Below are 111,478 nucleotides of genomic sequence, written 5' to 3'. Positions count from 1 at the left end.
CCACAAATAACGGGGTAGGCACGGGGGCACTACCCCTACATTAAATCCAAATCTTTTATATAATTAATTTTCCTTGCTTAATTACTTTCGGGTGTGGGTGTTTCTGTGGGAGTTGGTTCTTCTGTTGGTTCTTCTATTGGTTCGGGTTCTGGGGGATTTTCTGCGGTTAGGGTGAGTTGATAATCTACGGATTCTGAGGCTGTGGAAACAACAACAAATTCATAAAATCCTTTTTCTGGTAATGTTGCAGATATCGTCCGTGCTTGAGAGTCTTGTAGTAATGGGTTTTTCCCAGAGGGGGAATAAATTGAGAGTAAAACTTTGGAATTTGCTTCTAGTTTCACTTCCATATTTTGATCTTTGGCTAGTCCAACAATAAAAACTTTACCTTTTCCTGGTTGGAGAGTTCCACTCACTGTTTTACCTGTAGTGCCTTCAGGAAAGACTATTGTTTCCAATATGCTTTTGTCAAGAATGGCGTTAAGTTGATCATTGACAAATGCGTACCAAACTTGTCCAATGGGTTGTTTAATAAAACTTTTACTCTTTTGTTCGGGAAATTCACTGAAAAAAGCTGCATCACCTAAATCATATAAAGACCGACTACTAACGTTGATTTGATTGACTTGGGCTTTCCATGTGGTGCGTTCATCTCCAGTATAATTTCCCAGTTGGCGGCGGGAGTCAGAAGTGATGGCTAATAGCTTCTCTAGGACTTCGGCGGCGGTTTGATCCCATTCTGCCCTTAAATTTTCATCTTCTGGATTATCACTAAGAATACGCCCCTTTAAATTGGGATATTTTTCCCGGAAAAGTTGGTTCACAAGTTTAACATAAAATTGATAATTTATATCTAATTCTTCACGGCGATCGCTCAATTTTTGTTTGCGTTGTCTTTCTTCTGGTGAAAAAGTTACTTCTGTTTTTGCTGTTTCGGTGGAATGGGGACTGGGTACAATTATCGGGTTATTTCCCTGTAAATTGTTGGTAGGGGTTTTAAGTTTTTGCCAATATAAATAACTCCCAATAGTCAGGAAAAAAACGAGAATCAAAACATTTTTTCCTGTCCAAATACCTGGTTGGGGAGGAGTGGGAATCATCACGGGTTCAGGAACGGGGATTTTCGGGGGAGAAATAGCAACTGTAGCAGATGTGGGGGGTTGCGTTTGCGGATAGCTAACATATTGAGGGTTGAGGACTTGGAGAAGTTGACGGGCTGTTTGATAGCGATCGCTCGCAATTGGTGATAACATTTTGTCTATGATTTGTCCAAGTGCGGAACTGAGGCTGATTTCCCGTCGCCATTGCCAACTAAAATTATAAGTATCAATTAATTCTTGGGGTTGTTTACCTGTCAGTAAAACTAACGTTGTGACGGCTAAAGCATATAGGTCACTGTGGGTGGACACCATACCAGTTTGCATCTGTTCTGGGGGTGCAAATCCTATTTTTCCTAACAAAGTGCCATTTGTGGGAGATGCTATTCCCCCTGTTTGGTAATATTGAGAGGCGACGGTGGCGGCTACTTGTTTAACACCTCCAAAATCAATTAATACTGGTAATTTATCACTACTCCGAAGCATTAAATTATCAGGAGAAATATCACGATGAATAACCCCCAGGGCGTGAATATATTCTAATACTGGTAAAATTTGCTGTAATAATTGGCGGATTTCTATTTCTCTAAATTTTAAGCCCTGTTTTTGCCGACTATTTAATAAGGAATTATAAGTTTCACCATCTATATAATCTTGAACTAGAAAAAGACTTTCTTTCCCTTGTAAGTTGATGCGTAATAGTTCCCGAAATCGGGGAATTTGAGGATGTTGTAATTTGTAAAGTACACTTGCTTCTCGCTGAAAAAGTTCTTCGGCTTTTTGGACAATGTAGGGAGTTTGTACCTGGGGAGAAAATTCTTTTAAAACACAAGCTTCTCGAAAGCGGTTCAGGTCTTCTGCTAAGTAGGTTTTACCAAATCCTCCTTGACCAATTTGTCGAATAATAACATAGCGATCGCCTAAAGTTTGTCCCGCTTTAATACCTTGATTTCCCGAGGTCGGTACGCTGCCAATTCTGTCCCCACATTGGAGACAAAACCTACTACCGGACGGATTTTGATGCCCTTGAGAACAGTATATATTAGTCATTGGTCAGTTGTTAGTTGTCAGTTGTCAGTTGTCAGTTGTCAGTTCTGACAAATTACCCATTACCTATTACATATTACTTATTTTCTACTTTATCAGATGCGATCGCATACCAGATTTGCAGAAAAGTTTTTTGATTTAGTTTCCCACGTTCCTGACCGGTAAACAACGGGTCAAAGGTCTGATATGTATCTGCGCGTAAATCCTGAAAAGATTTATAATTACCTAATTTTCCCGATTTGGCTAACTGTTCCCAGCGTTGGGAATCCTGTTGACTATAACTACCTATTTTCTTTCTAGCAGGTTCACTTAAATTAGCCTTTTCTAGATTATTTAATAACTGATTAGCTATACCATTCCATTGTGTTCTCAAAGCTGCATCATCGGGGTTCTGAGTTAACTTGCGGTTGTTTAATTCTGGGTTTTCGGCATAAAAAACTTCATTAACTGTGGTAATAAAAAATGCCGTAGAAATTTCTAATTGTTGTAGACGACTAAACACCTGTTGAATAGTGCGATTAGTTTTATTTTTTTCATCTCCAGGAGTATTCTTAGATGGGATTTTGGGAAGTTCAACTTGCGGAATTTTAATTGAAGTTATTCCCTTAACTGCAAAATTTCCTAAAGCAAACATACCCGCACCTGTTGACAACATTACCGTAGTCATAATAAAGCTAACCATAAAAGGACGCAACCATTTTGGCATAGGTATTTTCTGAACAAACAAACTTGTCTGATTGTGGACACCACCATGAATACTGCGAACGCGCTTTATTCCTGGCGCTACCACCTGTGTTTTCAACTTAGTAATATAGGGATTGGGATTATTGTTAGAAGTTTGCATAATCTGTGGTGTAGATGAAGTGGATGGTAAAGGTAAATCTTTGATAACTTGTTCGGCTTTTTGATAGCGATCGCTCGGCTTATATGCCAACATCTTTTTCAGGACAGTCTCTAATTTGGGACTAACCTTAATTTCCTTACCCCAAAGCCAAACCCCATTAAAGCTATCATAAAGTAAATGTGCTTCTTTCCCCGTCATTAATACCAAAGCCGTCACCGCTAACGCATAAAAATCACTGCTTTTATAGACTTTTCCCTGAAGTAACTGTTCTTCTGGTGCGTATCCCTTCTTACCTAACAAAGTCGCATTTACAGCCAATTGTGTCCGCCAAAAACCCTGAGAAGCTGGTAACTGTTTAACACCTCCAAAATCAATCAATACGGGTAAACTATCACTTTGACGCAAAATCAAATTATCTGGGGAAATATCGCGGTGAACTATATCTAAAGAATGAATATAAGTTAGCACAGGCAGAACATTATGTAGTAAATTAATCACCTCCTCCTCACTAAAAGACTGTCCTTGACCCCGACGCTGTTCAAATAATTGGTCATAATTATCACCCTCAATATAATCTTGCACCAAAAAGAAAAAATCCTTAGTCCCAATTTTGGCGGAAAAAGAAGCATGAAACCGGGGAATTTGGGGATGTTGGATTTTTTTGAGGACACTTGCTTCCCGTTCAAACAGTTCCTTAGCCTTTTGTAACTCCTGGGGTTTAACAACATTGGGGGCAAATTCCTTTAAAACGCAAGTTTTTCGGGATTTTTGGCGATCAATCGCTAAATAACTGCGGCCAAAACCACCTTGTCCCAATATCCGCGCAATTTCATAACGATTATCAATAACTTGTCCCACCGTCAAAGGTAATGCTTCACCGCACTGGGTACAAAAACGATGACCGCCATTATTTATGTGTTGTTGACTGCAATATATTTGCATGATCCGGGGAGATAAATGGAGAGTTATCAATGGCTACAAAAGCAACGAGGTAATTTACGTTCCCGTAGCATTTAGCAGCTAAAATTTTTATATACTAAACACGGGTGCGATATAAACTTTTGCGAAATAAAAAATAACCTAGTACCGCAGGGGTTTAACAGTAATCATTGGTGTCAACTTAAGTTAGAAATAGCTTATCTGTTTGCTTCCACCGAATTTGTATCACCTCTCATAGTCGAGATTAGCTCACCAGTTCGCCAATTCCAGAATTTTATTTTGCCATTAAAATTACCAGTAATCATCATTCCTCCATCAGCAGTAAAGACAATTGACTCAATTGAATCTGTATTCTGAGTAAAATCACGCAACAATTTACCCGTACTTAATTCCCACAGTTTCAGGGTATTAATGGCACTATCTTTATTCCCAAAGCCGAAAACGAGGCAATTTCGTTTATTGATATGATGGTGAGCTTGTACAGTGGGTAAGTCCTATAGGTTACTAAAAAGTTGCATTTATAGATAGAATTCTGAGAAAGAACAGCCAAATTTTTTGCACAAACCAGCCTTATGAAACCACAAATATCAACACAAAGGGCAATCCTGGGATTAGAAGATTTTATCTCAACTCCCTTAGCAGACAAACTCAAACAGCACCTGAATATTGACTCTCAAGAAATAGCTTTGAGATTATTTCAGGATGTATCTGCTAGTGTACCCGCTTATCAGGCATTTTTAGCAGAACGAGGCATAAGTCCTCAAAATATTCAAACATTAGCAGATTTCCAAAACTTACCAAAAATTAATAAAGAAAATTATATTTCCCGTTATTCTTTGCCCCAACTGTGTAATAATGGAAAACTAGGAAGCTGTGATATGATTGCTGCTTCCTCTGGCTCAACAGGTAAACCCACATTTTGGCCACGTTTCATCACTGACGAATTGCAAATAGCCACCCGCTTCGAGCAAATTTTTCATGATAGTTTTCATGCCGATACTAAACCCAGTTTAGCAGTAATTTGTTTTACCTTGGGAACTTGGGTGGGCGGAATGTTTACCACTAATTGCTGTCGTCATTTAGCCGCTAAAGGTTATTCGATTACAGTTATTACCCCAGGGAATAATAAAACAGAAATTTTGCGAATTGTCCAGGAATTAGGCGGTAATTTTGAGCAAGTTGTTCTATTAGGATATCCACCATTTCTCAAAGATGTCATTGATACGGGTATTACCAATGGAATGCAGTGGGGACAATATCACATTAAGTTAGTCATGGCAGGGGAAGTATTCAGTGAAGAATGGCGCAATTTAGTCGGAGAAAGAATAGGTTCGGAAAATCCCTATGATGATTTTGCTTCCATGTATGGAACAGCAGACGCAGGAGTTTTAGGGAATGAAACCCCTCTTAGTATTTGTATTCGGCGGTTTTTAGCAGCCACACCGGAAGCAGCTAAAGCATTATTTGGGGAGTCGCGTTTACCGACTTTAGTTCAATATGATCCTTGCAGTCGGTTTTTTGAAGTTGAAGATGGAAATTTATTATTTTCTGGTAATAATGGAGTTCCTTTAATTAGATATAGCATTTTCGATCAGGGTGGTTTAATTAGTTATGCAGAAATGCTAGAATTTTTAGGAAATTGGGATTTTAATCCGCTGACAGAATTACAAAATCATCGGGGAATTCATCAATTACCTTTTGTTTATGTTTTTGGACGTTCTAATTTTACAGTTTCCTATTTTGGCGCAAATATCTATCCAGAAAATGTCACAGTCGGACTAGAACAACCAATCATTAGAGAATGGGTAACGGGTAAGTTTGTTTTACAGGTTCAGGAAGATGCAGACGAAAACCGCTTTTTATCTGTGGTTGTAGAGTTAGCACCAGGAGTAGAAGATCATGAAGAGAAAAGATTATCTGTTACTGCTGCTATTTTGACTCAATTATTGCGTCTGAATAGTGAGTTTGCTAATTATGTTCCTCCACAATATCAAACACCTTTAGTAGAATTAAAACATACTGGTGATGTTGAATATTTTCCTATAGGTGTCAAACACAAATATACCCGTAACTATATCAGTAAATATATTTAACATGGCTTAATCGTTCAATTCTATAGGTAGGGGTTTAGCAGTGCTAAACCCCTACTGTTAAAAAAGCGTTTGAAGCTATTGGTATAATTTAATTATCATAGTAAAATTACTGCAAGCCGCAGGTTTAGGATACTACTCACTAAAGTTGCAAAGGTGGTAAAAATCAATGCTAGGAGATTAATCAATGCCAGAAGCTTTAGAAGATTTTGTCAATTTAACCAAAATCCAGTCCTCAAATCAAGTCATCAAACTGACTGAAGCTGATGCTGATACTATTACAGAAATCCAAACCCTACTTAAACGTAAAGGTCTTTATCCCAGTGATATTGATGGTAAGGTAGGCATTTTAACCCAAGAAGGATTTGCCAAATTTAAAGCAAGTGTATGGTTAGATTCACCTGAATTATTAGGTCCATCCGTTGCTGGTGCATTACTGGAAATAGCAGTAGGACATAATGTTAGCGAACAAGTGCTAGACACAAAAGCAGCAGTCTTACCAGAATCAAGTCTAGGTAATAAAACTGGCAAGACCATGAAGTTACCAAATGGAACTATTGTTTATGAACAGGAATTAATAGTTGAAGGTATCCCTCTCACATGGGGAGAGTTCACGAAAGGATGTACCAGAGTTCCAGAATCCACTGAAATCGTTAATAATATAATCAAAGCGGCTAAAGGATTTGGGAAAATTCGCCAGGCTTATGGAAGTCCACTTCAGATTAATTCTGGCTATCGTCCAGCGGCTGAGAATGCGAGAGTAGGTGGCACTCGTGCATCCCAACACATCAAGGGACTGGCCTTAGACCTTTCTCCGATTGATGGCAATATGAAAGGACTCTTTGAAGTTTGTCGTGCTTCTGATTGTACAGGTTTGGGACGGGGAATGCACCGGGGTTTCGTCCATGTTGATTGGCGTGCTGGTGGGCGTGTAGTTTTTGATTATTCCTAAACTCTCACTAGTACAGCTTGGCAGAATTAAGAATTAAAAATTAGGAATCTGAAAAGCAGATTAAATCAACTTTTGAGTAATTTCTAATAATTAGTGATTTTGTCTGCCCTGCAATGATTACAAAACTTTCCAACCAGTGTCTTTATAACCATAGTCAAAAATATCTGGGTGCAATATTTCTGCTAAAATTTCCACAGAATCTACTAATCGCGGACCAGGACGGTTAAAGTAAGCGTTACCATCGGTAATAAATACTCTTCCTGTTTGAACAGCGTGGAGTTTTTTCCATTCTGGGCGTTGAGTTAATAATTCTGCTTCTTGCTGAGTCCGTTGTAAATTAAAGCCACAGGGCATGAAAATAATCACATCTGGATTACTGTCTACTAATGTTTCCCATTTGACCTGAGTAGCAGGTTTGCCAGTGAGGCTAAATAATGGTTTTCCTCCTGCTAAGTTAATTAATTCAGGAACCCAATTTGCAGCGGTCATCAAAGGATCAGTCCATTCAATACAAGCAACTTTAGGCATTTCGGCAGCGGAAAGTCCTTGCAGCCTACGCTTACAAATTCTCACGCGGGCTTCTAGACTTTCCAGTATTTCTACTGAATCCACTCCAAATGTGTGACTAACCCGTTCAATATCACCCCAAAGATCCTGTAAAGTGTTGGGTTGTAAAGAGATAATTTGCGGTGAACTGTGGATAAGTTGGGCAACTGCTTTTTCCACTTCTAGTAAACTGACAGCGCATACATCACATTGATCTTGGGTAATAATGTGGGTAGGTTGCAATTTCTCTAAAACATCCACTTTGATTTTGTAGATACCCAAAGCAGATTGCAATATATCATTGACTTCGGTATGAATAGAACTGCTACTAGCATGACCATTCAAACGGGCTTGGGTACAAACTGGAAGATTGACGATTTCGGGAGGATAGTCACATTCATGCGATCGCCCTACCATAGCATCAAACAAGCCCAGTTTGGCAATAATTTCCGTAGCACTGGGAATCAAAGAAATAATTCTTATATCGTTACTTGTATCAATCATAGTCTCACCCCCCTGGGAATAGGAGTCAGGAGTCAAAAATAGAGAATGGTGTTTAGTGGTTTTTAACAGATATTTCTACCTTCATTTTTGCATATTTTTAGAGAGACGGTATCTATCTTAAGGATGTTAGTATTTGGATTTCGCGCTAAGATAAAAACGTGCAGGGTTTTATTCTAGACATGGATACGCAGTTACACATCTTAATTAGTAATTATATTTCAAAACTGAGATTGTATCTGAATCTAAATATCCAGATTAATAAGGTTCATGAATTGATTTACATTCCCAAAACATTCCCGGACCAACGGTTAAAATTTGCTCATTTGGCATCATTAATTCCCAATAAGCAAGCCCAGAATCATCTTCTAAATCTGGTTCTAAAACCAATTCATAATGATCCTCAAATGATAAAGTAAGTTTAAAACTATGATTACCACCAAGCGCAAAATTAGTTAGTTTTTTATTTTCCAAATACTGTAACGGTATTTTAGCAAGTTCGGCAGCGTTTTGATAATTTGCGAACATAGATGAATGACTGAAAAGACCGTTTCCTATCATTAAATACCAAGGTGTTGCCCTAGTGTTAAGTCGCCAAGTTCCTTTGCGTAAATGTGCTAATTTAGGATGGGAATAGGCAATCATTTCACCAAAATGTAACCGTAGTTCATCCCCATAACTAAATGTAATTTGATGGCAAGTTTCACCAATAATTGGTTGAATAATTTGATTAAGATTTAGTATTGAATTAGCAAGAGATGTTTTAGGAGTCATAATTAATAGCCTCTATCCTCTAAAAATTCTTTAGCTTTTTGTCTAAGTTCCTGATATGTAAAATCACCTCTATTATTTAAAGTTCCTCCATAACCATTTCTTTTTTCTTCCTCCAGAAATGGTCCAAAATCATCTCTTAATTCCGGTAACATACGAAATTCTCTCGCAATTGCATCAACTTGCTTAATATCATCTTTTTTACCCATAAATATAGGGAAACCCTGATGTTATATTGTAACATCAAAACATCATAGTTTGTCTGAATCAGGATTTCCAGGATTTAAGGAATAAGAAAAATCCTAGTACAGCACGGCGTAAATAAAACAACCATTCTCAATCACTAAAAAGCTTACGCCATATTATTTTTGACTTTTGACTTTTGACTTTTGACTTTTGACTTCCGCCTTGCGGTACTAGATCCCCGACTTCTTCAAGAAGTCGGGGATCTGTGTGTGTTATAGAGTTAGTCTGCACCCTCAATTGGGGCAAAACCTTGACGCTGGATGTTTTCTGTGATGTGACGTGGTTCTAGGAATTGCAACAGATAATCTGGTCCTCCTGCTTTTGAACCGACTCCAGAAAGTTTGAAACCGCCAAAAGGTTGACGAGAAACGATCGCTCCAGTAATATTTCGGTTAATGTATAAATTCCCCACTTCAAATTCCGCTTGTGCTTGTTCAATGTGGGAAGGTGTGCGAGAATAAAGACCACCGGTTAAAGCGTAGTTTGTGCCGTTGGCAACGTCTATTGCTTCTTGAAAATCTTTCACCCGAATTACTGCTAAGACAGGTCCAAATATTTCCTGCTGGGCGATAACTCCATCTGCGGGTACTTCCGAAAAAATCACCGGACCGATAAAATAACCTTGACTGGGTGCGGGTAATTCTAAGGCGACTTTTGCTTCTTGTTTACCTTTTTGAATATACTCCAAAATGCGATCGCGCGAAATAGCATCAATCACCGGACCAATTTGGGTACTGGGTAATTCCGTTTCTCCAATATTCAAAGATTTAGTTGCTTCTACCAACCTTTCCACAAAAGCATCATAAATAGGTTCAAGCACAATCACCCGTGAACAAGCAGAACATTTTTGTCCACTATAACCAAAAGCAGATTGAACAACGCCGACAACAGCCTGGTCTAAATCAGCACTTTCATCCACAATAATGCCATTCTTGCCACCCATCTCCGCAATTACTTTCTTGAGGTGCTTTTGACCAGGTTTAAGAACTGCGGCTTCTGCGTAAATTCTACAACCTACTTCCTGAGAACCAGTAAAAGCAATCACATGAGTATCAGGATGATTAACCAAATAAGCACCGACTTGAGAACCTTTACCGGGGACGTATTGAAAAACACCTTTTGGTATTCCGGCTTCTATTAAGATTTCCGTCAACTTTGCAGTAATCACAGAAGAAGTTTCTGCCGGTTTGAGTAAAGTACAATTTCCTGAAACCAAAGCCGCAACAGTCATACCGCAAGCAATAGCCAAAGGAAAATTCCAGGGAGAAATGACAACAGCGATACCTTTCGGCTGGTAAATATAACGATTGGTTTCCCCAACCACATCATAAATTACACCCTTATCCAACCGTTCCATTTCCGCAGCATAATAAAGACAAAAATCAATAGCTTCCGAAACCTCCGCGTCAGCTTCCTTAACAGGTTTTCCCACTTCTAAAACTATCCAAGCCGAAAGTTCAGCGCGTCGTTCCTCCATTAACTCCCCAGCCTTCCGCAAAATATCCGCCCGTTGCTTAACCGGAGTTTTCTTCCAAGCCGGAAAAGCAGCCTTAGCAAATTTCATTGCTTCCTCAGCTTGTTCAACACTCAGTAAACCGACCTTACCAACAACCTGACTAAAATTGGAAGGATTAAGAGAATCAACAAAAGTTGCAGTATTCACATATTCCCCATTTAGCAAAGGTAAATAAGTTTTTCCCAACTGCTGACGCACATTTGCAAAAGCCAAACTCGACCTCTTCCTTCTCTCCTCCTCCGCAAAATCAGTATCCGCAACACCAAAAAAACCTCCTTCCTCCACTCTGCGACTCTGCGCCTCTGCGTGAGACATAATTGGGGCTGCTAACAACTCCTCAACCGGACGATTTTCCAGATTTTGCCGTAAAAACGAACTATTCGCCGTATTTTCCAACAACCGCCGAATCAAATAAGACATTCCTGGTAATAAGTCACCGTAGGGACAATAAACCCGCACACGATAACCCTTATCTACCAAAGCTTTGGCTATTTTATCACCCATGCCGTACAGCACTTGCATTTCAAAACGACGACGGGGAACATTGAGATTTTCCGCAATTGCGATCGCGCGAGATTGCGATCGCACATTATGACTAGCTATGGCAGAATAGACATACTGATGATTTTCCAGCAATAGCTGAGTTATCGCCTCAAAATTGGCATCGGTGGCGACTTTATCATTATAAACTGGTTGTGGCCAATGCTTTTGAGTAGCTTTGATGGTTTCTTGGTCCCAATACGCACCTTTAACTAAGCGAATGGTGAGAGGATAACCCCGTCGTTTTAACCAAGCAATAATATCTCTAGCGTCTTGTTCACTATCCCGCAGATATGCTTGTATTGTCATCCCAATATCTGTGCGTTGACGAAATTCCTCTTCTAGTAATAGCTTCTTGAGAATATTGAACGTGATATTTTTATAGGCGTATTGTTCCATGTCAAAATGGACTGCTGCACCTAATTCTTGAGCGCGACGGAGTAAAGTCCGAATATGATTGCTGACTCGTGCTTCACTACCTTGGGCATCCAAAGGATCAAATTGGGAATAAAACGCCGTTAATTTGACAGAAACCTGGACTTTGGGGATATTTTCGCCGTCAGCTTCATCAATAGCCGGAATTTTCCCCCAATTTTTGGATGCTTCCACCAACTGCTGCATCAATTCAAGGTATCTTTCTAAATAAGATTGCGCCTCTATTTCCGTAATTACCGCTTCACCTAGTAAGTCAATGGTGAAAGCCATTTTGTCTTTTCGCAGTCTCTCAACGGTTTTGATAACTTGCTTGATATTTTCTCCCGAAATATATTTATGTGCTAAAGTTTCTACCGCAGTTCCCACTGTTGTCGCGGCTACCTGTGCGGGCATAGAATCAGGGTTAGCAAAATTTAAGATTCCTTTCAAGGCTGCGGGTAGTTCTACGGAATCATCTCCCAAATATTCTTGCAAATGGGAGGCAATTTCTGATTTACTATGTAAAGCGGGCAAGGTGTCTATAAACCGAAATAATTGTACCCGTAAACCTGGATTACTCATAGCCCAATCGAGTAATTTATCATCAAGGCGCATTTGATCCCGTAAAGCAGCCAAAAATGAGCGATTTTCCTGGGTAGCAGCTAAAACCTGTTTAGCAATTTCTTGGGTTTTCGCTTCGTAAGTGTTGTTTTCTACTTGTAATACCATAAATTTGTCCGTTGTCCGTTGTTAGTTGTCCGTTGTTTCCAAGGGACATTTTTTTTGAGTAATGTTGAATGATTGCGTAAAAACTAACTATGGTGTTACTTGTAACTTAGAAAACACCATTTTGTAAACCTTCCTAGTAATTTTGAATGTGATTTTATTGAATATTGGGAAAAACTGGACTTTAGTAACTTTGGGTATAGGTATAGTTTGTTTGACAGGTTGTACAAAAAAGCCGACAAATGCACAATTAGAAGGATGGCTGAAAGAAGCAAGCGATGCCAATGCGGAAATTCTAGCAGATAAAACCAAAAAAAACCCACAGCGGCAATGGAATTTAGTTATTCAGGGTCAAACAACAGATTTTAAATCAGATACATTGAGTTGGCCGGAGTTGCTTAAATTAGCTACAACAAATATCAACACCATTGATGCCAATAATATTGTTAACCCTAATCAAGTATTTAAATTTCAAGGAATACAGATATCTAAACTTTTAAAACAGTTTGGTGTTCCCCCTGGAGTTACAGAAGTAACCTTTGTTTGCTACGACGCTTATCATGTCACAGTCAAAATAGAAGACTTACACACCTACCCAATTATCTTAGCACTGACTAAAAATGATAAACCAATTCAACGTGACCAAGGTGGTCCGGTTTATTTAATCTATCCCTATACCCAGTATCCCCAACTTCGACAAAAATATAATGAGGGAGATTGGGCATTTTATGTGACTCATATTATATTTGGTACAGAAAAAGTATCACTCCGAGTAGGCGATCGTCAACTCAATTTAGCCGAACTTGATAAATTGCCACAAGTTACCCTTAATCAAAACGTAGGTTATCGCGTCCGCTGGCCTAGTAACAAAGTTAAACTACATGGTGTCAGAATCAAAGACGTGCTTGCTTTAGCTGGGATAAAACCTCAAGCTTCTGTAGTCGTCACAGGGAAACCACCAATTTACCGAAGAACAACGGAAGCCATAGAATTATCATCTACAGATATAAACAAATGTAATATCATTTTAGCCACTAGATGGGGTGAAGATAAACAGCCAATCCTAGCAAAAATGGGAGGTCCTATAACTTTAGCTTTTGGTGATGATTGTTCACAGGAAACCAAAAATAAACGCTGGGTAACTTTCGTAGAAGAGTTAATTCCACAATTATGAAAATATTGACTTTTCGTTCTATTCGTACTCAAATTATGACTTCAATCACCTTACTGATTCTAGGTTTGATTGGTGCGATAGTGACGGTGTGGGCAAAAAGTGAAAATACCCTCTACCGCGAAGAAAAGTTAAATGATGCTAAAAGTATTTCTAAAGTCCTCAGCTATACATACTCTAACGAATTATCAGAAGAAAATTGGAGTCAAATTCGTCTAAATATAGATTTTATCTTGCGAGAAAATGAAGATTTTGTCTATGTCTTGGTTTCAGATATCCGCCAAGACAATCAAATTGTGGCTGCTTCCCCTAACGAATATCAAAACCAATACATTCCTAATATTGTGCCTTTAATTGTCACCAAAAGTGCATTAAAATCCTCTAAAACAACTCGCGTTATCGAAACATTTATCCTCAAAGATATTTATTTTGGAGACAAATTACGGGCTAAACGAGGTGAACCAGTAATTGAAGTAGCTTCGGATATTCGCACAATAGCAGGTAAAAACCTTGGTGTTTTACGAATTGGTTTATCTCTGCAAAAAGTAGATCGTGCTGTTAATAATGCAGTCAATCAGGCTTTAATAGTAGGTTCTATAGGATTGGCTGTAGGTTGGTTATGTGCCTACATTTTAGCACAACATTTAAGTGATCCCGTACGGCGTTTACAGTCTAGTGTAGCCCAAATTGCTGGAGGAGATTTACAACATCGTGCCAATATTAATCATCGTAGAGATGAAATTGGCGCATTGGCAAATTCCTTTAACGAAATGTCAGCAACATTGCAGATATCTTTTAGCAAATTACAAAAAACCTTAGACTCATTTGAGAAATTTGTACCCGATAAATTTGTTTCTGTCATTGCCCCTGAAGGCATAGAAAATATTACAGTTGGTATGGCTTCTACCCGAAAAATGACGATTTTATTCTGCGATATTCGCAGTTACACTTCTATGTCAGAAGCTATGGAACCCATAGAAATATTTACATTTTTAAATGACTATTTAGCCTGTATGGGAAAAGCCATAGATGAATCTGGTGGATTTATTGATAAATATATCGGTGATGCCATCATGGCATTATTTGATGATGATAGTACAGACTGTGCTATCCAAGCCGCAATTTTGATGATTAAAGCTTTAGATAAGTTTAATCATGAACGATCAAAAAAAGGATTACCAATCATTGCTACAGGAATTGGTATTCATCGGGGTACAGTAGTTATGGGTACAGTTGGTTTTACCTCCCGCATTGATTCCACCGTGATTGGTGATGCTGTCAATGTGGCTTCTCGGATTGAGGGATTAACAAAGCAATATAATTGTAATATTTTGATTACAGAATCAGTAGTGAATAGCTTATCTAAGCCTGAATTGTTTTCTTTAAAACTGGTAGATGAATCCGTCAAAGTTAAAGGTAAAGATAAAGCTATTTCTATTTATGAAGTTCTGATTGAATAGGAGGAGTCAGAAAAAAGAAAATTAACCAATTACTAATTACTTATTCCCCACATCTACTATATTACAATTAGTCATTCTCTTTAATAAAGCTGAAAATCTTGCTATCTTAGCTGCTAACTCTATGGAATATCAAGCATACTCTCAAGCTATTCGACAAGAATATGCTTGGGTATCAGAATTAGAATATATCATTGGTAGAAAACAAGTTTTAGAAAGATTTTGGCAGCGAGAAAAAATTTATTTCACCCCCTTAAGATTATTGATAGCTGTGAAAAGTTGGGCAACTGCGGTTAAGCGATTTAATGATGAATTGTTCATGGAGTTTGACTTTTACAGCTTTGTCTGGATAATCACTAAAGACACCATCTACACCTAAGTTAAAAAATAATTGATATTCTTTTTCAGGATTTGCTTGACAATCTAAGGGTAAGAAAAAATCCTCGTTTCTAAAAGTCCAAGTGTGAACTTGTAAATTAGCTGCATGAGCATTTATAATTAAAGATGTTGGTGATAGTAATTGACCATGATTATCTCTGGGAATCAATAAGTTTTTATTTACACCTATTGCTTGGGCATATTCAGTAATTTCTTTTAACCCTTTTTGATTTAATAAATCTGTATAAGTTCGAGGATCATGATTAATCACAAAATCGTAAGGTTTACCAGTTTCATTAATTAGTTGGACTAAAGGTAAATCTGTTTTTTGAGATAATTGTTTGAGGTTACTAACTTCAAAGGATTGAATAAATATAGGTAAGTTAATTTTTTGTAAGTTGCATAATAAAGTGTCTTCTAATGGTAAACCAATTGTTTGAAAATAACTAGGATGTTTTGTTTCGGGATAAATGCCAATTTTGCGTCCAGTTTCTTGACTTTTCTGCTGGGCTAAATCAATGATTTCTGTAAAGGTGGGAATAGGAAATATGCCATCATAAACTAGGTTTTGCGGGCGTAATTGGGGAATAGGTTCTTTAGCTGTTAAGGTTTTGATTTCGGCGATGGTAAAATCTTCTGTAAACCAACCTGTTTTAATTTCATTATCAATAATTTTCGTGGTTTTTAAATGAGCAAATTCGGGATGATTGGCAATATCACTAGTTTCAGAGATTTCATTTTCATGACGGGCAATTAAAATACCATCTTTGGTAATTACTAAATCGGGTTCAATATAATCAGCACCTAAATCAATTGCTAATTCATAACTAGCTAAAGTATGTTCGGGACGGTAGCCACTTGCACCACGATGAGCGATAATAATAGGGGGTTTGTTTGTGAAAGTTTGAGTCATAATTATGGTTTGCTACAAAAATTTATCTGTGAGGGCTAGGAGTCAGGAGTCAGGAGGAAGAATTAGAAGGAAGTCAGAACAGTCTCAAAGTTGAGAAAGTGATAGTCAATGAATAGTTCTTTCTAACCTGAAAAACCTTAATTTGTTTAGGTTTTCGCTTTATCCAGCAATGCCCAAAACCTCTTTCCTGTTCCCTTGCCATAACGACAATTTCTAACGCCAACCCACTTATTATTTTTTGTTATGAAACTGATAATGTCAACTCAGCCGGAAGTAAAACGTATAGAAGAGTTACGAAGATTGTTGCAACAAGCTGGCTATGCCTATTATGTTTTAGATGCGCCAATTATGGAAGATACTGTATATGATCGGCTGTATCGAGAGTTGCAAGAATTAGAAACGCAAAATCCCGAATTAATTACTCCCGATAGTCCAACTCAGCGTGTTGGCGATCGCCCTGCCACCCATTTTACTTCAGTCCGTCATAATATTCCTCTATATAGCCTGGAAAATGCTTTCAATATTGAAGAATTGCAAAGTTGGGATCAGCGTTGGCGGCGATACTCACCCATTCAGTATAATAACGTAGAACTGGAATATGTATCTGAGTTAAAAATTGATGGTGCAGCCTTGGCTTTAACTTACGAAAATGGTTTTTTAGTCAGGGGGACAACGCGAGGAGATGGGGTCATGGGTGAGGACATTACCCAAAATGTCAGGACTATTCGCTCAATTCCCCTGCGTTTGAATTTTGACGGTTTAGAAAATATTGCTAAAGTCGAAGTCCGAGGAGAAGCATTCCTACCGCTACAGGTATTTAAGGAAATTAATGAGAAGAGACAAAAAGCTGGGGAACAATTGTTCGCTAATCCGCGTAATGCTGTGGCGGGTACGCTCAGACAATTAGATTCACGGATTGTAGCACAGCGACAGTTAGATTTCTTTGCTTATACTCTGCATATTACAGGTTTGGATGATTCTAGTATTGCGAATACTCAATGGGAAGCTTTGGAATTGTTGCAAAAAATGGGTTTTCGAGTGGATACCAATCATAAACTTTGCCATTCTATTGCTGAAGTTGCTGAATATTACCAATATTGGGATACAGAACGGCTGAATTCTCCCTATATGACGGATGGTGTTGTCGTTAAATTAAATACATTTAGACTCCAAGAACAATTAGGGTTTACACAGAAGTTTCCCCGCTGGGCTATAGCCTTAAAATATCCGGCGGAAGAAGCCCCGACCCGTGTAGAAAAAATTACTGTCAATGTTGGCAGAACTGGGGCATTAACTCCTCTAGCAGAAATGTTGCCCGTACAATTAGCAGGAACAACTGTTTCCCGTGCTACCTTACATAATAGCGATCGCATCGAGCAATTAGATATCCGCATTGGCGACACCGTGATTGTTCGCAAAGCCGGAGAAATCATTCCCGAAGTCGTCCGGGTCATCAAAGAACTACGTCCCGCTGACACTCAACCTTTCATTATGCCTTCCCATTGTCCCGTCTGTGGTCAACAGGTAGTCAGAGAAACGGGCGAAGCTGTTACTAGATGTGTAAATTCTTCCTGTGCGGCGATTCTTAAAGGTGAGGTTGAACATTGGGTCAGTCGTGACGCTTTAGATATTAAAGGTGTGGGGGAGAAGTTGGTGTATCAACTTGTAGACAAGGGCTTTGTACATTCCATTGCTGATTTATATGAATTAAAGACAGATAAATTATGTGCATTAGAACGCATGGGACAAAAATCTGCGGAAAAATTGGTGAAGGCGATCGCTCAATCAAAAACCCAACCCTGGTCTAGAGTATTATATGGTTTAGGCATCCGTCACGTTGGCAGCGTCAACGCCCAATTACTCACCGAGAAGTTTACCACCGTTGAAGAGTTAACAGCCGCCAGACAATCAGATATTGCAGGCGTTTATGGTATCGGTGCAGAAATCGCCCAATCAGTCTATCAATGGTTTCGCACCCCAGCCAATCAAACCTTAATCTCCCGGATTCAGACCATTGGCTTACAATTAGCCAACAGCACCGAAACCAAAGCAGTAGAGAAAATTAATCAAAATTTTGCTGGGAAAACCTTTGTCGTTACCGGCACATTACCAACCTTAAAACGGGATGAAGCCAAAGCCCTAATTCAAAAAGCAGGTGGTAAAATTACTGATTCAGTTAGCAAAAAAACAGACTTTTTAGTTGTGGGTGCAGATGCCGGTTCTAAACTAGAAAAAGCCCAGAATTTAGGAATTAGCCAATTGACAGAGGCACAGTTATTAACAATGCTGGCAGAATAGTTACAAATGAACATAAATTGTTAAATTCTGTTACAATTTTGGTAGTGAATTTCAACTAAAACTTGTGGGAGCGAGAAATCATGAATTCCATTTTTGGTAAAACACTTGCTATCGCTGTAGCTGCAACCACCCTTTTCGTCAGTGTTCCTGCTTTTGCAGAAAGCCAACCTGCGCCCATGAGCAAGAAAGCTGATAATAGTAAAACCACTGTAGGCACAATTATTGATGTTGCCAGTGGTAACAGTTCTTTTAAAACCCTGGTAACAGCTATTAAAGCAGCAGGTTTAGTAGAAACCCTATCTGGTGAAGGCCCATTTACCGTATTTGCACCCACAGACGCAGCCTTTGCTGCCCTACCAAAAGGAACTTTAGAAAAACTTTTGAAGCCAGAAAACAAAGGAACTTTAGTCAAAATTCTGACCTATCATGTAGTTCCGGGTGCAGTTTACGCTAAAGATATCAAACCTGGTGCTGTAAAAACAGTTGAAGGTCAACCAGTAAATATAAAAGCTAAAAAAGGCGTAGTGTATGTAGGTAACGCTAAAGTTACTAAAACAAACGTTAAAGCTAGTAATGGCGTAATTCATGTAATTAATAAAGTGCTACTTCCTCCTAATGTGAAGTTGTAGAATTGGCAATTTTTTTAGATCAGGCGAAATGCTGCATTGTTTCTTTTATTGCCTAATATTATAGCGATCGCATCGAATCATAGCACATATAGGTGATAAATCAATGCGATCGCTGATTATTTAGGCGTTGCTAATTAGTTTCAGGGTTAAAAAAGTGAATCAGGCACCAGGAATAAGTAACGCAAAAACTCTCTCTATTTCTTCTCTCTCTGTGTTCTCTGTGCCTCTGTGGTTCTTTTATTGGGATAATTTTTTTCTTGGAAGTTCCTAATTTGAAAACTCTCTTGAGTTTAAACTTTGGTTTAACACAACTTTTATTTTAATTGTTTGTAATGTTTTATAGCAGGAGTCAGGAGTCAGGAGTTTAGAAGGAAGAAGGAAGAAGGAAGAAGGAAGAAGGAAGAAGGAAGAAGGAAGAAGGAAGAAGGAAGAATAAAATTTCTTACCCATTAGCCATTCCCCATTAGCCATTCCCTAATCTCACCCTTTCCGACCGGCAAAGGCAAAAAATTCACAGAAATTTAACAATGTGTACCAATAATTTGGTAACTTAGTACATAGTTTGCAACAATTAGGGAAAAATTACGTTGAGTTACCATCCAGATGCTATTGCCGCCCACGGTGGAGAGTTAATTAACCGGGTTGCTTCCTCAGCACAAAGAGAACTATTTCTCTCCAAAGCTGACTTTTTACCGCGTGTGGAACTTGATGAGCGAGCAGTTTCCGATTTAGAAATGATTGCCATTGGTGGTTTTAGTCCTTTGACTGGTTTCATGAACCAAGCAGACTATAACCGAGTCGTCACAGAAATGCGGTTAGCTAACGGTATTGTCTGGTCAATTCCTATTACACTGTCTGTAACCGAAGAAGTAGCAGCCCCTCTACAAAAAGGCGGTTTGGTGCGTCTGGATAACCCCAGAGGCGAGTTTATTGGGGTATTGGAACTGACCGAGAAGTATACCTACGACAAACAACAGGAAGCTATCAATGTTTACCGCACTGATGATCTAAAACATCCTGGGGTGCAGGTAGTTTATAACCAAGGTTCTATCAACCTATCAGGTGATATCTGGTTATTGCAACGTGACACTCATCCCCATTTTCCCCGCTACCAAATTGACCCCGCTGCTTCACGGGAAATGTTTCGAGAAAAAGGCTGGAAAACAATTGTGGGTTTCCAAACTCGCAATCCTATCCACCGCGCCCATGAATATATTCAGAAATGCGCTTTAGAAACTGTAGATGGTCTATTTTTGCACCCACTGGTAGGGGCAACTAAGGAGGATGACATCGCCGCTGATGTGCGAATGCGTTGTTATGAAATTTTACTAGAACACTATTACCCTGTAGATAGAGTAATCTTGGCAATTAACCCAGCAGCCATGCGCTATGCAGGTCCAAGGGAAGCCATTTTCCATGCTTTAGTGCGGAAAAATTACGGCTGTACACATTTTATTGTTGGACGTGATCATGCGGGTGTAGGTGACTACTACGGCACTTATGACGCTCAGTATATCTTCGATGAATTCGCCCCTGAAGAGTTGGGAATTGTGCCAATGAAGTTTGAACACGCTTTCTATTGCAAGCGCACCAAACAAATGGCCACAACTAAAACCAGTCCTAGCAGTCCAGAGGAACGAGTTCACCTGTCAGGAACAAAGGTACGGGAAATGTTACGTCGGGGTGAATTACCACCACCAGAATTTTCTCGTCCAGAAGTTGCGGCTGAGTTAACCCGGGCTATGAAAATTTCACCTGTATTAGTTTAGCTGAAACAGCAATAAGCCTCACACCTGCCCGATAGGGAGGTGTTGAGATGAATTGCGTAGCGTGCCGTAGGCTTGTGAGTTGACGACAGTCTTCCGACAAATGCCGTAGGTGTTCGTGGTAGCGTCTCGTAGAGAGGAAGGAAGACATGGAGGAAATGAGCAAAATATTTTAAATTTGGTATAAGGTATAATAGATTTGGTTGACTTCACCCCTATTGGTGTCTGATAAGCCTCTGTCCAATAGCATTGCGATTATTGGTAAGCGACTCTGTTGCACAGCATAGAAGCAAGTAAGCACATATTAATTAATATAAATCACCTCCGGGTTTGTCCTATAGCGCAAATAAGCCAGCATTTCATCCAGGACAGTAAAATTTGTAGGGTACAAGGTAAGAAATTGCACAGTCTGCGGAGGGGCTTCTCGTGGACTTAAAACAAAGCTCAGTTAATGTCTTCATAGAAGAGTCGCTGAGAAGCCTACACTGTATGCTTGCACCAGTGTAGGAGTATGTCACATTAAGATCAAAAACTTTACTGTACAGACTTTAGCCTTTAATATTAGCTAATGGGCTAGGGTATGATAGCTAACTATGAAACGGCGTAGGTTTTTACAACGGATTAGCGGCTTATTAGCGGCATTGGGAGTGGCGGAAACTGAGTGGTTGAGTTTGGGAAATCCCTATTACCAAGCTTTAGCACAATCTCACCAGCGGAAGTTAGCATTATTAATAGGTATTAATCAATATCCACAAAGTCCTGCCCTGGGGGGTTGTATAACTGATGTGGAATTGCAAACAGAACTGTTAATTAATCGTTGTGGCTTTGCAGCAGCGGACATTTTGACTTTAACTGATGAACAAGCTAGTAAAGATTTTATTAAAGCGGCTTTTTTAGATCACTTGGGTAAGCAAGCCAAATCTGAAGATGTGGTAATTTTCCATTTTTCTGGCTATGGGACTTGTGTGAATTTGGGAAGGGGAATCTTAGAAAATGCCATAGTTCCTGTTGATGAGAATAATTTATTAGGCACAAAATCGAGAAACTATTTATTGACAGAAACTCTGTTATTATTATTGCGATCGCTCCCTACAAATCAAGTTACGGCAATATTAGATACCAGTTACAATCATTCTCATGGATTAAAACCCACTGGTTTACGAGTGCGGACTCGTCCAGAATTATCAACAGCAATTTTACAAATACAAGAATTAGAGTTTTTATCCCAACTGAAAAATCAGCAATTAGCTAATAATCATCCTCTAATTATCAACGCTACCGCAGCACCAAATCAACAGGCAGGAGAATTTATTTTCTCTAATGGCACTGCGGGATTATTAACTTATGCTTTAACTCAATATTTGTGGGAAACTACCCCAGCTAAAACCATTTCGGTTTTTCTTTCTGGTGTTGCCACTTCCATGTATCAGTTGGGTGGAAAACAACAACCAAGTTTATTAAATGACTCAAAAAAATTTCCCAATAATTTAATTATTGATTATTTTCCCATTGATAACTTGAGAAGTATTGGCGTGGTTCAAGCCATAGAAGAAGATGGTAAAATATTCAAGTTATGGTTAGGGGGATTACCTCTCCACGTTCTCACTAATTATGGCGTAAATTCTCGGTTAATCCTGGATACAGGGGCAGAATTAACTGTTAAATCACGAAGTGGGTTAGTAGCTAAAGCTAAATTGACAAATAAGGAAGTTACCAATCTACCTCAAGTTGGGCAAATAGTCCAAGAAAGTATTCGCATATTACCCCGCAATATTTCCGTGAATGTGGCTTTAGATGAGAATTTGGAAAGAATTGAAGTGGTAGATGCTACTAGCGTTTTTTCAGGAATTAGCCGCATTGCTAATATTGTTACCACCCAAGAAACCGCTGATTATGTGTTTGGTAAAGTTGCCCAAATTCCTAGCCGTTATGGTCTTTTTTGCCTGGGTGGTGAAGCGATTATTAATACTATCGGGGAAGTTGGGGAAGCGGTGAAGGTGGCAGTACAGCGATTAACACCGCAATTTTCGACTTTGTTGGCATCAAAATTGTGGCAATTGACAGAAAATCAAGGTTCTTCCCGTTTACCTGTGAGGGCAACTTTAGAGGTTGTGAAGAGTATTGTCCCCCGTGTGTTTATGGTGAGAGATACTTTGGGAATTGCTAGTCAGGATAACATTTTGCAACCACCTGGCTATGAGCGAATTGCTATGCCGACAATTCCTGTGGGTAGTCGTTTGCAATATAAAATCGAAAATTTGAGCGATCGCCCTATATACTTAATTTTAGTGGGTTTAAATAATAATCAAAATGCCTTTGCTTTTTATCCTTGGGAAGTTTTTCCAGAAACAGAAATTCCTCCTACTAAACCCCAACTAATAGAAATTCTCATTCCTCCAGGCCAAACTATGAAAATCCCAGATAATCAATCTGTCTCTGGTTGGTTATTACCCACACGTTATACTTTTTGTCAACACCAAATTATTTTGAGTACAGCACCGTTTCAGGAAACTCTCACGGTATTGGCGATGCCTTCGGCCAGCGCAGCTATCGCTAAATATCCTACCACAGATCAACAGGCTATTAGTCCCATAATCAACCCTTTGGAAGTTGCCCAAGCTATATTACAAGATATACATAATGCTAGTAAAGTCAAAACTGATATTAATATTACTACCAATGATGCCTATGTTTTGGATGTCAATAATTGGGCGAGTTTGAACTTTAGTTTTCAAGTTGTTTAGAAAATCACCGAGTCAGGAAGTAGGGATCTCGTTATCAACTCGCTAAAGAAACTGCCTTAAAACGTTTGGAAGAGTTAGAAAAACGCCTTCGAGATGCTGGCATTTCTGACTAATTTCTATTCAGATCCAAATATCCCCGACTTTTTAAGAAGTTGAGGATATTTTACTTTAACATCCAGAATATGGCGATCGCCATCGTCAATTCTAATTAGCAGGATTAGTTTTACCCTCATCCCCAATCCCCTATTCCCTTACAAATACTTCTCCAATAACAAAGCCAACTTCTCCTTAGTTGCTGCTGGTGCATTTGCTAAATTCGTCAAAATCGCATACTTCAAAGCCGAATGCGCCTCACTAGCAGGGGGATTTGCACTCAACCGCTTCACAGTTTCTTGAATTACCTTTTGTGCATTTACCGCATTTTTGTGTAAATTACCAATTACCATTTCCACCGTCACACTATCATGATCGGGATGCCAGCAATCATAATCCGTCACCAGCGCCAACGTTGCATAGGCGATTTCCGCTTCCCTGGCTAACTTCGCTTCGGGTAAATTTGTCATCCCGATTACCGTAGCATCCCAACTTCGATAGAGATGAGATTCAGCCTTAGTGGAAAAAGCCGGTCCGTCCATACATACGTAAGTACCACCATCATGTAACGTGACATCTGGTAAATTTAAAGAAGCGATCGCATCCCCCAAAACCCCAGCCAAATTCTGGCAAATCGGCTCACTAAAAGCAATATGCGCCACAATCCCCTCACCAAAGAACGTAGAAATGCGATTGTTGGTTCGATCAATAAACTGATCAGGAATTACCATATCCAGAGGTTTAGCTTCAGCCTTCAAAGAACCCACAGCGCTCGCAGAGATTAAGTATTCTACCCCCAATTGCTTCATCGCGTAAATATTAGCCCGAAATGGCAACTCAGAAGGTAACAGAGTATGATTACGACCATGACGCGCTAAAAACGCCACGCGAGTTTCCTCTAAAGTTCCGAGAATAATCGCATCCGACGGTGAACCAAAAGGGGTATAAATCTCTACTTCCTCCACATCTTTCAGCGCTTCCATCTTATATAACCCGCTTCCACCAATGATGCCAATTTTAGCTATCGTCATAAACTATCCACTTTCTAATTAATTGAACTAACAAGTAATTTTACCGAAAACCTGTCTATTGATAAATGCACAAAATCCACAGATACTGATTTTTGATAATTCCGTAGGGATGCTAATACAAAAATCTCTGAATTAATATACCTTAGTTTTATAACCGATAAAAAATAAACTTCGTGATCAAGAATATGCAAAATCATAATAACTCCGCTCCAATATTATTGGAAACAGTCTTACAACGCATATTTTCCATTCGCACAATTACAAAACAAGATCAGCAGCTACTCATGTCTAGTACAGCACGGCGTAAATAAATCAACCATTCTTAATCGCCAAAAAGCTTGCCCAATATTGCTTTTGACTTTTGACTTTTGACGAACGCCTTGCGGTACTAGCCTATTATCAAAAGAAGGATTAGACGATCATGATCGTAAACAAATCGGTCATGTATTTGATGGGTTTAGTGGATTGATTAAAGCAGTAGATTAATTTTTGTTGCTACATAAATCAAGGAAAATATGTATAGTTATTTGCAATTCTTCTTCACAAAGATCCCTGGATTTTTCAACAAATTAGGGATCTTTAATTTATTTGAGATAAATTAATAAATTTAACCCAGGAATCGTCCGCGAAAGAGTCCAGCCAGAGAGAATAATATAAAGTAATCCTAAACTCCACTGATACCAAGCCAAAATAGAAATAATTCCTGGTAAATGTTCATCACGTAACCGAATATCATTAAATCCTAATCTTACCAAATTATTCAAACTAAAATCATAATAATTCAGCCAATTCCAACGCCTATCCCATAATAGCGGCATATATCTTTCCCGAAAACTAGGATTTCTAGGAATCACGGGTAATCTCCCAATTAATAATCTTAGCTGTCTTAATGTTCCATCTTCTCGAAAATAAGAGATATCCATTAAATCATGATAACGTCCTTGTTTATAAAGTCGCCACAATAAAATCCCTGGTAGGGGAAAAATAATCATAAATAAACATAATAAAGTTAACCAAGGACTACCAGAATTCCGAAAAATTGCTAATAGACTACCAGATATTAAACCAATAAAACTAAATAATATACAAACAGTTTCATAATATCTAGGAATAATTGCTACAGGAGACAAACGACGACAACGATCAACTAACCAAAAGAATACACCAAAACAGGAAATAACTACACCACCCACACCAAATACTAACCAAAAATTTGTCCCATAACCACTTAACAACAATAATAAACTCAACAATAACCAATTTAAAGATTTAAGTACCCACCCACTCAAAACTAGAGGTTCAGTAGCAACAATTTTCTCACTTAACTGATTATATATGTCCAAATCCACATCAGGTAAAACTAGTAACTCGCTAATATTCCGAAAATGTTTGATTTGACGATATTGATTAATTTCCGCCGCTTGAGTTGGAGAGAAACCTAAATTTATTAACCTATTCACAGCAGCAGTATTAATATTGATAGCTACCAACTGATGACTTAATTCAATTAATCTTAACCGTTGTTTTGTATATTCCAACTGATTTGCATCACTAACCTGCTGTTGTAACCGAAAATTTTGACTTAAATTCCGCAAAATATTTTGATTACCTCGTAATGTTTGCACAATCAACTTTTTACCAATTTCGCCAACATTACCTAAAATTTTTGCTTGATTAGAATTAAAAACCAATCCAGAAACATTTAAAAAAGCGGTTGCTGCAAACTTGACATCACTAAAATCAGCTTGATTAAGAATACTTGCACTCTGCAAATCCACAGATTCATTAAACTCAGATTCTCTAAAAATTAGAGCTTGTTTAAAAATAGCATCTTTCATTAATAGAGATTGATGAAAATTCACCTGATTAAAATTAACTTGATTATTAAAAATAGCACTAGAAAAATCAGATTTTTTCTGCCAATAACTACTATTAAACCTAACTATTTGTTGAAATTTTCCTTGATTAAATTTTACATCCTCACAAAATACATCACCTTGAAAATCAGCAGCATCTAGAAACTTAATATTTTGGAAGTTGGCTTTTTCAAAGAAAATGCTACCTCGAAAACTACTCAGTGCGTGAAAAATAGTTCCATTGAAACTCACAGTTCTGCCAAATCTAGATTCATCCCAATTAGTAGGGTTTAAAAAATTTGCTCCTTGAACATTTACAGATTGGAGAAAGAACGTATTCGGGAATTTTACTTCCCCATTAAAACGACTTTCTACCATGATTAAAGCCCCACGAAATACAGCAATACTACTAGAATTATTAGGCTGATTATTCAACAAAGATTTACAATCTTTAGCATTAGGAAAAGCTCTTGCTAAAGATTGCAAACATATTGAACGTAAACTTTCTAACTGTTCCTGTTCTGTATGTGTGAAAATTTGGGCTATTCCTTGAGCATAAAGAGGAGTTCTTAAACCCAAATCACTGCCATAAAAATCACCTTCAATTACAGAATTACTCAAATCTAAACCCAAAGCCGTCGCCCCAGTTTTTTGTAATTCTTTTCTGAGTAATTGATAAAAATTATCCCGAAAAATAGCATTTTCTGGACGTAAATCAATCACCATTTTTCTTAAATCTACAGTTAAATTACCATCTCGTAAAATTGGTGTTTTAACTCGTTCTTGTAATAATTCCCAAGTTAGAGTTATGGGTTCATTGGGAACTGCAAAAGTAGAAACAGGAGATAAAAATATAGCAAATATACAAACAAACAATATTACTGCGGATTTAGATATGATGATTTTTCCTAATTCCGCAGATAATAAGTTTATTTTTTTAACTGTGTTTTTTATTTGCCAAAGTTGCGCAAAATCCCATCTTTGTAAATAGCTAAAGTGACAAAATAATCTCAACAAATTCCCTACTTAATGATTAATTCAATAAAACAACCTTACCCAGTACCGAACCAGTTTCCACTAAAGCGTGTGCTTTTGCTGCTAACGCTAAAGGGAAGGTCTGACTAACTTCAATTTTTAACTTCCCTGCATCTATCCAATTAGCACATTCTTGTAAAATCTCCCCATGATGTATTAACGATTCCACATTTCCTAACAATAAAGGTGTGAGCATTAATTCTAAACCAATGCGGAGATTTCTGTTTCTGGCAACTTTCCAAACAGTGTTAGCTTTTGGTTCTAGAATAGTCACAATATCGCCATAAAGTCGCACCGCAGGAAAAGATTTTTCCAAAGTATCCCCACCCACCGTATCAAAAACTAAATCTGCACCTTCACCATTAGTCCAATCTAATACAGATTCAACAAAATCAGTTTCTTTGTAAAAAATCACCTTGTCAGCACCAAGTTGAGTGACAAAATTAGCCTTTTCTTGTGAACTAACCGTAGTCGCTACTTCAGCACCTTTGAGTTTAGCCAATTGAATAGCCACATGACCAACACCACCCGCACCAGCATGAACTAATACCTTGTCTCCTGGTTCAAGTCTTCCCCGTTCATATAAAGCTTCCCAAGCAGTAATTAAAACCAGAGGTGCTGCTGCTGCTTCTGTAAAAGAAATAGATTTGGGTTTCAATGCCACACATCTTTCATCAACAATGATATATTCAGCATAATTGCCTGGACTTGCACCCAAACCACCATAGCAAAAATATACTTCATCACCAACGCCAAATTTTTGGACATCATTACCCACAGCTTCTACTATACCTGCACCATCACATCCTAAAATAGCTGGCATTTGTTCCGGGAAAAATGTCCCCCTTTGACGTATTTTAGTATCAATGGGATTAACACCAGCAGCAAAAATTTTGACTAAAATTTTTTTATTTGTGGGTATGGGTTGGGGAGCTTCCCGTAGTTGTAAAACTTCTGGTTTACCTAATGCGGTCATTAATATTGCTTTCATGATTTTTCTCCTAGATGCAATTTTCTAAGTTTACCTAAAAATATCCCCATAACTTCCTAATTGTTAAGGAAAATATGGGGAAAAAATATCGAAAGTTTCTCACAAAATGGTTTTAATTTTGAGGAGAAGAATTATTTGTTCCTGGTGTTACAGGTGTTTGAGGTAAAGTACCGGGATTAATTCCATTCCCAGGTGTGGGAAAAGAATTTGGGTTAATCGGTGGTAAAGACCTCAAATTTTCCGGTGAGTTAATTTCTGGGGTGGTGGGATTATTAGGTATGGGAGGAGTAGGAAAGTTGGGTGAATTTGTCACGGGTTGAGATGAACCGGGAATAATTCCCAAAGATACACGATTTCCTCCTACTTTTCTCAGCAAGTCTAAGGTTTGAATTACGTCGTTATAAGTAGCTGTCCGCGACGCATTCAATACTAAAATCCCGTCTGGATTTGTTTGGATGTATTGTTTTAAACGTGCTTCTAATTCCTCCCGTTTCACAGGTTCTTTTTCGATGTAAGTTAATCCAATAGCATCAATTGTTACAGGTAATATTTTGCTTTTGATTTGGGAATTAGCCGCAGAATTTTCGCCTGTACTAGCTTTGGGTAAGTCAACATTAATTGCTTGCTGACGGGTAAATTGTAAAGCTGCTAAGAGAAAGAATGTCAGAATACAAAAAACAACATCAATTAGGGGGATAATTTGAATCTGAAGGTCTTCACTGGGGGTGTCTAGCTTAACTTTCATGTTCTTGTTTTTCTCCAGAGTTCAAATTGGCATTATCACCCTTGTTATCGGGCGAATCTGCTAAATTTATAAGGTTTAACCCGTAATTATCAATTGGATCATTTGGCTCATTTTCTGGTTCTTGAATAAATGTTTTTGATTCTAACTGAGAAGATGAATCGAAATTTGTAGAGGTGCGTTTTGAGAATCTGTCTGTGTTAATTATTTTAGGTTCGGGAGGATATTGACGGTAAAGCAGTTCCAATTCATTGCCGGCTTTGTTGAAAATTTTAACTTGGTTAACAACAAAACTTTGAAATAGGCGGTAGAATACTAAACTGGCGATCGCTACTATTAACCCGGCTGCTGTACTAATTAACGATTCCCCAATCCCTGTGGTGACACCGGCTGTAGATTCAGTTCCCAAATCACCAATGCGAATTGCACCTAAAGAACGAATCAAACCTAAAACTGTCCCCAATAATCCTAACAGTGGTGAAAGGGCAATCACAGCTTCTAAAAGTTTTTCACCTCGACGCATTCCCGCTATCTCGTCGGCTGCGGTAGATTCTAGCGCTAATCTAAAGGTTTCTGGATCACTTTTCTGTAAGCTTAAAGGTGCGTATAAAAACCTGCCAACGGGCTGTTTTATAGATTGTTCAGCTATTGCTTCAGCGATTCCCCAATCCTCACCAGCAGCATCCAGAACCCGATTGACTATTTCTTTTTCCTGGGCAAGAATCCGTAACCAGAACCATAGACGTTCAAAAATCACACTTAGTGATAGGACTGATAAAACTAGCAAAGGCCACATAGCAGGCCCGCCCTTCTTAAACAAATCTAAAATATCCACTGTGTAGGTTTCCTCTCTCCATTCCGAGTAGTCAAGGCATTTTCATTTTAGAGAGTTTTGTATGACTCACAAACTTTTCTTATTAATTACTCAGGAGTAACATCTTCTATACACAATATGGCGGTTATTCCCACCGGGAGTTTAGATGATTATTTGCCAAAATAAAAAAATCACTGGAGGTTAAGAGTATGAACTTCTCAATTCAATCCCTTTATACATGGTATCGGAACACACTACGCAATCCTAAATACCGTTGGTGGATAATTATCGGCACTGTAGCCTATTTAATTAGCCCCTTAGATATCTCTCCAGATTTTATTCCTATTATTGGTCAAATTGACGATGTTTTACTGTTGAGTTTATTTGTTTCCGAAGTTTCTTCCTTAGTTCTTGATGGTTGGAAGGCAAAAAAAGGGACTGTAGAAAATAGTACCACCAATCCCGCTAATCATACCCCTGCCGCTGGCGAAACTGTGGATGTTGATTCTATCCCTGTTAAGTAGTATTTGTCTGTTGAGTTATTGTAGGTTGGGTTGACGCAAGGAAACCCAACACCATTTATCAGATTTATTGGTTCATACATCAAAATGGTACTTTGTCAATAAGCTTAGTAATTTTTGTATTTTTAAAATATTTCACTCACATTAATATGCACATCAGGAAAAGCTAAAATTGATAAAATCTCATTTTTTACTAACTTCTGTACATCTTGATAAACTCCCTGGAGAGGATTTCGATATACTTCTACAACTTCTTGATTAACATCTACTAACCAAACTTCAGGAATATTTGCTTCTGCATACAAAGGAATTTTCACTTCCCGATCATATTTTACAGTTGTATCGGCAACCTCTATTAACAAAAATATATCTTCTGGTTGGGGGTGTGAATTTCTATAAAAATCTGGACGTGGTTTTAATAATGCTATATCTGGTTGGGGTTCAGAAGTTTCATCTAATTCTACAGGATTCTGTACATTAATTAAAGCCCGTCCTCCTAATAGCAAAATTAGTAAGTTACTTAAAAATAGAACACAACCTGCGTGTCTTGTCCCAATAGGTGACATATCAATCATTTCCCCCCGAATTAATTCTAATCTATCATTTTCTGACAAAATACCAGATTCAGCCATTTGGTGAAATTGCTTAACTGTAAATTGGTGTCTGACTAATTGTAAAACCATTGTCACCTCTATTTGGATTTTAATTGAGATGGATAAAACTAGGGAATATATTAGCTATTTTACATTTTTATGTCTTAACTATATCATTTAAGTTGCTCAGAATATTCATACTCAGTTTACTATCTTGATAGTAAAGATAAAATCATTATACATAAGTGTTATGACAATCAATACCTTGTCCAAATTAGAAAAAGCCTTGATTTGTAGGTTGGGTTGTTCGCGTTAGCATTGCGGAGCAATTAGCATGAAACCCAACAAATGCGTTGGGTTGCGCTGTCGCTTAACCCAACCTACAGGAAATGGACAAGGTATTGACAATACTATCAAATTTAGTAATTCAGGATGCTAAGATCACAAAATACTTACTGGTGTATCAGCCTAAAAGTGATAAATCAGGATATTTGGCTTTAGCCGGATATAACCTATATAACTGGGAAGTTCTCAAGAGTGATATAATAAAATAAAAGCTGTGGAATGTCCTGAAATTGCAGATGTTACCCCAACTGGTTATGGAACTCAGTTTACTGTTAAAAGTCAGTGGCATGGTCCTAATGGCCGCTTACTTAGGGTTATCACTATCTGGCAACAGGATGGTTGTATTATTATAAATTGTATAAATTATCTCATCATAAAGAGCGATCGCACAATTATCTAAAGGAAGAGTGAAATATTTTCCTATGGTTCAAGAACTTGAAGCTTGGTTATTAGTTGATTATTTGGGTATATGCTGCTTTTTCACAAAAAATGCTGATCATCGAAATAATCAAGAATGGATAAAATTCGCTAATAGTAAACAACGTGGACAAACAGATTTGATAGCAGAAGCTGAATCAGGTGGAAATGGTGTCAAGGAATGTTTAGTAAAGTTATAACGCGAAATATTAATTAAGCATAATCCTAATCTCCAAGATAAACCCAAAAATTTGAAAGAACGGCAATATGAAGAAAGCCAATCATCTAAAATAGCAGCATATATTGAAATTAATAACCAGACTCTGAGAAAAAATAAATCATTGTTAGATTTTGCGAAATGTTTACAACAATTAGATATAGATGAGAATAAACAAGTATTTCTAGATGATATTAATTAGAAGGGCGGGGAAACCCCGCCCCTACAGTGAATTTTGCCGAAATTAACAACAAGAATTAACTTGAAAGCCTAACCAAAAGTGTCTTACTTCTGAGCTTCAGCAATGGGAACCCACTCGGTGTGGAAAGATCCTTCTTTGTCGGTACGTTTGTAGGTGTGAGCACCGAAATAGTCGCGTTGTGCTTGAGTTAAGTTTTGTGGCAAGCGATCGCGGCGGTAACTATCGAAGTAATCTAGAGAAGCACTAAAAGCAGGTACAGGAATACCCAACTTAGCCGCAGTCACAATTACTTCCCGCCAAGCAGCTTGTCTATCCAGAATTGTTTGCTTAAATTCAGGTGCTAACAACAAGTTAGGTAAAGCTGGATTTTCGTCAAATGCTTTCTTAATCTTATTCAAGAAGCCAGCCCGAATAATACAACCACCTTTCCAAATCCGCGCCATTTCGCCCAGATTTAATTCCCAATTGTAAGTTTTGGAAGCTGTAGATAACAGCGCCATACCTTGAGCATAAGAACAGATTTTGGAACAATAGAGAGCATCACGCACCATGTTCACAAAAGCCCCAATGTCGCCACCATACTTAGCATTTGGTCCAGTGATGACCTTAGAAGCAGCAATCCGTTCATCTCGAATTGAAGAGAGAATTCGAGCATTTACCGCTGCTGTAATTGTCGGAATCGCTACACCCAATTCTAAAGCAGTTTGTACAGTCCAACGACCAGTTCCCTTTTGACCGGCTGCGTCAACAATCAAGTCAACGAGAGGAATCTTGCTTTCTGGATCTACGTAGGGGAAAATATTGGCTGTAATCTCAATCAAAAATGAGTTGAGTTCGTCAGTTGTATTCCATTGAGCAAACACTTCGTGGAGTTGTGCTGCACTTAAACCAGCCACATTTTTCAGCAAATCGTAGGCTTCTGCAATTAATTGCATATCGCCGTACTCAATACCGTTGTGAACCATTTTTACATAGTGTCCAGAACCACCAGGACCAATGTAGGTTACACAAGGACCATCATCAACTTGAGCCGCGATTTTGTTGAAAATGGGGGATAGGTACTCATAGGAGCTTCTTGTTCCACCGGGCATGAGAGAAGGTCCATTTAAAGCTCCTTCTTCACCACCACTCACACCCATACCGATATAGCGTAAACCGATGGGTTCTAGTTCTTGAGTGCGTCTTTCGGTATCTTCAAACCAAGAGTTACCACCATCAATAATAATATCACCTTCTTGGAGTAAAGGCTTAAGCTGTTGAATTACCGCATCAACAGGCTTACCAGCTTGTACCATCACCAAAATTTTGCGGGGACGTTCCAATGAGGCGACAAATTGTTCGAGGCTAAAAGCGGCTCTAACGTTCCGTCCTGGGGCGCGGTGCGCCATGAAGGCATCGGTTTTTTCACGAGAGCGGTTGTAAACTGCAATTGGGAAGCCATTTCTTTCTACGTTAAGTGCGATGTTTTCGCCCATAACTGCTAATCCAATCACACCAAAGCTTTGTAGTGTCATAGTTCAGTTTAAATCTTTTGTTTGGGTTTGGCTCTTTCTCGTGCAGATCCTTTCTCTTTAAGGGTAGTCCGAGATTTTGGCTTCACTCCTAAAGAAGATATTAAGAGTTTTTGTAGAAGTGAAGAAATCATCACCCAGATCAATAATTGATTTTAGCTAAATCGCCGTAAGGGCAGAGAACATTTGAGGTTTTTCCAATATTATGTATTTGTATGACACTTTTATCAGGAATAATATATCCTGCTAAACTAGATATATCAAAGGAGGTGATTTAAGTGCTACACAAAGCGGTACTAGTCCGGTTATACCCATCTAAAGAACAGCAAATACTATTAGCCCAAACCTTTAGTTGCGCTCGTTGGTGGTGGAATTATGCTCTGAATAAATCTATTGAGACTTATAAAGAGACGGGTAAAGGACTTAGCCGTGCAGCACTCAACGCATTTCTCCCAACACTCAAAAAAGCTGAAGATACTGCATGGTTAGCTGATTGTTACAGTCAAGTTTTACAGGCGACAACACTAAATATCACTACAGCGTCTTTCTTTGAATTAAATAGCAAGGGGTATTAAAAAATGCTGGCTTATTTTCTAGCGTTGGTAGTTGCTGTTGGCAGTCTCGCCATTTATCTATCAGCTTTCTTGTTTCCAGAAATCCATCGCAAGAATGATTTTATCTGGAGTGGTGTTGGACTATTCTACGCTTTAGTGTTATGGATTTTTGCATCTCGAATTACTGGGGGGCTGTTACTAGGTCATGTAGCTAGTGTGGCAATGTTGGTATGGTTTGTGGCACAAACCCTTTCATTGCGGCGACAACTTGCCCCCGCAGGACAACAAACTCCTCTCCCCAGTCCTGAGCTAATTAAGGTGAGTTTTCAAGAACAAATGTCAAAGTTTTCTGTAAAAGAGAAATTTGGACAGTTATCAAGCTTTGTTGCTAGTGTGTTTGGTGGTGCTAAGGCGAAAATACAGCAGACTGTGAATAAAAAGCCTGTAATTAAAACTGCCGCAGAGATTTTGCAAACAAATGGAACTGAAGCAACGCCACCATCATTATTACCAGATGAGTCGGTAACTGCTACCCCAGCAATTACAACTGAAACTTCGTCTGAAGAGACTTTTGCTCAATCTTCTATGTTGGAGGTGGTAGAAGTAGCACCAACTCCACCCACTGTCATAAAGGAAGAACAGGTAATTCCACCAACAGCACCGGAAACTGTGGTAGAGATCACTCAAACTGAGGTGGTGATTTCCGAGTCGTCTATCACAGGAGAAACTGAAACTGTGGTAGAGATCACTCAAACTGAGGTGGTGATTGCCAGAGAAGAAACTAGCGAAATGGCAAGTGCGCCAGAAGTAAGTTCCCCAAATTCAGTGATATCGGAGTTATTGGCGGCAGAAGCAGCCGAAAAATCTGATCTGACTGTTGAGGAAGTTAAACCAGTTGGGGAAGCATTGCCAGAACAAATACCTTTAAATAAACCAGTTGAGGAGTAATTAAGGGGATTTACGCTGCTGATTCTGATAAATCAAGGGAATCTGGACAATTTTATGATAATGCTGCCGCTGGATTGAATCCCAATTGGGATAATAAGCGGTCAATATCAAAATGATCAGACATAAGAGAGCGAATGCACTCTATTTTAATTGGTTCATGGACGCGGACTTGACCAAAGGTGCGATCGATGATCTCTACTGTTGTGAGAGTGTCTAAATCCACTGATAAAATCGGGATTTCTAACTCTTCGGCCCGGTTGAGGATAAATGGAGGAGGTGGCAGTTGTCCAGTCAGGATGAGGCATTGGGTAGATGTTTCTAAGGCTGCTTGTTGAATTTCAACGCGATCGCCTCCTGTGACTACTGCCATGTTCTGACGTTTGCGGAAGTATTTGACGGCGGAGTTGACGTTCATCGCCCCAATTGCCAGACTTTCGACTAATAAATCTAGGCGATCGCTCCGACAAAGGACTTCCGCGTTTAACTGCTTGACTAATTCCCCGACGCTCACACTGCGGAGGATATCGCTTTTGGGTAATGTTGCGAGGACGGAAATCCCCTGTTTTTCTAAGAATGGGCGTAAGAGTGTATGAACTACCTCTAATTGTTCGTGAGGGACTTCGTTAATCACGACACCCATTAACCTTTCACCTAATTGCTGTTTAGCAAACAACAATGACTCAACAGAAGTCAGTGATTGATAACGACTAATTAAGAGTACAGGCGCATCTAATTTTTCTGCCAGTTCCAGCAAGGATAATCCAAATAAATTTCCTTCCGATAAGTTAGCCGGACCTTCTAACAGTACCAAATTACTCTTTGGTATTTGTGAATACTGATGTACTAGTAACTGTTGATAGTTATTTGTGTCTTCTCCCTGTAAGCGTTTCTGGACGGTAATTTCATCCAAAGATAATAAAGTGGGAGCAATGCGGTTGTCTGGCAGGTTAAGGTGATGAGTAATGAACTGGACATCTTCTTCAACTACTGTTCTGGCAGATGTCTTGACAAAATTACCCAAAGGTTTGCCATAAGCAATATCCAAACCTTTTTGTTTTAGCTGATGAGACAAACCTAAAACTGTTGCAGATTTGCCACTGTAAGCTTCAACTGATCCAACCAGCAAATATTTGGCAGGTGTTGGCACGTATGCACTCCTAATTTCAAAAGTTTGTACAACTCAGCTAGGTGTTTACTAATTTTAGTGCAATAGGCGGAAGGTGAATGGTTTTAACAATGCTAATTGTCTAAATTTTAAAAAATAAATGGGAATAAATCGAGTTGTTGTCAGCTTTATAACAATTTTGATTGTGCAACTTGTGTACACAACAGTTATTTAATTGTCAATCTACGCAAAGAGGTATAAACTCTCAATTGAACAGATTTTATTTGGTTCTTCGGTACTTACTATGCTAAATAATTTTGTCAAACCCTAAAATCCTTATACCGTAAGGATTTTACGTTAATTCATCGGTGAATTTGATATAAATTTGGCATCAAAAACAATGAAACCCTTTATTTATATGGGTTATGGGGTAAATAAACTCATATTTGGCAGGTCATCAGGTAGAACGCATTGGTAATGGTAGAGAACTGGCACGAAGGTTAGCAAATAGCGAACAATGGGATTTAGTATTTAGGGCTTGCTGAAGGAGTAAAAGGGCGATCGCGTGAAGCCCAAGTTCCCGCAGTTTGTGAGTTATTTGACCAGCCTTAGACATTTTCTGATCCTCTCACATGTGCCTTGACCTTAGATGAAGCATTGGCTAAAAGAATAGTGTGCGATCGCAGTTTACCAACAGCCCCCTTTATCGCAATGCTACTAGTGCTACTACTCTTACTCCGTAGCCACTTGGGTTCACATCTTCTGGTAATACTGCACGAGTTTTAGTACCACATCCATTACAGGTCAACTGATGTAGACGATGTTCTATGACGATGGGATTGATGGGAGGAATTTCTACTATTTGATTCAGTTTCATCTAATACTTTTCAAACAACCTCTAAAGCGTTTGAAAATGGGCATGAAAAATTAGGTTTTTGTGCTATATGGGAAATATTAGACAGAAGTTTCTAAACACATAGTTATTGAGCGAATATTTCATTAAAATTATCGTAAAGGAGTAGTTATGGCTGCAAAATACTTTAATCCTTATACAGATTTCGGTTTTAAGAAACTGTTCGGTGAAGAAGGCAGTAAAGATTTACTCATTGATTTTCTCAACCAACTTCTACCAATACATCATCAAATTCAACAATTAACCTTTAAAAATCCAGAAAATCTAGCTGATACCATAGCAGAACGTAAAGCCATATTTGATATTTATTGCGAAAGTAAAACTGGTGATAAGTTTATTGTGGAAATGCAAAAAGCAAAAATCAAGCATTTCAAAGATAGAGCCTTATTCTATTCCACATTCCCCATTCGTGAACAGTCGGAAAAAGGCGATTGGAATTTCTTTTTACTACCCGTCTATTTTATCGCCATTTTAGATTTCGAGTATGACGAAAATACAACATCTAAATTTAGGCGCGATGTCTGTCTAAAAGATCAAGATGGTGATATTTTCTTTGATAAGTTAAACTTTAAATTTCTACAAATGCCGTTATTCAATAAACAAGAGAATGAATTAATAACGCATTTTGATAAATGGCTGTATTTTTTGAAGAATCTAGAAAGTTTTAATCATATACCCGCGATATTAAATGAACCAATATTTAAAAAAGGGTTTGAAATAGCGGAAATATCTCACTTAAATGTGGAGCAGTATGAACAATATAAGAAGAGTTTAGTGCAGTATTTAGAAGTGAAAAATGTATTTGATACAGCCTTTGAAGAGGGTGAAAAGGTTGGTATTGAGAAAGGAATTGAGAAGGGTATTGAGAAGGTTGCCAAAGCATTGAAAGAGCAAAATATAGCTATAGAAATTATTGCAGAATCAACTGGCTTATCATACGAGGCTATTAAAAGAATTTGAGCGAATAATGCCAAATGATAGACTTGCGCCCATTTTTTGTGGTATACAGGAAATATTTAGACAGAGTTTTCTAAATACATAGTTATTCAGCGAGTATTTCATGAAAATAATCTTGAAGGAGTAGTTATGTCCGGAAAATACTTTAATCCTTATACAGATTTCGGTTTTAAGAAACTGTTCTGTGAAGAAGGCAGTAAAGATTTACTCATTGATTTTCTCAACCAACTTCTACCAATACATCATCAAATTCAACAATTAACCTTTAAAAATCCAGAAAATCTAGCTGATACCATAGCAGAACGTAAAGCCATATTTGATATTTATTGCGAAAGTAAAACTGGTGATAAGTTTATTGTGGAAATGCAAAAAGCAAAAATCAAGCATTTCAAAGATAGAGCCTTATTCTATTCCACATTCCCCATTCGTGAGGTGATATTTTCTTTGATAAGTTAAACTTTAAATTTCTACAAATGCCGTTATTCAATAAACAAGAGAATGAATTAATAACGCATTTTGATAAATGGCTGTATTTTTTGAAGAATCTAGAAAGTTTTAATCATATACCCGCGATATTAAATGAACCAATATTTAAAAAAGGGTTTGAAATAGCGGAAATATCTCACTTAAATGTGGAGCAGTATGAACAATATAAGAAGAGTTTAGTGCAGTATTTAGAAGTGAAAAATGTATTTGATACAGCCTTTGAAGAAGGTGAGAAAGCTGGTATTGAGAAAGGTATTGAGAAAGGTATTGAGAAAGGTATTGAGAAAGTTGCTAAAGCTTTGAAAGAGCAAAATATAGCCATAGAAATTATTGCAGAATCAACTGGTTTATCATACGAAGCTATTCAAAGAATTTGAGTTAATCATGCCAATTGATAGACTTACGCCCATTTTTTGTGCTATACAGGAAATATTAAACAGAGTTTTCTAAAGTTATTCAGTGAGTATTTCGTTAAAATAATCTTGAAGGAGTAGTTATGGCTGCAAAATACTTTAATCCTTATACAGATTTTGGCTATGAACAATATAAGAAGAGTTTAGTGCAGTATTTAGAGGTGAAAAATGTATTTGATACAGCCTTTGAAGAAGGTGAGAAGTCCGGTATTGAGAAAGTTGCTAAAGCTTTGAAAGAGCAAAATATAGCCATAGAAATTATTGCAGAATCAACTGGCTTATCATACGAAGCTATTCAAAGAATTTGAGTGAATAATGCCAATTGATAGACTTTGAGATCGCATTACCGACTTTAACCCCACAGAAAGCGATTCCTAGGTCGCGCTCTGTTAATTAATAATTAGGCTGTTACGATTAACTTCTGTTTTTTAGGTTCGCGTTTGCCATGATTTTGGATCTCTTCGACTGTGAAAAATTGCTGTCACAATCACACGACTTGACACAATTCGGTAGTATATAGCGTAGGGAAAACGTCGCACCACTGTTCGTCGAACATCAAGATACACAACTGCATAGGATTCTGGCATTTGACAAATCCGATTTAGCATATTATCCACGCAGTCTAAAAACTCATCACCAAGTCCTGTTTGCTGAGTTTGATACCAGTTATACGCATCATCCAGTTCTTCACGAACTTCTGGACGAAAAACTAGGACATAATTCATTGTTGTCCTCTAATTGACGATTTAATTTCCTCCCATGTCATGACATTATCTGGATTTGCTTCATAATCACTAATCCGACGATCAAGTTCTCGTTTTTGTGCTGTTGTTAAATCGGGATAAGCCTGTTCTGCTGCGATACTTTCTAAAATATCTTGTACAATCCGAATTCTATCTGCAATACTCAGGGCTTTGATTTCATTTAAAGTTACACTGATATCCATGTTAACTGACCTCAATAGGAAGATAAGGTATTTATCTATTTTCTAGGATAAGCGATCGCTATATAGTATTCTTGTGCATAAGGTTAAGATAGATCAAATTCAATGTTAATACTATACATAACTTTATTCTTGTTTTTTAAAACATCCTTTTGCATACAATAATACATAATACAGCAAAGATAACGAAGTAACTAGAATAATAAGAGTTACAACGAAGATAATAATCGAAACTCCAAGATTGAATATAGCTCCAAACAAATCAACTAAATTAGCTGGTCTATTAAAGAAATAAATAATTGAGAATAATTCATTGAAAGTATTAGCAATATTGCCAATCAAATTTAATAAATCTCCCCAAATTGATTGAAAAAAGCCTGGTATACTTAAGCGATTATTGACTTTTAATCTTTGACGCTCTAACCAGTAAGAAGATGCATTATAGCAAGTTTGATTGGGTAGTTTAACTTTTATTTTAACAGCTACTCCTTTAGAATAATAATCACAGACAATAAAATTGTCCTGATTTGTGTTAAAGTACGTAACATATTCATTTGTTCGACGGACAAAATTGTCTTGCTCACAAGACCTCTTGAAATACCAACGCTCATTATCACAGTTATTTGCTGACACTTCAATTGGGTGAAAAGCAGCAAAAATTACTGTCCCACAGAGTATTAAAGTTGAAGCTATAAAAAACTTACGCTTTTGCATAAAAACCTTAAAAAAATCACTTAACTATTTACTATTTTTACTTCTATTCTAAGAGTAGAATTAAATTAAAGCACTTTGCGTGTCTATCTAGTACAGTCCATAGCTCATTTTCCATTTGATGTAATTGTATGTCCTAAATTCTTGTACCTAATTGTTACGCAAAGTGCTGTAGTTAGTATACACTAAGACAGAGGCTGAAGTCTAGATACTATTTTGCAATACTATTGCCAATTTTCCAAAATATGTCTGAAACCCAATAAAATCGTGACGATATCAATAGGGTTTCAGGGCTTTGGCAATAGTATTGATTTTGGGATCGGCTTACATTGGGTGGGAAATTTCAAATCACTGAAACAGAATTTTATGATTTACTGAACGAGACTTAAACATTTTTGAAGAGGAAATAAGCCTCAAACCATTGTGAGGTAAGGAAAACACATCAACAGCTAACCATAAACTTCTTTGTCAAACAGGAGTTTCAGCCCCAATTTTGTGTAATTAATTTTGTCTTATCATTTAAGAGTAATAAAGATAACGAACTCATTAACTTTTGACATCATTTGATTTGGATGGACGGGGTGGTATCTTCTCAGAGAAAGTTTTAGCTTGATTTGAATGGATAAAAATAGTTTCAATGAGATTTTCTGCAATATCCATACAGTTTTCTAATTCTTTTAAAGATGGAGAATATGAACGATGAATAGTAGCATTTCCTGCTTCTATAACTGCTGTAATAATCTTCTTTTGCTCATTTGAGATATATCCTTGGTTTGCGAACTCATCCAGATTTTTTGTAAATGTTTGATTGTCTCCAACTTTTTTAATCATTATATGCTCAATTAAAGCTCTAATACCCATAGTTGCAAGTTTTATGCAATTAGCATGGAGTGCTGCATAAATTTCTTTCATAAGACTACGAATATCTTGCAGATCATCATTTCTACTATATTTATTCAACCAAATTGGCTGCTGCCGATGAATATATGGTGGATAGTAGTAGTATGTAGGCCATCCGTGATCAGCAGAATCTTCTTCTAATCTAAAGATAACGTTTTCACATCCACAGCAACGTAGCACTGCGTATCTCTTTGTTTCCCAAAACTCTGAGGAATAATATACTTCTCCATCTGGTACTTTAATCTCATGAAGAATATCATGATTTACCTCTCCACGACAGTTATTGCAACGAGCTTTTGCTTTGCTGTTGGCATAATTGGATAAATTTGACATATAAGCTGATTTTATAAACTCTTATTTTCAGCATAAAACAAGTTTGTAAAACCGGCAACTCAATTAATAACAGTAATCACTAAATTAAGCTAAAATAAAATAAATAGTAAAATCCTCACCAGTATATGGTTACATCAACACAACCCACAACTCAAACCTTATACGATCAAGATTATTACCTGTGGATAAGAACAACCATTAACCAACTTCGCACAGGACAATTTTCTGCTGTTGATTTAGAGAATTTATTAGAAGAACTAGAAACTATGGGTAGAAGTGAGAAACGAGCAATTGAAAATTTATTAACTAAGCTGCTTGTCCATCTACTAAAACTCAAATGTTGGGATAGTGAAAGAGAACGTAATCAAGGACATTGGTTAGGGGAAATTAGGACATTTCGCAAACAGATTAAGAATTCTCTTAAAGATAGTCCAAGTTTAAAACCTTACATTTTAGAAATATTTGATGAATGTTATCAAGATGCTAGATTAGAAGCAAGCGATCGCTCTCAACTTCCCCTGGATATATTCCCTCTTATCCTCATTGGTTCACTAGAACAAATTTTAGATGATTGGTTGCCAATACAAAAAAATGAAGGATGAAATTTTGTACCATTTGTGTAAGTCTCCTAAAAATTAAGCTGCTGATAAAGACTTACCTAAAGTTTTTGGTTCTGGGAGGGGTTCACCATCTTGTAAACAAGATTCAATTAACATTTCTAAGACTTCCTGAGCATTGTCTAAAGCTTCTTGATATGTGTCTCCATGTGTATGACAAAACTCCCCCCATTCAGGCAGACTGACAACAAAACAATTATCTTCTTGAGACCATTGAATAATTACCGTGTAATGATAGCTCATTCTTCTTCTTCCTCTTGAATCTTTTTAATTTCTTCTATTCTTTTGATAGCGTTATTAACATCTTTTTCTTGATATTCTTTAGCGTCTTTTCCATCTGCACTACTAATTTAACCGCAAGTAGTGTACAAGATGTGGGGATAAAGAAGATAAATATTAAGATTCATCACAAAAAAATGAAGGATAAAAAATTCATCCTTCACTCTACAAACTTTATGGTTTTTATTTCCTTATTTCTCAACACCTGTATGGACAGTTTTCACCCATTTGAGGCGTTTTGGTCGGAAGGACATTCGCGCCGTCGTGCTACCCATAACTACTAACCAATGCAACATATATAAACTGCCGCGAAGGGTTTGTAAAAGTACCATTAAATAGGTAGATGGTTTAAATTGTTGATCGGAACGAACGTGCTTTAAACCGGCAAACATTCCTACTACTGACATCCCCAAAGATAAGCCAGTTACAGAACTTAACATGGGGGGACGATGACGAGCGATCGCCATGAAAATATCTGGTATTGCTGCTGTCGGTAAAATATACATTGTCACCATAAAGATTAACAAATCCCAGGTTTTCCTTGTCCCCATGCGGTTTTTGAGGATGAGATCCCAGTAGTCTAAATAACGTTGATAACCACCTTCTGCCCAACGGTTACGTTGATGCCAAAGGGCTGTAGCATTGGTGACACCTTCTTCTTCGACGGGAGGATGAAAAACACATTCAATATCCCATTTATCCAGATGTAACCGGATAGTTAAATCCAGATCATCAGTGATAGTTTCCTCATTCCAACCACCGCAACTTGCCAAAGCTTGACGACGGACAAATTGACCATTACCTCGGAGTTCACCAATCCCACCAATAGCAGTGCGCTGTTGTTGAAACCAAATATCCAACAACATTTCTGCCATTTGTCCCTTAGTCCAAAAATTTTCCTTAGCATTGGCGATCGCTTTTCGCATTTGTACCGCCCCTACCCGATCTTTTTGAAACAACGGAACTATTTGTAATAGCAAATCCGGTGTCACTTGGGCATCAGCATCAAATACAGCAATAATCTCTCCCTTTGTCAGTGGTAATACTTGATTTAACGCCCCCGATTTGCCCCCACTAGCGTCAGGATCACGCCTAAATACATTAAGTTGTTGATATTCCTGCTTGAGTTGGGCTAATAATTGAGGTGTACTGTCCGTACTATTATCATCAATAATCCAGACTTCATATTGACCATTACCGTATTCCAAATTACACAAATTTTTGACTAATCTGGCAATTACCGCTTCCTCATTTTTCGCAGCCACCAACACAGAAACAAAAGGCAAATCTCCCTCTATCTCCTGAGAATGGTGACGGGGTTTTGCAAAAATAATCCCCAAAGCATGAATACCTAGCATTGTTGTTAGTCCCAGGACAAATATCGAACCCCAGGAAACTAAATGCAGGGTAATAGTGCCACTCCAGACTATAGTTAAAACTAGAGCAGCTTTACCTCTACGGCCTTTAAATCGGCTTGGTGGTAGAGACCCGGAATCTGTCCTTACTTCTGATTCCTCATCTACTGATAGGTCAGTAAAGATAGAGTCAAGGGGATCAGAGTTTCCGTTATACGCATCATTTTCAGGACAGGAATTCGCTGGCATAGGTTACATAATTCAAAAACATCTATGCTATGTAGCTTTTATTTACAGAATAATACTGTAACAGATTACCGGCTACCTAATTAGAAATTGCGGAAAAGTTTTTACTCAGGAATAGGAATCATCCCAATTTTATATGAAGCTGCACAGAATCAGGAAATCCCTTAATTCATCCGCGTTTATCTGCGTTTATCTGCGGTCAAATACTCTGAATATCTTATTCTATACAGCCTCAAAACCCCATTTAAAATCTAATTTCTGCCCTCAATACAGTTGTATCACTTGTAGTTCCAATTTGGAAACCAAGGTTTTCACATACGCGCTGCATCCCTGAATTATCAGCTAAAATATCAGCATAGATACAACCAATTTTTTCATTTTTACCAACCTCTAATAATCTTCTGAGTAGTTCTGTACCTAAGCCTTGATATTGGAACTTATCACTTACTAGCATCGCAAATTCTGCTGCATTATTTTCATGTAATTTACTTAATCTTCCTACTGCCAATATTTCCGATTTTTCCGTATCAGGATTTTGGTATTCTGCCACTAAAGCCATTTCTCGATCATAATCAATAAAACATATTCGCGTTAGTCGTTCATGGGTAATGCGTTGACTTAATTTAATTAGGTGAAAATAACGAAAATAAACACTTTCTTCTGATAGAGTTTTGTGGAATTGCACCATTAACGGTTCGTCTTCTGGACGAATAGGACGAATCGTAACTGGTGTGCCATTTGCCAATTTCCAACTACTAACATATTGACTAGGATAGGGACGAATTGCAAATTTTGGTAATTGACCTTCTTGAATATCAGCAGAATGTAAAACTATCCTGGCATCTAAAGCAATTAATCCTCCAGGATGTATAGGAGTAGGAGGAATAGCTAACAACGGATTTATATCAATTTCTTTAATTCCAGGTTGTTCCACAACTAATTGACTAAATTCAACCATTAATTGTTCAAGAGCAGCAATATCAATACTTTTCCGGCCTCTGACTCCTTGCAAAGCTTTGTAAATTTTAGTTTGTTCCATCATCCGTCGTGCTAGGGTAGTATTGAGAGGAGGAAGAGCGATCGCACTATCTTGAAAAACTTCTACCAATTGTCCTCCTGCACCAAATAATAATACTGGTCCAAATTGCGGATCTAAACTACTGCCAATAATCAATTCATAACCATCAGTTTTGATCATTTTCTGTACCATGACACCAAGAAATTCTTCAGATTTAGCTTTCTCTTTTACCGATGTTTCAATATTTTGAAAAGCACGTTTTACCGATTCCGCATTTTGCAAATTTAATTGCACACCACCCACATCAGTTTTATGGGTAATTGTCTGAGAATAAAGTTTTAAAACCACCGGATAACCCAAATTTTCCGCACATTCAACCGCTTTATCTACAGTTTCCGCAATGCAACCAGCCACCACAGGAATACCGTAGGCGGCTAAAATTTCTTTAGATTCAAATTCCGTGAGAATTGTTCTTCCTGCTATTTTTGCCGCTTGAATAATATTTTCCACTTTAGCACAATTGCGAGTATTCACATCACAAATTAATGTTGGTAAAACCGGAGTTTCATAAATACCACGCAGGTTATAACTCGACTTCCACATATAACTAAATACTCGCGCTGCTGTATCAGGATAAGCATAAGTGGGAATACCTTGATTGTTAAGAATTTGTTCTCCCTCGGCTATATCTGCACCACCCATCCAACTAGCTAAAATCGGTTTATTTGACATTTGTGCGTAGGGTTTTAATTGTGCCGCTATTTGGGTAGGATCTGTCATTGATTGGGGTGTTAAAATCACTAACAAACCATCACTATTGGGATCTTGTGCCGCAATTTCTAAAGCTTTTGTATAACGTTGTGGATCAGCATCTCCTAAAATATCAATCGGATTATTATGACTCCATTGCGGTGGTAAAACTTCATTCAAAGAAGTCATTATTTCTGGAGAAATTGCTGCTAATTCTCCCCCACTTTCAACTAATGTATCCGTTGCTAATACTCCTGGACCGCCAGCATTAGTTAAAATTGTTAACCGGGGACCCTGGGGACGGGGTTGTTTTGCTAATACTTCTGACATATCAAATAAATCAGAAATACTATTTACTCGTAACACCCCACAACGGCGAAAAGCTGCATCTAAAACAGCATCACTTCCTGCTAATGATCCTGTGTGAGAAGCGGCTGCTTTAGCTGCGGCTGGTGTCCGACCAGCTTTAATCACAATTATCGGTTTTGTTAAAGCCACTTCTCGCGCTGCTGATAGGAAGGAACGCGCGTTCCCAATGGATTCCATATAAATTACAATACTTTTAGTATGGTGGTCATCACCAAGATAATAAATTAAATCACCCCAACTTATATCTAACATTGAACCAATAGAAATAAAGGCACTAAAACCTACATTTTCTTGAAAACTCCAGTCCAAAATTGCTGTACATAAAGCACCACTTTGGCTAATAAACCCAACATTTCCCGGACGCGCAATTTTACTAGCAAAGGTAGCATTTAAACCAGAAGTTGGATTCATTACTCCTAAACAATTAGGACCGATAATTCTAATTTTTCCTCTTTGTGCTTGTTGGATAATTTCCTGTTCTAAAGCGATACCTTTTTCTCCAGCTTCTTTAAAACCAGCGGAAATAATTATTGCTCCTTTGATTCCAGCATTAACGCAATCAGATATAATTTGGGGTACAGTTTGTGCTGGTGTAACTATAACGGCTAAATCTATTTTTTCGGGAACATCAAAAATAGTCGGATAAGCTTTAATTCCTAATACGCTATGACGGTGAGGATTAATCGGAAAAACTGTTCCTCCAAAGGGATTAGTGATTAAGTTCCAAAGTAAAGTTCGTCCTACACTTCCGGGTTTTTCAGTAGCACCAATTACGGCTACAGTTTTGGGAATAAATATCGCATCTAGGGGATTAACGATATCATAAACTTTATTGCTAATTCTTTGGTTAGATGTTTCCATACATACTCCTATGAATTTGTGATTATTTTGTATTTTGCTGAATGAAGGTATGAATTTGTTTCACGCAGAGTCGCAGAGAGGAAGAGAAATGGAATTTTTTATCCTTTATTAATAATGTTAATGATTTTTGTTAAAGCTATACTAATTCCTTGTTCTGCTATTGGTGAAAGACAATCTCCTAATTCAAAGTTAACCCCTGGTACTGTTATTAACCAAGCTGGTGGACTATAACCATAGAGAGATTTTGTTAAGGCTAAAAGATATGTAAGCTTAATGCTATGTCCTATGATCATCCTAGATTCATTAGGTAGTATAGATTCTACTTGCACATTTTGCAATTCTGAATTCAAACTAGCATCTACAAAAATTGCTAAATTGACATTTGCCAAATTTGCTGCTAATTCTGGAGTAAGTTGGTGAACTGCTAAAGATTGGACATTAGATAGATGCCAAAGATTAACTATATTTGCTACCCTACAACCAATACCATCATCACTACATAATTCATTTCCATAACCAATCACTATTGTAGTTTTTATCATTTTTATTCCTCTTGTTAATTCATCCGCGTTTATCTGCGGTCAACTATTCTAGAAATTTTGTTCCCTACAGTTTCAATACTTGTCGGTTAAGAAAATTATCAAGGATTTTGTTGGGTTTCGTTCTGATTGCTCCGCAACGCTAACGCGAACAACCCAACCTACAATATAATGACTTTTGAGGCTTAACCGAGCAGTATTGCCTACAGTTTCATCTTAATTTTGAATATAAGACTAAGAGTAAAATTTGAGTGACTTATGAGCAAACACAAAAATTATCAAAACGAACTTATGTGAACAGAACATTTATTTTCTGACTTATTCGTTATATTATAAATTGGGATGGTTTTCATTAAACCATGAGAATTTTTAGATAAATTGTGAGGCTGTTTTATGCCTGAAGTTAATTTTCAACAACCAATTAATAGTGCTGCTAGGATTTTAGAAGAATATGCGATGGGAAAAAGAGACTTTGAAAGAGCAGAATTAGGCGATGCTAATTTACAAAGTTTGGATTTAAAAGGCTCTGATTTCAGCTATGCTGATTTGAGTAAAGCCAACCTTAGCGGTGCAAATTTGCGAGGATGTGATTTGAGTTTTGCTGATTTAAGTGAGGCCAATTTACAAAATGCAGATTTGCGCGGAACAATGTTATTTTCCGCGAATTTGCGTCAAGCTAATTTAGAAGGGACGCATTTAAAAAAGGCAGACTGTGATCATAACACCCATTTTCCCAATAATTTTGACCTTATTGCAGCAGGTGTAAATATGAGTGAACCATAGATACTGGTGCGGCTATATCAGCCGCTAATTTTTATACTAGTATTATTGTAAATTTTCACTAGAATCCCATTACATCACTTCACAATTAAAATAGCACATTTTATCAATTTTTGCAAATTTTAATTTTATAACTTAATTTTTCCCTGGAAATACTTTAGTTAAATCTAAGATTAATTCCGGGAAAGATGGCAATTTTACGGACTCATTAGGGAGGATAATTGATTTGTGACGATAGCCAAATTTACCTTGTAAATCTTGATATGGGTCACTGTAGCATTCTAAATAATAGGCGATTAAGTTGAAAATCCAATAATCAGAAATACCTGCTTCTGAATATAGGGGTAGTTTCACTTCTTGGTCATATTTTAAAGATGAATCAGCTACTTCAATAATTAGGAAAATATCAGATGAGGTGGGATGATTTAGAAAATAATCATCAGTTCTATTACGGAGGATAGCTATATCTGGTTCTGGTTCACTATTTGGGGCTATGTATATAGGATCTTGAGCTTGTAAAGTGGCAAGATTTCCTAATAATGTTGTTAATTCTCTGATTAACCGTCTATTGTATGTTGAATGTGGTCTACCTTTTGCAGCCATTTTGATAATTTCACCTTTAATTAGTTCAACTCTGTCATCTTCTGTGAAGAAGTCAAGGTCTGCTAGACGGTGATATTCAGTTATGGTAAAGCGTTTAGCAGTAGCAAGAGTCATAAAATTTGGGTAATATCAGTTTAAGTTGAATTATATCATAAAAATACTAGATCCCCGACTTCTTTAAGAAGTCGGGGATCTAAATAACTAACTTAATTACGGCAAATTTGATTAACTATAGTTCCATTTGTGTCCACTACTTCTATTAATAAAGGCATTTGTCCCATTGCATGAGTGGAACAACTCAAACAAGGATCAAAAGCCCTAATTCCGGCTTCAACTCGGTTTAACATTCCTTCTTTTATATGGTCTCCTTGAATAAAATGACGGGCAATTTGGGCAACTGTGCGATTCATGGCTAAGTTATTTTGACCAGTAGCAATAATCAAATTTACTTTTAACATTAAACCATTTTCATCAACTTGATAATGATGGAATAATGTTCCTCTTGGGGCTTCACTAACTCCAACTGCTTCCAGGCAATTAATACCAGCTTCCGCACGGAGACGAGTTGATAGAATATCTGGGTCATCAAGGATAATCTCTATATGTTCAATTGATGCTAAAATTTCAATCAACCGGGCATAATGATAGAAAAATGATGATTTAACAGTTCCGTTTCCATGACTACGAAATTCTTTTAATTCTGTGTCTGCTAAAGGTGTGCCAATATGATTACAAATATTTAATCTAGCTAATGGTCCAACGCGATACATTCCACTATCTAAACGACAATGATCTGTGGTATCAGGATAACCTAAAGGAAGATAATAAGGTGATTTTAAATAAGAATCTGCTTGGACTGCTTCACCAATAAATTCATGATAGTTAGCAGCATCAAGATTATCAGCAACGATGTTTCCTCCACTATCAACAAATCGGATATGTCCATCATAAGTTTCCCATAAACCTTCAGAACTGACTAAACCCATGAATAAACTCGGAAAATTACCAAAGGTTTTTGCTTCTTTTTCATAAGTTTTTAACAAGCTTTTAAATAAAGCTATGGCACTAATTACAGTGGCTTTGGCTTCAGGAATTTTTTGCTGAATGTGGGTGCGATTTTCTGTGGTTAAAGGGTCACGAACTCCACCAGGAACAGCCCAGGAAGGATGAATTTTTTTTCCTCCTAATAATTCAATGATTTCTTGTCCAAATTGGCGTAAACGGATTCCACCTCTGGCTAATTCCGGTTCGGCAGCAATTAAACCAAAAATATTGCGGTTTTCGGGTTCGCTATCCATGCCTAATAATAGGTCTGGTGCGCTGAGGTGAAAGAAGCTGAGGGCATGAGATTGGATGATTTGACCCAAATTCATCAAACGGCGTAATTGAGAGGCTGTTTTGGGAATTGTGACGGCTAAAATGCGATCGCCTGTTTTGGCTGATGCTAATAAGTGACTGACTGGACAAATACCGCAAATTCTCGCCGTAATTCCTGGCATTTCTGGAAATGGACGACCGACACAAAATTTTTCAAACCCACGAAATTCCGTAACATGAAATCTAGCATCATTTACTTGACCTTCATCATCTAAATAAATGCTAATTTTCGCGTGTCCTTCAATGCGAGTAACTGGGTCAATAATGATTGTTTTCATAATTAATCGGTGATTGGTAATAATAAACAATTGTAGGTTGGGTTGACGCAAGGAAACCCAAAAAATCTTTGATCATGTTGGGTTTCACTTCGTTCTACCCAACCTACGTATTACTACATATTACAAATCATAAAACCTAGATTCTGTGAATTCTGAATATTCATCACAGTAATCTTCAAAGGCAGTTTTCAGAGGTTTTTCAGCGAGTTGGTGGGCAATTTCGGCTTGAATTTCTTCTACTACATCCCAAGCTGCTGCACATTCTGCGGAATTGATGCCTTTTTCTGCACAAACAATTCGAGCTTTTTTAATTTCATCTTGTAATTCTTGTTCTAATAAAAATGAGCGCGGTTGTTCTAAACAAGTACTTCTGGCTAAGATATCAGTAAGTGAGATTATTCCTAATAATTTACCACTAATTACAGGCGCACGTCGGAGATGATGATTAGCAAATAATCTGGCTACATATTCTAAACCTAATTCTGGATTAACGACAATACAAGGTTTAGTCATAATTTCATAAACACGGATTTTATTTGGATCTTTGCTATAGGAAATGACTTTATACACAATGTCGCTTTCTGTGATAATTCCATAAGCATCTTGTTCATGACGACGATCTACAATTAATGCTCTCCAATCTCTTGCTTTCATTAAATCAACTGCTTCTTTGACTGTGGCTGAACTGCGAATCATTGCCACATCTTTAGTCATTACATCTGCTGCTGTTAACATAAGTCACCTCGGAAAAATAGGAGTCAGAAAGAAAGGAGTCAGGAGGAAGAAAGAAAATATAGGGGTTATCTGTTGAGTTAAATCTAAGAAGCCCACCCCCAACCCCCTCCCCGCAAGCAAGGAGAGGGCTATAATGTATGTATTTATTTGGTTGTAATTACTAATTAACCAAATTTAATCATTTTTCTGCCGACAATTTGCGGGTTTTCTCCTTTTAATAGTGGTTCAAGTGCGGCACGAATCCGATGTGCTGAAGGGGGACAACCGGGTAAATAAATATCAACTGGTACTACCTTATGCACAGGGACAACTGTATCTAGTAAAGGGGGAACAATTCCCCAGGAATTGGGAATTTGTTGATTAATATTGGCTTCTTGAATGTAAGCTAATTGTAGGGCTGGTTCAGCACCACCGGAAAGATTACGTAAAGCGGTAACATTACCAGTAACAGCACAATCACCAAAGGAAATTATTGTTTTAGTTCGTTCTCTAATTTTGTAAATTAATTCTAAATGTTCTTCATTGGCGATCGCACCTTCAACTAATACGATATCTACACCTTCGGGATATTCTTTAATATCAGCAAAGGGACTATAAACTATATCTACTTGTGCGGCTAAATATATTAACCATTCGTCCAAATCGAGAAAGGACATATGACAACCAGAACACCCACCTAACCAGACTGTTGCTAATTTGATTTTAGTCATTTTTTTACCTTTTCAGTTTTCAGTGGAAATTAATGATTGCCATTCTTTGACAACATGAATAGGAACTGCGATATTAATGAAGTTTGTGCTGGGAAGGGGTATAGATAAAGTTAAAGATTCTGGAGGTAATTGAGGTAAGATTTCTGTCAAATCATATTGACCAACAGTTGGTGCTGGAGCTTCCTCTAAAAATACATCAGCAGCATTCCAAACTTTACCTGTTGTTGAGGTGATTCTTAAAGGTTGGGGATGAATTAACTCACCAACACTAGGAAAACCAACTAGGCGAAGATTTATATTCGATGGTTGATCCGAATACACTTGTTTAAATAATACAACTTGCCAGACTTTTCCTGATTGATCATCTAATTTCACTTGTGAACGATAAATAAGTTCTTCTGGAGGATTTCCTAGCTGAGTAATAGCAGCAATTACTTTTTCAGATGATAGATTTGCTAAACCAAGGAATATAAATGTTGTCAATATTCCTACTAATAGAATTCGCTTAAATATTTGTTGAATATGCTGTAACATGAGAGTTTATTTTAAATTATGCTAATGACTAATGACTAAAAATTCCACTGCTTTTTATTTCTTGCAGTTACTAAAAATTCAATTTTGCCCCGATCATGTTTCATTTCACCGACACTTGAACCTTTATCAAATAACGCTCCTGTGGGACAGGCATTAACACATTTACCGCAGGAAGTACAGGTTTGGGAAGTTCCCCAAGGTTGATTTAAATCAGTAATTGCATGAGATTTTGATCCTCTTCCTGCCATATCCCAAGTATGTGCGCCTTCAATTTCATCACAGACACGAATACAGCGAGTGCAAAGTACACAACGATTATGATCTATGCCAAAAAGATGATGGGAAGTGTCAACAGTTCGCTGAGGATTTTGATATTCTAAGCGGAGATGATCCATGCCCATTTCTATGGCTAAATCTTGTAATTCACAGTTATCATTAGCAACACAAACTGAGCAAATGTGATTACCTTCGGCAAATAACATTTCTACAATTGTCCGCCGGTATTTTTGTAAGCGATCGCTATTTGTATTCACCTCCATTCCTTCTGTAACTTTAGTCACGCAAGCAGGTTGTAATTTATTACTTCCCGCAATTTCCACCAAACATAAACGACAAGCACCAATATCACCTACACCTTCTAAATGGCATAATGTAGGAATATGAATACTAGCTTCCTGCGCTGCTTCTAGTAAGGTTTCATCCTCACGAGCGCTAATCAATTCCCCATTTATTGTTAAAGTTTTTACAGTCATAGTAATTTTAGATTTTAGATTTTAGATTTTGGATTGGTAATTGGTAATAACTACTGACCAATGACTAATGACTAATGACAACTGACTAATTCCAAATATTCATCTCGAAAATATTGCAAAGTGCTAAAAACTGGATTTGGTGCAGACTGTCCTAAACCACATAAACTGGTGTGTTTTACCATGTCGCAAAGTTCCTCCAATAAATCTAAATCAGCTAGTGAACCTTTTCCTTGACTAATCTTTGTTAATAAACCGTGTAATTGCACAGTTCCTACTCGACAAGGAATGCACTTACCGCAAGATTCATCCATACAAAATTCCATGAAAAAGCGGGCGACATCTACCATATTTGTAGTTTGATCCATGACAATCATCCCGCCCGAACCCATCATTGAACCCAAAGCAGTTAAAGATTCATAATCCACAGGTGTAGCAAAAGCCGCCGCAGGAATACATCCCCCTGAAGGTCCACCGGTTTGTACTGCTTTAGCCATACCATTGTCGGGAACACCTCCTCCCATTTCCTCGACAATTTCCTGTAAAGATGTTCCCATTGGGACTTCAATTAAACCCGTGTTGCGGATGTTTCCCGCTAACGCAAATACCTTTGTGCCTTTGCTTTTACCAATGCCGATATTAGCAAACCAATCAGCACCTTTACGAATAATTGGCGCGATATTGGCAAAGGTTTCCACGTTGTTAATTAACGTTGGATAGCCCCATAAACCCGATTCAGCCGGGTATGGTGGACGAGGATGGGGGACACCACGTTTACCTTCAATTGAAGCCATTAACGCCGTTTCTTCACCGCAGACATAAGCTCCCGCACCGATCCGGATTTCTACTTTAAAATCAAAGGGAGAATCAAAGATTTGTGAACCCAAAAGCCCTAAGTGTTGGGCTTGACGAATAGCAATTTCTAGACGTTTAATAGCAATAGGATATTCTGCCCTAACATAAATATAGCCTTGATTTGCGCCGATGGAGTAGGCAGCGATCGCCATCCCTTCCAAAATCCGGTGAGGATCACTTTCCAATACACTCCTATCCATGAATGCACCAGGATCACCTTCATCAGCATTGCAAATTACAAACTTCCTCTCACTGGCGGATTTTGCTACTGTTCCCCATTTTAAACCAGTGGGATAACCAGCACCACCACGTCCCCTTAAACCGCTTTTAGTAATAGTTTCTACCACCTGACTGGGTTTCATTTCCCGCAACACTTGGTAAAGGGCTTGATAACCATCAGCCGCAATATAAGCTTGAATCCGTTCGGGGTCAATTTTACCACTGTTTTCTAGGACAATTGGTAATTGACGGCTAAAAAATGGCTGATTTAAATCACCCTCCTGTAAACTTGTGACTTCTCCCTTTACCCCCGCCATAATTGCTGCTGCATTTTCTGGCATAACTTTTTGATACAGCTTTGATGCGGATAAATTTTCCCGATTTTCCACCTGTACCAATGGTCCCTGACAGCACAAACGCATACAACCGACACCAGCAACTTGTACAGTATCTTGTAAACCCGCAGCTTTCACAGATGCTTCGAGATGATCTTTCACAGATTGAGAATCAGAAGAGAGACAACCCGCAGCAGTACAACAGCGAATTTGCACAGATTTCCGTTGAGAAAGTTCCTTTTGGGCAATTTCTAATAATTCACTTAGTTCCATTTTGCCACCATTCTCCCACTTTTTCGCCAACTGATTCCGGGGTTTGATTACCTAAAACAACACCATCAAAGACTACCGCCGGAGCAATTCCACAAGCCCCCAAACATCTAGCTGTTATCAAAGAAATTTGACCATTTGTGGTAGTTTCTCCTGCGTGAATTTGCGTTAATTTTTCCAACTGGGTTAAGATCGCTGTTGAGCCTTTAACATAACAAGCTGTACCCGTACAAACCACACAGTTATGAACCCCTTTTGGGGCGAGGGAAAACAAATGATAGAAAGTAGCCACCCCATAGACTCGACTAGGTGGTAACTTCAAACTATGGGAAATGTACAGTAATAAATCCAGTTCTAGATAACCAAATAATTCAGAAGCCCGATGTAGAATTTCAATAAGTGCATCTTGTTGGTATTGATGACGCTTAATAGTTGCGTCCAAAATCTTTAAACGCTTGTCTCCACTGGGATGAGTTGAAGAAGGTGGAACTGATGTTTTCATATTTTTTCACAGACCAACTTTATTTAAGACTGCACAGAATCATAAAATCTATTAACTTATCCGTCTTTATCTGCGTGAGTTCGATGAACCTCACCCCAACCCCTATCCGACACGGAGAGGAGCATTTTAACCTCTTATTACCAATACATAATTAGTCCTTTAAGCCTCTCCAGTATTAAATGTTATTCCTTTTCCCTCTCCTAAGAGGAGAGGGTTAGGGAGAGGTGCAAAGGAGAGGTTTACCAGGGGGGTTAAATTATTTTCGTCGAACTCGCGTTTATCTGCGGTTAATAATTCTGGAGATCTGATTCTATGCAGCCTCATCTAAGAATTAGTTACTAACCGTAGTAGCTGCTGAAGAAACATTTACCGCTGGGGAACTAATAGGAACATGAACAATCTGCACCGAACAAGGTGCATGATGTAAAACATAATTACTCACACTACCGAGAAAAAATTCCGCCAGTCCAGAACGTCCCCGTCGTCCCATGATAATTAAGTCAGCATTCCAGTCAGTGGCTAATTCACAAATCATTCGTCCTGGACTACCAGTATTTTGGGTAAATTCTGTATTAACACCAGATGTATTAGCTTGGGCGCTCCATGACTGTAACATTTGCCAGCCTTCGTTCTTAAATTTTTCCCAATGTTCTTGATATAATTTAAAGCTTTGCTCGTTCCAGCCAGGATAGTAGTCAATATTGGGGAAAATCAGCGCCTCTGGACTGCCTTCCTCTTCCTGTGATAAAACGTGCAGTAACATTAAATTTGCAGATGTGATCTTGGCTAAAGATAAAGCTTGCTCAAAAACTTTTACACTCATATCTGAGCGATCTACTGCGACTAAAATTTTCTTAAACATATATACCTCGATATTAGCTTGCTAACTAATGATAATGAGTATATTCGGCTTTTTAGGTTAATGTTTGGTAAAAGCATCCTTAATATTCACTAACAATTGTACAGCGGAAGTCGGGAGTAACAGCCTACTATGGCATAGTTTCGTAATTAAATTTTACACTTTGGATAACTGCAATATCCTGAATTTATCGGTCAATAATTTGGCAATTAGGGTTTGACATTTACACTATACACAAAGGAAAAAAATTGCATCTTATCTAAGATAGATTAATAAATATTAAAATTTATTTCTCTGTGGCGATAATATGTAAATCTATGTGCTGATCTCTAATTAACTCCAGCAAGCGTTGTGTAAAAGAACGTTTAAAAAATCTTTTCCATCGAGGTTGTTGACTTTCGCCGATGACTATTTGTGTGATATAATTGGTTGCGGCAACTTGTGCGATCGCTTGAGCGACATTGTTACTTTTAACATGAAGAAATTCACCACCAAATTCTCGGCATAGTTTCTCACAAGTATGAATATGTAAAGTTTCTTCTTTAGTCAAAAACCGTTCAGGATCAGCAATGAATACAGTATATAATTTAGCATTCATATAATTAGCAATTCGCGCCCCACGTCGTAATAATTGAATCGAATTTGGATAGGTAGATACACATATCAAAACTCGCTCATGGACAGTGCGAATTTGCCCAGGAGAGATGGAAGTATTTGCTTCTTCCTCAACTGTATCTGCAACTTCTCTTAATGCTAATTCTCGCAAAGCAATCAGGTTACGACGTTGAAAAAAGTTTTCTAAAGATTGCTCAATTTTATTAGCAGCATAAATTTTACCCTCCCGTAACCGTTCTTCTAAAGTTTCTGGAGTTACATCAATGACAACCACAGCATCAGCTTCATCCAGCAATCTATCTGGAATGCGTTCTCGGACGACGACACCCGTAATTCCGGCTACTAAATCATTCAAACTTTCTAAATGTTGAATATTCACAGTAGAGTAAACATCTATGCCGGCTGCTAAAATCACTTCTACATCTTGACAGCGTTTTTCTCTAGGTGAACCAGGAATATTTGTATGTGCTAATTCATCAACTAATACCAATTGGGGAGAGCGGTTTAAAATTGCCTCTGTGTCCATTTCTTGGAGGTTGATATTTTTATGAATATTGGCTTTTTTCGGAACTACTTCTAATCCTATAGCTTTGACAGCAGTATCTTTGCGTCCATGAGTTTCGATAATGCCAATAACAACATCAATACCTTCTTGTTGCAGTTGATGTGCTTCTTCTAGCATTCTGTAAGTTTTTCCCACACCAGGAGCCATACCAATGAATATTTTATGCTTTCCGCGACGAGTAGGACGAATATAAGAACTGTCAGGGGAGGGTGTATGGGGATAAGACATAATTGGAAATATGAGAGTAAATCTGTTTTTTTACAAATTATTGGGTCTGACGGATTCTAGAAGCGATAAAATCCAGATGACATCTTCAATTATCAATATGGCTCCTTTACCCGATTATCGTCCCAAACAAATGTCCCTTGGTCCGTTGGAAGCAGAAATTCTCAATATCGTCTGGGAACTGAGTTCTGTTACTGTCAAAGATGTACACGATCGCATTTTAGCTGATCCTAACCGCGAATTGGCTTATACTTCTGTAACTACAGTTCTGCGTCGGCTAACGGAAAAAGGCTGGTTAGCTTGCAATAAACAAGGGAAAGCCTTTTATTGGCAGCCCTTACTGACTAAACAACAAGCAGAGGTAATTAAGGCACATGATCAACTACAGCGATTTTTAGCAGTGGGAAATCCTGATGTGATTGCGGCATTTGCTGATAGTTTAGATCAAGCTGCTAGTGACCAAATCGAAGCGATCGCTAAACGCATCCAAGCAGCACGGGAAGCCAGAGGAGAAAAGTAACATTATGCACTTACTGATGATTGTTACCGCTGTTACCATTGCTTGGTGGTTGCGATTCTTTGGCAAAATCCCCCAAGGAAATTGGTATTTACGCTGGCAGAAAACCCTATTTTTATTCCTTTTTCCCCCCTTACTCATCTTCATGACAGTCACCTCTGTAGTCTGCATGGGTACGCAGGGAAAAATGGGCGGAATGTATACCGACTCTTTTAGCTATCTCCTGGCCTTAATTTTTCTGGGATTTTTTAATATCTTTGGTATCAAACTAGCTTTTCAGGGCTGGAAAGCCATTAAATCTGCCCGTGAATGTCCTCAAATTACCCTAGATGGTAAATCTGCCAGACTCCTAGAAACTCAAGCTTTATTTGCCGGACAAATGGGTTTTTGGCAACCTGAATTAGTCGTTAGTCAAGGACTACTACAAACCCTCTCTCCAGTCCATCTAGAAAGTGTTTTAGCCCACGAACAAGGGCATTATCAGTATAGGGATACGTTTTGGTTCTTTTGGCTGGGCTGGATGCGTTCTTGTACCGCTTGGTTGCCAAATACCGAGCCTTTATGGCAAGAATTGTTAGTTTTGCGAGAATTACGGGCTGATAGTTATGCTGCATCCCAAGTAGATCCTCTAATATTAGCAGAATCTTTGTTATTGGTCGTTAGCAACAACTCCATTACCTCAGATATTTGTTGTGCGGCTTTGGGGACAGGCGATCGCTTGGAACAAAGAATAGAAGCCTTATTAACACCACCTGAACCAATACCAGCAGCACAATTGCCATCCTGGCGGATTTTTCTCCTCGCCTTTCTCCCCCTAATTACAGTCATATTTCATACTTGAATGATTTCCTCTCTATTTTCTAGAGAGGAGGAAAAACTCAAGTAATAGAACTACCAATTAAGTTGGTAAATATTATAGATACTTATTCATATAATCTGGCAAAAAGTAATCTTAGATACAGTCTATGTCCAATTTTTAAGATAAATCATCTGAGATAGGTTTATTTTCTCAATGCAGTTTTACCAAGATAATTGGTAACTAATATAGTAGTCTTGGTGAAAGTATACCAAGTTAACGCCAGCACTAAAAATTTCCCCCATCCTGTTTACCAATGAAAAGCATAAAATTATTAGTCTTTATTGCTACAGCATTAGCCACTTTGCTATTGACAATTGGCTTACCCAGCCTAATTTCATCGCCGATTTTCGCACAATCTAATACAAACTTAATTATATCCGCCGCTGCTAGTTTAAAAGAGGTACTAGAAGAAATTAAACCCCTTTACCAACAAAGTAAAACAAACGTCAAAATAAATTATAACTTTGGTAGTTCCGGTGCATTACAGCAGCAAATAGAACAAGGTGCGCCGGCGGATATTTTTATATCTGCGGCAAAAAAACAAATAGATGCTTTAGAACAAAAAGGACTTTTAGTTGCAGGAACTCGGAATATCATTGCTAAAAACAAATTAGTTTTGGTAGTCCCTAAAAATGCCGTTGGTGTCACTAGTTTCTACAATCTTAAAGATGCCAAAGTCAAAAAAATCGCTATTGGTGAACCCAGAACTGTACCCGCAGGACAATATGGACAACAAGTATTAGAAAAGTTGAAAATTTGGTCAGAAATTAAATCAAAACTGGTTTTTGCGAATAACGTGCGTCAGGTTTTAGCATCTGTAGAAAGTGGTAATGCTGATGCAGGGTTAGTTTATATAACTGATGCCAAAATCTCTGATAAAGTCAAAGTTGTAGTTACAGCCGATGAAAAATACCACTCTCCCATTATTTATCCCTTAGCAGTTGTTAAAGGTAGCAAAAATGTTGATACTGCTAAAGAATTTTCTCAATTTTTATCTAGCAATCAAGCTAAAGCTGTATTCAAAAAATATGGATTTATTCTGCCTTAGTCATAATTGAGTTAATTAAGTAGGGTTTCCTGATAGCGCAGCGTGGCGTTAGGGAACACCAAAAAATAAATTACCCAATTTTGTGGGATGGGCATCCTGCCTGTCCTTGATGATTAGCAGGCTTTTCGTCCCGCACCACAAGAAATTTTTGGGTATTTTTTTAATTGGAAGTCCCTTAGCCATACTCCTGAATGGGCGCAGGCCCTGCGCCCCTACCTCCTGATAGTGCAGCGTGGCAGCCATACTCATGAACTCCTGAATTTCTAGCCCTCACAGACAACTTTTATGGCCTATGCCACGCTACGCTATCAGCAAACCCTACTTACATCTTTATTAAAACTATGCCACAGGATTTATCACCGCTTTGGATATCGTTAAAAACGGCTTTACTGGCAACATTTATCACCTTCTTTTTGGGTGTATCTGCTGCTTATTGGATGTTGGGATATCGTGGTAAAGGTAAATCTTTAATTGAGGGGATATTTGTCGCACCGTTGATTTTACCCCCCACTGTGGTTGGGTTTTTACTGCTGATATTCTTTGGGAAAAATGGTCCAGTGGGTAAACTACTAGAACCCTTCAATACGACAATTGTATTTACTTGGTATGGTGCGGCGATCGCTGCTATAGTAGTTTCATTCCCATTGATGTATAAAACTGCATTAGCAGCTTTTAGTCAAATTGATACCAATTTACTGCGCGTAGCCAGAACATTAGGTGCGAAGGAATTGACAATTTTTTGGCGCATTAGTTTACCCCTGGCATTTCCGGGGATTATTGCTGCTACCACCTTAGCATTTGCGCGGGCTTTAGGTGAATTTGGGGCAACTTTGATGTTAGCAGGAAATATCCCTGGACAAACGCAAACTATACCAATGGCGATATATTTCGCAGTAGAAGCTGGGGCAATTAATGAAGCTTGGTTTTGGTCAATTACCATGATGATTATTTCCCTTTCCGGGATTATTCTAGCTAACTTTTGGCAAGAACTTTCATATAAATCAAGATTGACAAAACCATCTGGAAATAAAATAGAATTAGCAAATAAATCTTCCTTTCTATTAAAAGATTATTCTTCAAACAGCTTATTTTTAGATATTGAAAAAAGACTAGCTAATTTTTATCTTCAAGTTACCTTAAACACAGATAATCAACCATTGGGATTATTGGGAGGTTCTGGGGCAGGAAAAAGTATGATTTTGCGTTGTATTGCCGGCATAGAAACACCAAATAAAGGACAAATAGTTTTAAATAATCGGGTATTATTTGACTCAGAAAAGAAAATTGATATGCCCATTCATCAACGCCGAATTGGTTTTTTATTCCAAAACTATGCCCTATTTCCACATATTACTGTGGCGGAAAATATCGCCTTTGGCATACCCAAATCTGTAAATGTCAAAGAAGAGGTAGAAAAGCAGTTAATAGCCATGCAATTACAAGGATTTGGCGATCGCTATCCGCATCAACTTTCCGGGGGACAACAGCAACGGGTAGCATTAGCTAGGGCTTTAGCAAGCAAACCAGAAGCATTACTTTTAGATGAACCATTTTCCGCTTTAGATACCCATCTTCGCAGTCAATTAGAACAACAAGTTACAGAAATTCTCGATGATTATTCTGGTGTCACCTTGTTTGTTACTCATAATATGGAAGAAGCCTATCGGTTATGTCCCAATCTATTAGTATTAGAACAGGGAAAAGAAGCACATCATGGTTCTAAATATGAGATTTTCCAACATCCTGCCAGTATAAATGTTGCCCAACTTACAGGTTGTAAAAACTTTTCCCGTGCGAGTATTTTATCTCCCCAACGGATAAAAGCAATTGATTGGGATTGCAGTCTCCAAATCAGAGAAAAAATGCCTTCACAATTATCTCATGTGGGTATTCGCGCTCATCATTTAATTTTCACCAAAGATCCTCAAAAAGTAAATACCTTTCCCTGTTATTTAGTGCGTACCAGTGAAACACCTCATCGCATGACAGTATTTCTCAAACTACATTCTCCTGGTAATCATCCCCATGATTATCACTTACAAGGAGAAATATATAAAGAAAAATGGAAAAATATTCAAAATCAACCTTTTCCCTGGTACGTACAATTAGAACCTTCGCAATTACTGTTAATGGAGTAAAAACCATCCAGTCTAATTTATTCCCACCTGGCGACTAGAAGTCGCGGTTCATCTTGCACACAGACGAAACCCACCTATTCCTACGGTCCCGTAAGGGATACGTGGGTTCAAAAGCCTTGATTCTTCATTAGTCCACGTAGGTGGACTTTGTTTGTGTAGTAGTGATTTCTAATCGCCATAAACAGTTTCAATGCTTATTACTCACACCTAATTCACTTTTTTAACCCTGAAACTCTTAATTCTCCCTTATTCTCCTTTCTTCTTCATTCTCCTGACTCCTGATTCCTCTCTAAAACCATAGCAAAAGTCCTGAACAACTGAGTATTATTTTTACCACTCAGCCGTCAGGACTATCATTTTAGAATAAATTGACATAAATCTAATTATGGATGAATGCTGAGGGAATGGGACAAATCTCCCCGGTGTCAATTTTAGATCCTATTACTAACTAATTTATACAGCATTCACGACTAGGTTGTTGACAAAATTATTTTTTTGGTGAAATCAGCATCATCATATTTCGCCCTTCTTTCTTCGGTGCTTGCTGAAGTTCACCAAAAGGCTCTAAATCCGTAGCCATTCGTTTAAGCAACGTTTCTGCCAAGTCACTGTGTTGAATTTCCCGACCTCGGAACATCACAGTAGCCTTAACTTTATCGCCATCTTTGAGGAAGCGTTCGGCTTGTTTAACGCGCACATTATAGTCATGTTCTTCTATCTTGTAGCGCATCTTCACTTCTTTCACATCAGCCGTGTGCTGCTTCTTCCGGGCTTCCCGCGCCTTCTTCTCCTGCTCAAACTTATATTTCCCATAGTCCATTATTCGACATACTGGCGGATCAGCCTTGTCACTAATTAGCACTAAGTCTAATTCTTTTTCCTCTGCTAATTGTATCGCTTCCTGAGGAGTTATAATTCCCAGTTGTGCGCCATCAGTGTCAATCACCCGAATTTTCGGGAAGCGAATCCGTTCGTTAATTTGGGGCAGATCGCGAGTTCTTTTTTTCTCAATCACAGGCATTATGATTAGTGGCAGCTCTTTAGTTAAGATTTTGGACTGGTCTTGATTTAGTTAGGTTAGTTTGATATGCCCTTAAAGGCAAAATACAACAGTAACTCAGAATTGGAAAATGAATATCCCTCTCTAGTGTAGCAAATTTATAAGAGAAGTTGAATCAAGTTGTTGACTGTATAGCCTGACTCTGAGTTGATTCCACTGCATTATTTTATGTAAATTACATGATATTTGACACTAATAACTATTGTTACGATTTTCTTCGTGGATACATAAATAGATGATATCTAGAAGATGCTTCTAGGATAGCAAAATTAGGTATACATTGAAGCTAATCACATATAATTTAACATATATAGTTTCCAGCTAATCAACTGAGAGAGAAATGTGACCACCGGAATACACTGGCAGCAAAGAGTTGGTAATCAAAGGGATTGGGTGTGGCGTGGTTGGCAAACCCGTTATACTTATATTCGTCCTGACCATGATTATGCAAAAACAACACCCTTAATTTTACTTCACGGTTTTGGTGCTTCCATTGGTCATTGGCGACACAATTTAGAGGTTTTGGGTAAATCTCACACGGTTTACGCTTTGGACATGATTGGTTTTGGGGCTTCGGAAAAAGCTGCAACTAACTACAATGTGGAACTTTGGGTAGAGCAGGTTTACGATTTTTGGAAAACCTTTATCCGTCAACCAGTGGTTTTGGTGGGTAATTCCATCGGTTCACTGATTTCTCTAGTCGCAGCGGCTAACCATCCTGATATGGTAAAGGGCATAGTCATGATCAGTTTACCTGATCCTAATTTGGAACAGGAGATGATTCCGATTGCTTTACAACCTCTTGTCAGCGGGATTAAAAGTATATTTACTTCCAGATTAATATTAAAACCGATATTTTATTTTGTCCGTCGTCCTAGTGTGCTGCGTCCTTGGGCTAGTTTAGCTTATGCAAATCCTGAAGCCATTACTGATGAACTTATAGATATTTTAGCAAGACCACCCCAGGATCGGGGATCTGCTCGTGCCTTTAGAGCTTTGTTTAAAGCCACAACAGGGATTAATTTTAGTCCTAGTATCAAGAAAATTTTACCAAACTTAACAATTCCCATGCTGTTAATTTGGGGAACAAAAGACCGATTTGTGCCGCCAAAACTAGCAAATCAATTTGTTGGCTACAATGAGAGATTGCAGTTGCTATATTTGGAAGATGTTGGTCATTGTCCCCAAGATGAATCACCAGAACAAGTTAACCAAGCGATTTTAGATTGGATTGGTAATGGGTAATGGGTAATTGGTAATTGGTAAACATCTACTTTCCCTACTACCTATCTTCATCAACAACTTAATTTATCAAGCCCTAATTAATCTAAATCAAATTAACTTGTGTAGTATCAACATCTGTAGTGCCATCAACAGTGCGAGCTACAGCAACTAGTTGATTAAGAATATCCTGACTGGGAACTTGACCTTTTAGTACCACAATACTACCTGTTTGAGCAACCCAGAGAGTATTAATATCATCAAGGTCAGGATCTTGATCAAATGCTAAAGCTACGCGCTTGGCTAAACCACTTTGATCATATTTTCCATTTAATCCTATACGTTCTGGCTCTATGGTTTGTGTATTAGCATCAGCACTAGAAATTGGATTAACTTGAGCGCTTTCCGATTTTTCTAAGCCAAACATTCTTTGTAACCAACCCATAAATACTTTGTTCCTGTCAATTTTCACTGCTGATGACAATATATGGCGTTAATTTAAAGGCTGCATCTACCTTTGAAAATAGATAACTTTTCCACAGGAACGGAATGATGGCAATTATTAAGTATAAAATAAAAATTCAGACCGACAATGCAGCGTAGTAGAAACTCGCTTTGCAGTCATGAGTGCCGGTCTGCGTTCATGTCATGCTCCTTTAGTCGCCGATGAAACATACGCTGTCAGTTATTGTGGAAGATGAAGCGGGGGTTCTATCCCGCATTGCTAGTTTATTTGCTCGTCGGGGTTTTAATATTGAAAGCCTGGCTGTGGGACCTGCGGAACAGAATGGAGTATCCCGAATTACGATGGTTGTCCCTGGCGATGATCGCATTATTGAGCAACTTACTAAACAACTATATAAGTTGGTTAATGTTCTCAAAGTGCAGGATATTACAGAAATTCCTTGTGTAGAAAGAGAATTGATGCTTCTCAAGGTCAATGCTACTAGCAGTAATCGTTCGGAGATTATTGAATTGTCTCAAATTTTCCGAGCGCGAATTGTGGATGTGGCTGAAGATTCTTTGACCTTGGAAGTTGTGGGTGATCCTGGTAAAATGGTGGCGATTGTGCAAGTGCTACAAAAATTTGGATTGAGAGAAATTGCTCGCACAGGTAAAATTTCTCTGACTCGTGAATCGGGTGTGAATACTGAATTACTGAAGTCGTTACAAGCAAAAGTCTAGTACCGCAAAACGGAATTAAAAATTAGTAATTAAAAATTCACACAGCAAATTCAACAGGCTGTTTATGGATTTTTAATAGTTGGATTAAAAGTTAACAATCGGAGTTTTCGCTCCAATCAAGCAGCAGATATGGTGTAAGCACTATACTTGCTGCTATTATTTTTATTTAATAGGGAATTTGTGTCAAACTGGCATGACTTAAGCAGTGGAAATTTGATAAAACCTCTATAAGTTCAAGATAAAAAATAATAACCAATACATTAATGTTTATGTTTGGTTGATATTTATCAACGCTATGGCATTCTCATTTAATTGGTGAAGATTTATTTTTGTAAATCACCACATAATTAATTATTTAAGAGGGTGATTTGAATATGTATTTTTTTGAGATTATCAGTTAAAATCTCAGTAAGCAGTCAGCTAAAACCGGATTTTTTGCGTTTTGAAGTGGGGAGACTGACATCAGTAATTAATATTCAGAATGCTTTTCAATTCAATTCTTGCTGATGGCTGACGGCTTAATTCTTACAAATCTCAGGTGTTTATCTAGTGAAAAAATTTCATATATTTTCCTGGAGATGTTGATGTGAATATCCTGTTTTTCCTCTCTCATTTTACTGTTCAGAAAACAATTAAAACTCTATCTAATCAATTAAGTAAAGTTAGAAATAGACATTGGTTTATTTTTGACATTACTATTTTTGCGATGACACCATTGTTAGCATTATCCTTGCGTTTAGATGGTGATATAAATTTGCAAGAATATATTTCACAGTTAGAAGTTGCTACAATTTTGTTTTTAGTAGTTAAACTAATTGTTTTTTGGGGATGTGGTTTTTATAAACGCTATTGGCGATATGCAAGTATTGAGGAAGTAATCTATATAGTCATGTTGATGACGGGTGTGATAGTCATCCAAACAACGCTATTTAATATATTGGATAAAACATTCAATATGCTATTAAGTAATCTTCCGCAATCACTACCAATTTTGGAGGGAATACTTTCTGGTATTTGTGTGATTGCACTACGGTTTAGTGTGCGGGTTGTAGAAAGGGTAAATCATAGACAGAAAATATCTAAGCATAGGGAGAGAGTGCTGATTATTGGTGCGGGTAGTGCGGGAGTTTCTCTTGCCGAAGATATGCAAAGAAATCCCCAGTTTGGAGTTTATCCTGTAGGATTTATTGATGACGCTATTAAAAAACAGCACATACATTTAAGAGGAATTCCTGTATTAGGCGATCGCTCTAAAATTTCCGAGGTAATCAAAACATTAAAAATTCAGAAAATTATTATTGCCATGCCTACAGTTTCCGGACAAATTATTCGAGAAATTGTTGATATTTGTCAAGCCAATGGAGTGCAACCTAGTACCTTACCAGGAATACATGAAATCCTCAATAGTCGTGTCCGGTTGGATAGTATTAGGGATATCAAAATTGAAGATTTACTCAGACGAGAACCCATTCATATAGATATTAAAAGAGTGTCTACATTTATCAAAAATAAAACTGTTTTAATTACGGGTTCAGGGGGATCAATTGGGAGTGAACTATGTCGGCAAATTTTCCGTTGTCACCCAGCTAAAATAATTCTAATTGGACATGGGGAAAATTCTGTTTTTAATATCCAACAAGAACTAGAACAGCTTATCCAAATTATCAATAATGGTAAATTAGCTATCAATATTCCGCTGCCACAGATTTATACATTTATTGCTGATATTCGGGTGAAGTCGAGGTTAGAACACGCTTTTGAGAGATTTAAACCGGATGTAATTTTTCATGCTGCTGCCCATAAACACGTTCCGCTGATGGAATTAAATCCCGCAGAAGCAATTACTAATAATGTGATTGGAACAAGGAATTTATTACAAGTAGCATTGCAATATAATGTCGAACATTTTGTGATGATTTCCACAGACAAAGCAGTTAATCCTACTAATGTAATGGGTGCGAGTAAGAGAGTAGCTGAAATGCTAGTTTTACAAGCAGCAAAACAAAGTGGTAAATCTTATGTAGCTGTGCGTTTTGGGAATGTTTTAGGGAGTCGAGGTAGCGTAGTTCCTACTTTCCAAAAACAAATTTTAGCAGGTGGACCAATTACAGTTACTCATCCCGATATTTGCCGTTACTTTATGACCATACCAGAGGCAGTGCAACTGGTTTTACAAGCATCTGTCCTGGGTCGTAGTGGTGAAGTTTTAATGCTAAATATGGGTGAACCTGTAAAAATTGTGGATTTGGCGAAGGAATTAATCCATCTTTCGGGATATGAGGTTAACAAAGATATTGACATAGTATTTACGGGGTTAAGACCGGGAGAAAAGTTATTTGAGGAACTGTTTGTTGAGGGAGAAGAGTATGAAAAAACGGAGCATGAAAAACTGTTAGTTGTGAAAAATGCCAGTCAGATTATTCCTAGTTATTTAGATATGACTGTAGAAACATTACTAGGAGCAGCAGCTAAAAATGATACGCCTTATATCATGCTATTGCTATCACAACTAGTAGCGGGGTATAAGCCTAAATATTTAGAGAAAAATGGCTCAGGAGATACTGAAATAAATACTGTTTTTATCCCAATTTCAAATAGTAATATTTTGGCAAATACTGAGCCACAAGGGGTGTAATTAATAATAATTCAGAGATAAATACTCTCTAAGGATATAGTCAAAGACCAAAAATAATTATACCTATCCAAGGCAATTAAAGATGAAGCAACGTTCCCAAAAATTTATTGTTACTTTATTTTTAGCTACTGTGATGATTTTATGGTCTTACCAAAAGGGTTTAGAAGGATATAGTCTAGACCTAACTCATATCAAAGTTACAGGCAGCAAGCAAGAGGCTTACTATATCGCGGGAGATAAATTTCTCGTAGCTGGCTTTGACATGATGGATAGATATTGGAGTGAGATTGCTAAAACAGATCAGCATCTTTTGCGGGGTCACTTAGACAATTACTTACCGATCTCACTTAAGTCCTTAGATTATAAGCCCGCCAAAGCAATGATGGGTTTATTTGCTGAATCTTTCTTTTCTGCTCGCAATCCTAAGACAGAACTAATTCCCTTCTCCTATGACGCGCCAGATCAGTTTTCCAAAATGGGTACTGGGAACAAGCAACCTGTGGACTTAGTAAGTAAAGGAGTCGAAATTTGCCAGTGGTTTCCTGACGACTTAAATCTACTGAAAAAGTGTGTAGCCTTGGCGGAAGCAACTATCAAGTACTTTGACTTTAACCTGGAGTCGGGAAAGAAGGGTGGGATGTGGGGCTGGGTAGATGTGAAAGATGGCCAGCCAAAGAGCAAAGTGACGCTAACACAGGATTACGGTGCGGTAGCTAATGGGTTAGCCTATTTGTCCCAGAAAACTGGCAATCCTAAGTTTATAAAATGGGCGAATCAGAAGTTAGAGTTTGTCTGGGATAACCGAATGAACCAGGATCTGGCTTTACTAGAAGAGCAGTTCACCCCTACTCAAGCCCTCTTGCGTTCAGAGGAAAGGTCTAGCGATACAGACACCCTATACTACGTGAGGCAACTGTTCGATCTCCACAAACTGACGGGTGAAAAGAAATATCTAGATAGGGCCATGGCAGTTACGAATCTATGGTACGAGAAGGCGTGGGTCGCGCAGTGGGGTCACTTTATCCGCAAGCTTAATCCCGATGGGAAGCCCTCTGTGAATCAGCTTTATGGCGACGGTAAATACAACACTCTCTATATCCTAGTTCAAGCCTATCATGTCACCAAAGACGCTAAGTACATTCAGCGGTTCAAGCAAGCGTGGAACAATTTGCTAAATATGGGAAGCGATGGATTCGTACCGGAATATATTGAGCAAGGAAAGATGGTCAATAAGTATGGCTTAGATCAACAGCAGACTATCTTTCTGGACATCCTTGTAGCGGCCTATGAAGCCAGTGGGGATAAAGAAATCCTCAAGGCGGCAGAAGACCTAGGGAATCGGATATTGCAACGGGGCGAAAAGGTAATGCGGATGGAAGGGGGTCAAGCAGGACAAGCATTTTTGCGCCTGGCATTAGCACGGCAAAAAATCAGCCGTTTACAGGTGGCAGTAGGTAAAGCTGGTACGCCAATGAAGGTGACGCAGAACGGAAATAGGGTTCTAGAGGTTATTGTTCCCGCCGAGGTGGCAGTAGTTTATCTACCAGAAGGTATCTATAACTTAGAAGTTGGCAAGCATGGATTCAGTCGGAAAAAGAATATTCGGTTGGGTGGTAACAACAATGAGAAATTTTCTATTTAGCCCTAAATCAAAATATTGTTTGCATTGAATATTCGGAGATTAATAGATATGAATTTTGCCAAAAAAATTATCAAACACTTTGTCAACAGGAAAGAAAATTGGTCAATTGGCATTTATGTGGGTACATCTCTTGTTGATTTTGTTTCTCCCGAAAATATACAAAATCCAGTTTTAACAGCCAAAGATGTTAAAGATGTACCAGCCGAATTTGTTGCCGACCCGTTTATGCTAAATGAAAACGGTATTTGGTATATGTTTTTTGAAGTCATGAATGCTGCTGATCAAAAAGGTGATATCGCTTTAGCAACTAGCAGTGATGGTTTTGATTGGACTTATCAACAAATTGTAATTGATGAATATTTTCACTTATCTTATCCCTATGTATTTAAGTCGAATAATGAATACTATCTAATTCCAGAAAGTAATGAAGTCAACTCTATTCGCCTATACAAAGCAGTGGATTTTCCTACAAAATGGATTTTTGTAAAAGATTTAATGTCTGGCGATAAATATTCTGATGCTTCTGTTTTTTACTTCCAGAATTATTGGTGGCTTTTAACTTCAGTAAAAAGTAGCGATATTTTATATTTGTACTATGCAAGTGACCTTTTAGGAACTTGGATTGAACATCCTAAAAGTCCCGTTATCAAGGGCAATAAAAATATTGCTAGACCAGGAGGTAGGGTAGTAGTATCGGATGGCAAAATCATTAGATATACTCAAGATGATGAAGATTTATATGGGAATCAAGTTCGAGCATTTGAAATAACCGATCTGACAACTAAAAATTATGAAGAAAAACAAATCACCGAAAATTCAATTATTAAAGGAAGTGGCAGGGGCTGGAACAAAACAGGAATGCATAATATAGATCCTCATAAAATTGGTGAACATAAATGGATAGCCTGTGTAGATGGTTATCAAATATCTTGGAACTTCCGTAGTCGCAGGCATAATTTTTTGTGACTCACATAATTTATAAAAATTTATCAAAAATAGGTAAAATGGATGATGAAAATAAGGAAAACATTAGTGTGGACTTACTTACTCAAATTTATAAACCTTGTCAAAAATTTCCATCCAGAAAATCGTCAAATTATTGACAATACAGGCTGGCTTTTCTTGGGAAAAGTTTTTAGACTATTTATAAGTCTTTGCGTGGGAACATTAGCAGCACGTTATCTAGGACCCGACAGGTTTGGGACACTTCAATATGCTTTAGCTTTTTCCAGCTTTTTTCTGCCACTATCAACTTCACAAATGAGCAAGATTATAACTAGGGATCTGGTACGAGAACCAGAATCTAAGAATAAGATATTAGGGACAGCTTTTATTGTTCAAATAACTGGAGGAATCCTGGCAGCCACATTGTCAATAATGTTTATTAGGCTCATATCCCCCCAGTCTCTTTATATTCATTTGCTTGTGGCAATTGTATCTATTAAATTCATATTTAATTCTTTTCAACCAATTGAAAATTGGTTTGAGTCTCAGGTTAAATCCAAATTTCAAGTCTTAGCTAGTAATTTGGCTTTTGTGATTATAACTATCATAAAAATTGTCCTTATTATAGTTAAAGCTCCCCTGTTTTTGTTTGCAATTATCATTAGTTTAGAAGCGATAATTTATTCATTTATATTAATATTTTACTATCAAATAGATAATGAGAACATTAGAAATTGGAGAACAGATTTTAAATCAATAAAATATTTGCTACAAGAGTCATATCCTCAATTTCTATCAGCTACAGCTATTTTAATTTATTCCTCAATTGATCAGGTGATGCTAGGAAACATGGTTGGCAATAGTTCAGTCGGAATTTATTCCAGTGCCGTGATTATCTGCGAAGCCTGGTCTTTTTTACCGTTTATCATTAGTTCTTCATTATATCCAACCATGATTAAGGCTCAAAACCTGAGCAAATCTGTATACAGAAAAAAAATCCAGAAAATTTACGATTTAACTAGTCTTCTTTCCTATGCTATTATAATTTTAATCCTTCCCTTATCTGGCTTTTTGATCACCCTACTGTATGGAGCTAATTATCAATTAGCTAGTTCTATTCTTTCTGTTTATATATTTACTTCTCTATTCACATTTCAAGGAGAAGTGATGAGTAATTGGATAGTTGCAGAGGGATTGCAAAAGTTGAATTTGTACGCGAAATTAATAGGATTATGTGCAAACATTATGCTCAATCTTCTCCTAATCCCGCTTTACCAAGGGATTGGAGCAGCAATTGCAACTTTGATCTCTGCATCGATTGCAAATTATTTTTGCTTTCTTTTTTGGGAAAAAACTAGAGAAAACGCAATACTGACAACTAAGGCTTTATTCCTACCGCTGAGATTGCTAACTTTACTCCAGCGAAATTAAAGAGTTTATAAACAAAATAAATTAGGAGGCATGATGAAAATGAAGATATTATTGGTTTCTGGTGTATATCCCCCTAAAATAGGCGGTCCATCAGCGCAAACTCAACATATTGCCCGGAACTTGATAGCTCGAAATATTGATGTACATATTATTACTTATGGTAATCCAAATTCGAGTGGTATAATTGATGGCATACCCATAACCTTTATTGATGAAAGTCCCCGTCAGAATTGGCTAGATAAAATAGTGCGTAATGCCCGAATTTATTATGAAATGAATCGTATTATTGGCGATTTCAAACCGACTGTTTTACATATGCAAACTATGAGTTTCAATTTAACGATAATGACTGGTATTTTGGCTCGTTGTCATCGAATTCCATCAATTGTAAAGTATAGTTCAGACTTAGTTTGGGATATAATTAATCAAGATAAAATGATTAACGTTTCTGCTAAGAATCTACCTCAACAGTTATATACTTTTGTACTGGAGTTACTCCAAGGGTTTTTATTCTCAGTTTATGATTGCATTTGGGCGACTACACCACTTTATCAAAACCGCCTTGTGCAGCATTTTTCTATTTCTAATAATAAGATATTACTCCTGCCAAATTTTACTAAATTGCAACCTTTTGAAGCAATTGCCGCAGCCCGTAAATCTGCGGATTATCAACAAGGAGTCATTGAATCAGTCCCTCACCTAAAACCAATTGTCTTACTCACAGTTGCTCGTTTAATTCCCTTGAAAGGAATTGAAATTTGCCTTGAGGCAATTTCTCATCTGCTCGATCTTCCAGTTAGTCTTCGCATTATTGGTAGTGGATCTCCTGATTATGAGTTGTTTTTACGAGATATGGCAGAACGGCTTGGTGTTAGTAACCGGGTTGAGTTTGCTGGTGCAGTATCACCCACTCATATTCCTGGAGAATACCAGAGTGCAGATATATTTATCTTAGCCAGTTATTACGAAGCTTTTGCTACTGTTCTTATAGAAGCAATGGCTGCTGGTCTTCCTATCATTGCTTCTAATGTGGGTGGAATCCCAACTGTTGTAGAAAATGAAGTTTCTGGTAAACTCGTACCTGCTGGAGATGCACTCAGTCTGGCAATGGCAATACGTTTTCTGGTTGTCAATGAGGAAGAGCGCCATGCTATGGCAATTGCCGCGAAGACACGAGCAAAGATATTTGATTTTGAGATGGGTGTAGATAAACTCATTGAAACTTACAAACAGCTTCATGTTAATAAGAAAATAAATGAGTGATAAAAATGAATAATTCTACACTAACAAAATTAAAAACTGACAGTCATAGATACAATAATGAATCACCCTTTGTTCCTATGCACTGGCTTCACCGAATTCTACTAATTGCCATCATTGTTATTTATTTACTCTTTGTAGTTATTCAAGTATATTTTAACCCAAAGTCTACAGTTGCCTTACAATGGGTCAATTTAGGATTGGTAGTAAATTTTTTACTCCTACTCATACCTGTTATTTTTTATCAACCTTCCTATGGATGGTTTCATCCTTTAATATTCAATATTGTTCTAACTCTGATCCATGAAATACGTAAGACTCCTATTTATATAAATGGACTTGAATCACATATAGCTCTACCTAATTGGAATAGTGAAAGTTTGACTTTCTTATTAGCTGATAACGTATTTCTTAGTATAGTTGGTCTAGTTAGTTACTATTGTGGTTTCTTTTTCTCTCTGAGATTTGGTAATTTACAATTAACCTTTTTGCCACCTCGTCATCTAAAACTGAAAGTTTTGTGTGTAGTAATTTTCTCTATCGTAGCCTGTGCAGCTTATATGCAAATTCAAGGTGGAATTGCTGCACACATCCTCTCCTGGGGACAAGGACGACGGGCAACACTAGCGGGTCAATTCTACTGGCAATTTTTGATTCAATTTGGTGCTATTGCCTGCCTAATATGGTTAGCAAAAGATCCTAAAGCTCATTTTCAAGGACTATTCTGGATATGTTCATTAAGTTCACTTGTTATTAATTTTTTAAGTGGAGGCTCTCGTTCAAGTGTTATTTATTTTATCATTTTTGGGTTGCTAGTATCTATGATCCGCGATCGCAAAATTGCCTTCATGCAAATCCTAACTGTTGTTGTTATTGGCTTGTTTCTATTAGGTATATTAGGAGATTTTAGAAATAGCACCTGGAGCGGAGAAACTAACTGGAATACGTTAAATCAAGCTTCTCCAATAGAATCTATTTTCGGCTTGGCAACAGATGAATTGGGGGAACGAAGTGGAGAGGGAAGTGGTGAAATTCCCATTTTAGCTTTAGTACCTAATCAGGTTGATTTTCTCTATGGTAGATCTTATTTAGCCGCCCTAACAATTCTGATTCCCCGGGGACTTTGGCCAGGGAAGCCTGGATTGGTAGATGGTGTTGTTGGCAATACATTTTTTTATTTAGATATAGGTATTCCCATTGAACCTACTCTTGAAGCCTATTGGAATTTTGGTGTTCCTGGTGTATTTATAGTTTTCTTTGCATTTGGCCTTTTCCATAAATGGCTAGTTTGGACTTTCCGCAATTATGCCACAGAACCATTAATGATAGTTCCCTATGTACTCACACTCTATCTGCTCCAACCATCAGGACCAGGAATAATGAATTGGATTATTTCCCTCACCTCGATTATCATACTTTTCCGTGGATTTGGACTGTTGTCATTTCGATCAAAAAGTAGATAAAAACCTATGAACCAACAACAAAGTAAATTTGATACTCGAATACATATACTATTCTTTGTTCCCACCCTTGGTGGTGGTGGTGCAGAGATGCATTTATTGCGAATCATCAATCACCTTGATCCTCAAAAGTTTCGTTTTTCCCTGGCTTTATCTCGGTCTGGTGGTTCTTATGAATCTGACTTACCCAAGTGTGTCAAATTACATTTTTTAAATACAGGAAAAACTAATTCCAGCATTATCCGAACCATACGGTCAATAGCTCCACTTCGCCAACTTATTCAAGAGGAAAAGCCTGATATTCTCTGCTCAATCATGGATCACGCCAATGTAGTCGCAGCTTTAGCTGCTCGTGATCTGCCCAAACGTACAAAGGTTGTTCTCTGTGTTCAAAATCCTCCCACTGTTGAGCATCAACCCTCTTGGCATATTACTAACTTTGTGCTGTTATCACTAATTCCTAGGCTTTATCCACAAGCAGATCAGGTAATTGCCCTTTCTCAGGGTGTAGCTGAGGATTTAATTAGCATCTGTCCAAAAATTAGCAAATTAGATGTAATTTATAACGCTGGCTGGGATAGTAGGGTCTTGACTGGTGCGGCAGAGTGTATCCATCAGGAAGATTTACCAGCAAACGTGCCGCTAATTGTCGCCTGTGGACGACTGACTGATCAAAAAGGTTTTCCCTATTTGATTGATGCTTTAGCACAGGTGCGGCAAGTCATACCAGCACATTTGTGGATTATTGGGGAAGGGAAACAGCGCGGGATGCTAGAAAAACAAATTCAACAACTAGGATTAAATGATTGTGTCCGGTTACTAGGCTTTCAAAGTAACCCATACAAATATATGGCAGCGGCAGATATTTTTGTGCTGTCATCTCTCTATGAAGGTTTTGGAAATGTGATTGTAGAAGCTATGGCCTGTGGCACTCCCGTGATTGCGACAGATTGTCCCTATGGTCCAGGGGAAATTATTGAAAATGGTGTCAATGGTATTCTTATACCTCCGGCAAATGTGGAAGCTATAGCAGAAGCTGTTATTAGACTGCTAACAACAGATTCAGAATTAAAGCTGAAATTGTCTGAAAACGGAAAAAGCCGCTCTCAACAGTTTCATGCTCAGGTGATTGCGTCTACTTACGAGAAAATGTTTTTAGGTAATTCTTGTATTAATTAAAAATTGACACTTCCAGCCCGCTTTGTGCTTGAGTTTTCTACTTACCACATATCCTTATGAAAGTTGTCGTTGCACTTGAACATCGTTTTAATCGGACACCAGATGGGATTGTCTGGACACATACTCAGTTTCCATATTCATTTTGGCAGAGGTATCTAGAGGTTTTTGATCATGTGCGGGTGGTTGCCCGTGTTCAGGATGTCCTCTCAGTGCCGTCTGATTGGAGGGAGTCCAATGGCGATCGCGTTTCTTTTGCTCCTATGCCCTACTACATTGGACCAGCGCAGTATTTATGGCGATCTCTTCAGATTAAACGGGCTGCCCAACAAGCGGTAAACACAGAAGATGCAGTGATTTTTAGAGTAGATTCGACAATTGCTTCGTGTATTGAACCGAAACTACGAGCTACGAAACATCCCTATGGTGTAGAAGTGGTTTGTGATCCCTATGATGTCTTTGCGCCTGGTTCTATTAGGCATCCCTTGCGTCCGGTTTTCCGTTGGTGGTTTCCTCAGGTATTGCGGCGACAATGTGTTGGAGCTTGTGGAGCAGCTTATGTTACCGAAAGTGCTTTACAAAAGCGGTATCCACCAGGAAAACAGGCTTTTTCAACACATTACTCAAGTATAGATTTACCTGATGAAGCTTTTGTATCTGTTCCTCGCTCCCCTAAACAGGAAAGTCAGATTTTTACCATTATCTTTGTAGGGACATTAGCACAACTTTATAAAGCACCAGATATATTAATTGATGCTGTTGCTAATTGTGTACAGGAAGGACTGAAACTGAAACTAGTTCTTGTTGGAGATGGTAAGCATCGAAAAGAATTGGAAATGCGAGCAGCGAAGTTAGATTTAGGAGATTATGTAGATTTTCGGGGTCAGTTATCCTCAGGACAAGCTGTGCGTACTGAATTGGATCAGGCGGATCTGTTTATCTTAGCATCTCATCAAGAAGGTTTACCCAGAGCAATGATTGAGGCCATGGCACGGGCATTACCATGTATTGGTTCTACGGTAGGAGGCATTCCTGAACTGCTACCACCAGAGGATATAGTTCCACCTGCTGATGTCGCTGCTTTGTCCAGCAAAATTTGGGAAGTTGTGACTAACCCAGAACGCATGACGCGAATGTCATCTCGTAACTTAGAGAAAGCTAAAGAGTATAGAAATGAAATACTCCGGGAAAGGCAAATTGCTTTCTACCGTTATGTACGAAAAAGTACAGAAATATGGCTGAATGCACAAAAATAATTCAGAGGGAACAGGGAACGGGCAACTCTTAACAGAAAAAACTCATGTTTGAGTAGAACATGAGATGGAAATAATGACACTGTTTTTTTTCGGGCTACGCATCTTGTAAAAACATCTCTTTTTTGACTGAAGCTCTAAACTGGTGCAAATGAGTGTTTTTTATCTGTTCCCTATTCTCTGTTCCCTTTTTTTGTAAAAAGCATATTTAACTAAAACAATATTTATGTGTGGAATAGCTGGTTTTTGGGATATATCTAGACAAATCAGCACAGATTATCTACCAATAATTGTGCAGCAAATGTCAAAGTTATTAATTCATCGTGGTCCAGATGATGGTGGCAGTTGGGTTGATGGAGAGGTCGGAATTGCTCTAGGACACCGACGACTATCTATAGTAGACCTTTCACCACAAGGACATCAACCGATGATATCTACTGATGGTCGGTATGTCATTGTTTTCAATGGTGAAGTTTATAATTTCCCAGAATTAAGAAAGCAGTTACAAATTCTTGGATATAGCTTTCGCAGTGATTCTGACACGGAGGTCATGTTATCTAGCTTCTGTCAATGGGGAGTTTTAGAAGCAACCAAGCGTTTCAATGGGATGTTTGCTTTTGCTGTATGGGATCGTCAAGAACGGGTTTTACATTTGGGGCGCGATCGCATCGGCGAAAAGCCGCTATATTATGGTTGGTGCGGTCATACTTTTATATTTGCCTCAGAATTAAAAGCTTTCAAAGTCCATCCTGATTTTCAGCCAGAAATTAACCGCGATGCTTTGGATTTATTCCTCCGGTTTTCCTATATTCCTGAGCCTTATTCAATCTATCAAGGCATCTATAAATTACCACCCGCAACTCTCCTCAGTTGGAATGGGAAAACAACTGATCCCCAGCCAGTAACCTACTGGTCTGCAAAAACAGTTGCCGAATCAGGTGTTGCTTATCTCTTCACAGGCTCAGAAAATGAAGCTATAGTACACCTGGAGGTGCTACTAAAAGATGCAGTAAAAATGCGAATGCTGGCAGATGTGCCTTTAGGTGCTTTTCTATCAGGTGGTATAGACTCTTCGACAATTGTGGCTTTGATGCAGGCTCAAAGTCAGCAACCTGTGAAAACTTTCAGCATCGGTTTTCACGAACAAAATTATAACGAGGCTGAATATGCTAAATCTGTGGCACGGCACTTAGGTACAGACCATACAGAACTTTATGTAACCGCAAATGAAACTATGGGAGTAATTCCCAAATTACCAAGTTTATATGATGAGCCATTTGCCGATCCTTCCCAAGTTCCTACATTTTTAGTATCTCAACTGGCCAGAAATCATGTCACCGTCAGTCTTTCTGGTGATGGAGGTGATGAATTATTTGCTGGATATAAGCGCTATTTTTTAGCCCGGAGTATTTGGCAGAAGATGGGCTGGATACCGCAAACAGTTCGTTATTCTACGGCAAAAGCTTTAACTAGTGTTTCTTCCCAGACTTGGAATCGAGGTTTTGAGGGTGTAAATGCCATATTGCCAGCAAAATTAAATCTTGGCGATAAATTACATAAGTTGGCAGATGTTTTAGCAGTTTCCAGCCCCGATATTATGTATGCTGGTTTGGTGTCCCATCTGAAAGAATCAGAAAAAGTTGTCATTGGTAGTTCCGAACTCAGCACAGTTGTTAGTGACTGCAATTTCGGGTCAAGTTTACCGAATTTCACAGAACGCATGATGTACTGGGATTTAATCAATTACTTGCCTGGTGATATCTTGGTAAAATTAGATCGTGCCACTATGGGTGTGAGTCTTGAAGGTCGCATACCTTTTTTAGATCATCGGGTTGTGGAATTTGCTTGGCAAATCCCCCTATCCATGAAAATACGTGGTAATAAAGGTAAATGGTTGTTACGACAGGTTTTATATAAGTACGTACCCAGGGAATTAATTGAGCGTCCAAAAATGGGTTTTGGTATTCCGATTGGTGCATGGTTGCGTGGACCTTTACGAGCATGGGCAGAAGATTTGCTGGATGAGTCTCGATTGCGAAGAGAAGGGTATTTACATCCTCAACCAATTCGGCAAAAGTGGGACGAACACCAAAATGGCGATCGCAATTGGCAACATCATCTCTGGGTTATACTCATGTTTCAAGCTTGGTTAGCTGAAAAATCAGCCGGAAATTAGGATAAGTAGGTTGGTGTTAAAAATTGTTCGGAAAAAACTTCTGTTCTTCCCTCCCCTCTCCCCCTGCTTGCCTTCACCCGTCATTTTCGGGTTGACAGACTACTAGCCCTCACAGACAACTTTTTTCAGCAAACCCTACTTAGGGACTTCCAATTAAAAAAATACCCAAAAATTTCTTGTGGTGCAGGCCGAAAAGCCCGCTAATCATCAAGGACGGGCAGGATGCCCATCCCACAAAATTGGGTAATTTATTTTTTGGTGTTGCCTTAAATCATCAATCTTTACACCTGTTAAACAAGCAAAAATTTTTCAAATTCCATCAAGGAAATAGAAACATGAATCAGATCGCAGTCATTGGTCTTGGCTACGTTGGTTTACCTGTGGCTTTAGCAATTGCCAAAAAATTTGCCAATACAGTTGGTTTTGATATTAATCAGCAAAAAATTGCCGCTTTAAATCAAGGAATAGATTCAACAGGCGAAGTTTCCAGTGATGAACTCAAAAACACATCTCTACAAATTACTTGTGAGACAATTGATTTAGCTGATTGCAATTTCTTTATTGTCGCAGTTCCGACTCCAATTGATGATAACCGTGTTCCCGATTTGACTCCGTTGATTAAGGCCTCGGAAACTATTGGTAAAGTTCTCAAAAAAGGTGATGTAGTAGTTTATGAATCTACTGTTTACCCAGGGGTCACTGAAGAAATTTGTGGTTCTGTTTTAGCAAGGGTATCTGACTTAAAACAGGGCGTTGATTTCAAATTGGGCTATTCACCGGAACGAATTAACCCAGGTGATAAAACACATACGTTAGAAAAAATTGTCAAAATTGTAGCAGGCGAAGATCCAGAAACATTGGAACAGATCGCTAATGTCTACGGTGCTGTAGTTGATGCTGGTATTTACCGCGCCCAATCCATCAAAGTTGCTGAGGCTGCAAAAGTAATTGAAAATACCCAACGTGACCTGAATATTGCTTTGATGAACGAATTAGCGATAATTTGCGATCGCCTGAATATTCGCACCCGTGATGTCTTAGCTGCTGCGGGGACAAAGTGGAACTTTTTACCATTTACACCAGGACTTGTAGGCGGTCACTGCATCGGTGTAGACCCTTATTATCTCACTGCAAAAGCTCAACAAGTTGGATATTATCCTCAAGTAATTCTCGCAGGAAGACGGATCAATGACAACATGGGTCAATTCTTAGGTAGTCGGCTAGTCAAATTGCTTGTGGAAGCCAATGTTACGATCAAAAATGCGCGGGTGGGTATTTTAGGACTTACCTTTAAAGAGAATGTACCGGATTTAAGAAATAGTCGTGTTCCCGATATCATTCATGAGTTGCAGCAATTCGGGATTTCACCTATTGTACATGACTCTTTAGCCGAAAATAGTCACGCAGTACATGAATATGGTATTCAATTATCTGATTGGAAAGAACTTACATATCTTGATGCCCTAATTTTAGCAGTTCCCCATCAAGAATATTTAGAAATGCCAGCAGAGAGACTATTTGCTCACATTCGTCCAGGGGGAATCTTTATGGATATCAAATCAATATTTGAACCTGCGGATGTACCAGTAAATATTAATTATTGGAGTTTATAAGAGGTGAAATTATGGCGAAAATTTTAGTTACAGGTGCGGCTGGTTTTATTGGTTTTCACCTCAGTCAACGCTTACTAGAAAGAGGTGATCAAGTTGTAGGTTTAGATAACCTCAACGATTACTACGATGTTACCTTAAAAAAAGACAGATTAGAGCAACTTTTAACAAACCCCAATTTTAGCTTTCATTTATTGGATTTAGCAGACCGAGAAGGCATCCCCAAATTATTCGCTCAATCTAGTTTTGATAAAGTCGTTAATTTAGCTGCACAAGCCGGAGTCCGTTATTCCTTAAAAAATCCCCATGCTTATGTAGATAGTAATTTAGTCGGATTTGTGAATATTCTCGAAGGTTGTCGGCATACAAACGTCCAACATTTAGTATTTGCTTCTTCCAGTTCAGTTTACGGTGCAAATACAAAAATTCCCTTCTCCGTTCACGACAATGTAGATCATCCCGTGAGTTTGTACGCAGCTACCAAAAAAGCCAACGAATTAATGGCACATACCTACAGTAGTTTGTATGGCTTACCAGCTTCAGGATTGCGATTTTTTACAGTTTACGGTCCTTGGGGTCGTCCTGATATGGCATTGTTTCTGTTTACCAAAGCAATTTTAGCAGGACAACCAATTGATGTTTTTAATTACGGGAAAATGAGGCGTGATTTTACTTATATTGATGACATTATTGAAGGCGTAATTCGCGTTGTTGATCAAGTTGCTAAACCCAATCCCAACTGGTCAGGAAATGCACCTGACCCCGCGACAAGTTATGCACCTTACAAAAACTACAATATCGGTAACAATCAGCCAGTTGAATTAATGCACTTCATCGAAACTTTAGAAAATTGCTTAGGAATGAAAGCAGAGAAAAATTTCCTCCCCATGCAAGCTGGTGATGTCCCTGCAACTTATGCTGATGTTGATGCTTTGGTGGCAGATGTTGGTTTTAAACCGAATACCTCTATTGAGGTAGGTATTGAGCGATTTGTTAAATGGTATCGCTCATATTACCAAGTTTAAAAAATCCCCAGTTCCCACAGGTTCTAATAATAGCAAAAATCACAGGTAAAAATATGAGAATCTTGCATATTTGTGCAATTGCTGGTACAGCAGAGATACTTTTACTACCTCAGATAAAATACTTATTGGCACAAAAATTTGAGGTTGGCATAGCCTGTTCTCCAGGAAAGGAACTAGAAGAATTACAAAAAAATGGATACAAAATACATCCTGTAAATATTGACCGCAAGATATCGTTAGTTTCCAACTTGAAAAGTATTTACTACCTCACAAAAATCATTCAGCAAAATCAATATGACCTTGTCCATGTCCATACACCAATTGCTGCTGTTTTAGGACGGATTGCAGCTAAAATTGCCAGGGTCAAGCGGATTGTTTACACTTCCCATGGGCTGCCTTTTCATGATTTATCCACTCCTACCCAGTATGGCTTTTACTTTATAGTTGAAAAGCTGACTGCTTTAATCACTGATTTAATTCTCAGCCAAAATTATGAAGATATTAGCACTGCTAAAAAACTCGGTCTTTGTCCACCTGAAAAACTGGCTTATTTAGGTAACGGTGTAGATATTGATCGCTTCCACCGTGAACGACTCAATCCCATTCATCAACATGAATTACGGCAATCTTTAGGTATTCCAGAAACCGCAAATTTAATTGTTGGCACAATTGGGCGTTTAACTCGAAAAAAAGGGAGTGGATACCTGATAGAAGCCGCTGCTAAATTAGTGGATCAATTTCCTAATTTACATATTCTGATAATTGGTGGTCAACTTAGTTCAGATCCTGAACCTTTCCAAACAGAACTACTCGAAAAAATTCGCAATCTGGGAATGGAGAAACACGTTACACTCACAGGCGATCGCCAAGATATACCAGAAATTTTAGGTCTTTTAGATGTCTTTACTTTACCTACTTTTACTCATGAAGGATTACCCCGATCTATTTTAGAAGCGATGGCGATGGGTTTACCAGTTGTGACTACAGATATTCGGGGATGTCGAGAAGCAGTATTACAGGAAAAAACAGGTTTAATTGTGCCTTCTCAAGATAGTGATAGATTAGCTGAGGCATTGGCAATTATGTTATCTAATTCCGAATTGCGGCAAGCCTATGGTAATGAAGGACGGAAGAGAGTAACAACCGAATATAATGAAGATTTTGTATTTGAAAGACTGACAAAATACTATCAAGAATTAGGTATTAACTGATTATCAAACTAATGAGAGATGGAGATTTTGTTGTTGATTCATTTTTTAGTTTAAGACTAATATTAGTTGCTAAGAAGCAGTGCCAAACTGACTAGATTACTTCAATGAATTTGTTTATCATTGCTAATAATTAGCAAGATATAGCAAACCAATAGTGCAAATCAAAATATCCTACCAATCCAAATAGAAGCGATGAAAATAGAACAGATATGCCGAGCTTCAGCAACATCTATGCATTGAGTTCTATTTGAAAAATTTTCCTGGATTAAATACCGTTTTTGATCGGTTTTTAATTGCTGTAAATAAAGAGGTTTATCTGTGATGAGAATAACTTTTCAGAGGCATCATCTAATAGGCAGATTAATTAAGTCTGTATTAGATAAACTTGTAGTAATGATCGCCCTCATTATTTTTGCTCCTTTAATGCTAGTGATTGCGATCGCTATTTATCTTCGTATGGGGCAGCCAATTTTCTTCATCCAACCCCGTCCAGGTAAAGATGCGCGGATTTTTAACTTTTATAAATTCCGTACTATGACTAATGAACAGGATGCTAATGGTAATCTCCTAGAAGATGAACAACGTCTCACAGCATTTGGTCAATTCTTACGTCAAACCAGTTTAGATGAACTGCCCCAGCTTTGGAATGTATTCAAGGGTGATATGAGTTTTGTTGGTCCGCGTCCTTTGCTGGTGCAATACTTAGACCGCTATACAGGTGAACAAGCCCGTCGGCACGAAGTCAAACCCGGCATTACCGGATGGGCGCAAATTCATGGCCGTCGAGAATTAGATGGTAACTGGGAAGAAAAGTTTCGACTAGACGTTTGGTATGTAGATCATTGGAACTTATGGTTAGATTTCACAATTCTCCTGCAAACCATAGTTCAAGTTTTGCAAAAAAAAGGCATTAGTCAAACAGGTCAAGCAACAGGTGAGGAATTTTTTGGTAGCACACCTCGTTAGTTGTAATTAACAGAATAAAACTAATGATTTTGTGCAATTACTTATTAATGAAATATTCAGACAGTTATCTGTTAGTTTACAGGAAATTAATTTGATGAAACCTTGGGAAATTGGTTCTGAATTTCATTGGTCAGAAGATTGGATAAGTTCAACAGACCAATCACATTGGTTTCCAGATTATTATCAGCTTTTTGCAACAGGGACAGCAGCATTAATGGAACTTGCGAAAGTATTGAATCCCCATAAACGTAACCGTTTAAGGATTCATTTACCTTCTTTCTATTGCATGGAAGTTCCTCTCACTTTACAAACAGCATATCAGATACTTTGGTATTGTGATTTGCCAACCATTGAAAGTCCAGATTTTAACTCATTAAACCCACTTCCTGGTGATATAGTTCTAGCTGTAAATTTATTTGGGATTAGAAAAGGAGATATCTGGCAGAATTGGGCGGCACAGCATCAAGAAATCATTTATGTAGAAGATCATTCACACGATCCTTTTTCCCCTTGGGCGCGTCACAGTCAGGCTGATTATGCGATCGCTGCACTTCACAAAACCCTACCAATTCCCGATGGAGGCATGATTTGGTCTCCTAAAAAACTACCCCTGCCCGTAGCCCCAAAAACAGATGGTGTAGGTGCTTATAAAAGACTTACAGCTATGTTAATTAAACATTTATATCTCAAAGGAAAGTCTCTTCCTAAACAAGCTTACCGACAGTTAGAACTAGAAAGTCTCGATATCCTTTGGGATGAAAAACACATTTCTGCCTCTATCTTCACAACCCAGATTTTGAAATACCTGGATATTGGCAAATTTAGACAGAAACGAGCAGCTAATATCCGCCATTTTCTGACGCAAAATATCAATAACTACGCTGATAGATGGATACCTTTATTTCAAAATTGGGAGGAAGAAGCAGTTCCTTTTAACAATATTATTCTCTGTAAAAATCAAGAAATCAGAAATCAATTACGACAATATCTGATTCAAGAAAATATTTTTGCAGCCATTCATTGGACTCATCTCAAAAATATGACTTCATCTGACCCATTAGCCATTGATATCTCCAACCGTATTCTCACCATTCCATCAGATCAACGATACTCAGTTTTAGATATGGAATTAATTTTTGATAAAATTCAGAAATTTTTTCGAGATATCTTAAATTATGCTCCTGATCGTCAAATGTTGAATTCTCTAACTTGATCACCTTGATCAATATCAATACATCATTTAAAGAAGCAAAAAGAAATTAACCATGAATATCTCAGATACTGCAAAAACAACATTGCCGGCAGAACAAATATCACTTCTACCAACAGAAGAAGATGTCCAATTTTTTGAAGAACACGGTTGGTATATTTCCCCAAAAATAATCCCTGATGACGTAATTGAACAAGCGCTGATTGGATGCGATCGCCTTTATCGAGGAGAGAAAGATGCAGAGTTACCAAATATGGAAATGTTTGCTAATTGGCAACCCAAAGATGGTAATGATGTACTTCGTAACAATGAATTCGTTGCTAGACAAATTAAAGAATTTCAACCCCTAGCTTTTAATCCCCTAATTGGGGCTATGGGCGCTCGACTAACACGCAGCAAAACTATGCGATTATGGGAAGAACAAATTATCTACAAACCCTCTCAAACACAAGGTTGGACTGGTTCAATTGGCTGGCATACCGATCTTGCCTACTGTAGTTTTTGTACATCAAATAAAATTGTCGCAGCTTGGATTCCATTACATGATTGCGATGAATCAATGGGACCATTAGTAGTTATTGATGGCAGTCATAAATGGGAAGATGTTAGAGACTTAAAAACATTTCAAGTTCAAAATTTGGAAGAAATTGAAGAGAAATTGCAACAGTCAGGGAAAAAGATTACTAAAGTTCCCATGTCCTTGAAAAAAGGGCAATTGAGCTTTCATCACGGCTGGACTATTCATGGTAGCTATCCTAATCGCAGCAACAGACCACGAATTGTCATGGCAGTACATTTACAAGATGGTGACAATAGTTTTCAGGCTGTGCAAAATCCTAAAGGTGGACTTTTTCATCACTATATAGATCCATTTGCCCGTCAATTACCTAACGGTTTTCCCGATTACACAGATCCCAATATTTATCCTACTTTGTGGTCTACGTAAATACTTTAAATTGAGAGGTTGTAAAATTAAAATCTCTCAATTACAAACATTAGACTCAATTCAATTCAAATTTTAGAAACTGAAAAAACGATGGAATATAAAATTATTAGCTCCACAGATCCCTTGTGGTTAGAAATATTAAGTAAACTTCGACATGATATTTATCATTTACCTGAATATCTTTGTTTAGAAGCAAACCGACTTCGCACAATTCCTGAAGCTATTCTCATATCTGATGGAGAAAAGATATTCTTCCTACCTTACTTGATTCGGAGTTGTGAAAATATAGCAGATCAAGAAATAGATACCCAAGATATTTTTGACGTAATTTCACCCTACGGCTATCCAGGAATATTACTCAGTGAAGCAGCCCTTAATACCCCAGGATTTCCAGATGCAGCTTTGGAGTTAATGAAACAGGAATTTCGCACTAGAGGAATCTGTTCTGCTTTCTTGCGTTTGCATCCTATTCTTAATGAAAGTTTTACCGAAATTTTCCACCCAGAAACTTTTAGGTTCAATGGGAAAACCGTCTCAGTGGATTTGAATGTTTCTAACTTGTGGAGTCAAACCAGAAAAGGACATCGCAGCACTATTAATAAATGCAAACGTTTAGGAATGATTGCCAAAATAGTTTCATTTAAAGATTCCTTAGATGAGTTTGTTGCTATTTACGAAGAAACAATGGGACGAGTAAGTGCAACCACAGGATACTATTCCTTTAATTCTGAATATTTTACTCAGATGAATGAATTGTTAGGTGATAACCTACATTTATGCCTGGTTGAATATGAAGATGAGATAGCTTGTGTTGGTTTGTATACAGAATGTTGTGGAATTGTTCAAAGTACATTAGGTGGAACAAGAAATGAGTTTATTCATTTATCACCAAGTAGTTTAGAAACAGATTTTGCTAGACTCTGGTTTCAAGAACGGGGGAATAAATTTTTGCATTTAGGTGGTGGACTTGGTGGTTCAACAGAAGATAGTTTATATACGTTCAAATCAGGTTTTTCCCCGCTTTCTCACAGTTTTTTAACCTTACGCTTAATAGTAGACGAAGAAAAATATCATAACTTAGTTAATTTAAGAGCAAAAGTTATAGGTAGAAAAGCATCAGATTTGTTGCAATCAGACTTCTTTCCTGCTTATCGTTCACACTAATATTAATCATGAATCAACCAATTCTCCTCTCAACACCCCACATGGGAACCCAAGAATTAGAATTTGTCAAACAAGCATTTGATACTAATTGGATTGCCCCTATTGGTCCTCATGTTGATGCTTTTGAACAAGAATTTTGTCAAGTAACCGGTGCTAGTTATGCTGCTGCTGTCAGTTCGGGAACTGCAGCTTTACATTTAGCTTTGCAATTAGTTGGAGTCACCAGAGGAGATGAGGTTTTCTGCTCTACCTTAACCTTTGCAGCTACCGCTAATCCGATTATTTATTTAGGTGCAAAACCAGTATTTATTGATAGCGATCGCATATCCTGGAATATGAATCCAGACTTGTTGCAGGAAGCTTTACAAAAACGTGCCTATTTTGGTAAATTACCCAAAGCAGTTATAGTTGTACATTTGTATGGTCAAAGTGCAGATATTGAACCTATTCTCAAAGCTTGCAATCAATATGATATTCCTCTAATTGAAGATGCCGCCGAAGCTTTAGGTGCTACCTACAAAGGGCTTTCTCCTGGTACATTTGGGCGGTTTGGTATTTACTCCTTCAATGGTAATAAAATTATCACTACATCTGGTGGAGGAATGCTAGTTTCTGATGACGATCAACTAATTGCCAAAGCCAAATTTTTAGCAACTCAAGCCCGTGATCCTGCCCCCCATTATCAACATTCAGAAATAGGATATAACTATCGTCTTAGTAACGTTCTAGCAGGTATTGGTCGAGGTCAATTACAAGTTTTAAATGAAAGAGTAGCAGCTAGACGGCGCAACTTTGAAATTTACCAATCTACCTTGGGAAATTTACCAGGAATAGAATTTATGCCCGAAGCTAATTTTGGCCATTCTACTCGCTGGTTAACGGCTTTAACAATCACCCCAGCAGCTTTTGGTGCAGATCGAGAATATATTCGCATCCAACTTGCTAAACAACAAATTGAAACCCGTCCTGCATGGAAACCATTACACCTGCAACCCGTGTTTTCTGAATATGAATTTATTGGTGGTGAAGTCGCCGAAAATTTATTTTTACATGGTCTTTGTTTGCCTTCTGGATCTAATTTAAATGACGAAGATTTAGTAAGAGTAATTAATGCCATTAAAGCCATTTACTCCACAGCTTGAAAAACATACATAAAAAAGTTAATTTATTATGGAACTACAACAATCTTCTATATCACCACAAAAATACTGGACAATTCTCAAGCGTCGTTGGCTTGCCACTTTATTAATTACTATTTCCGTTTTCATCATAGCACAGTTGGCTGCATCTTTGAAAAAACCTATTTATCTTGCAGAAGGTAAATTACGGTTTCAAAGAAGCAATACAGCCTCATCTATCACAGGATTAGGTGCAGAAATAGGCAAATTAGATCCTTTAATGGAACAAAATAACCCCCTCAACACAGAAGTAGAAGTAATAACTTCTTACCCTATTATAGAAACAACTATTAAACGACTAAATCTCAAAGATAGTCAAGGTTTTACCCTAAAACCTAAGCTATTTCTCAAAAATCTTGTTGTCAAAGAAGTTAAAGGCACTAATGTTATCCAAATTAGCTACAACGATACTAATCCCAAAATTGCCGCTCAAGTTGTAAATGAACTAATTAAAGTTTATTTAGAGCAAAATCTGTCTTCACGGCGAGCCGAAGCAAGTGCAGGACGTAAATTCATAGAAAAACAATTACCCAAAGCCGAATTAGTAGTCCGTCAAGCCGAATCTGAATTAGCAGATTTTAAAGAAAAAAACAAAATTATTTCCTTACAAGAAGAAGCTACTGAAGCAGTACGAGTTATCGGTAATTTACAATTAAGGATCAACGATACTCAATCTCAATTAGCTAATGTCAAGTCACAGTATCAAGTAGTTGTTCAGCAATTGGGAATGAACCCAAAACAAGCCTTAACAATGACTTCTATTAGCCAAATCTCTGGAATTCAAGATATTCTGAGAGAAATCCAACAACTACAATCACAACTAGCAAATAGACAAACAGTTTTGCAGGAAAATCATCCACAAATCATAGATTTACAGGATAAAATTGCTTCTTTAAATAAGGTCATCGACAAGAGAATAAATCAGTCCATAGGTCAAAATAAACTACAAGCGGAAGGCAATTTACAATTGAGCGCTTTACAGCAACAACTCTCCAGTAAACTCATAGAATTAGAATCCAACCGTCTAGGTTTAGCCAATCAAGCTAATTCTTTATTAAAATTACAATCTACCTATAAACAAAGATTGAATACATTACCTAAATTAGAAGAACAACAGCGTCAATTAGAACGTAAACTTCAAGCAGGACAATCCACCTATTCTCTATTACTTCAGAAACTCCAAGAAAGTAGAATAGCTGAAAATCAAAACTTAGGTAATGCAACTAGAATATCCGATGCTCAAGTTCCTGATGAACCTATTTCTTCTGTCATAATTTCCTATCTAAGTTCAGCATTACTGAGTATATTGGCAGCTCTTACGACTATATACATCCTAGAAATGAAAGATAAATCTATTAAGACTATTGATGAAGCCAAAGAATTACTAGAATTAACCTTGTTAGGAGTTATCCCTACCGCTACTAAGTGGAAAAAACCCTCTAAAAATAATGAAGTAGATGAATGCTATAGTCAAAGAATTATAATTCGAGATTTTCCTCGTTCTTCTATTAGTGAAGCTTACCGAATGTTGAGGGCAAATCTTAATTTTATCAGTGCCGATAAAGAGCTAAAAGTTATTATTGTTACAAGTTCCGTACCTAAGGAAGGTAAATCAACAGTAGCAGCTAATTTAGCTACAGCAATGGCACAAATGGATAAACAAGTTTTATTAATAGATGGAGATTTGCACCGTCCAGTTCAGCATAAAATTTGGGACGTAATAAATAATCAAGGTTTAAGTAATTTAATTTTCAAACAGGAAGAAATTACTGCGATAATTAAAAAAGTCATGCCTAATTTAGATATTTTGACTTCTGGTATAGTTCCTCCCAGTCCAGCATCTCTTCTCGACTCACAACGCATGGCAACTTTAATGGCTAACTTCTCTGACAAGTATGATTGTGTCATTGTTGATACACCAGCTTTAAATGTGGCTGCTGATGCTGTTACTTTAGGACAAATGGCTGATGGTGTTTTATTGGTAGTGCGTCCTGGTGTAGTTGATTCTGTGAATGCGACTTTTGCTAAAGAACTATTAGCAAAATCTGGTCAAAATGTCTTAGGACAGGTAGTTAATGGTCTAATTGTGAAAAATGAACCCCATAGCTATTACTACTTTCAAAAAGAAGACTATTTACAAACAATCAATGTAGAGTCTCAGGAATCTGTAAAAATTTAACTACTTAGGGCTTGCTGAAAAAGTTATCTGTGAGAGCTAGGAGTCAGGAGTCAGGAGGAAGAATTAGAAGAAGATCAGAATAGTCTTGGATTTGGTCAAGTGACAGGGTTTTGGTAGTTTCAACGCTTATTTCTTGCACTTATTTCACCTTTTTTACCTTCCAACTCTTGATATATCTCAGTTCTAGGTTTATTCCGCAGACCCTACTTAGGGGTTGCTGAAAAAGTCTTTTCGTGATATGGCAGCGTGACGGAAGTCATGGGCTAGGAGTCAGGTGCAAGGAATAAGCATTAAAACCATTAAAAACCTATCACTTTCTGAGATTTGAGACTATTCCTACCTTGATCTAATTCTTCCTCCTGACTCCTAGTCTTAACCACGAACACAATCTCAGTATATTGAGTCATATTTTTACTTATTTATCTTATTTTACTTAATTTAATGCTGATATTAGTAAAAACAAGGTAGGGGTTTATCAACCCGTTATCAACACAATCATTCTCATTTTTGTCTGCCATCTATTTCTAGCTTTATAAATAAGTTTAAGAATTAAATTGGTGCAGAATTTGGGATAAAATCTGTGTCCAGCCAAGAAAATCGAAGTATGTATCCTCTTGAATATCAAAATTTAGATTACAGATTCGACATACTTCTTAATAAACCAACAGCGTAAACGCAAAACGTTCTAATCTAAAAATTGACCGAGTTAATTTACTGGGTTTTATAGGCGTAAAATCCATAGATACGCACAAATGTCAAGCCTTAAAATAAATAACTCAGGCTTAACACATAAACAGTTATGATAGGAGTCTTAAAAAACCCATGAGTGTTAAGGCAAGCGGTGGAAGCTCAGTTGCGCGTCCGCAACTATATCAAACCTTACCTGTCTCTACCATTTCCCAAGCGGAACAACAAGACCGCTTTTTGGGAAGAGGTGAACTAAGTGAACTTAGCAGCTATTTTGCCTCCGGTGCAAAGCGGTTAGAAATTGCCAAGATTTTGACCGACAATTCCGAGATTATCGTTTCTCGTGCGGCTAACCGGATTTTCATTGGTGGTTCACCAATGGCCTTCTTAGAAAAGCCTCAAGAGCGTGAATTGGCAATGGTCGGCGCAGGTGCTAATGTCCAAGAGGGCATGAAACTAGGAACAGTCACCTACGTTGAAAGTCGTGGTGGTTTCCTTGAAAACCTCCGTTCTATCTTCAATACTTCTGCTGGTGGACCAACATCTCCAGGCTTTAGACCCATTAACGTTGCTCGTTATGGTCCTAGCAACATGGCCAAGAGTTTACGGGACTTGTCCTGGTTCTTACGCTATGCCACCTACGCCATTGTCGCCGGCGACCCCAATATCATCTCTGTGAATACCAGAGGTTTGCGGGAAATTATTGAAAATGCTTGTTCTGGGGAAGCAACCATCGTTGCTTTACAAGAAATCAAGTCAGCGTCCCTGTCTTATTTCCGTAAAGATGCAGCAGCTACAGAAATTGTGACTCAGTACATGGATGTGTTGCTGACAGAATTTAAAGCACCAACACCTTCAGCTAAAGTTCGTCAACGTCCTTCGGTTGACCAACAAGGGTTACAACTGCCGCAAATTTACGCTGTTGCCGCAGAACGTCGTCCCAAGTACGTGATGAAGCCCGGCTTGTCTTCCAGTGAAAAGACTGAAATCATCAAAGGGGCTTATCGTCAAGTATTTGAGCGCGATATTACCCGTGCTTATAGCTTGTCTATTTCTGACTTAGAATCTAAAGTTAAAAATTGCGAGATCTCCATGCGGGAGTTTATTCGCCGTTTAGCTAAATCTCCCCTTTACCAAAAACAGTTTTATCAGCCTTTTATTAATAGCCGGGTGATTGAATTGGCTTTCCGTCATATTTTAGGACGGGGTCCAAGTAGCCGTGAGGAAGTGCAAAAATACTTTGCCATTGTCTCACTCAAAGGTTTGGCAGGTTTAGTTGATGCTTTGGTAGATTCTACCGAATACAGCGATTACTTTGGCGAAGAAACAGTTCCCTACATTCGGGGTCTGGGTCAAGAAGCCCAAGAATGTCGTAACTGGGGACAACAGCAAGACCTGTTTAAATACAGTGCGCCTTTCCGCAAAGTTCCTCAGTTTATTACAACTTTTGCTGCTTACGAACAACCATTACCTGACCAACATCCCTACGGTTCTGGTAATGACCCCTTGGAAATCCAATTTGGGGCGATTTTCCCGAAAGAAACCCGCAACCCCAGCAGCAGCCCTGCACCATTTAGTAAGGATACCCGTCGGATCTTGATTCACCAAGGACCCGGTATCAATAACCAACTCAGCAACCCTGGTGCGCGTGGTGTTGCTCCTGGGACTTTGGGTTCTAAGGTGTTCAAATTAGACCAGTTACCTGGAACTATTGGCAGAAAAGCTGCCAAGGGTGTAAGTGTCAAGTTCTCCGAAAGCTCTACCCAAGCGGTAATTAAGGCTTGTTACTTACAAGTTTTCGGTCGTGATGTTTACGAAGGTCAACGTCTGAAGGTTGCAGAAATTAAGCTGGAAAACGGCGATATCACTGTCCGCGAATTTGTGCGGATGTTGGCGAAGTCGGATTTATTCCGTAAGATGTACTGGACTTCTCTCTATGTCTGTAAAGCGATTGAATATATTCACCGTCGCTTATTAGGTCGTCCTACTTATGGTCGGGAAGAGAACAACAAGTATTTTGACATTGCGGCGAAGAAGGGCTTCTATGCAGTGGTTGATGCCATTCTTGACAGTGATGAATACAGCCAGGCATTTAATGAAGATACTGTTCCTTACGAGCGCTATCTAACTCCTGCGGGTGTCTCTTTACGTCAATTGCGGGTGGGAACTATCCGCGAAGATGTGGCAAATGTTGAAAAACAAGAAACTCCTCGCTTTGTGGAATTGGGTGCAGTCACAGAAATGCGGACTGAACCAGATATTGAGTTCCGCATGAATCAAGGTGTTACTAAGCAGCGTGAGCAAACTAAGGTCTTCAAACTGACAGCAGTTAAGAATGACAAGGTTGCTGCTGAAACTGTGATTAGCGGTGCTTATCGGCAGATTTTCGAGCGAGATATTGCTCCTTACATCTCTAAGAACGAGTTCACGGTTCTAGAAAGTAAGTTGGTGAATGGTGAAATCAGTGTTAAGGAATTTATTCAAGGTTTGGGTTACTCTAACTTGTACCTGAAGGAGTTCTACACACCTTACCCCAATACAAAAGTAATTGAGTTGGGTACTAAGCATTTCTTGGGTCGCGCTCCTGTTGACCAAGCGGAAATTCGTAAATACAACCAAATTCTCGCTACTCAAGGGATTCGGGCTTTTATTAGCGCGATGGTTGAAAGTGCTGAATATGGTCAGGTGTTTGGTGAAGATACCGTTCCTTTCCGTCGCTTCCCCACTTTACCTGCGGCTAATTTCCCCAATACCGAGAAGCTTTACAACCAGTTAACCAAGCAAAATGATGATTTGGTTGTTCCTAGTTTTGAAACTGTGAAGCCACGCATTAAAACTGAGAATACGCCAATTCTAGCGAAGGCGATCGCAGATTTAGCAGCCCAAGCCAAAAAAATGGACAAGACTAAACCCTTGTTTATTGAGTTGGGCCGTTCTTTCAACGATGGTCGTGGTCAATCTGTAGAAGTTGGTGTCGGTACAAGCCGTCGCAAACCAGCCCGGATTTACCGTGCTACCACTGGCACAAATTCCCCAGAAACCAATCAGGTAATCAATGCTATCTATGTCCAAGTTATGGACGTATTTAGCGGTCAAGTACCTGCTTATTTCCGCCGTTCTGACTTAGATAGCAAATTGCGTAACGGCGAAATAACCGTCCGTGAATTTGTTCTCGAACTAGCCAGTTCCGAAATCTATCGCAAACGGTTCTACACCCCCTATCCCAACACCAAGGTAATAGAATTCCTATTCCGTCACCTCTTGGGACGCGCACCCGCTACCCAAGGCGAAATCCGTCAATATAACAAACTATTGGCTGATAGCGGTTTACGGGCAGCAGTAGAGGCAATTGTTAACAGTCCTGAGTATGCTCGCTACTTTGGTGAAGACGTTGTTCCCTACAAACGCTATCCCTCTTTACCAGCAGGTAACTATTTAGGCAGTGTTCAAGCTGAAGCCGACCTAGTGAAACAATCCTGGTCTAGCTTATCTCCTTCTGTTTTAACAGGTGGTCTTCCCAACAGATAGGTGACAGGTGACAGGTGACAGGTGACAGGAAGAAGCAACAGATAATTCTTCCTTTCTTCTCCCTAATGATTCAGAAAAGACTGTTTAATCTTGATTCTACAGGCTTTTTACTGTTCCCTGTTCCCTGTTCCCTGTTCCCTGAGAATGAGCAAATCTGAAAATAAGTGTTACAAAATATTAAGAGCAGTAATAAATGCTCAACATAATACTGGACAATATTTTGCGGGAGGTAATTGAGTTTTCCACCTGGTTTACACCAAATCCAGACAATCTGGCTAAAAATGTCAACCAAGTTGTCAAGTCACTATCAACCACATAAAGTCGTACCAGTTTAATCAAATTCTGGTTCCATTAGTTTTGGAGGAATCCATTAATGAGTATCGTCACGAAAGCCATCGTGAATGCTGATGCGGAAGCTCGCTACCTCAGCCCCGGTGAATTAGATAGAATCAAAGGTTTTGTTGCTGGTGGCGCACAACGTCTCCGCATCGCTCAAGTATTGACCGAAAACCGCGAGCGCATTGTTAAGCAAGCTGGCGACCAACTGTTCCAAAAACGTCCTGACGTTGTTTCCCCCGGTGGTAACGCTTACGGTCAAGAAATGACAGCTACTTGCTTGCGTGACTTGGACTACTACCTCCGTCTCGTTACCTACGGAATCGTTTCTGGTGATGTTACAGCCATCGAAGAAATCGGTATCGTTGGTGTACGCGAAATGTACAAATCTTTGGGTACTCCCATTGATGCAGTTGCTGGTGGCGTTGCCGCTATGAAGAACGTTGCTGCTACCTTGTTGTCTGCTGAAGACTCCGGTGAAGCTGGTTCTTACTTCGACTACGTTGTTGGTGCAATGCAGTAAGTTTTAGCTGTAACTCGGCTCAAACTAAAACTGTAGCAATAAGGTTGGAAATAAGGAAAAAACAACAATGCAAGACGCAATTACCTCCGTTATCAATTCTTCAGACGTTCAAGGTAAATACCTTGATACCGCTGCTCTCGAAAAGCTAAAAGGCTACTTCGCTACTGGTGAACTGCGCGTTCGTGCAGCTACAACCATTAGTGCTAATGCTGCTGCGATCGTTAAAGAAGCTGTAGCTAAATCCTTGTTGTACTCTGACATCACCCGTCCCGGTGGTAATATGTACACCACCCGTCGTTACGCAGCTTGTATCCGTGACTTGGATTACTACTTACGTTATTCTACTTACGCTATGTTGGCTGGCGACGCTTCCATTTTGGACGAGCGTGTATTGAATGGTTTAAAAGAAACCTACAACTCCTTGGGAGTACCTGTAGGTGCTACAATTCAAGCTATCAGTGCTATGAAGGAAGTAACCGCTAGTTTGGTTGGTCCTGACGCTGGTAAAGAAATGGGCGTTTACTTCGACTATATCTCCTCTGGCTTGAGCTAGGAGTTAGCTTTGCACTTAGTGATGTAGGTGCGGCATTATTAAGGTCTGGAGATCAATCATGATTGCTAGAAGGTTCTCTTGCTAATTGATTGTAAGTGTTATCAGTCTGGTGCTGATGGTTGATTTCCAGCCTTGGAAAAAATAATTGTAAGGAGTCAGGAGTCAGAATATTTGATATATTGGTGAGTAATCAAATATGGTTTTTGGCAGGAAATTTAAAAAAGCTGACTACTGATAGCTAAATCCTTACGGATAAATTAAAGATTTTCACTCAAGATATTTGAGATAAAAAATTTTCCCAAACAATATCAGGAGATTTAAAACAAAATGGCTCGTCTATTTAAAGTAACTGCTTGTGTTCCTAGCCTATCTCGGACTCGCACCCAACGCGAATTACAAAATACTTACTTTACTAAGTTAGTTCCTTATGAAAATTGGTTCCGTGAACAACAACGGATTCAAAAAATGGGTGGCAAGATTGTTAAAGTGGAATTAGCAACCGGTAAACAAGGTACTAATGCTGGTTTGTCTTAATTTCTATAAATCAAACATTATTTTATTTTGATTTTGTCAGGGGTCAGTAATGACCTCTTTTTTTGATTATATTTATTTTACCTGTCAAGGAAGCGATCGCTCTTAATTTTTCTGAAGTTCAAATTAGGCGATCGCATCATGAGTGTTACAATCTCCTTATAGTTGAATCATTCCCAAATTAACATGATCAAACTAGAGCAACCACAATCTGACGTATTTAGTAACCTTAAAGTCACACTTCTGATAGAACCACTCACATCTGGACAAATTGCGGCATCTATTAAAGAATTTCCCGACTGTCGAGTACAAGCACAGACAAGAGAATCTGCTATTGCTCAAATTCAAGCCACATTTTTAGAAAGATTAAAAAATATAGAAGCGATTTCATGGCAAGTACCAATTCAGATATCAGAACCAGCTTGGATGAAATTTGCCGGTATCTTTGAAGACGATATAGATTTTACAGCCATTACAGAATCAATTCGTGCAGAACGCACTACAGATGATGACTCAGAAATTGACTCTTCCTATTACCTATAGAAGTTGGAGATGGTTGATCTATATATTCTCGATACAGATTGTGTTTCACTAATTCTTTATAATCAACCCCAACTGATTGCTAACACAGCAAAACATCAGGTAGCGATAACAATTGTAACTGTTCAAGAACTATTTAACGGTTGGGTTAACAGGATTAACGATACTTCCCAAATAAATAATCTTCCTCAACTCTATTCAAAATTTTGGACTACTGTAAAATATCTCCAAACTATGGAAATATTGGACTTTACACCAGAAGCGGATCATTGTCTCAAACAATTATTAACAAATAATCCACCCCTACGAAAAAATCGTCTCCAAAAAGATATGAGGATTGGGGCGATCGCTTTATCTATTGGTGCTACAGTTGTGACTCGTAATCAAAAAGATTTTACTCAAATTCCAAGACTCAAAATCGAAGATTGGACGCTGTAAAATATAGATAAAATAATTTTGCTCCTCTCCTTATTCTTCCAGTTCAGTTAATAACTTTGCTAATTGCTTTTCTAGGTAAATCTGAAGCTTTAATAAGCTAACATCATTTCTGCAATATCTACCTCCGAAAATCCCATTAATTTTCCCACTTGTTTAATGTACAAATCTCCATCACGCTTTGCAAGTGCGATTAAATCAATTAATCATCGTGAATTTGTACAGTGCGTAAGTCCTAATATCGCCCCAATAATAAACTACAATTAAGTAACATTAGCTAAAAATTCTCTCAACTATGTTAACTGCTACTCACGCTGGAATAATTTTAGCACCTCAACAAAGATACGGAATTGGCGAATTAATGCGTGGAGTTTTGCGGCTGATTAACACTAAATCAACGCAAGGTATGCAGGGACAAATAGAATTTTTAAGCAACTGGGTTTATTAATAATCACTATCTCGCAATAACTAATTTAATTACCATTAAAAAATACCCATCCAGTTATTGCGCTGGGTGGGTATTAATAGTGTAGGGACGGGGGTTCCCCGTCTTTGATGATAATTTATGACTACTTGCTTTCAGTGAAATCAGCATCAATAACATCATCACCAGAAGGAGCAGAACCACCGCTTGGAGGTTCAGTACCAGCAGCCCCGGCGGCATCACCAGCTTGTTGATAGATATTGCTACCAATAGCAAACAGAGCTTGTTGCAATTCTGGCATCAACTTCTGGATTTGAGCATCATCTTCTTTAGCAACAGCTTCCCGTACTTCCTTAACTAAACCTTCAACCTTAGTCTTATCAGCAGCAGGGACTTTATCACCCAACTCTTCCAACTGCTTTTCAGCTTGATAAGCTAAAGAATCAGCTTGGTTTTTGCGTTCAATTTTTTCACGACGTTCCTTATCAGAAGAAGCATTTTGTTCAGCTTCTCTCACCATGCGTTCTACATCATTCTTATCCAGAGTAGAAGCACCAGTGATACTAATAGATTGTTCCTTACCAGTTCCCTTATCCTTAGCCGCCACGTTGAGAATACCGTTAGCGTCAATATCAAAAGTAACTTCAATTTGGGGAACACCACGAGGAGCAGGAGGAATACCATCCAAACGGAAAGTTCCTAAACTCTTATTATCATTGGCAAATTCTCTCTCACCTTGGAGAACGTGAATTTCCACATTGGTTTGTCCGTCTACAGCAGTAGAGAATACTTCTGATTTCTTGGTAGGAATTGTGGTGTTACGAGGAATAATCTTAGTCATGACACCACCCAAGGTTTCTACACCCAAAGATAATGGTGTTACGTCTAACAACAAGATACCTGTAACATCACCAGCTAAGACACCCGCTTGAATAGCAGCACCAACAGCTACAACTTCATCAGGGTTAACGCTTTGGTTAGGATCTTTACCTAACACCCGTTTGACCACGTCTTGAACTGCGGGAATGCGGGTAGAACCACCAACGAGAACAACTTCGTCAATATTGGTCTTATTTAACTTCGCACCTTTGAGAGCATCTTCTACAGGAATGCGGCAACGGTCAATTAAATCAGCGCAGAGTTCTTCAAACTTAGCGCGAGTCAGAATTGTATCTAAATGCTTGGGACCGTCCTGAGTAGCAGTGATAAATGGTAGGTTAATTTCTGCTTGAGTAACGCTAGAAAGTTCAATTTTGGCTTTTTCTGCGGCTTCAGTCAGACGTTGTAAAGCTTGTTTGTCCTTACGGAGGTCAATACCTTCGTCTTTTTTGAACTGTTCAGCTAGGAAGTCAACGATTTTTTTATCAAAGTCGTCACCACCCAGGTGAGTATCACCGGATGTTGATAATACTTCAAATACACCGTCGCCTACCTCTAGAACGGATACATCGAAAGTACCACCACCCAAGTCAAATACCAGGATAGTTTCGTTGCTCTTTTTATCAAAGCCATAAGCTAGGGAAGCTGCGGTAGGTTCGTTGATAATACGGAGAACGTCAATACCAGCGATTTTTCCCGCGTCCTTGGTAGCTTGACGCTGAGAGTCGTTGAAGTAAGCAGGAACGGTAATTACAGCTTGGGTAACAGTTTCACCCAGGTATTTACTAGCATCTTCCACTAATTTGCGGAGAACTTTTGCAGAAATTTCTTCAGGAGCAAATTGTTTACCAGCGCCGGGAGAATCTACCTTAACGTTACCGCCGCTACTGAGAACTTTATAAGAAACTTCTGTAGCCTCGTTGGTAATTTCGTCGAAACGACGACCAATAAAGCGTTTCACAGAATAAAAAGTATTTTCGGGGTTCATTACCGCTTGGCGTTTAGCGATTTGACCCACTAAATTGTCGCCGTTTTTGGCAAATGCAACTACCGAGGGTGTTGTCCGAAAACCTTCTGCATTAGCAATAACAGTCGGTTTACCACCTTCCATTACTGCCACACAGGAGTTAGTTGTTCCTAAATCAATTCCAACTACTTTTGCCATTTTGGGTGTTTGCTCCGTATAAAATTACTAAATGAACTCAGAGAGAATATAAAATTGCATTAACTAACTGCTAATAACAATCAGTTGCCCAAAAAAAACGAATGGCTTTGCTGGGAAGACAATCCCAAACTAGGCTACCCAGGGCAAGAAATAGAAATAAACTCAGTGGTAGCCATTCCATGCAGGGTGGTTTACCCAACCGTCAGGTGAACGGTGAATTTTATAAATTATGTCTAGTGGTTTCATGGATTTATGTGCTTTCACATTGACTAATGTATGGGAATTAATACTTTCAGGAATTGGGGTGAACCGTAACTTTATAGTCGTATTTGCCGTCAAACCCAATTAAAAATTAAAAATTATACCCCTGACCCCGTAATCCAGGAATCAGGAGTCAGGAGTTAGGAGTCAGGAGGAAGAATTAGAAGGAGATAAGAATAGTCTCGAATCTGAAAAGTGATAGGTAAATAAACAGTTTCAATCCTTATTCCTTGCACCTAATTCAATTTTTAACCCGGAAACTTCATGCTAGACATGAGCAACGCTTTAGGAGATAAGACCTCTATTCAGGTTGGAGAAATCCTGTCTGAGTAAGTCATGTCTTTGATTAAAGAATCTCAGTGTCTTTAGACCTGAGAGTATCAAGAAGCAGGTATGGGAGGACGTTCTCCTTTTTGAAACTTCAGCCATGCCTGTTCTAATGCTGTGGGGGCAGGATTTGTGGCATCATAAATGACGATTACATTGGTTAAAGGTCTACCCGCAGGAACTACAATATTAGTCTTGTTGGCTAAGGCTCTAGATGCTCCACCATCTAAGTTCATAGCTTCATAACAACCGATCGCTTTCATTGCTTCGGCTTCTTGCTGTAAAGTGAGGTTAATTTCAAAATTGGCTAAAATCAGCTTTGTACCGTCCTGAGTAAAACCAATGGCTGTGCGATCGCTATTGCCTAAAACAACAGGATCTTTAAAGCCTTCAATACTGGGATTTATCCATATTTCCCCCTGTCGCAATAATCTTGGTCCACAGGTTAGGGAAAACCAATGTTTATTCCATTCCGGTTTACCGTCTACTCTCGCTGTCACCATTTCTGGTTTATTGCCGACTCCTAATCCCAAGGTAGTCCCAAAATTTTCCCACCGACTGTATTTGACAAATTTTCCCCCAGCTACCATGTTACCCATGACTGTTTTTTGGGGATTTTTGGCAAAGAATGTCCCGTTAGCAACTACAGCAGCCTTATAACGCGCTACTAATTTACTAAATTCTTCATCACCACTGGTTTTTTGAATGGTGTTGGCAAAGCTGGCATTTCTAGCTAAACCCATTGTAATCAAGGTTTTTGGATCTGTGAGATCAACTATGGTTTGATAAAAAGGGATACCATTAATTTGACTTTTGTTTACCTGTACAGGTTGAGCATAACTAGGTAATGTTAAGGTTAATCCTTGTGCTAAGGTTGCCCCACCCAGAAATAAAAAGGATCTGCGGCTGATTTTGCTAATTGTCATAATTAAGTAGTCTGACAAAATTAAATTCATTTGTTGAGAGAGGGAACAGGGAACACCTGAGTTCCGAGTTCCGAGTTCCGAGTTCCGAGTTCCGAGTTATGATTTTTTCAACGAGGGAACAGGAAGAGAGTTTTGAGTGATTTTACCTTTCTTCACATACCTTTAAATTTTTCTGTTCACCTACTTAATTAATTCTTTCCTATTACTTATTGATGTTTATTAATTCTTTCTTCTTCCTCCTGACTCCTGACTCCTGACTCCTATATCTTATGAATAATCGGTATATTATTTTTCACAAACCCTATGGGGTTTTGAGCCAATTTACTCAAGAAAGTCCTAAACATATTACGCTAAAAGAGTATATAGATGTTCCTGATGTTTATGCTGTGGGGCGTTTAGATTGGGATAGTGAGGGGTTGCTATTGTTAACAAATGATGGACAGTTACAGCATCGTCTATCACATCCGCGCTTTGGTCATCAACGTACCTATTGGGCGCAGGTAGAACGTATTCCTGATATTGATGCAATTCATCAGCTACAAAATGGGGTAGAAATTCAAGATTACCGGACTCGTCCGGCTCAAGTTAGGTTATTGTTAGAAGAACCATCCGTAGTCCAACGTATTCCCCCCATTCGATTTCGGAAAAGTATTCCCACAGCTTGGTTAGAAATGACCTTAACTGAAGGTAAAAATCGCCAAGTCCGTCGCATGACGGCTGCTGTGGGTTTTCCGACTTTGCGGTTAATTAGGATAAGTATTGGTAATATTCAATTAGATGATTTAGCGCCAGGACAATGGCGAGAACTCACTCCCTTAGAAGTCACAAGATTAAATCATTTATCGGAAAGATAGATTAAGGTACTGTAATACTAGTATACAAAAGAGTGTCAACAATAGCGCTTAGTTCTTAGGTCACATAATTTTAATTTTAGTTATTTAATTGTGGACTGTTTGAATGTTTGTGGCTAGAGAGACTGAAAGCACCTTAGCAGAAAAATCAAGGAAGTCCGACTATGCTGATTTGCCCCCAGTGTAAATTTGAAAACGGTGATAGTAATAAGTTCTGTCAAAGCTGTGGTACATCCTTAGCTCATAAAATCTGCTCTGAATGCGGTGCCGATATAGTTTTAGATGCACAGTATTGTTATAAATGTGGTGCAGAATCTAGCACAGTTTGGTATGCGCTGATTACTCAGGCAGTGGATCAGGTAGTTTCTGCTGTGGCGGAAACTGCGAAATTAAGCCAAAATTTAGAAAATATAGCGGATGATGGCGGAGATTCTGGTCTGTTCTCCAAATTTGTTTTAGATGCTTATTTAGATCCTCGGCAACGTTATCGCTTATTAGAATCTCCACAAGTATTGGCGGATTATATAGAAGTCAAGGTTCTAGATTGTCAACCTTACGAAATATCACTGATTAGGGCAATGCTTTTGCACGAAGCTAAGATGGATACAAGGACAATTCCGGCTCTAGCACAAGCTTATCTAAAATTGCAGGTAGATAAGCGCCCAGGAATACCAACTATTCATGATGCTTGGCAGCAAGATGATCTTCAAGTAGTCTTGTTGGAAGACAGATCCAATTTCCCTACGTTGCTGGATGTTTTGCGACAAGATACAACCAATCCGTTGGAAATTCTACATTGGTTTTATCAAATGACTCAACTTTGGGAGTTGTTAGAAACTGTAAATTGTCGCCAAAGTTTGTTGGAGTTGTCGAACTTGCGCTTAGATGAAGACCAAACTCTGATATTACAAAGGCTATATACAGAGACACCGTTACTGACACCACAACCACCCGAAGTTTTAGATTTGACGAAAATACGAGAGAATGGACAAGAAGCTTTAACTCTTAAAAGTTTGGGTCGGATGTGGCAAACTTTGTTTAGAGAATCCCAACACACTCCATTGGATTGTGTGGTGCAGATGTTAGAGTATGTGGAATCTGGGAATATTCAAACTCTGGCACAATTGCTATCGCATTTACAAGAAATAGCAGAAGAGTGTAATCAGGAACAACCAACTTCTTCACCTGTCTTGGCAGTAGGTGATGATCCAGAAAATAAAAATGATGAAGCCCCAACTCTAGTCCTATCCATGCAGCTAAGTAGCGTGGAATATGCAGCAGCTACTGATGTGGGTCGTCAACGTGATCATAATGAGGACTATTTTGGTGTTGATAGTCAAGTTCACAAGATAGAGTTACCAGGAAATAGTCAAGTTACAACACAAGGTTTATATATTCTTTGTGATGGTATGGGTGGTCATGCTGGAGGTGAAATAGCTAGTCAATTAGCGGTAAATACTATCCGTCAATACTTTCAAGAAACCTGGGTAGATACAGAATTGCCTCGCAAGGAGTCTATTCGTCACGCAGTTTATCTGGCTAATCAGGCTATTTATGAGCTTAATCAAAAAGAAGCTCGTTCTGGTATTGGTCGCATGGGTACTACTTTGGTCATGCTACTAATTCAGGATAATCAAGCGGCAATTGCTCATGTGGGAGATAGTCGTCTTTATTGGCTGACTCGCAAGCAAGGACTAGAACAAATAACTATAGACCATGAAGTTGGTCAACGAGAAATTGCTAGGGGTATAGAACCTAGTATTGCCTATGGACGTGCAGATGCTTATCAACTTACCCAAGCTTTGGGTCCACGCCATGAAGATTCTCTTCATCCTGATGTGATGTTATTTGATATCAATGAAGATATGCTTCTGGTATTGGTTTCAGATGGTTTATCAGATAATGACTGCTTAGAAACTCATTGGCAAACCCATCTCCAACCCTTATTAAGTTCTTCTAGTAATTTAGTCACAGGGGTTCAAAATTTAATTGAATTGGGTAATGAACACAATGGTCATGACAATATTACAGCTATACTGGTACGAGTGAAAGTCCGACCATCTCAGCAAAGTTGCTTCTAAAATTAGTTTTTTGATCTTAAATTTTAGGTTGTATTGTGATTACTTTGACCCTATTAGAAAAAAGCACAAAAACACCGCTGAAACAGTGGTGTTTTGAGGGTTCTACCATCGTTCGCATTGGCCGGGCGGTAGATAATCACGTTATTTTGGGGGATAATTTAGTTTCTCGGTACCATTTAGAACTGAAATTAGTTACTAATGCCAGAGGAGATAATTGGGAGTTAATTAGTCATGGAACTAATGGGACTTTTCTCAATGGTTCTTTGGTTACTAAATCTATTGTTGCTGATAATTCTTTGCTGCAATTAGCTCAGGGTGGTCCTGTACTCAAGGTACAAGTTCAGGAATTATCTCCTCTACTTATCCCAGTTTCAGGTTCAGGAGATGGAGAAATTAATCAAAAAATAATTCCAGAATATTCCAGCGCTGGTTGTACTCATGAAGGAAATCATCCTCAAAATGTGTTTTGTGTTCACTGTGGTCAACCAATTCTGGTACAAAAGACTATTCGTCATTATCAGGTATTACGCACTTTGGGAAAGGGTGGTATGGGGACTACCTATTTAGCTTGGGATGGTGTTGGTGAAATTACTGGTGTACCACAATTGTTGGTAATTAAACAGATGAATGCTGATATGGTGAAAATTCCTAAAGCGCAAGAGTTATTCATCCGAGAGGCTAGTATTCTTAAGCATCTTAATCATACTGGAGTTCCCAAGTATTATGATTTCTTTGTGGAAGACGGTAAAAAATACTTGGCTATGGAGTTAATTCATGGACAAGATTTAGATAAACGGATTCGCTTAACTGGACCTGTAACTCCGAAGCAAGCGATCGCTTGGATGATCCAAACTTGTGATATTCTAGATTATCTTCACCACCAACAAATACCATTAATTCACCGGGATATTAAGCCGGCTAATCTGATGGTGCGGAGTGGTAATAATAGTATTGTTGTATTGGATTTTGGTGCTGTTAAGGAAATTGGCACAAAACCAGGCACAAGAATCGGCGCTGAGGGTTTTTGCGCTCCTGAACAGGAACGGGGACAACCCCTTACCCAATCTGATTTGTATGCTATTGGTCCGACGTTAATTTTTTTATTAACTGGGGAAAATCCTTTAAAATTTTATCGCCAAAGGGGGCGTAATTTTCGCTTTGAGCTTAAAGGGATACCAACAATTAGTGATAAATTAAGACAGGTAATTGATTGTGTGACAGAACCTTTACCACGCGATCGCTATCATACTGCAAAGGAGTTGGCTCAGGCATTAATATCAATCAGCAGTTAGCAAAATCCGGTTAGCGGTTAGGTTCAATTCGGGAAAAGTGCGGGAAATTATTTGCTCATTGTCTCTAAAATGGTTAATTTCATACTCATCACCAATTAGAGAACAAACTGATATAGTAGGTTGTTTTGGTTCACCCACGAATTTACCAGCACCAAAGGGTTGATAATCAACAATCCAATATTCTTTAATTCCCATTTCTTCATAATCACTATATTTTCTATAGTAATCAACTCGCCAATTGCTACTCACCACTTCGATGATTAATGGCACAGAATCACCTTGAGTTACTGTTGCTTTTTTTTCCCAAAGCGGTTCATTGACTAGATTTGTGGAATTTATCAACAAAACATCTGGACAATAGGCTGACTCCGTTGTTGGTGGTTTAAGTAATGCCTGTTTGGGAATAAAATAGGGAAGATCAAGTCTGTCAAACTCGACTGTCAATTTTCTGGATAAAAACCCGGTTCTGCTTTCGTGTTTTCCTAATGGTGGATTCACCTCAATAATTTCCCCATCATGCAGTTCATAAAATCCGCCTTCTGGTTTCCATTTAATAAACTCTTCAAAGGTTACTAACTGGGTTTTAGGTAAGGTTTGAACCATAATTTACCTACCTTGATAAAAATGCTTGAGTATGTGTTTTGACAGGGAATTTGAGATTTTAGATTTTAGATTAAAAAATTTGGTATCAGTCTCTGTCCTCTAGTGATGGAAAAATACTCGCTGCGCTGCGTACGCTTCGCTAACGTAAATTCCAAATCCAAAATTTTCCATATCTACACTTGAGGGTGGAGTTAATCCAAAATCCAAAATACTCGCTGCGCTGCGTACGCTTCGCTAACATCAATCCAAAATCGAGTGACGAAAGAATTGTACCCACCACAAAAGCAAGGACAAAGTTTTATCATTACTAGAGGTAGGCATATCTACGTCAAATCTATCCTAGATATAGCCAATCTAATTTAGATGTTTAATCGTCGTCCCACTTTTCTACCGCTAATAAGTCGCCAATTGGATCTTGGGTGCTAAATCCAAAGTCTAACAACTCCTGTTTCCAATGTTGCCAATCATCGCCATAGAGTAAGGCAATTTTCCAAATCCTATCATTGGGTTTGATAATATTGGATTCTACGAGTGATTGCACGTTGCGCTGCAATTTCACCATTGGGTGAATTACTTGCTGAATCATAAACTGGGTGTATTTCAGATTTTTGTGTGTAAATTCTTGATCAAAACAGCTTTTCGCTTGCAATTATTACCTGCGCGTAGAGCAATTATAGTTTGGCGAAGCTAGTTTTAACTTCTCCACTATACCATAACTAACAAGAGTAAGCTGCTTAGGAATTCGGTTTTGTACGGTAATTACCACTACTAAACGCCATTTATGCTTAACAGTCGTGGCAATATCCAGCCGACAAGGTTTTTAGGCTTGCGATCGCCATCATAACGCAAGTGGAGAAAATTGACACTAATTTCTCAATTTTAATTGTGGGGTTAATGTGAAGAGTAGGAGTCACCGAGTCAGGAGTCACCGAGTCAGAACGGAAGAGGTTTTTGGAAAATTTTAATGTTCATTCCTTCCTTCTTCTTCTGAACTCCGAACTCCGAACTCCGAACTCCGAACTCCGAACTCCTATTTCCCAATATCTTCATTCCAAAGTTCCGGGTTAGTTGTAATAAATTCAGTCATCATTTGTTCACATTCATCTAAATTTAAATCTACGACTTCCACACCGTGAGATACCATAAACTCTCTAGCGCCAGGAAAAGTTTTGGATTCTCCAGCAATAACTTTTTTAATTCCAAATTGCACCACAGCACCAGCACACAAATAACAAGGCATTAATGTGGAGTAGAGGATTGTACCTTTGTAGTTACCAATTCTGCCCGCATTACGGAGACAATCAATCTCCGCATGAGTTACAGGATCACCATCTTGGAGGCGCTTATTGTGTCCCTGTCCGACAATTTTACCATCCTTAACCAAAACAGAGCCAATGGGAATTCCCCCTTCTTGTCTACCTTGTTTAGCCTGGAAAATTGCCGCATTCATAAATTCATCCATTTGTCAATACTCCTGATATAAAAAAACAAATGATCTGGACAATTCCCTGTGGAAAACCTGTGGAAAAACTATGTTAAAGTTTCACAAAATTATGATACTTCATGAAACAGATAAATAATAAATTAAAGTTTTCCACAGATTTGCCGCAAAAAATTGGATTTTGACCGCAAATTTAAATATAAATTAATCATTTATTATATTTTTCTTAAAATTCGGACTCAATAGTGCAGATTTTAATGGGATAAGTTAGTTTTTTGGGTTGTGGAAAACATCAACAATATTAATTCTATTTTTGGTAGTAGCCATTTGGATGCGATCGCTCAATTGGTGTAAAGTTTGCATTAAACTCTGATCACTATCTTTCAACTGAGTAATTTTCTCACAACTATACATCACCGTCGTATGATCTTTCCCACCAAACTCCTCCCCTATCTTCGGTAAACTCAAATTCGTAAGTTGTCGCATTAAATACATTCCTATTTGCCTAGCCCAACTTATTTCTCGACGACGGGAATTACCCTTCAAATCCTCAATAGAAACATTCAAAGCATCTGCAACTATATTTAAAATTATCTCAGGAGTAGTTTCTATTTTCTGGCTAGGAGTACCTAAAATCGGTGACAGATTTTCCACAGTCATAGGTAAACCCCAAATAGAAATATAAGCCAAAGCTCGAATTAACGCCCCCTCCAACTCCCGGATATTAGAAGTACAATTAGAAGCGATATATTCAACCACCTCTCGTGGTAAACGAATATTTTCATACTCAGCTTTTTTTTGCAGAATTGCCATTCTCGTCTCTAAATCAGGCATTTGCACATCAGCAATTAGCCCCATAGAAAACCGTGAACACAACCGTTCTTGTAAACTGGGAATTTGATTAGGAGGACGGTCCGAAGCAATTACAACTTGCTTACCCGCCTCATGTAAAGTATTGAAAGTATGAAAAAATTCCTCTTGAGTATATTCCTTTCCCTCCAAAAACTGAATATCATCAACTAGCAGCATATCAGCAGCCCGATAGTGTTCGCGGAAACCCTGCATACTATCTTGACGAATTGCAGTAATCAAATCATTTGTAAACTGCTCCGTAGACACATAAAATATCTTAGAATGAGGACAGATTTCCCAGCGATAATTACCAATAGCTTGCATTAAGTGAGTTTTCCCCAAACCCACACCACCACATAAAAATAACGGATTAAATTCCCTACCTGGATATTCTGCCACAGCTAAAGAAGCCGCATGAGCCATGCGATTATTCGCTCCGACGACGAAACGAGAAAAAACATATTTAGAATTTAAATCTGAAGTCTTTTGCGAATTTATGGGAGCATTTGCCGAAATATGATTTATTGCTGGTAATTTCCCCTCAACGTCCGGTTTATCCCCATGAGAAACTTCCTTATCCTCGACTACAGTAATATAAATCTCTATTGGATAACCCACAATATCGTGGACTACATTAGCAATGGTATGGATGTAATACTTCTGAAGCCAATTGCGAGCAAAAGGATTAGGAGCATATATTACCAAACAGTTATTTTCTAGCTGCTGTGCATAAGCTGTTTTAATCCAAGTTTCAAAGGTAGGAGGGGCTAACTCTAACTGTAAACGCTCTAATACACGATTCCATAAATCATCTATGGGAATTTCCATTCACACCACCTTTATCCGTAACTCATCATTCCTAATTTGTAATTACCCCTGTGTCATCTATAATCACTCTGATAAAAACCTGGTAGCTAATATTCTAGCACCTACTAACGAATACGGAGCAATAATCACATCATGAAAATTAATAATCATAACTTAGCAGCGCAGAATATTAATAATAGATTTTTAAGACAAAACTTGGGAAATAAAGGTAAAAAATGGATTGTCGTATGTGGTGTAGCATTTTTTATGCTCGGAGGTTGCACGAACCTCAAAAAAACCACCACAGAAATCGAACCTAGCAATGCACAACCACACAAAACCACCCCACATACCACAGAAATTGCTCCTCCCGCGATTTTTTCCTCTTCTGGAGATCCTAACTTTGTTGTTAAAGTAGTACAAAAGGTGGGAGGTGCGGTTGTTCGCATTGATTCAACTAGAACCGTCACAACTCAAGCT

At 38.3% G+C, this 111,478-nt stretch carries 95 protein-coding genes and 3 pseudogenes (1 of these 98 cut by a window edge); 54 read left to right on the top strand and 44 right to left on the bottom strand.

The window, feature by feature from the left end:
- Nucleotides 1–77 precede the first annotated feature (77 nt).
- Nucleotides 78–2,147 carry a serine/threonine-protein kinase gene (locus tag CA730_RS15180; protein WP_096668519.1) on the bottom strand — a complete coding sequence of 690 codons (2,070 nt, stop codon included), beginning with the start codon at nt 2,145–2,147 and terminating at the stop codon, nt 78–80.
- Nucleotides 2,148–2,220: 73 nt separating this feature from the next.
- Nucleotides 2,221–3,930 (bottom strand): serine/threonine-protein kinase, encoded by a 1,710-nt coding sequence (locus CA730_RS15175; protein ID WP_096668517.1) that lies wholly within the window; start codon nt 3,928–3,930, stop codon nt 2,221–2,223.
- A 569-nt stretch (nt 3,931–4,499) separates the two neighbouring features.
- Here CA730_RS15175 and CA730_RS15165 point away from each other — a divergent pair.
- Together CA730_RS15165 and CA730_RS15160 are read left to right on the top strand one after the other, a co-directional pair.
- A complete protein-coding gene (locus CA730_RS15165) occupies nt 4,500–6,020 on the top strand; it encodes a phenylacetate--CoA ligase family protein (RefSeq protein ID WP_096668515.1) in 1,521 nt (506 codons plus the stop codon).
- 184 nt (nt 6,021–6,204) lie between these two features.
- Nucleotides 6,205–6,969 carry a D-Ala-D-Ala carboxypeptidase family metallohydrolase gene (locus tag CA730_RS15160; protein WP_096668513.1) on the top strand — a complete coding sequence of 255 codons (765 nt, stop codon included), beginning with the start codon at nt 6,205–6,207 and terminating at the stop codon, nt 6,967–6,969.
- A 117-nt stretch (nt 6,970–7,086) separates the two neighbouring features.
- Here the strand turns inward: CA730_RS15160 and CA730_RS15155 are convergent, their stop codons facing one another.
- From CA730_RS15155 to pruA, 4 genes are all read right to left on the bottom strand, one after another.
- Nucleotides 7,087–8,019: a cobalamin-binding protein gene (locus CA730_RS15155; protein ID WP_096668511.1), complete on the bottom strand. Its 933-nt coding sequence runs from the start codon at nt 8,017–8,019 to the stop codon at nt 7,087–7,089.
- 255 nt (nt 8,020–8,274) lie between these two features.
- Nucleotides 8,275–8,790, bottom strand: coding sequence for a hypothetical protein (locus CA730_RS15150; RefSeq protein ID WP_096668509.1), 516 nt, complete (start codon nt 8,788–8,790; stop codon nt 8,275–8,277).
- A 2-nt stretch (nt 8,791–8,792) separates the two neighbouring features.
- Nucleotides 8,793–8,996 (bottom strand): hypothetical protein, encoded by a 204-nt coding sequence (locus tag CA730_RS15145; RefSeq protein ID WP_096668506.1) that lies wholly within the window; start codon nt 8,994–8,996, stop codon nt 8,793–8,795.
- Nucleotides 8,997–9,253: 257 nt separating this feature from the next.
- Complete coding sequence (pruA, locus tag CA730_RS15140; RefSeq protein ID WP_096668504.1) at nt 9,254–12,232, bottom strand: L-glutamate gamma-semialdehyde dehydrogenase; 2,979 nt, start codon at nt 12,230–12,232, stop codon at nt 9,254–9,256.
- A 148-nt stretch (nt 12,233–12,380) separates the two neighbouring features.
- Between pruA and CA730_RS15135 the strand changes: the two genes are divergently transcribed.
- Nucleotides 12,381–13,403, top strand: a complete 1,023-nt coding sequence (locus CA730_RS15135) for a molybdopterin-dependent oxidoreductase (protein WP_096668502.1) — start codon at nt 12,381–12,383, stop codon at nt 13,401–13,403.
- On the top strand, nt 13,400–14,860 hold the full coding sequence (locus CA730_RS15130) for an adenylate/guanylate cyclase domain-containing protein (protein WP_096668500.1): 1,461 nt from the start codon (nt 13,400–13,402) through the stop codon (nt 14,858–14,860). Before CA730_RS15135 ends, CA730_RS15130 begins: the two co-directional genes overlap by 4 nt.
- Nucleotides 14,861–15,116: 256 nt before the next feature.
- Here the strand turns inward: CA730_RS15130 and CA730_RS15125 are convergent, their stop codons facing one another.
- On the bottom strand, nt 15,117–16,148 hold the full coding sequence (locus CA730_RS15125; protein WP_096668498.1) for a glycerophosphodiester phosphodiesterase: 1,032 nt from the start codon (nt 16,146–16,148) through the stop codon (nt 15,117–15,119).
- Between the two features lie 255 nt (nt 16,149–16,403).
- Here CA730_RS15125 and ligA point away from each other — a divergent pair, with 255 nt between their 5' ends.
- The 4 genes from ligA (at nt 16,404) to CA730_RS15105 (ending at nt 23,585) form a co-directional block, all read left to right on the top strand.
- Nucleotides 16,404–18,446, top strand: a complete 2,043-nt coding sequence (ligA, locus tag CA730_RS15120) for an NAD-dependent DNA ligase LigA (protein WP_407919739.1) — start codon at nt 16,404–16,406, stop codon at nt 18,444–18,446.
- A gap of 80 nt (nt 18,447–18,526) precedes the next feature.
- Complete coding sequence (locus CA730_RS15115; RefSeq protein WP_096668496.1) at nt 18,527–19,075, top strand: fasciclin domain-containing protein; 549 nt, start codon at nt 18,527–18,529, stop codon at nt 19,073–19,075.
- 587 nt (nt 19,076–19,662) lie between these two features.
- A complete protein-coding gene (gene sat, locus CA730_RS15110) occupies nt 19,663–20,844 on the top strand; it encodes a sulfate adenylyltransferase (protein WP_096668494.1) in 1,182 nt (393 codons plus the stop codon).
- A gap of 590 nt (nt 20,845–21,434) precedes the next feature.
- The gene (locus CA730_RS15105; RefSeq protein WP_096668492.1) at nt 21,435–23,585 is read left to right on the top strand and encodes a caspase family protein; all 2,151 of its coding nucleotides are present in this window, start codon (nt 21,435–21,437) and stop codon (nt 23,583–23,585) included.
- A 251-nt stretch (nt 23,586–23,836) separates the two neighbouring features.
- On the opposite strand, the gene CA730_RS15100 is transcribed toward CA730_RS15105, so the two are convergent.
- From CA730_RS15100 to CA730_RS15080, 5 genes are all read right to left on the bottom strand, one after another.
- Entirely contained in the window at nt 23,837–24,709 is an 873-nt protein-coding gene (locus CA730_RS15100; protein ID WP_096668490.1) for an S-methyl-5'-thioadenosine phosphorylase, read from the bottom strand.
- 584 nt (nt 24,710–25,293) lie between these two features.
- Nucleotides 25,294–27,582, bottom strand: a complete 2,289-nt coding sequence (locus CA730_RS15095) for a helix-hairpin-helix domain-containing protein (RefSeq protein ID WP_096668488.1) — start codon at nt 27,580–27,582, stop codon at nt 25,294–25,296.
- Between the two features lie 16 nt (nt 27,583–27,598).
- Nucleotides 27,599–28,591, bottom strand: coding sequence for a zinc-dependent alcohol dehydrogenase family protein (locus CA730_RS15090; RefSeq protein WP_096668486.1), 993 nt, complete (start codon nt 28,589–28,591; stop codon nt 27,599–27,601).
- A gap of 112 nt (nt 28,592–28,703) precedes the next feature.
- A complete protein-coding gene (locus CA730_RS15085; RefSeq protein WP_096668484.1) occupies nt 28,704–29,336 on the bottom strand; it encodes an ExbD/TolR family protein in 633 nt (210 codons plus the stop codon).
- Complete coding sequence (locus tag CA730_RS15080) at nt 29,326–30,168, bottom strand: MotA/TolQ/ExbB proton channel family protein (RefSeq protein WP_096668482.1); 843 nt, start codon at nt 30,166–30,168, stop codon at nt 29,326–29,328. The genes CA730_RS15085 and CA730_RS15080 overlap by 11 nt, the downstream gene beginning before the upstream one ends.
- Before the next feature lie 188 nt (nt 30,169–30,356).
- Between CA730_RS15080 and CA730_RS15075 the strand changes: the two genes are divergently transcribed.
- Nucleotides 30,357–30,671, top strand: coding sequence for a YkvA family protein (locus CA730_RS15075; protein WP_096668480.1), 315 nt, complete (start codon nt 30,357–30,359; stop codon nt 30,669–30,671).
- A gap of 122 nt (nt 30,672–30,793) precedes the next feature.
- Here the strand turns inward: CA730_RS15075 and CA730_RS15070 are convergent, their stop codons facing one another.
- Nucleotides 30,794–31,351: a Uma2 family endonuclease gene (locus CA730_RS15070; RefSeq protein WP_096668478.1), complete on the bottom strand. Its 558-nt coding sequence runs from the start codon at nt 31,349–31,351 to the stop codon at nt 30,794–30,796.
- A 469-nt stretch (nt 31,352–31,820) separates the two neighbouring features.
- Here CA730_RS15070 and CA730_RS24460 point away from each other — a divergent pair, with 469 nt between their 5' ends.
- From CA730_RS24460 to CA730_RS24455, 3 genes are read left to right on the top strand one after another with little or no spacing between them, the layout of a single operon-like run.
- Nucleotides 31,821–32,006 (top strand): hypothetical protein, encoded by a 186-nt coding sequence (locus tag CA730_RS24460; RefSeq protein WP_157749988.1) that lies wholly within the window; start codon nt 31,821–31,823, stop codon nt 32,004–32,006.
- A 22-nt stretch (nt 32,007–32,028) separates the two neighbouring features.
- Entirely contained in the window at nt 32,029–32,223 is a 195-nt protein-coding gene (locus CA730_RS15065) for a hypothetical protein (protein ID WP_096668476.1), read from the top strand.
- A 51-nt stretch (nt 32,224–32,274) separates the two neighbouring features.
- Nucleotides 32,275–32,442 carry a hypothetical protein gene (locus tag CA730_RS24455; protein WP_157749987.1) on the top strand — a complete coding sequence of 56 codons (168 nt, stop codon included), beginning with the start codon at nt 32,275–32,277 and terminating at the stop codon, nt 32,440–32,442.
- 83 nt (nt 32,443–32,525) lie between these two features.
- On the opposite strand, the gene gndA is transcribed toward CA730_RS24455, so the two are convergent.
- Nucleotides 32,526–33,956, bottom strand: a complete 1,431-nt coding sequence (gene gndA / locus CA730_RS15060; RefSeq protein ID WP_096668474.1) for an NADP-dependent phosphogluconate dehydrogenase — start codon at nt 33,954–33,956, stop codon at nt 32,526–32,528.
- 275 nt (nt 33,957–34,231) lie between these two features.
- Between gndA and CA730_RS15055 the strand changes: the two are divergent.
- Both CA730_RS15055 and CA730_RS26470 read left to right on the top strand, forming a co-directional pair.
- Nucleotides 34,232–34,507: pseudogene (locus tag CA730_RS15055) on the top strand (helix-turn-helix domain-containing protein); the annotation flags it as partial.
- Nucleotides 34,508–34,531: 24 nt separating this feature from the next.
- Nucleotides 34,532–35,455 carry a Ycf66 family protein gene (locus CA730_RS26470; protein ID WP_096668472.1) on the top strand — a complete coding sequence of 308 codons (924 nt, stop codon included), beginning with the start codon at nt 34,532–34,534 and terminating at the stop codon, nt 35,453–35,455.
- A 52-nt stretch (nt 35,456–35,507) separates the two neighbouring features.
- Here the strand turns inward: CA730_RS26470 and CA730_RS15045 are convergent, their stop codons facing one another.
- The 3 genes from CA730_RS15045 to CA730_RS26465 all read right to left on the bottom strand — a co-directional run bounded on the left by CA730_RS15045 (nt 35,508) and on the right by CA730_RS26465 (nt 37,437).
- The gene (locus tag CA730_RS15045) at nt 35,508–36,602 is read right to left on the bottom strand and encodes a phosphotransacetylase family protein (RefSeq protein ID WP_096668470.1); all 1,095 of its coding nucleotides are present in this window, start codon (nt 36,600–36,602) and stop codon (nt 35,508–35,510) included.
- Nucleotides 36,603–37,017: 415 nt separating this feature from the next.
- Nucleotides 37,018–37,176: a hypothetical protein gene (locus tag CA730_RS24450; protein ID WP_157749986.1), complete on the bottom strand. Its 159-nt coding sequence runs from the start codon at nt 37,174–37,176 to the stop codon at nt 37,018–37,020.
- An 87-nt stretch (nt 37,177–37,263) separates the two neighbouring features.
- The gene (locus CA730_RS26465; RefSeq protein WP_096668468.1) at nt 37,264–37,437 is read right to left on the bottom strand and encodes an IS66 family transposase zinc-finger binding domain-containing protein; all 174 of its coding nucleotides are present in this window, start codon (nt 37,435–37,437) and stop codon (nt 37,264–37,266) included.
- Between the two features lie 147 nt (nt 37,438–37,584).
- Between CA730_RS26465 and CA730_RS15030 the strand changes: the two genes are divergently transcribed.
- From CA730_RS15030 to CA730_RS15020, 3 genes and pseudogenes are all read left to right on the top strand, one after another.
- Nucleotides 37,585–38,433: an Rpn family recombination-promoting nuclease/putative transposase gene (locus CA730_RS15030; protein ID WP_096668466.1), complete on the top strand. Its 849-nt coding sequence runs from the start codon at nt 37,585–37,587 to the stop codon at nt 38,431–38,433.
- A gap of 126 nt (nt 38,434–38,559) precedes the next feature.
- Nucleotides 38,560–39,293: pseudogene (locus CA730_RS15025) on the top strand (Rpn family recombination-promoting nuclease/putative transposase).
- A 158-nt stretch (nt 39,294–39,451) separates the two neighbouring features.
- Nucleotides 39,452–39,637 (top strand): annotated as a pseudogene (locus tag CA730_RS15020) (Rpn family recombination-promoting nuclease/putative transposase); the annotation flags it as partial.
- A gap of 120 nt (nt 39,638–39,757) precedes the next feature.
- Here the strand turns inward: CA730_RS15020 and CA730_RS15015 are convergent.
- The 4 genes from CA730_RS15015 to CA730_RS15000 form a co-directional block, all read right to left on the bottom strand.
- Complete coding sequence (locus CA730_RS15015) at nt 39,758–40,054, bottom strand: type II toxin-antitoxin system RelE/ParE family toxin (RefSeq protein WP_096668464.1); 297 nt, start codon at nt 40,052–40,054, stop codon at nt 39,758–39,760.
- The gene (locus tag CA730_RS15010) at nt 40,051–40,275 is read right to left on the bottom strand and encodes an addiction module protein (protein WP_096668462.1); all 225 of its coding nucleotides are present in this window, start codon (nt 40,273–40,275) and stop codon (nt 40,051–40,053) included. Before CA730_RS15010 ends, CA730_RS15015 begins: the two co-directional genes overlap by 4 nt.
- A gap of 123 nt (nt 40,276–40,398) precedes the next feature.
- Nucleotides 40,399–40,986 carry a hypothetical protein gene (locus tag CA730_RS15005; RefSeq protein WP_096668460.1) on the bottom strand — a complete coding sequence of 196 codons (588 nt, stop codon included), beginning with the start codon at nt 40,984–40,986 and terminating at the stop codon, nt 40,399–40,401.
- Nucleotides 40,987–41,529: 543 nt separating this feature from the next.
- Nucleotides 41,530–42,216, bottom strand: a complete 687-nt coding sequence (locus CA730_RS15000) for a DUF4145 domain-containing protein (RefSeq protein WP_096668458.1) — start codon at nt 42,214–42,216, stop codon at nt 41,530–41,532.
- Nucleotides 42,217–42,341: 125 nt separating this feature from the next.
- On the opposite strand from CA730_RS15000, the gene CA730_RS14995 reads away from it, so the two are divergent.
- On the top strand, nt 42,342–42,818 hold the full coding sequence (locus CA730_RS14995; protein ID WP_096668456.1) for a DUF29 domain-containing protein: 477 nt from the start codon (nt 42,342–42,344) through the stop codon (nt 42,816–42,818).
- A gap of 33 nt (nt 42,819–42,851) precedes the next feature.
- Here the strand turns inward: CA730_RS14995 and CA730_RS14990 are convergent, their stop codons facing one another.
- The 4 genes from CA730_RS14990 to CA730_RS14975 all read right to left on the bottom strand — a co-directional run bounded on the left by CA730_RS14990 (nt 42,852) and on the right by CA730_RS14975 (nt 48,253).
- Nucleotides 42,852–43,076: a type II toxin-antitoxin system HicB family antitoxin gene (locus CA730_RS14990; protein ID WP_096668454.1), complete on the bottom strand. Its 225-nt coding sequence runs from the start codon at nt 43,074–43,076 to the stop codon at nt 42,852–42,854.
- Nucleotides 43,077–43,303: 227 nt separating this feature from the next.
- Nucleotides 43,304–44,716: a glycosyltransferase gene (locus CA730_RS14985; RefSeq protein ID WP_096668452.1), complete on the bottom strand. Its 1,413-nt coding sequence runs from the start codon at nt 44,714–44,716 to the stop codon at nt 43,304–43,306.
- 241 nt (nt 44,717–44,957) lie between these two features.
- Nucleotides 44,958–47,711 (bottom strand): bifunctional acetate--CoA ligase family protein/GNAT family N-acetyltransferase, encoded by a 2,754-nt coding sequence (locus CA730_RS14980; protein WP_096668450.1) that lies wholly within the window; start codon nt 47,709–47,711, stop codon nt 44,958–44,960.
- Between the two features lie 98 nt (nt 47,712–47,809).
- The gene (locus CA730_RS14975; protein WP_096668448.1) at nt 47,810–48,253 is read right to left on the bottom strand and encodes a hydrogenase maturation protease; all 444 of its coding nucleotides are present in this window, start codon (nt 48,251–48,253) and stop codon (nt 47,810–47,812) included.
- Between the two features lie 390 nt (nt 48,254–48,643).
- Between CA730_RS14975 and CA730_RS14970 the strand changes: the two genes are divergently transcribed.
- Nucleotides 48,644–49,033 carry a pentapeptide repeat-containing protein gene (locus CA730_RS14970; RefSeq protein ID WP_096668446.1) on the top strand — a complete coding sequence of 130 codons (390 nt, stop codon included), beginning with the start codon at nt 48,644–48,646 and terminating at the stop codon, nt 49,031–49,033.
- A gap of 132 nt (nt 49,034–49,165) precedes the next feature.
- Here the strand turns inward: CA730_RS14970 and CA730_RS14965 are convergent, their stop codons facing one another.
- The 10 genes from CA730_RS14965 to CA730_RS14920 all read right to left on the bottom strand — a co-directional run bounded on the left by CA730_RS14965 (nt 49,166) and on the right by CA730_RS14920 (nt 58,464).
- Nucleotides 49,166–49,747, bottom strand: a complete 582-nt coding sequence (locus tag CA730_RS14965; protein ID WP_096668444.1) for a Uma2 family endonuclease — start codon at nt 49,745–49,747, stop codon at nt 49,166–49,168.
- Nucleotides 49,748–49,839: 92 nt separating this feature from the next.
- The gene (locus CA730_RS14960; RefSeq protein WP_096671568.1) at nt 49,840–51,288 is read right to left on the bottom strand and encodes a Ni/Fe hydrogenase subunit alpha; all 1,449 of its coding nucleotides are present in this window, start codon (nt 51,286–51,288) and stop codon (nt 49,840–49,842) included.
- 120 nt (nt 51,289–51,408) lie between these two features.
- The gene (locus CA730_RS14955) at nt 51,409–52,023 is read right to left on the bottom strand and encodes a CBS domain-containing protein (protein WP_096668442.1); all 615 of its coding nucleotides are present in this window, start codon (nt 52,021–52,023) and stop codon (nt 51,409–51,411) included.
- A 164-nt stretch (nt 52,024–52,187) separates the two neighbouring features.
- Nucleotides 52,188–52,733 (bottom strand): NADH-quinone oxidoreductase subunit B family protein, encoded by a 546-nt coding sequence (locus tag CA730_RS14950; protein ID WP_096668440.1) that lies wholly within the window; start codon nt 52,731–52,733, stop codon nt 52,188–52,190.
- A gap of 12 nt (nt 52,734–52,745) precedes the next feature.
- Nucleotides 52,746–53,267 carry a DUF3122 domain-containing protein gene (locus CA730_RS14945; protein WP_096668438.1) on the bottom strand — a complete coding sequence of 174 codons (522 nt, stop codon included), beginning with the start codon at nt 53,265–53,267 and terminating at the stop codon, nt 52,746–52,748.
- A gap of 35 nt (nt 53,268–53,302) precedes the next feature.
- Complete coding sequence (hoxU, locus tag CA730_RS14940) at nt 53,303–54,019, bottom strand: bidirectional hydrogenase complex protein HoxU (RefSeq protein ID WP_096668436.1); 717 nt, start codon at nt 54,017–54,019, stop codon at nt 53,303–53,305.
- A gap of 71 nt (nt 54,020–54,090) precedes the next feature.
- Nucleotides 54,091–55,698 (bottom strand): NuoF family protein, encoded by a 1,608-nt coding sequence (locus CA730_RS14935; RefSeq protein ID WP_096668434.1) that lies wholly within the window; start codon nt 55,696–55,698, stop codon nt 54,091–54,093.
- A complete protein-coding gene (hoxE, locus tag CA730_RS14930; protein WP_096668432.1) occupies nt 55,685–56,197 on the bottom strand; it encodes a bidirectional hydrogenase complex protein HoxE in 513 nt (170 codons plus the stop codon). The genes CA730_RS14935 and hoxE overlap by 14 nt, the downstream gene beginning before the upstream one ends.
- 331 nt (nt 56,198–56,528) lie before the next feature.
- Nucleotides 56,529–57,059, bottom strand: a complete 531-nt coding sequence (locus tag CA730_RS14925; RefSeq protein ID WP_096668430.1) for a universal stress protein — start codon at nt 57,057–57,059, stop codon at nt 56,529–56,531.
- 283 nt (nt 57,060–57,342) lie between these two features.
- A complete protein-coding gene (locus CA730_RS14920; protein WP_096668428.1) occupies nt 57,343–58,464 on the bottom strand; it encodes a sensor histidine kinase KdpD in 1,122 nt (373 codons plus the stop codon).
- A 97-nt stretch (nt 58,465–58,561) separates the two neighbouring features.
- Here CA730_RS14920 and CA730_RS14915 point away from each other — a divergent pair, with 97 nt between their 5' ends.
- From CA730_RS14915 to modA, 3 genes are all read left to right on the top strand, one after another.
- Nucleotides 58,562–58,981, top strand: coding sequence for a BlaI/MecI/CopY family transcriptional regulator (locus CA730_RS14915; protein WP_027404521.1), 420 nt, complete (start codon nt 58,562–58,564; stop codon nt 58,979–58,981).
- A gap of 4 nt (nt 58,982–58,985) precedes the next feature.
- Nucleotides 58,986–59,819: a M56 family metallopeptidase gene (locus CA730_RS14910; RefSeq protein WP_172891196.1), complete on the top strand. Its 834-nt coding sequence runs from the start codon at nt 58,986–58,988 to the stop codon at nt 59,817–59,819.
- Between the two features lie 271 nt (nt 59,820–60,090).
- Nucleotides 60,091–60,885 (top strand): molybdate ABC transporter substrate-binding protein, encoded by a 795-nt coding sequence (gene modA, locus CA730_RS14905; RefSeq protein ID WP_096668426.1) that lies wholly within the window; start codon nt 60,091–60,093, stop codon nt 60,883–60,885.
- Nucleotides 60,886–60,933: 48 nt separating this feature from the next.
- On the opposite strand, the gene CA730_RS14900 is transcribed toward modA, so the two are convergent.
- Nucleotides 60,934–61,128: a hypothetical protein gene (locus CA730_RS14900; RefSeq protein ID WP_096668424.1), complete on the bottom strand. Its 195-nt coding sequence runs from the start codon at nt 61,126–61,128 to the stop codon at nt 60,934–60,936.
- Between the two features lie 98 nt (nt 61,129–61,226).
- Between CA730_RS14900 and modB the strand changes: the two genes are divergently transcribed.
- Complete coding sequence (gene modB, locus CA730_RS14895; RefSeq protein ID WP_096668422.1) at nt 61,227–63,023, top strand: molybdate ABC transporter permease subunit; 1,797 nt, start codon at nt 61,227–61,229, stop codon at nt 63,021–63,023.
- Nucleotides 63,024–63,510: 487 nt separating this feature from the next.
- Here modB and infC read toward each other — a convergent pair whose 3' ends face one another.
- Entirely contained in the window at nt 63,511–64,044 is a 534-nt protein-coding gene (gene infC / locus CA730_RS14890) for a translation initiation factor IF-3 (protein WP_015083285.1), read from the bottom strand.
- Nucleotides 64,045–64,425: 381 nt separating this feature from the next.
- Between infC and CA730_RS14885 the strand changes: the two genes are divergently transcribed.
- Nucleotides 64,426–65,328, top strand: coding sequence for an alpha/beta fold hydrolase (locus CA730_RS14885; RefSeq protein WP_096668420.1), 903 nt, complete (start codon nt 64,426–64,428; stop codon nt 65,326–65,328).
- A gap of 82 nt (nt 65,329–65,410) precedes the next feature.
- On the opposite strand, the gene CA730_RS14880 is transcribed toward CA730_RS14885, so the two are convergent.
- Nucleotides 65,411–65,749 carry a BON domain-containing protein gene (locus CA730_RS14880; RefSeq protein WP_096668419.1) on the bottom strand — a complete coding sequence of 113 codons (339 nt, stop codon included), beginning with the start codon at nt 65,747–65,749 and terminating at the stop codon, nt 65,411–65,413.
- Between the two features lie 221 nt (nt 65,750–65,970).
- Between CA730_RS14880 and ilvN the strand changes: the two genes are divergently transcribed.
- From ilvN to CA730_RS24920, 26 genes are all read left to right on the top strand, one after another.
- The gene (gene ilvN, locus CA730_RS14875; RefSeq protein ID WP_096668417.1) at nt 65,971–66,489 is read left to right on the top strand and encodes an acetolactate synthase small subunit; all 519 of its coding nucleotides are present in this window, start codon (nt 65,971–65,973) and stop codon (nt 66,487–66,489) included.
- 586 nt (nt 66,490–67,075) lie between these two features.
- A complete protein-coding gene (locus CA730_RS14870; protein ID WP_096668415.1) occupies nt 67,076–69,124 on the top strand; it encodes a polysaccharide biosynthesis protein in 2,049 nt (682 codons plus the stop codon).
- A gap of 82 nt (nt 69,125–69,206) precedes the next feature.
- The gene (locus tag CA730_RS14865) at nt 69,207–70,766 is read left to right on the top strand and encodes a glycoside hydrolase family 88 protein (protein ID WP_096668413.1); all 1,560 of its coding nucleotides are present in this window, start codon (nt 69,207–69,209) and stop codon (nt 70,764–70,766) included.
- A 48-nt stretch (nt 70,767–70,814) separates the two neighbouring features.
- On the top strand, nt 70,815–71,732 hold the full coding sequence (locus CA730_RS14860) for a glucosamine inositolphosphorylceramide transferase family protein (protein ID WP_096668411.1): 918 nt from the start codon (nt 70,815–70,817) through the stop codon (nt 71,730–71,732).
- A 66-nt stretch (nt 71,733–71,798) separates the two neighbouring features.
- On the top strand, nt 71,799–73,142 hold the full coding sequence (locus CA730_RS14855) for a flippase (RefSeq protein ID WP_172891195.1): 1,344 nt from the start codon (nt 71,799–71,801) through the stop codon (nt 73,140–73,142).
- A 39-nt stretch (nt 73,143–73,181) separates the two neighbouring features.
- The gene (locus CA730_RS14850) at nt 73,182–74,405 is read left to right on the top strand and encodes a glycosyltransferase family 4 protein (protein WP_172891194.1); all 1,224 of its coding nucleotides are present in this window, start codon (nt 73,182–73,184) and stop codon (nt 74,403–74,405) included.
- 5 nt (nt 74,406–74,410) lie between these two features.
- Nucleotides 74,411–75,865, top strand: a complete 1,455-nt coding sequence (locus tag CA730_RS14845) for an O-antigen polymerase (RefSeq protein WP_096668405.1) — start codon at nt 74,411–74,413, stop codon at nt 75,863–75,865.
- A gap of 6 nt (nt 75,866–75,871) precedes the next feature.
- Entirely contained in the window at nt 75,872–77,041 is a 1,170-nt protein-coding gene (locus CA730_RS14840) for a glycosyltransferase (RefSeq protein ID WP_096668403.1), read from the top strand.
- A 56-nt stretch (nt 77,042–77,097) separates the two neighbouring features.
- Nucleotides 77,098–78,294, top strand: a complete 1,197-nt coding sequence (locus CA730_RS14835) for a glycosyltransferase family 4 protein (RefSeq protein ID WP_096668401.1) — start codon at nt 77,098–77,100, stop codon at nt 78,292–78,294.
- Nucleotides 78,295–78,517: 223 nt separating this feature from the next.
- Nucleotides 78,518–80,467, top strand: a complete 1,950-nt coding sequence (gene asnB / locus CA730_RS14830; RefSeq protein ID WP_096668399.1) for an asparagine synthase (glutamine-hydrolyzing) — start codon at nt 78,518–78,520, stop codon at nt 80,465–80,467.
- 335 nt (nt 80,468–80,802) lie between these two features.
- Nucleotides 80,803–82,080, top strand: a complete 1,278-nt coding sequence (locus tag CA730_RS14825) for a nucleotide sugar dehydrogenase (RefSeq protein ID WP_096671564.1) — start codon at nt 80,803–80,805, stop codon at nt 82,078–82,080.
- Nucleotides 82,081–82,091: 11 nt separating this feature from the next.
- On the top strand, nt 82,092–83,102 hold the full coding sequence (locus CA730_RS14820) for an NAD-dependent epimerase (protein ID WP_096668397.1): 1,011 nt from the start codon (nt 82,092–82,094) through the stop codon (nt 83,100–83,102).
- 53 nt (nt 83,103–83,155) lie between these two features.
- Entirely contained in the window at nt 83,156–84,313 is a 1,158-nt protein-coding gene (locus tag CA730_RS14815; RefSeq protein ID WP_096671562.1) for a glycosyltransferase family 4 protein, read from the top strand.
- Between the two features lie 321 nt (nt 84,314–84,634).
- Complete coding sequence (locus CA730_RS14810; protein WP_096668395.1) at nt 84,635–85,279, top strand: sugar transferase; 645 nt, start codon at nt 84,635–84,637, stop codon at nt 85,277–85,279.
- A 31-nt stretch (nt 85,280–85,310) separates the two neighbouring features.
- Nucleotides 85,311–86,492 (top strand): aspartate aminotransferase family protein, encoded by a 1,182-nt coding sequence (locus CA730_RS14805; RefSeq protein WP_231939849.1) that lies wholly within the window; start codon nt 85,311–85,313, stop codon nt 86,490–86,492.
- Nucleotides 86,493–86,544: 52 nt separating this feature from the next.
- The gene (locus CA730_RS14800; RefSeq protein ID WP_096668393.1) at nt 86,545–87,435 is read left to right on the top strand and encodes a phytanoyl-CoA dioxygenase family protein; all 891 of its coding nucleotides are present in this window, start codon (nt 86,545–86,547) and stop codon (nt 87,433–87,435) included.
- Nucleotides 87,436–87,525: 90 nt separating this feature from the next.
- Complete coding sequence (locus CA730_RS14795; protein WP_096668391.1) at nt 87,526–88,599, top strand: GNAT family N-acetyltransferase; 1,074 nt, start codon at nt 87,526–87,528, stop codon at nt 88,597–88,599.
- Between the two features lie 8 nt (nt 88,600–88,607).
- On the top strand, nt 88,608–89,741 hold the full coding sequence (locus CA730_RS14790) for an aminotransferase class I/II-fold pyridoxal phosphate-dependent enzyme (protein WP_096668389.1): 1,134 nt from the start codon (nt 88,608–88,610) through the stop codon (nt 89,739–89,741).
- A gap of 28 nt (nt 89,742–89,769) precedes the next feature.
- Complete coding sequence (locus tag CA730_RS14785) at nt 89,770–91,956, top strand: GumC family protein (RefSeq protein ID WP_172891193.1); 2,187 nt, start codon at nt 89,770–89,772, stop codon at nt 91,954–91,956.
- A gap of 822 nt (nt 91,957–92,778) precedes the next feature.
- Nucleotides 92,779–96,171: a phycobilisome rod-core linker polypeptide gene (locus CA730_RS14780; RefSeq protein ID WP_096668386.1), complete on the top strand. Its 3,393-nt coding sequence runs from the start codon at nt 92,779–92,781 to the stop codon at nt 96,169–96,171.
- A 373-nt stretch (nt 96,172–96,544) separates the two neighbouring features.
- Entirely contained in the window at nt 96,545–97,030 is a 486-nt protein-coding gene (gene apcA, locus CA730_RS14775; RefSeq protein ID WP_039203384.1) for an allophycocyanin subunit alpha, read from the top strand.
- A gap of 67 nt (nt 97,031–97,097) precedes the next feature.
- Nucleotides 97,098–97,583, top strand: a complete 486-nt coding sequence (gene apcB / locus CA730_RS14770; protein ID WP_027402733.1) for an allophycocyanin subunit beta — start codon at nt 97,098–97,100, stop codon at nt 97,581–97,583.
- A 327-nt stretch (nt 97,584–97,910) separates the two neighbouring features.
- Entirely contained in the window at nt 97,911–98,117 is a 207-nt protein-coding gene (locus CA730_RS14765) for a phycobilisome linker polypeptide (protein ID WP_027402734.1), read from the top strand.
- Nucleotides 98,118–98,300: 183 nt separating this feature from the next.
- The gene (locus tag CA730_RS14760; protein ID WP_096668384.1) at nt 98,301–98,657 is read left to right on the top strand and encodes a hypothetical protein; all 357 of its coding nucleotides are present in this window, start codon (nt 98,301–98,303) and stop codon (nt 98,655–98,657) included.
- A gap of 9 nt (nt 98,658–98,666) precedes the next feature.
- Nucleotides 98,667–99,092: a type II toxin-antitoxin system VapC family toxin gene (locus CA730_RS14755; RefSeq protein ID WP_096668382.1), complete on the top strand. Its 426-nt coding sequence runs from the start codon at nt 98,667–98,669 to the stop codon at nt 99,090–99,092.
- A gap of 292 nt (nt 99,093–99,384) precedes the next feature.
- Entirely contained in the window at nt 99,385–99,537 is a 153-nt protein-coding gene (locus CA730_RS24920) for a hypothetical protein (RefSeq protein WP_172891192.1), read from the top strand.
- A gap of 121 nt (nt 99,538–99,658) precedes the next feature.
- Here CA730_RS24920 and dnaK read toward each other — a convergent pair whose 3' ends face one another.
- Nucleotides 99,659–101,557 carry a molecular chaperone DnaK gene (dnaK, locus tag CA730_RS14750; protein WP_096668380.1) on the bottom strand — a complete coding sequence of 633 codons (1,899 nt, stop codon included), beginning with the start codon at nt 101,555–101,557 and terminating at the stop codon, nt 99,659–99,661.
- 641 nt (nt 101,558–102,198) lie between these two features.
- Nucleotides 102,199–103,071, bottom strand: coding sequence for a phosphodiester glycosidase family protein (locus CA730_RS14745; protein ID WP_096671558.1), 873 nt, complete (start codon nt 103,069–103,071; stop codon nt 102,199–102,201).
- A gap of 269 nt (nt 103,072–103,340) precedes the next feature.
- On the opposite strand from CA730_RS14745, the gene CA730_RS14740 reads away from it, so the two are divergent.
- The 3 genes from CA730_RS14740 (at nt 103,341) to CA730_RS14730 (ending at nt 107,295) form a co-directional block, all read left to right on the top strand.
- The gene (locus CA730_RS14740; RefSeq protein WP_096668378.1) at nt 103,341–103,925 is read left to right on the top strand and encodes an rRNA large subunit pseudouridine synthase E; all 585 of its coding nucleotides are present in this window, start codon (nt 103,341–103,343) and stop codon (nt 103,923–103,925) included.
- Between the two features lie 161 nt (nt 103,926–104,086).
- Nucleotides 104,087–106,003: a serine/threonine phosphatase gene (locus CA730_RS14735; protein ID WP_096668376.1), complete on the top strand. Its 1,917-nt coding sequence runs from the start codon at nt 104,087–104,089 to the stop codon at nt 106,001–106,003.
- Between the two features lie 35 nt (nt 106,004–106,038).
- Nucleotides 106,039–107,295, top strand: coding sequence for a protein kinase domain-containing protein (locus tag CA730_RS14730; RefSeq protein ID WP_096668374.1), 1,257 nt, complete (start codon nt 106,039–106,041; stop codon nt 107,293–107,295).
- On the opposite strand, the gene CA730_RS14725 is transcribed toward CA730_RS14730, so the two are convergent.
- The 4 genes from CA730_RS14725 to dnaA all read right to left on the bottom strand — a co-directional run bounded on the left by CA730_RS14725 (nt 107,281) and on the right by dnaA (nt 111,019).
- Nucleotides 107,281–107,898, bottom strand: coding sequence for a Uma2 family endonuclease (locus CA730_RS14725; protein ID WP_096668372.1), 618 nt, complete (start codon nt 107,896–107,898; stop codon nt 107,281–107,283). The two genes, CA730_RS14730 and CA730_RS14725, sit on opposite strands and share 15 nt — an antisense overlap.
- 367 nt (nt 107,899–108,265) lie before the next feature.
- Entirely contained in the window at nt 108,266–108,484 is a 219-nt protein-coding gene (locus tag CA730_RS14720) for a DUF4327 family protein (RefSeq protein WP_027402742.1), read from the bottom strand.
- Nucleotides 108,485–108,928: 444 nt separating this feature from the next.
- Nucleotides 108,929–109,360 (bottom strand): nucleoside deaminase, encoded by a 432-nt coding sequence (locus CA730_RS14715; protein WP_096668370.1) that lies wholly within the window; start codon nt 109,358–109,360, stop codon nt 108,929–108,931.
- Nucleotides 109,361–109,606: 246 nt separating this feature from the next.
- Nucleotides 109,607–111,019 carry a chromosomal replication initiator protein DnaA gene (dnaA, locus tag CA730_RS14710; protein ID WP_096668368.1) on the bottom strand — a complete coding sequence of 471 codons (1,413 nt, stop codon included), beginning with the start codon at nt 111,017–111,019 and terminating at the stop codon, nt 109,607–109,609.
- 132 nt (nt 111,020–111,151) lie between these two features.
- Here dnaA and CA730_RS14705 point away from each other — a divergent pair, with 132 nt between their 5' ends.
- Nucleotides 111,152–111,478, top strand: partial view of an HhoA/HhoB/HtrA family serine endopeptidase gene (locus CA730_RS14705; RefSeq protein WP_096668366.1) — the 5' end (the start) only. Its footprint extends 936 nt past the window's final position; 327 of the gene's 1,263 nt are visible here — the first part of the coding sequence; the start codon lies at nt 111,152–111,154; its stop codon lies beyond the right edge, outside the window.

Source organism: Dolichospermum compactum NIES-806 (genome assembly GCF_002368115.1).
GTDB lineage: Bacteria > Cyanobacteriota > Cyanobacteriia > Cyanobacteriales > Nostocaceae > Dolichospermum > Dolichospermum compactum.
The sequence above is the reverse complement of the archived record's forward strand: the minus strand, read 5'-3'. Positions and strand labels throughout refer to the sequence as shown.

Excerpts from the sequence above, each read along its gene's own strand:
- CA730_RS15000 (WP_096668458.1), bottom strand. The coding sequence starts at position 42,216 with ATGTCAAATTTATCCAATTATGCCAACAGCAAAGCAAAAGCTCGTTGC.
- CA730_RS14785 (WP_172891193.1), top strand. The coding sequence starts at position 89,770 with ATGGAACTACAACAATCTTCTATATCACCACAAAAATACTGGACAATT.
- CA730_RS14910 (WP_172891196.1), top strand. The coding sequence starts at position 58,986 with ATGCACTTACTGATGATTGTTACCGCTGTTACCATTGCTTGGTGGTTG.
- CA730_RS15085 (WP_096668484.1), bottom strand. The coding sequence starts at position 29,336 with ATGAAAGTTAAGCTAGACACCCCCAGTGAAGACCTTCAGATTCAAATT.
- CA730_RS15015 (WP_096668464.1), bottom strand. The coding sequence starts at position 40,054 with ATGAATTATGTCCTAGTTTTTCGTCCAGAAGTTCGTGAAGAACTGGAT.
- CA730_RS14815 (WP_096671562.1), top strand. The coding sequence starts at position 83,156 with ATGAGAATCTTGCATATTTGTGCAATTGCTGGTACAGCAGAGATACTT.
- CA730_RS15070 (WP_096668478.1), bottom strand. The coding sequence starts at position 31,351 with ATGGTTTTACAATTAGTCAGACACCAATTTACAGTTAAGCAATTTCAC.
- CA730_RS14715 (WP_096668370.1), bottom strand. The coding sequence starts at position 109,360 with ATGGATGAATTTATGAATGCGGCAATTTTCCAGGCTAAACAAGGTAGA.
- gndA (WP_096668474.1), bottom strand. The coding sequence starts at position 33,956 with ATGACACTACAAAGCTTTGGTGTGATTGGATTAGCAGTTATGGGCGAA.
- CA730_RS14990 (WP_096668454.1), bottom strand. The coding sequence starts at position 43,076 with ATGAGCTATCATTACACGGTAATTATTCAATGGTCTCAAGAAGATAAT.
- CA730_RS14945 (WP_096668438.1), bottom strand. The coding sequence starts at position 53,267 with ATGTTACAGCATATTCAACAAATATTTAAGCGAATTCTATTAGTAGGA.
- CA730_RS14760 (WP_096668384.1), top strand. The coding sequence starts at position 98,301 with ATGATCAAACTAGAGCAACCACAATCTGACGTATTTAGTAACCTTAAA.
- CA730_RS15125 (WP_096668498.1), bottom strand. The coding sequence starts at position 16,148 with ATGACTCAAACTTTCACAAACAAACCCCCTATTATTATCGCTCATCGT.
- apcA (WP_039203384.1), top strand. The coding sequence starts at position 96,545 with ATGAGTATCGTCACGAAAGCCATCGTGAATGCTGATGCGGAAGCTCGC.
- CA730_RS15160 (WP_096668513.1), top strand. The coding sequence starts at position 6,205 with ATGCCAGAAGCTTTAGAAGATTTTGTCAATTTAACCAAAATCCAGTCC.
- CA730_RS14960 (WP_096671568.1), bottom strand. The coding sequence starts at position 51,288 with ATGAAAACAATCATTATTGACCCAGTTACTCGCATTGAAGGACACGCG.
- CA730_RS15175 (WP_096668517.1), bottom strand. The coding sequence starts at position 3,930 with ATGCAAATATATTGCAGTCAACAACACATAAATAATGGCGGTCATCGT.
- CA730_RS15075 (WP_096668480.1), top strand. The coding sequence starts at position 30,357 with ATGAACTTCTCAATTCAATCCCTTTATACATGGTATCGGAACACACTA.
- CA730_RS14865 (WP_096668413.1), top strand. The coding sequence starts at position 69,207 with ATGAAGCAACGTTCCCAAAAATTTATTGTTACTTTATTTTTAGCTACT.
- CA730_RS14970 (WP_096668446.1), top strand. The coding sequence starts at position 48,644 with ATGCCTGAAGTTAATTTTCAACAACCAATTAATAGTGCTGCTAGGATT.
- ilvN (WP_096668417.1), top strand. The coding sequence starts at position 65,971 with ATGAAACATACGCTGTCAGTTATTGTGGAAGATGAAGCGGGGGTTCTA.
- CA730_RS24920 (WP_172891192.1), top strand. The coding sequence starts at position 99,385 with ATGTTAACTGCTACTCACGCTGGAATAATTTTAGCACCTCAACAAAGA.
- CA730_RS15100 (WP_096668490.1), bottom strand. The coding sequence starts at position 24,709 with ATGACGATAGCTAAAATTGGCATCATTGGTGGAAGCGGGTTATATAAG.
- CA730_RS15145 (WP_096668506.1), bottom strand. The coding sequence starts at position 8,996 with ATGGGTAAAAAAGATGATATTAAGCAAGTTGATGCAATTGCGAGAGAA.
- CA730_RS14900 (WP_096668424.1), bottom strand. The coding sequence starts at position 61,128 with ATGGCTGCCACGCTGCACTATCAGGAGGTAGGGGCGCAGGGCCTGCGC.
- CA730_RS14920 (WP_096668428.1), bottom strand. The coding sequence starts at position 58,464 with ATGTCTTATCCCCATACACCCTCCCCTGACAGTTCTTATATTCGTCCT.
- CA730_RS14790 (WP_096668389.1), top strand. The coding sequence starts at position 88,608 with ATGAATCAACCAATTCTCCTCTCAACACCCCACATGGGAACCCAAGAA.
- CA730_RS15030 (WP_096668466.1), top strand. The coding sequence starts at position 37,585 with ATGGCTGCAAAATACTTTAATCCTTATACAGATTTCGGTTTTAAGAAA.
- CA730_RS14800 (WP_096668393.1), top strand. The coding sequence starts at position 86,545 with ATGAATATCTCAGATACTGCAAAAACAACATTGCCGGCAGAACAAATA.
- CA730_RS14925 (WP_096668430.1), bottom strand. The coding sequence starts at position 57,059 with ATGTTTAAGAAAATTTTAGTCGCAGTAGATCGCTCAGATATGAGTGTA.
- CA730_RS14825 (WP_096671564.1), top strand. The coding sequence starts at position 80,803 with ATGAATCAGATCGCAGTCATTGGTCTTGGCTACGTTGGTTTACCTGTG.
- CA730_RS15065 (WP_096668476.1), top strand. The coding sequence starts at position 32,029 with ATGGTTCAAGAACTTGAAGCTTGGTTATTAGTTGATTATTTGGGTATA.
- apcB (WP_027402733.1), top strand. The coding sequence starts at position 97,098 with ATGCAAGACGCAATTACCTCCGTTATCAATTCTTCAGACGTTCAAGGT.
- CA730_RS14955 (WP_096668442.1), bottom strand. The coding sequence starts at position 52,023 with ATGTTAACAGCAGCAGATGTAATGACTAAAGATGTGGCAATGATTCGC.
- CA730_RS15150 (WP_096668509.1), bottom strand. The coding sequence starts at position 8,790 with ATGACTCCTAAAACATCTCTTGCTAATTCAATACTAAATCTTAATCAA.
- CA730_RS14765 (WP_027402734.1), top strand. The coding sequence starts at position 97,911 with ATGGCTCGTCTATTTAAAGTAACTGCTTGTGTTCCTAGCCTATCTCGG.
- CA730_RS14850 (WP_172891194.1), top strand. The coding sequence starts at position 73,182 with ATGAAGATATTATTGGTTTCTGGTGTATATCCCCCTAAAATAGGCGGT.
- CA730_RS24450 (WP_157749986.1), bottom strand. The coding sequence starts at position 37,176 with ATGTCTAAGGCTGGTCAAATAACTCACAAACTGCGGGAACTTGGGCTT.
- modB (WP_096668422.1), top strand. The coding sequence starts at position 61,227 with ATGCCACAGGATTTATCACCGCTTTGGATATCGTTAAAAACGGCTTTA.
- CA730_RS14820 (WP_096668397.1), top strand. The coding sequence starts at position 82,092 with ATGGCGAAAATTTTAGTTACAGGTGCGGCTGGTTTTATTGGTTTTCAC.
- hoxU (WP_096668436.1), bottom strand. The coding sequence starts at position 54,019 with ATGACTGTAAAAACTTTAACAATAAATGGGGAATTGATTAGCGCTCGT.
- CA730_RS14950 (WP_096668440.1), bottom strand. The coding sequence starts at position 52,733 with ATGACTAAAATCAAATTAGCAACAGTCTGGTTAGGTGGGTGTTCTGGT.
- CA730_RS14935 (WP_096668434.1), bottom strand. The coding sequence starts at position 55,698 with ATGGAACTAAGTGAATTATTAGAAATTGCCCAAAAGGAACTTTCTCAA.
- CA730_RS14965 (WP_096668444.1), bottom strand. The coding sequence starts at position 49,747 with ATGACTCTTGCTACTGCTAAACGCTTTACCATAACTGAATATCACCGT.
- CA730_RS15155 (WP_096668511.1), bottom strand. The coding sequence starts at position 8,019 with ATGATTGATACAAGTAACGATATAAGAATTATTTCTTTGATTCCCAGT.
- ligA (WP_407919739.1), top strand. The coding sequence starts at position 16,404 with ATGTCAACTCAGCCGGAAGTAAAACGTATAGAAGAGTTACGAAGATTG.
- pruA (WP_096668504.1), bottom strand. The coding sequence starts at position 12,232 with ATGGTATTACAAGTAGAAAACAACACTTACGAAGCGAAAACCCAAGAA.
- CA730_RS15180 (WP_096668519.1), bottom strand. The coding sequence starts at position 2,147 with ATGACTAATATATACTGTTCTCAAGGGCATCAAAATCCGTCCGGTAGT.
- asnB (WP_096668399.1), top strand. The coding sequence starts at position 78,518 with ATGTGTGGAATAGCTGGTTTTTGGGATATATCTAGACAAATCAGCACA.
- CA730_RS14745 (WP_096671558.1), bottom strand. The coding sequence starts at position 103,071 with ATGACAATTAGCAAAATCAGCCGCAGATCCTTTTTATTTCTGGGTGGG.
- CA730_RS14740 (WP_096668378.1), top strand. The coding sequence starts at position 103,341 with ATGAATAATCGGTATATTATTTTTCACAAACCCTATGGGGTTTTGAGC.
- CA730_RS14860 (WP_096668411.1), top strand. The coding sequence starts at position 70,815 with ATGAATTTTGCCAAAAAAATTATCAAACACTTTGTCAACAGGAAAGAA.
- CA730_RS14995 (WP_096668456.1), top strand. The coding sequence starts at position 42,342 with ATGGTTACATCAACACAACCCACAACTCAAACCTTATACGATCAAGAT.
- CA730_RS14975 (WP_096668448.1), bottom strand. The coding sequence starts at position 48,253 with ATGATAAAAACTACAATAGTGATTGGTTATGGAAATGAATTATGTAGT.
- hoxE (WP_096668432.1), bottom strand. The coding sequence starts at position 56,197 with ATGAAAACATCAGTTCCACCTTCTTCAACTCATCCCAGTGGAGACAAG.
- CA730_RS14845 (WP_096668405.1), top strand. The coding sequence starts at position 74,411 with ATGAATAATTCTACACTAACAAAATTAAAAACTGACAGTCATAGATAC.
- dnaA (WP_096668368.1), bottom strand. The coding sequence starts at position 111,019 with ATGGAAATTCCCATAGATGATTTATGGAATCGTGTATTAGAGCGTTTA.
- CA730_RS15115 (WP_096668496.1), top strand. The coding sequence starts at position 18,527 with ATGAATTCCATTTTTGGTAAAACACTTGCTATCGCTGTAGCTGCAACC.
- CA730_RS15090 (WP_096668486.1), bottom strand. The coding sequence starts at position 28,591 with ATGAAAGCAATATTAATGACCGCATTAGGTAAACCAGAAGTTTTACAA.
- CA730_RS26465 (WP_096668468.1), bottom strand. The coding sequence starts at position 37,437 with ATGAAACTGAATCAAATAGTAGAAATTCCTCCCATCAATCCCATCGTC.
- CA730_RS14725 (WP_096668372.1), bottom strand. The coding sequence starts at position 107,898 with ATGGTTCAAACCTTACCTAAAACCCAGTTAGTAACCTTTGAAGAGTTT.
- CA730_RS14980 (WP_096668450.1), bottom strand. The coding sequence starts at position 47,711 with ATGGAAACATCTAACCAAAGAATTAGCAATAAAGTTTATGATATCGTT.
- CA730_RS26470 (WP_096668472.1), top strand. The coding sequence starts at position 34,532 with ATGCTGGCTTATTTTCTAGCGTTGGTAGTTGCTGTTGGCAGTCTCGCC.
- CA730_RS14795 (WP_096668391.1), top strand. The coding sequence starts at position 87,526 with ATGGAATATAAAATTATTAGCTCCACAGATCCCTTGTGGTTAGAAATA.
- CA730_RS14720 (WP_027402742.1), bottom strand. The coding sequence starts at position 108,484 with ATGATTCAGCAAGTAATTCACCCAATGGTGAAATTGCAGCGCAACGTG.
- CA730_RS15010 (WP_096668462.1), bottom strand. The coding sequence starts at position 40,275 with ATGGATATCAGTGTAACTTTAAATGAAATCAAAGCCCTGAGTATTGCA.
- CA730_RS14780 (WP_096668386.1), top strand. The coding sequence starts at position 92,779 with ATGAGTGTTAAGGCAAGCGGTGGAAGCTCAGTTGCGCGTCCGCAACTA.
- CA730_RS15005 (WP_096668460.1), bottom strand. The coding sequence starts at position 40,986 with ATGCAAAAGCGTAAGTTTTTTATAGCTTCAACTTTAATACTCTGTGGG.
- dnaK (WP_096668380.1), bottom strand. The coding sequence starts at position 101,557 with ATGGCAAAAGTAGTTGGAATTGATTTAGGAACAACTAACTCCTGTGTG.
- CA730_RS15165 (WP_096668515.1), top strand. The coding sequence starts at position 4,500 with ATGAAACCACAAATATCAACACAAAGGGCAATCCTGGGATTAGAAGAT.
- CA730_RS14835 (WP_096668401.1), top strand. The coding sequence starts at position 77,098 with ATGAAAGTTGTCGTTGCACTTGAACATCGTTTTAATCGGACACCAGAT.
- modA (WP_096668426.1), top strand. The coding sequence starts at position 60,091 with ATGAAAAGCATAAAATTATTAGTCTTTATTGCTACAGCATTAGCCACT.
- CA730_RS15130 (WP_096668500.1), top strand. The coding sequence starts at position 13,400 with ATGAAAATATTGACTTTTCGTTCTATTCGTACTCAAATTATGACTTCA.
- CA730_RS14840 (WP_096668403.1), top strand. The coding sequence starts at position 75,872 with ATGAACCAACAACAAAGTAAATTTGATACTCGAATACATATACTATTC.
- CA730_RS14755 (WP_096668382.1), top strand. The coding sequence starts at position 98,667 with ATGGTTGATCTATATATTCTCGATACAGATTGTGTTTCACTAATTCTT.
- CA730_RS14880 (WP_096668419.1), bottom strand. The coding sequence starts at position 65,749 with ATGGGTTGGTTACAAAGAATGTTTGGCTTAGAAAAATCGGAAAGCGCT.
- CA730_RS15105 (WP_096668492.1), top strand. The coding sequence starts at position 21,435 with ATGAAACGGCGTAGGTTTTTACAACGGATTAGCGGCTTATTAGCGGCA.
- CA730_RS14735 (WP_096668376.1), top strand. The coding sequence starts at position 104,087 with ATGCTGATTTGCCCCCAGTGTAAATTTGAAAACGGTGATAGTAATAAG.
- CA730_RS14915 (WP_027404521.1), top strand. The coding sequence starts at position 58,562 with ATGGCTCCTTTACCCGATTATCGTCCCAAACAAATGTCCCTTGGTCCG.
- CA730_RS14985 (WP_096668452.1), bottom strand. The coding sequence starts at position 44,716 with ATGCCAGCGAATTCCTGTCCTGAAAATGATGCGTATAACGGAAACTCT.
- CA730_RS14810 (WP_096668395.1), top strand. The coding sequence starts at position 84,635 with ATGAGAATAACTTTTCAGAGGCATCATCTAATAGGCAGATTAATTAAG.
- infC (WP_015083285.1), bottom strand. The coding sequence starts at position 64,044 with ATGCCTGTGATTGAGAAAAAAAGAACTCGCGATCTGCCCCAAATTAAC.